Raw genomic sequence first — 115,343 nt, 5'->3', positions numbered from 1 at the left:
GTACCTATCATGTGCTTGTTAATGGTATTGGCGAATTGGGTTGAGGTTAGCTCACTGCCTTTTTCATCAAGCAGTATCACATAATCAAGCGGGGAAAGTTTTTTCATAATCATCTCGGCCTCACGCGCTTTTTGCTGATCCTGTGAAAGTGCCTTGGTGTTTTTTAACTCGGCCAGATCAACCATTTCCAGCTTAATGTAGTGTTTAAGGCGCTTAATATACTTCTCAATACCTTCTTTTAAATAAGTATCTTCCGTTTTGCCTACCGTTAAAAGCGTTATCTTCATAAAACGCTACAAATAACGTTATTTTTAAAATAAAGCACTTACTTTACCGCTTTGTTTTTACCACCCATGACGCAGGATATACTGAACACCTATCGCAGCAATGCCGCCACAGCGCAAACCGAAGCCGACCGTTTTAAACAAATGGCTAATAAATACTCCCTGTTTCGCCTGGGTATATTTGTCCTGATCATCGCGGGTATCAGCCTCGGGGTAATGATCAATATGTTTACGGTTATCGCTATCAGCTCGGTAATATTGGTAATTGTATTTGCCTGGCTGGTAAAGCGGCAAAGCGAATTTGAGCAGCAGCGCGATTATTATACCGACCTTGTGAGCATCAATAATAACGAGATAGCCAATATTCAAAACTATGAGAACCTGTATGATGATGGTACCCGTTTTGCCAGCGAGAAACACTTTTACACGGCAGATCTGGATATTTTTGGCCGCTTGTCTTTATTTAACCTGATTAACCGCGCGGCTACCAAAGCAGGCAATACTAAGCTTGCCGGTTGGCTAAACGCCCCTGCCCAAAAGCAAACCATTTTACAGCGGCAGGATGCGGTTAGGGAAATATCTTTAAAAAGTAACTGGAAGATAGAGTTGCAGGCTCTGCTGCTTTTCGCTAAAACCGCGGATGCCGCCCAGCTTGGCAACCTGATAAAATACCTGGGCGTACCGCTTAATTTGCCGGGTGAAGGCTGGCTGAAAAAGTATAGCCTTGCAGCGCCGTTTGTAATGATAGCCTCCCTGTTACTATCCGCTTTTTACGATGCTAAGGCCTTGCCGGTTTTGGTGGCCGTGGCGCATCTGGGTTTGGTAGCATCAAGGGCAAAGCAAATTAAAATGGCCGACCTCGTGATCGGTAAAATAGGTGACACCCTGGGTAAATACGCGCAGGCCTTTAAAAAAGCGGAAGAGGAGCATTGGCAGTCAGCTTACTGTACCGACCTGTCTAACCAGTTAAAGGAAAAGCAAACCTCGGCAGAAATAAAAGAGCTTTCCAAACTGATCAACAAATTCAACAACAGGCTTAACCTGCTGGTTGGGTCGGTACTTAACATCTTTTTTCTTTGGGATTTGAGACAGATCATCGCCATTGAAGGGTGGAAACGCGCCAACAAACAAAACCTGGAAGATGCATTTGAGGTACTGGCTGATTATGAGGCGCTGATGAGCTTGGCAAGCCTGCACATTAATTATACAAACTGGGCTATGCCGCAAATTGCCGATGGCAAGGGTTATACGCTGGTTGCACAAAACCTTGGCCATCCACTTATTCAACCGGCCAAAAGGGTAGTAAACAGTTATGAGTTGCGCGATGCCTTTAAGGTTGATATTATTACTGGCTCAAACATGGCGGGTAAGAGCACCTTTTTGCGTACTATAGGCATTAACACCGTACTGGCACTAAGCGGTGCGCCGGTTTGCGCTGATGCCATGGAGGTATCGGTAATTAACCTGCTTAGCTACATGCGCATTAAGGATTCGCTGAACGAAAGTACCTCAACCTTTAAGGCCGAGCTTGACCGGCTGCAGATGCTGCTGGGTGCTGTTGAAACTGTGCCCAAAGTTTTCTTTTTGGTAGATGAGATGCTGCGCGGCACCAATTCGGTTGATAAATACCGGGGCTCAAAAGCGGTGATAGAGCAACTGATAGCCAAGCGTGCCGTAGGCATGGTAGCCACGCACGACCTGCAAATTGCCCGGCTTGAAGATAAATATCCCGCTTATGTGCGTAATTACTACTTCGACATACAGGTTATTGACGGCGAAATGCTGTTTGACTATAAGCTAAAACACGGCGAATGCAAAACCTTCAACGCGTCGTTGCTGTTGAGGCAGATCGGTATTAATGTAGAGGAGTAATTATTAAAATGTTTTATTAATTAGGGTTAGGACTACGATATCTTATCCCACGAAAGGCCCGCGTTTTTTGATTGTGTTGCCTGGTGAAGTATCTGGTTTTCGGGGTGGATAAGTTGCGGGTCATTTTCAAATATCACCTCAACACATTTACGCACCTGCATCAGCAGTTCCTGGTCGGTGGCCAGGTTGGCTACCTTTAAATCGAGCACACCGCTTTGCTGGGTACCTTCAATATTACCCGGGCCCCGCAGTTGCAGGTCGATCTCTGATATTTCAAAGCCGTTATTGGTTTTCACCATGGTATCCAGACGGATGCGGCCATCATTGCTCAGCTTATTGCCGCTCATTAATATACAATACGATTGCTCAGCACCACGCCCTACCCTGCCCCGTAACTGGTGCAGTTGCGACAGCCCGAAGCGCTCGGCATTTTCAATGATCATTACTGAGGCATTGGGTACATTCACCCCTACCTCAATTACGGTTGTAGCTACCATGATCTGTGCGTCGCCTTTTATAAAGCGCTGCATTTCCTCTTCTTTAACCGCGGCCGGAATTTTACCGTGCACTATGCTGATCTGGTAGTTAGGCAGCGGAAACTCACTGCGCATGGTTTCAATACCTTCTTCCAGGTTTTTAAGATCAAGCTTTTCGCTTTCCTGTATCAACGGGTATACAATATATACCTGCCGCCCTTTGGCAATCTCCTCACGCATCAGACCAAACATACGCAGGCGCTGGCTCTCATAAAAATGCAGGGTTTGGATCGGTTTACGCCCGGCAGGCAGTTCGTCAATAACCGATACATCCAGGTCGCCATACAAGGTCATGGCCAGGGTACGCGGGATGGGTGTAGCCGTCATTACCAGCACATGCGGCGGTATGGTGTTTTTACGCCATAGCTTTGCCCTTTGCTCTACACCAAAACGGTGCTGCTCATCAATCACCACAAAACCGAGGTTTTGGTATTGCACAGCATCTTCAATCAACGCGTGGGTACCTATTAAAATTTTAAGCTCGCCGTTCAGCAGGCGTTCATGCAATATTTTACGCTGTTTTTTAGGGGTTGATCCGGTGAGCAACGCTACTTCCACAAAATCATCGCCCACCAGGTTCTTAACGGTTTGATAATGCTGGTTAGCGAGGATCTCGGTAGGTGCCATCATACAAGCCTGAAAACCATTATCAATAGCGATCAGGATGCTCATTAGTGCTACAACGGTTTTACCGCTGCCAACATCACCCTGTAACAGGCGGTTCATTTGTACACCACGCTGCGTATCAATCCTGATCTCTTTCAGTACCCGTTTTTGCGCGTTAGTTAAGGGGAAAGGCAGCTTATCGTTATAAAAATCATTAAAATAGTGGCCTACCTTGTCAAATATATTCCCTTTAAACTTTTGGGTACGATAGAGCTTATTTTTAAGGAGTTTGTATTGTAAAAAGAAAAGTTCCTCAAACTTGAGGCGATGCTGCGCTTCATTCAGCTTGTTGGCATCATCCGGAAAATGCATTTGCCGGTAGGCTTCGCGCCTGTCCATTAGCCGGTATTTATTGATGATATATTGCGGTAAATTTTCTTGCAGGTAGCGCCCATACTCTTCAATCAATATGGCAGTAAGCTTTTGAATGCCTCTGCTATCTAAACTGTATTGTTTAAGTTTTTCAGTAGAGTTGTAGGCGGGTTGCAAGGTAAGGTTTCCCTGGCGCTTGATGGCTTGCGGCGAGTACTGCTCCATCTCCGGGTGCGACATTTGGGGCCGACCGTTAAACATACCGGGCTTGCCAAATATAATGTAGGCCTTGCCTACATGCAGGCTTTTATCAATCCAAGTAACACCCTGAAACCATACCAGCTCAATTTGCCCCGTATCATCCTGCGCCTGTACTACCAGGCGCTTAGTGCGTTTTTCACCGACAACCTCCTTACGGGTAAGCCGTACGATAACTTGCACATAAGGCATTTCTGGGTGGATATCCTTAACCTTATAAAACCGGGTACGGTCAATATATTTATACGGAAAATAACGCAGCAGATCGGCGTAATTAAACACCGCCAATTCCTTTTTAATAACCTCTGCACGGGCCGGGCCGACACCTTTTAAATACTCAACAGGCGTTTCAAAGGGGGTAGCGCTTTTGTTTATTTCCAATCAGATCAAAATAATTTATTATCCAACCAATGCTACTACAGATATTTCTACATTCACATTTTTAGGCAGCGCGGCTACTTGTACCGTTTCGCGGGCGGGAAAGTTATCGGTAAAGTATGAACCATATACTTCGTTAACCGCGGCAAAATCATTCATATCCTTTAAAAATATGCCCGTTTTAATTACGCTGCTAAAATCAGCACCGGCCTCGGTTAATATAGCCTTCAAGTTTTCCATTACCTGTGTGGTTTCGATTTTTACATCATCCAGCACCAATTCATCAGTGGCAGGGTTAAGCGCTATCTGGCCTGAAACGAATAAAAAGCCGTTTGCTTTAACAGCTTGGCTATATGGACCTATTGGTGCCGGGGCATTGGTTGTGTTGATTATAGTTTTCATTTTTTGAGTATAAACCAGTCAATTAGCTTCCATATAATACCGCCCACAAACATGCTGATAGCAATGGCATTAATAATATGCATCACTTTAAGGTTAAAGTTGGTTGGCCTGTTCGGGTCTTTTTTCCGGAAGAAATACATGCTGGCAAATTTAATAAAAAAAAGAAGGCTCCGGGTTATCCGGAGCCTTCAATATGATCTTTAAAAATTGATCTCAGAAATTATTTGCTGAATTCAACACGACGGTTTAATACACGTCCTTCTTCAGTTGAGTTGTCAGCAACAGGGTTAGTTTCACCATAACCTTTAGCTTTCAATTTTTTAGCTTCAACACCTGAGTTAACTAAGTAAGTTTTTACTGAGTTAGCACGATCTTTAGAAAGTTGCATGTTATGAGCAGCAGTACCTTCTGATGAAGCGTAACCTTTGATAGTAACCATAGCACCTGATGAACGCAGATCCGCTGAAGTAGCATCAAGAGCTGGGTAAGCTGAAGTTCTTAACACTGAGCTATCAAATTCAAACTGAATGTTTGAGTAAGCAGCACCAGCTTCAGTAGAATCAGCTTTAGGGAATACGATAGCGCAACCAGCACCGTCAACTACTGTACCAGCAGGAGTGTTAGGGCATTTATCGAATTGATCAGATACACCGTCACCGTCTGAATCTTTTTTCAGGTCGCTAACTGCAGTTTCAACTGATGATACACGGCCTTTAAGGGCTTCAACTTCCTGACGTAAAGTTTCGTCATAAAGTTCGTCATACATCATAGCTACCGGGTTAACCCAATCCAGGTTCGGTTTTGATTTTGAACCTAAAGTAAACTCTAAGCCAGCGTAACCGTATGACCATTTGTCACGAGTAGGGAATCCTCTTTTGTAACCGTCAAAGTTATCACCATCAACAAAGTTTACAGTGTAACCTAAGTTCAGGGCAACACCGTCGCTTAAACGGAATTTAACACCAGCACCTACAGGGATCACTAATTCTTTGATGTATTTATCATCAGAAGTATAGTTTACTAACTCGCCGCCTGCAGTTGTAGTAGTTTTAGGTTTGTACATTGCTAAACCTGCACCAGCATTCAGGAAGAAGTTAACTGAATTTTTGCGGTGTAAGAAATCGATGCTACCGAAGTTCCACTGACCACCTAAGGTAGCAGACCAGAAACGGGTTTCAAATTCTTTTTGAGTGTAAGAAGCCGGATCAGCATTCTCAATGTCATTGTTGTTACCACCAACTTTACCACCGTGCAAGTCTAAGATCAGACCGAAGCTGTGTGAAAGTTGTTGACGGAAAGACAGGCCATAACCTAAGTTAAGGTCTGATTTCAGGTAGTCGTTAGTACCGCCTAATGCACTGAATGGTGAAGTAACACCACCATTGATACCAATGCTGAAGGTTCTGTACTGACCTAAGCCACCAAATACCTTGGCGGTAGTAGGCTCTGTCGACGTTGTAGTTGTTGTTTCTGTTGAGGTTGAATCTGTTTGCGCGAAAGCCACACTCACAGCCATCAAAGAAGCGAACGATAGCGCGACTGTTTTCTTTAATGTAGAATAATTCATAGTTTTAAGATTAAACGATTTTAATTGTGATTTTTTTCAAAAATACTAATTATGTTTGAAAAGAATACCAAATTTTGTTCCAAAAATTATAGCCATAACGCCTGTAGCCCTACAATTGTTTTGGTATTTTGAATTTTTAACTTCTGCGGCATGAAATACCTACCCATTGAAAATGAACTATTTACAATTAATAGAAAAAATTTCGTTTCACGATTAAAACCCTCATCAATAGCTATTTTTCACTCCAATGACGAATATCCGCGTAATGGGGATCAAACGCATATTTTTAAGCAAAATCCTGATTTTTTTTATTTATCAGGTATCGACCAGGAACAGAGCATCCTGATTTTGTACCCCGAGTGTCCTAATATCCTATACAGAGAAGTACTTTTTTTAAGACAAACCAGCGAACACATCGCCATTTGGGAAGGCCATAAGTACACCATTGACGAAGCACGCAAGGTATCAGGTATACAAAGTGTATACTGGCTAAGCGATTTTGACAGTATACTGCACAGCATAGTTACTTATGCCGACAACATTTATTTAAATACTAACGAGAACGACCGCTACCTGCACAGCGTACCTTACCGCGACCTGCGGATGATCAACGACCTGAAGCAAAAGTACCCGCTGCACCAGTACCAGCGCTCGGCACCCATACTGCGCGACATGCGGCCGGTTAAATCATCCATTGAGATTGAACTGACCAAAAAAGCATGTGCTATAACGCGCGATGCCTTTATACGTGTACTCAAATTTGTTAAACCCGGCGTTACCGAATACGAGATAGAAGCCGAGGTTACCCACGAGTTTTTGCGCCAGCGTGCTACCGGGCATGGCTACAACCCAATAATCGCGTCGGGCAAGAATGCTGTTGTGCTGCATTATAATGACAATAACCAGGTATGCCTCGATGGGGATGTGATACTGTTTGATTTTGGTGCCGAATACGCCAACTACAACGCCGACCTGAGCCGCTCGATACCGGTTAACGGCCGCTTTACGCCCCGCCAGCGCGAGGTATACAACGCGGTATTGCGTGTAATGCGCCAGGCTACAAAAATGATTGTAGCGGGTACGCTGTCTGCCGAATACCATGAAGAGGTGGGCAAAATCATGACCGGCGAACTTATTGGCCTCGGTTTGCTTAAACAACACGAGGTAGATAAGCAGGATCCAAAGATGCCTTTATATAAAAAGTACTTTATGCACGGCACATCGCACCACCTGGGTATTGATGTACATGATTTTGCCAGCCGTTACAAACCTTTTGAGGCAGGCAATATCCTCACCTGCGAACCCGGTATATATATACCCGAAGAAGGCCTGGGCATCCGTATTGAAAATGATATACTGATAACCCCGGATGGTAATATTGACCTGATGGCGGATATACCGGTTGAGGCGGATCATATTGAGGAGATTATGAATAGCTAAGATTGTAATACAGTGAAAGCCCGCCCTAATAAAAAACCAAAGCTGTTTTATTATGCCCAAAATATTTTGCGGCAAGCCCTGCCGGGGTTTATGTACAGGCAGGCGCTACATAACAAACTTCGTACTTTAAATAAATATAATGTAGATGAAATTATCGACAGGGTAAATTACTACAATAAGCTACAACAAACACATAGCTTGAGTAATGATGCAATGGAATTAAAGAAAATGGCAATATTTAAAAGCCCGAAGGCATACAATTTTGATACCTTTGAATATACCCGCTACTTTAACAGTTCACTTAAAGCACATTTTCTGTTTGGCGATGTTATACATACGCCGGCCGAACCATCAATACAAAAAAGCAGGCCTATCAAAGGCGATAATACCAACGCGGTGCTACTCAAATTAGATAAGTACCGCCACTTTGTATTTATAGATGATAAGGTACCTTTTGAGCAAAAAAAGAATATGTTGATAGGCCGCGGTGTTATAACACAACCGCATCGCATTAAATTTATGGAGATGTATTTTAATCATCCGCTATGCAATTTAGGGCAGGTAAACTTAAACGGGGGTAAGACTGAATGGATAAAACCCAAAATCAGCATATCACAACACCTGCAATACAAATTCATATTAAGCCTTGAAGGCAATGATGTGGCAACCAACCTCAAGTGGATCATGTCATCAAACTCGATAGCCGTAATGCCTGAACCTAAATACGAAACCTGGTTTATGGAAGGGCGGCTGATTCCCAATGTTCATTATATCCATATTAAGGGTGATTTTAGCGATCTTGAAGAGCGTTTAAATTACTATATCGCCCACACCGTGGAAGCCAGGCAAATTGCCCTTAACGCCAATAACTATGTAAAACAGTTTTTTGATAAAGCGAAGGAAGATATGATTTCGTTATTAGTTTTGCAGAAGTATTTTGAGTGCACATCGCAGCTAAAGCAACTAAGTATTGAGCTACATACCCTATAAACATATATTAATAAGCCGCACCGATGCTATTGGCGATGTGGTGCTCACATTACCCATGTGCGGTTATATACGTTCAGCTTATCCTAACGTTAAAATATCTTTCCTCGGGCGCACCTATACCAAACCGGTAATTGAGGCCTGCAGGGCAGTTGATTCATTTATCAACTATGATGAGCTATCAAAACTACCGCTTGAAGATCAGGTTAAAAAGCTTAAAGCCTATGATATTGATTGCGCTATTCATGTTTTCCCTAACAGGCAAATAGCAAAGCTGGTTAAAGCCGCCGGTATACTAGCACGCATCGGTACCACTAACCGCCTATTCCACTGGTTTACCTGCAACAAACTGGTACGGCTGAGCCGCAAAAAATCTGATTTGCACGAGGCACAATTAAATACAGTACTGTTAAAGCCACTTGGCCTTACTGTGCCGCCGTTGGATAGAATTTATGATTATTATGAGTTTGAGCCAAAGCAATGCGTACCAGATGATATCATGGCCTTGTTATCTGCCGATAAGTTTAACCTGATATTGCATCCAAAATCTCATGGCAGTGGCGTAGAATGGCCATTGGACAGGTTTACAGAATTAATAAAGCTGCTACCCGCAGAGAGGTTTAATATTTTTATAAGTGGATCAGAAAAAGAACAGGCAATGCTTGCCGGGTGGATAGAGAAGCTGCCATCATCAGTAATTAACCTTACCGGAAAAATGACCCTGTATCAGTTTATCAGTTTTATACGTAATGCTGATGGGCTGATAGCCTCGGGCACGGGGCCGCTACACATTGCGGCGGCATCAGGCATCAACACGTTAGGGCTATTCCCATGTGTGCGGCCTATACACCCGGGCAGGTGGGCACCTGTAGGTAAAAAGACAAGCTATCTGGAAAGCAACTCAGATAACCTGGGCAGCATAACCCCGCAGGCGGCAGCAAACATTATTATTTACTGGCAAAAATGAGTACTTCAAAAATATTAGTTACGCTTGATTCCATGCGATATCCAAACACAGGTTTATACTATTTTGGTAAAAGCCTGGGCCAGGCGTTGCTCAGGCAAAATCACGAACAGTTTAAACTCACTTATTTTTTAGATAAGAGCACAAAGGCGTTTGATAATGCTGAAGTGAGTACAATGTATCTCAGAAAATACCATAAGGCGATTTTTTTCAACTACCGCAATATTGACCTGTTCCATTTTACCGATCAGTTTTCGCGGGTTAAACCGAAACGTGTATCCCGTAAAAAGATACTTACCATACACGATATTAACCAGGTGCATGAAAAAGATCTGAGCGCCGAAAAACTTAAAATCTATATCGATAAATTGGGCGAACGTATTGACTCATGCGACCGGATCGTTACCATATCGCAATTTGCCGCCAATGATGTTTTGAGATTTTACCCCCATGTAAAGGATAAGCTTAGCGTTATATATAATGGCGCGGATAAGCTGCAAGTTAAACCCGGACATTTGCCCGCCTATCAGCCCCAAAAGCCTTTTTTATTTACTATAGGTATAATATCAGCAAAAAAGAACGCCCACGTATTGCCCGCTTTGTTACAAAATAACGATATGGAGTTGGTAATAGCAGGCATTGAAACCCCTTATAAGGATAGAGTAATGGAGCAGGCAAAAAAGTTTGGCTGCGCTGATCGTGTTAAGATTATCGGGCCCATAAACGATGACGACCGTTCATGGTATTACGAGCATTGCGAAGCTTTTGTATTCCCGTCAATAGCCGAAGGGTTTGGGTTACCTGTTATTGAGGCGATGCATTTTGGCAAACCTGTATTTGTTTCAACCAGCACCTCATTACCTGAAGTTGCCGGTGATGCCGCTTACTATTTTAATACTTTTGACAGTGAAGATATGCAGCAAACCTTTGAGCGTGGTATGCAACATTTTACGCGAAACAACATGGCGCAAAAAGCCATGCAACATGCCGCCCGTTATAACTGGGATGATACCGCCCGGCAATATCTTCAACTATATCACAACTGCCTTAACAATAAATAATACAGGGCTTAGTTTATTAAGCTGATAGTATTAATTAAATACTGTTAATTTTGCACCCTTATATTTTTTGATGAAAACATATTTCAGGCTGCTGTCATTTGCCAAACCTATCGAGAAGTTTGCTATTCCGTACATATTATATACCCTATTATATGTAATATTCAGCACCTCGGTATTGGCACTGCTTGGGCCTCTGTTAAATACACTATTTAACGTTAATGATTGCGGCCCCGAAAAACCTGCCAAAGTAAGCAGCAACATTTCCACATTTGATGTATCGGGCTGGTTTAAATATTATCTTAATGATTTTATTTTGAAGCATGGCCAGTTTGGCGCTTTAGTATATGTGTGCGCCGTAATTATGGTTGCGGTTATATTGGGCAATCTGTTTCGTTACTTGTCGCAGCGTACTATGGAAAACATGCGCATCCACACCCTTTTGCGCATACGCAAAGCTGTTTTTGATAATGTGATGAACTTGCATCTGGGCTATTTTAGCAACGAGCGTAAAGGTGACATTATATCCAAAATAGCATCAGAAGTACCAACTGTACAGTTTACAGTAACCGGTACTTTACAAGTTATTTTTAAAGAACCTTTGCTGCTTATTGCCTATTTGGTAGTGCTGTTTTCAACATCAGTTAAACTAACCTTGATATCGTTACTGGTAATACCGGTTGCTGGGCTTATTATATCCCGCATTGTTAAAAAACTGCGTTCTCAGGCGGTTGAGGCCCAAAATTCTTACGCAAATATGATAAGCTATCTTGACGAAGCTTTATCAGGTATTAAAATTATAAAAGCATTTAACGCTACCGATTTTATAATCAAACGTTTTGATGATGAAAATATCCGTTATTCACAAATAGGTAAGGCCATGTCGCGCAGGCAGCAGCTCGCTTCGCCCGTATCTGAGGCGTTATCGGTAATTATGGTATCATTTATTGTACTGTACGGAGGCTATTTATTATTTAACGACGAATCTGATCTATCTGCCGGGCAATTTATAGCTTACATCGCGTTGTTTTCGCAGCTCATGCGTCCGGCAAAAGCCATGGGTGATGCTTTTAGTAACATCCATACCGGTTTGGCCGCCGGAGAACGGGTACTGGCACTGATAGATGAAAAACCGAAGATAACCGATGCGCCTGATGCAGTTGCCGTAACTGAGTTTAATGAAGGGATACATCTTAATAATGTAAGTTTTGCCTACAACGAGCGTGTGGTATTAAAAAATATCAATCTAACGGTACCTAAAGGTAAAACGGTAGCACTGGTTGGGCCGTCAGGCGGTGGAAAGTCAACCATGATGGATTTGCTGCCAAGGTTTATTGAGCCAAATGAAGGTGAAATATTAGTTGACGACAAAAATATTAAAGATATTACGGCAACCTCGCTTCGTTCTTTAATGGGTATTGTTAACCAAGAGTCGATATTATTTAACGATACCATTTTCAATAACATCGCCTTTGGCAAAACAGGTGTTACCCAGCAAGAAGTTGAAGCCGCCGCCCGCATAGCTAACGCCCACAACTTTATTGAAGATACCGAGAATGGCTATAAAACCAATATTGGCGACAGGGGCATTAAATTATCAGGAGGGCAAAAGCAACGCATAAGCATTGCCCGTGCGGTACTTAACAATCCGCCGATCATGCTGCTTGACGAGGCTACCTCAGCGCTGGATACCGAATCAGAAAAACTGGTGCAGGATGCCTTGAACAACCTGATGAGAAACCGCACGTCACTGATTATTGCACACCGCCTGAGCACTATACAAAATGCTGATATTATTATTGTACTTGAGGAAGGGCGCATTGTTGAGCAAGGCAGCCATACCGAGCTTATGGAACACAACGGACTTTATCGCAAGCTGATTGATATGCAAACTTTTAATGCTGATTAGATTTTACGATATAATCAACAGCCTTAATAACCTTGTTCACTACAACCGGCCAGACATAGTTTTTAGCAACATATTGTTTTGCATTTGAAGCAAGTTGTTTTCTATCTAAAGCCGGATCAATTGCCGCATCAAGTGCCTTGTTAAAGCTTTGCTGATCGTGGTATAAAAATCCGGCCTGGCTATTATTTATATGATCCTTTAATACATCACTGCACTCATTAGCTATTACAGGAATACCCTGTGCCATACTCTCAAGCGTTACAAGTGAAAGGCTTTCGTAAATTGATGGTATAATAAGCGCCCGGGCATTGCATAGCAGGGTTAACTTTGCTTCTTCACTTACAAACCCGGTATAAATAATGTCAGGATGCTGAATCAGCGCCATAAAATCACGGCCAACAAATACCAATTTTATATCTTCCTGATTTTGTGTTTTATAATTTATAAAGTACTGAGCAAGTACATCACATTGCTTCGATGTTTCAATCCGCCCAATATAAATAAGGTAACGGCTGTTAACCAGATCATGATATTCATTTGTTGCTAATGGCACCTGTTTTTCAGTAATACCTACACCAACAATATCATTGTATATATCATTATTGTTAAACAGCTTGTTAACAAATTTTTGTTCGCTTGGGGTATTATATAAAATGGCTTTGGGCTGTTTAAATAACCGCCTGAATAAATGCATATATATCGGCTGTTCATCATGTGCGGTAGGAATAAATATCGCCTTGTCCTTTACAATATCAAGCCCCTTCGCTGTCGGATAATACAGATAAGTAAAAAAGATGAAAGCGTCGAAGTTATCATATTGATTTTTTAAATATTTTAAAATATCCGGCATAAATGGCCCCTGCTCATCTATCCATTTACACTCATAGTAGTTATGAATAAACCAATCATAAGCAGACAGCATTTTGATTACTGACAGCCATTTTTTTCGCTTATTTCGTTTATTAAGCTTTTTATTTAATAAACTAAACCGTGTAAAATCTCGCGTGTGCTTAACCGGAAAGCGTATAATTTTAACGTTGTTTAAATAACTTTCTCCAGCCGGATACTCGTTAGCCCAGCTCATATAATCTTTGGCACATGATGTGAATACCTCTACATCAAATGCGTCAGTTAACTTTTCAGCCAAAATACGGCAATGGTACTCGGCTCCGCCATTCACATCCTCGCCATAGCGCTGTACAATAAATGCTATCCGCTTTTTCAAAGCTTAATCGGTTATTTGTATTTTATCGTACAATGCGTTCTGTGATTCCTGACGCTCAATCCCCTTAATATGCAACAAACAATTCATCTCTGTATCAGGTAAATAGTACGCCTTTTTGAAACCATGAAGCTCCTCATGAACCTTGTTTTTCCATAGTATTTTGCCGTTTAACTTTAATATTCTTAATTGATAATCAGGAAAATTGATAAAACCCTTTTCATTTACCTTCCAGTCCCACTTTTTTATATGTTCGGCTGTTAATCCGTTCACCATATTTATCCTGGGCACCAAGTAGCAATCGTGCTTACCTTTTTTGAAAATTGTTTTTTTTATTGATTCAACTAAATGTTGCTGCGGCAACTCATCTGCATCTATCTGAAAAAGGTATTTGCAGCTTGCATTTTGTATCAAATGATTTTTAAATGTAGCGAAATCGTTATTCAAATTGGCCTCAATGTGCTTTATACGTTTTTTATATTGATGTATAACCTTTGTAGTGGCCTCATCTTTTTGAGTCACGTCCTGCAAAACAATTATCTCATCATTACTATCAATGTTTGATAGTAAAAATTCGAGCAGTTTTTCGAGCTCCTGGTACTCATTATGCACAGTTATCCCGTAACTTACACTTACAAAAAGTTTATGAATATTGAATAGCATTAGAGGCGGTTTACAAGCGTATGTTCTAAACTTCTGAGTTTTTTTATTTCGACTATTAAGTTAGCCCGTTTAAATCTAAAATTACTTTTTCCGATTAGTTTTTCAAAAAAACTCAGCTTTTTATTAGCCCGCCTTGTTATAATTTCATTTAAATAACGGATTGCATTATATGTATCATCAGTAAAGCGGTTACCGTCAATATATACCAATATATCATTGTGTTTATCGGCTTGTAAAGGCTTAATACGGGTGTTCAAATCAAAAGCTGTATTAGGCTGCTCGCTTAGTATGTAATTACGTGCATCATGATCGGTATAAACATTTGTGCAAAAAGGCTCAATCTTTCGCAGCAAATCGTTAGTTCCATTTTTTAATATGAAACCAACATTGTATTTTTTCTTTATAGATGAGGAATTTAAAAAACCCCATTTCCTTGTGAAGTTTTTATTAGAGTTTTCCTCAATAAGCTTTGTACGATCTTTATATTCGTCAGATGATCTGGATGTTTTACTTACAAAGTGGTAGCAAACTGCATTATGTGACACTAAAGTTTTTAGACCACGTAGTTTTAGCCTTAGTATAAGGTCATCATCCTCACAAAACATCGGGTTGTATAACGGGTCCAAACCTCCTATTTCTAATAATACTTTACGTAATACACACAAGAAAAATGTCAGTTCAGACGACTCTCCATTTACCTTATTAGTTTGCTGTAACTCCTTAGCAAAGCTGTACAAACCTGAAATATCCTGATTTTCAATACCGTCGCCAAAATCTCTAATTATTTTTCCGGGACGCTCATGGCCGGCAAATATAGGTGGCTCTATTGTAGTATAAGTTACTACCGTATCTTCTGCAACTAACTGCTCAAGATTTTCAATAAATCCCGGAGCCAATATCATGTCGTTATGTGCATAAGCAACATAATCCTTGGTTGCTAATTCAGTACATTTATTAAATGTGTCTGAAAACGTTTTTTGCTCTACCGAATAATAATAAATAAGGAAAGGATCATTTAAACTATCAAGCCATTCGTGTGTACCATCGGTACTACCATAGCTTACAAAAACAAGTTCAACATCAGGATATATATCACGTGTAGTATTATAAAAGTTTTTGCTATAATCCAGATTGTTCTTCAATCCTACCAGTAAAGCGATATTATTTTTCATGTAAAATGGTTTATAAGTAAGGCTTGTTCAGTCTTACTTATAAACCAAAAGTACACCTTTTTACCTGAACTTAAAGCCCAAGCCAATTTGCCAAACCTGGTTGCGGTAGTCGGGTATGTTGGAGTAACGTTCGGTATTGCTGTCCTGCAGGTCAATGGTGTAACGGGCGTGCAGGTCAACGGTGCGGTTAAGGTCAATACTCAGGCCTACCACGCCGCCAACAAGCGTTTTGTTACCCTCGTAATCATAACGCTCCTCTACAACGGTAGCAAAATCATTACGGTATATGTTTTTTGATGATATCAGGAATGATAACTGCGGGCCTATTACAAAATTAAACCCTGGTGTAAGCTTGATCTTGGCCAGCAAAGGCACATCAATAAAGTTATTGCGCTGCTTAAAGTCCCCGTCGATAGTTTGCGCGCTGAACCCCTTTTGTGACCACAGCACCTCCGGCGCGAATGATAGCGGATAAATAATCGGCACATCCAGCGTAAAGCCGAGGTTAGCACCGGCAATGGTGTTGGTTGTCCAGTCGGAGTTGTAGGAATCAACCGTATTGGCAATATTTAAGCCGCCTTTAAAACCGGCCGTTACCTGGTAAAAATCATTATGGCGGCGCTGATTGTTATTATGATAATAGCCCGGCGGCGGGCGGCGTACCGGTTTACGGCGGTAATATTGGGCGCTAACATCGCCTGCTACCAGCAGGCATATAGCAATAAATAAAACTTTTTTCATTGTTAAAACATTGTTGGTTTCTCAACATAGAGTAAAACCGCCGGCAAAGGTTTATTCGTAACTTAAAAAACACTACTGGCAAAACAATTGATAGGATAAGTAGATTAACTACATTTGGACTATGAAAGGATATTATCCGCGTATAAAATACTTACTGCTAACATTATCATTATTAATATATAATTACTCATTTGGCCAGAAAACGGGTTTTGTACAATCGCTATCACAACCCAACCGCTGGGTTGATTCGGTTTATAACCATTTAAGCAAAAAGGAACGTATAGCGCAACTGTTTTTTGTGCGGGCCCATACCAACAAAGGCCGTGCTTATGAGGATTCGGTTGAGAATTTAATAAAGGAACAGAAAGTAGGCGGCCTGGTATTTTTTCAGGGTGGGCCCGGCAGGCAGGCGGCATTAACCAACCGTTACCAGCGTGCATCAGAAACCCCTCTGCTTGTATCAATGGATGGCGAATGGGGCGTAGGCATGCGCTTGGACTCGGTGATCACCTACCCTTACCAAATGACCCTGGGAGCCATACAGGATAACAACCTCATCTACAAAATGGGGCAAATGATAGGGCGCGATTTTAAACGCCTTGGCCTGCAAATGAATTTTGCCCCGGTAATGGATATCAATAATAACCCAAATAACCCGGTGATCAATTACCGGTCGTTTGGTGATAACCGCTTTAACGTGGCTAAAAAAGGCATTGCCTATTTTCAAGGGATGCAGAATGAAGGAATTTTGACCACCGCCAAGCATTTTCCGGGTCATGGTGATACCAATGTAGATTCACATGCTGACCTGCCTATATTGCCCTTTACCAGGCAGCGATTGGATTCACTGGAAGAATATCCTTTCAGGGAAGCCATTAACGCAGGTTTATCCGGTGTAATGGTTGCACACATGAATATACCGGCGTTGGATTCGGCCAAAAACCGCCCTTCAACACTTTCACGCCCTATTGTAACTGGCTTACTGAAAGATTCATTAAAGTTTAAAGGACTGGTAGTATCTGACGCGATGGAAATGAAAGGGGTTACCAAATTCTTTCCGAACGGCGAGGCGGATGTACAGGCATTTTTAGCAGGGAATGATATCCTTGAACTATCTGAAAACTCCGAACGCGCTATTAAGCTCATCAAAAAAGCGATCCGGAAAGATCTGATCACGCAAGCTGAGTTCGAGGCAAAAGTAAAAAAGGTACTTGCCGCCAAATATTGGGCAGGCCTTCATAATTACAAGCCTGTGCCAACACGAGATGTGGTAAGTTCTATTAACCGTCCGGAAGCAAAGGCCCTGATACAGCAATTGAGCGACGCGGCTGTTACCATGCTTAAAGGTAACCTGAACACATTGAGATTAAACCCGCTAACCAAAACGGCCATTGTCAATATCGGGATTGACCGGATGACCACCTTTCAGCAAGAATTGGCGCGCTGGTACCCTAACAGTATGTTATTTGTAGTAGGTAAAACCACCTCGTTGAATGACCTGAACGCCATGCTGGTCAACCTAAAAAAATACGACCAGATATTTATATCGATATATGATACCCGCACGCGTCCGGTAAGTAAACTGGATTATAACTCCGACATTAAATTCCTGATAGCGCAGCTTGCCGCGCAGCCGCATACCGTTACTACGGTGTTTGCCAATGCTTACACCATAGCCGGGCTACCGGGCATTGAGCGCAGTGGTGCCCTATTGGCTTGTTACCAAAATACCGATGAATTGCAGCGTGCCGCCGTTAAAGTAATTACCGGGCAAATTAAACCCATGGGTAAGTTACCGGTGAGCGTAAACAGCTTTTTCCCTACGGGGACCGGTGTGATGCTGCCGTAAATGTTTTTTCAAGCTATTCTGAATAATTTTTTCATTTCAAAGCGTCAGCCAGAAATCAGCATACGTTTGTAGCCTGATGGCAGATTCCTCCTCGTACCTCGTTCGGAATGACAAATTTTTTTGAAATAAAAAGCACCTGCCTAAAAGGATTACTTTTACGTTAGCAATGATGAATTTATCCTTTTTTTGTCATTTCGAAGCGTTAGCGAGAAATCTATCTGCGTTTATAACCGAGCGACGGATTTCTCCTCGTAACTCGTTCGAAAAGCCATACCATTAATGCCCTTTACGTCAGTGATGAGGCTTTTTAGAAATAATACCATTAAACAAAAATGCCGCTCATTGAGCGGCATTTTTGTTTAGGTCATATATTATAATATCAACATTTTACCAAACTTTAACCTGATCCTTTTCGGCGCGGTACATTTTGTCGCCGGGTTTCACGTTAAAGGCTTTGTAGAATGCCGGGGTGTTTGACAGTACGCCATTCACACGATACATTTCCGGCGAATGCGGGTCAGAGCTGATGCGTACTCTCATGGTTTCGTCGCTGCTTTTTATACGCCATACCTGGGCATACGACAGGAAGAAACGCTGATCGGGTGTAAAGCCGTCAACTTTTTTGTCGCCTTTGCCTTGCTCCGTATTTTTGAATGCCTGGTAAGCAATGGCCACACCGCCAATATCAGCCAGGTTTTCACCCTGTGTAAGGCTACCGTTAACATGCAAACCGTTAAGCACGGTATAACCGTTATACTGGTCAATCATGATCTGCGCTTTGCTTTTAAACTTGGCAGCATCAGCAGCAGTCCACCAATCCTTCAAGTTGCCCTGAGCATCATACTGGCGGCCCTGGTCGTCAAAACCGTGGGTCATTTCGTGGCCGATAACCGCGCCGATAGCCCCGTAGTTGATAGCATCATCCGCATTCTTATCAAAGAAAGGAAACTGCAGGATACCTGCCGGGAACACGATCTCGTTGAACGATGGATTGTAATAAGCATTTACAGTTGGCGGTGTCATGCCCCACTCGGTTTTATCAACTGGCTTGTTCACCTTGGCAATCATTTCCTTATAGTTGTGCTTCGCTATTGATTGCAGGTTTTTGTAATACGCATCCTTGCTGATCTCTACATCATCATAATTCTTCCACTTGTCAGGATAGCCGATCTTTTTAACAAACGAGTTAAGCTTTTCAAGCGCCTTTTTCTTGGTTTCCGGACTCATCCAGTCCAGCTTTTCAATACGGTCTTTGTACACCGCCTGCAGGTTGTTCACCAGTTTCAGCATACGGTCTTTAGCTTCGGGGGTAAAATATTTTTCAACATATAGCTGTCCAAGCAATTCGCCCAGGCCGCCATCTACTTGTCCGGCCATATCTTTCCAACGCTCCTTTTGCTCCTTTTGGCCATATAAAGTGCGGCTGTAAAAATCAAAGCGTGCATCCCTGAATTTTTTACTCATATCGCCCGCGGCACCATTAAGCACATTAAAGGCAAGTTTATCTTTCCAGGCATCAATAGGCTGCGATTTTAGCAAGCCGTTCAGCGCTTTATAATAATCGGGCTGGCCAACCAAAACAGTATCAGTACTTAACTGCATCCGGCTAAAAATATCTTTCAGATCGATATCAGGCACCGCTTTTTGCAGATCTGTTACGGTAAACTTGTTGTAGTTTTTGTTTGGATCGCGCAGCTCAACCGGGGTACGGTGAGATTTGGCTATAGCTGTTTCCAGTTTCAATATCTCATCAGCCTTTTTAGCGGCAATTGCCGGTGTTTCGCCGGTGTATTCAAACAGCTTGGCAATGTATTTTACATAAGCCTTGCGTATAGGCGCTTTATCCGCATCAAAATAATAATCGCGGTTGGGCAGGTTTAAACCGGCCTGGTCAAAGTGTGCTACGTTCTTGCTGCTCTCCTTATCATCAGGTGATACATAAAAACCTAATAAAAAGCCGTCGCCATCTTTATAACCATCAGCAGCCAGGGCTAACAATTCTTTATAATTCTTTACCGCTTTTACTTTGGCCAGCAATGGTTTCACAGGCTCGTAACCCAGTTTTTCTATCGCGGCCGTATCCATACCGCTGGTGTATAAATCGGCTACTTTTTGCTCAGTACTACCCTGCTCATTGCCTTGCTTGGCTATGGCTTCCAGTATCTGGTGCAGGTTTTTCTGGTTATCATCATACAAGGTGTAAAACGAGCCCCAACCGGTTTCTGATGGTGGTATTTTGGTTTTTTTCATCCAGCTACCGCTGGCATACATAAAAAAGTCGTCGCCCGGTTTAATGGTGGTATCCATGGCAGTTTTGTCAAAAAATACGGTACGCGCGGGTGGTTCGCTTGTAGCCTTTTTTTGATCTGAATTACAGGCGGCCGCTGCAACAGCTACCGAGGCAAGCATTGCCCAATGTGTTAACTTCATAATAAATAGGTTCAGTTATTAATATATCACTAATTGACGCAATATTTTTAAATATGTTACCATGCGTATTAAATTATCCTACAACCTTAATATCATACTTAGCCAGCAAACCCGGCAAACCATGCACCGAAAAGCGGGCCTTTTTCAGCGTATTCTCATCCGGGTCGATAATGTAATTGTATGAGGTATGCAGATCTGCATTTTTAAGGTTGGTATAGTTAAAAACCGTTCGATGAAAATCGCAATTGGTAAACACCGCGTCCGTCAGGTCGCACTCGGTCAGGTCAGCTTCTTTTAAGGAGCAATCGGTAAAACGGGCTGCCTTGTTCTTCTTTTTGTAGAAGATAGTGTTGTTGAGCGTACATCCCTCAAAACCCGCCCCGAATAAAAAATCGAGTGCCTTGCTAAAATCCACACCATTAACATTGCAATCCTTAAAAAAAGCATTTTGGAAACCTGTTTTAAAGATGATGGCTCTTTCAAGATTGCAGCCCTCAAAGCGGCAATCAATAAAAGTGATGTTGGACAGATCGGCACCGGGCATAGCACAATCAATAAATTTGCAGTTATCAAAAGTTTGCGCCATGCCGGCAAAGCTTGCAAGCCCGGTAAATGTTTCGTCCTCAGCGATGGTATTAAACATGACGGAAAATTAACTATTTTTTTGTTTCCGGACATTGCCATTATTTACCGGCCTGCATCATCGCCGCATTATTAGTATCTTTGTGGCTTACATCAATTTACATCGCAATACAAGATAAGTGGAAACAGCAGAAGTAAAACAAGGGTTTAAGGGCTACAATAACTACGGTGCATGGCTGCGCCAAAAATATAACGGGCAGCGCGTGTTCAAGGTTATTGTTGATGGTGGTTTTACCTGCCCCAACCGCGATGGCTCAAAAGGCTACGGCGGCTGCACCTATTGTAATGTTGATTCGTTTACGCCATCCGTATCCCGCAGTACGCCTAACTTGCGCGAGCAGGTGGAGCAAGGCATGGAGCGTGCTATAAAAGGCAATAAGGCCGATAAATTCATTATTTACTTTCAGCCCAACACCAACACCTACGCCCCCGCGCATTATTTAAAAATGATGTATGATGAGGCGCTGAGCATTAACACTGAAAATATTGTAGGCTTATCAGTAGGTACGCGGCCCGATTGTATTGATGCGGAAAAGATAGCCCTGCTTGAAAGCTATACCGACCGCTTTGATGTTGACCTGGAAATGGGCATGGAATCTATCTATAATGATACCCTGAACCAGATCAACCGCGGCTGCACCCACGAGGATCTGTTGAACGCCCTGAAACTGGTGGAGAACAGCAAGCTGGATATTTGCGTGCACACCATTTTTGGCTTCCCCTGGGAAACGCATGATATGATGCTGCGCTATGCCGACGAGATCAACCGGCACCCGCAAATCAAGTTCGTAAAATTCCATCACCTGCATATTGTTGAAGGCTCGGTAATGGGCGTTAAGTACAAACGCGACCCGTTCAAACTGTTTACGCTTGATGAATACGCCGAGTTTTTGTGCGAGTTGCTGCCGCTTGTGCGCCCGGATGTGGTGGTACAACGCCTGTTTGGCCTAAGCGACCGTGAATTGCTGATCGCCCCTAACTGGCAGCTCAAAAAATCAGAGATACAGTATTATATTGATAAGAAGATTTTAGACAGAGGCGTGATACAGGGTTCGGCATTAATTTAACCCAGCTTATCATTGGTATTTGGTTTGCAGCATTATTTCTTTAAACTTTTGCTATAAACCCTTACTTAAAGTACTGCTTTGTCACAAAATCGCTTGCAAAACTATTTTCCGGCGCTTACCGGCGTGCGTGCGCTGGCTGCTTATCTTGTTTTTATATCCCATTATTTCTACGTTGTTGGTGAAAATTTTTCCCAAATCGGGCAACGGTTTTTTGGTGAGTTCCACATTGGCGTTACCATCTTCTTTGTTCTATCCGGATTTTTAATTACTTACCGGTATTACAATAACTTCCATTTAACCAGGGATTGGTTTAAGCAATACTTAAAAAACAGGGTAGCACGCATTTACCCCATGTATGCCTTGCTTACCATAGGCGCGTTTATTTACTTTTTCGCCACCGGCGATCAAAGCATCACCAAGGGCTATAACCCTTTCGCCATGCTGGCCATGAACATCACTTTTGTACGGGGCTTTTTTTATAACTTTTGGGATACCGGCATCGCTCAGGGTTGGTCGCTTACGGTAGAGGAATGTTTTTACTTTTCGGCACCTTTCGCATTTTTCATCATGCAGCGGTACCGTAAATTTTGGCTGCAGCCTGCAGTTATTACGCTATTTGGGGCACTGCTGGTAGTTACATTTAGCCGGATTGACTGGTATGGCTTTTTCGGCAACTTTCCGTTTATGATGCTCTTTACCTTTTTAGGGCGGTGCTTTGAATTTTTTGTGGGGATGCAATTGGCCCTCTATGTATTAGGCAAAGGCTTTGTGCGTAATAACAAGATCAGGTACTCCTATTTAGGCCTGTTCCTGATGTTTGGTTGCGTTTTTATTATGGCCTTACAAACACCGCTTAAAGGCTGGCCTACCGGCCTACAAAGCCCGATTGGCATATTTACCAATAACTACCTGCTGCCCATTTGCATCTCGCTGTTTTTTTACGGCCTGTTAACCGAAAGCACCATTCTTAAAAGAATACTGGCTAACAAGTTTGTGGAGTTGTTAGGCAAAAGCTCCTACATATTTTACCTGATACACCTGGGCTGGATGTATAACCTGCTGCATGGCTGGTTTAACCACGCTAATGATTACGCTTTTGAACTATATGACCAATGGGGTAAAGACTGGCACTCCCCCTTTGAAAATGATCCGATCAACCTGTTATATGCCTTTGTAATACTGAACGTGATCTCCATCATTCTTTATAAACTGGTTGAGGAGCCGCTTAATCATTATATCCGTAAATCAGATTTTTTGATCAAAAACCCAAAGAAAAACCCGGAGAATAAGTCGGTACTGATCAAATAGATCAAATTTTACCGAACATTTTTTCTATAGCCTTTTCGCGGTAGCTGAATATATCATTCACTTTTTTACGTACAAGCACTTTGTTGGCAATGGTGCCTGCCGCACCATAAGGAATGGCGTAGGTCAGCCTGTCTGTCATCAGTATACCACCTTCTATTTCTTTAAAATGATGCTCGTGGTGCCACATGGCGTACGGCCCGAAACGCTGCTCATCAATAAAATAGCTTTTATCGGCGGCAATATGCGTTATCTCAGTTGTCCAGCGCATTTTTATGCCGAACAAAGGCGATATGTTGTAGGAGATCAGCATCCCCTCATACATTTTGGTATCGGCTGTAAAGTCTGACGTGATGACGAAGCCCATGCCCTGCGGCGTTATCCTGGCTAAGTTTATCGGCGATGAAAAAAAGTCCCATGCCTCACTGTGTGATATCGGCATGGCCTGCTCCCATGTTAATGTATATGTTTTCACAAGGGGATAACATACAAGTACCGGAATAGTTGCGCCGGTATACTAAATAGCCCGTGCAACAAAAACGAACGCATTGTTCATAATCGAACACCACAATTACCAGCAAAATATTGACAATAAGTCGTTTACACACTGGCTTAAAATATGTGCTGATTAATTACTTTTAACTACTTACTATCAGCATGACCAATATTGACATAAAAATCGCGCTCCGCACTTTTTTGAAAGGCAAATGGTATAATTATTTAAACATTGCCGGTTTAGCGCTGGGTTTGGCGGCGTTTATTTTTGTAACGCTCTATGTTGATAATGAAACCAGCTACGATAAATGGAATAAAAATATCAACCTCACTTTTTTGGTAGAGCGAGAAATGCCTAACGGGCCGTCGGCCTACACCCCCGGAAAGCTGGCGGCTGAAATTAAAAGCCAATGCCCCGAGGTACAAGAAACCGGCCGGATGAACACAGCCTTGTTTCAAGTACCTTTTCACACCCCAAACGGGCGCTTTTTAATTAAGAAATGGGTTGGGGCCGATTATTCGATCGCCAAGATATTAGGCATCAAGCTTAAAGGGGGCAACCTTAATCCTGATAGTACTACTCCTACCATGCTGCTATCTGAACATACGGCCAGTGTACTATTTCCGGGTGATAGTAATGTGCAGCATAAAACAGTGAACCTAATGTCCAGATCAGGCATGCCCATGACCATTGCAGGCATTGCCGAAGATGCGCCCGGCAATACCTATCTAAACTTTGATTGCATCGGCTTTAACGAAGATATTACGCAAGGCAAAGATCAAAGCTATGCCAATCAGATCTATCAAACTTTTTTACTGGTAAAGCCAGGCACCAATGTTGAGCTGCTTTCCAAAAAAATAGATAATATTTATAAACAGGCCGCATTGGCCGATACCAGCCAGGTATCAAAACAATTATTAAACACTGCCAAACCCGATATATATTTAGATCCGCTTAAAAACCTGCATCTAAAACCCCATTATGGCTCGGCCGTAAATGATCAGATCGTTAAAAGCCTGATGATATTGTCGATAATCATACTGATCGTAACCGGGGTGAATTTTACCAACCTCTACATTTCGCAAGCCAACAGGCGCTCAAAAGAGGTGGGCGTTAAAAAGGTAAACGGCTTATTAAAAAGGCAGATCCTTTTACAGTTTTTACTTGAAATTTTTGCTCAGTGCCTTATCGCCTTAATAGTAGCCATAGGCTTGGCTATTACCGGCCTGCCTTATTTCAATCAATTGTTGGGCGTTAATTTGCTTATCTCCGGCATTAGTGCTGCAACTATCATTCAAATCAGTATAGCGCTGATATTACTCACGCTTTTAGCAGGCGTTTACCCGGCATTGGTAATGGCCGGTTTTAAACCCATTGAGGTTTTACGTGGTAATCAATTCACTAACCGCGATACGTTTGGGTGGATACGCAACGCCATAACCGTATTGCAATTTACCTTTGCCATTGGGTTTGTAATTACCCTGGTTGTAATCAGCAAGCAGGTTGCCTTTATGCAGTCGCAAAATGTGGGTTTTACGGCTAAACAGGTTGTGTATATTGATAACCTGGGCATTTATAATGATCCGGATAAATTCGCAATCGTTGGCGATCGTATCAAAGCTATTCCCGGAATAAAAAGTGTGAGTGTAGCCTCACACATACCGGGTGGTGTTATACCGCCATCTTATGAATATAATGTGCGTAACAAGGCATACTCCATGCAAACCATTGGGGTAGGTTACGGCTATTTTGAAACGCTGAACATCGCATTAAAAGAGGGCAAATTATTCACTTCAGATTTTAAAACCGACTCGGCCAACGCGGTGATTAACGAAACGGCTGCAAAAGCGCTAGGCTTAAATAATCCGCTTGGTGCCACAGTAACAGGATGTGGAGGCGACTATAAAATAATAGGTGTGATTAAGGATGTAAAGGCTAACGGATTTGAAAATGCTGTACAGCCAACCATTTATTTAATGAATGCCGGTTGCGGCCTGTTAAAAACGCAGATCATGGTCAGTGCCGAAAGTAAAGCCATACCGGCCATGTTAACTACGTTAAACCGTGATTGGAGCGATATTAACAAACTTGATGGCGATAATTTTAACTACCACTTTTTAGATGAGCTATACGGACAGCTTTTTACCAAGCAGGAGCAGCTCCGGGCTGTGTTAACTTGTTTCTCGGCCTTGGCCATATTCATTGCATCCTTGGGCTTTTTCGCTTCGGCGGCGCAAGCCATTCATTTGCGTATGAAAGAAATAGCGATACGAAAAGTATTTGGCGCAAACGGACAACAGCTTATTGCTACTTTAAGCAAGCCATTTATTTATATTGTATTTATTGCCAACGCCATTGCCTGGCCTGCCGCGTTAATTATAACAAACCAGTGGCTGGAAACTTTTGCCTACCGCATCCATATTTCCATTACCCCGTTTGCCATAGCGATGCTGGTATCGTTAGCTATTGTAGGGCTAACGGTTTGCCTGCAAATTATCCGGGCATTAAAATTTAACCCGGCTATTAAACTAAAGGTGTAACTAATTTATTGTACCATTTTATTAGCGCAGTACGAGCTGGCAAAGGCTTCGGGTTTGGCTTTAAAAACAAAGCCCATACTTAGTATGTAACCCATAGCCTCGTGCAGGGCCTGGTTACTTTTAAACATGGGGTTGGTGTTAATGTCGGCATGTACTTCCAGGTCAACATCATACAGATCCAGCAGGTCGCAAAGGCGGTAAGCGGTATCGATGGATTTTTGCACTTCGGTAAGCATACGTTCCTTAATGCTCATTTTTTGCGAAGTACGCTCCTGATGGATGAACATAAAGCCGCCGCGCTGCTCACGGATAAACACAATTACGGTAGCAAAATCAGTAACCGCGCCTTTAACCTGCGAGTCGGTACCAATGCAGACTTTAAGCTTATTGCCAAGTGCGGTTTCGCGCTCAATAGCGTGTTCAACTTCATCAAGGATGGGCGTTTGGATCACCTCGCCGCTAAATTTTCTCCAGGTCATATAAAATGTTTTAGGTAAAATTTATACTGACCCGCTACAGGTCAATAAAAATAAGCCATAACATTCCATATAAATATAAATAAGCAATTATTTATTTGTTAACATTATGTTGATTACCAACACAATACATACCAAATAAACTGTAACCAAAAACCCCGTGCGGTATGCAAAGGGTTTTTAGTTTTGTTATTGCTTATCACCGCCATCAATCCCGGTTTTTTCACCGTCTCCGGGGGCTGCGGGTTTTGCACCATCGGGTTTGGTACCCTTGGGGCCGCTTCTGCCTACTTCAGGGTCAGTGCCTGCTCCTTTATCTGTCAGCGTATCATCAGGCATATCTGTAGAGTCAGCTCCGCTAACGGCTGTGCTATCTGTTGTGTTATCCTCTTTGTTCTCTCCGCCTCCGCAAGCCGTGAACGCTACGCTCATAGCTAGCCCTGCTATTAAAATATATTTTTTCATAAGTGATTATTGTTTTTTAGCCGAATCGGCATTTGTGCTTGGAAGATGATCAACGCCGCCATTGCTTGAGTGGTCAACGCCGGTACTGCTAGTGTCCGTACTACCGGGTACCACCGAATCTTTTTGCAGGGTGTCTGATACGGAACTATCACCACCTGCCTGATTGGTATTGGTTCCGCCGCATGATGCCGCAGCAACCGCTACGCCCATGCAAACTATCATTAATATCTTTTTCATAAATAGATGTTTTAATCATCAACACATCTATTTACTATTAGTTTAAATAATTTCTAATTACAGCGGTTCGTCAAATGAGAGCTCAACGGATGGATCCCAAAATACTTGCTGAAAGTTTTGGATCTTGCTGTCCTCAACCATAATACCTTCGCTGGCCAGCATTTGCTCCATCAACTCAAAAGTAGGAAAGTGAAATTTACCGGTAAGCAAACCCTGGCTATTTACCACCCGGTGTGCCGGTACCGGCGGGTACGCCGCGCCCGAAGCGCCCATGGCATAACCCACCACCCTGGCCGAACGTTTTGTACCCAGGTAATGCGCGATAGCGCCATACGAGGTAACACGCCCGGCAGGTATTTGCCGCACTACCTCATACACCCGGTCATAAAAGTTTTCTTCGGCCATTTGTTTAGAATGAGAATTTCAGATAGTTGATATTTTTATTATCCTGGAGATATTTACGCTCGTAATAGGTTTTTATCGATAGTACTTCATCGGCAAATTCTGAATGATAAAGGTCTTCGGTGCGGATATGCAAGTTTAAACCCTGCTCCTCAATCTTTTCAATGGTGTAAGCATGCAGGTTATCGTTATCCGTTTTAAGATTAATATAACCGCCCGGCTTTAATAGCTGTTTATACATCGCTAAAAAACGGGGCGATGTTAACCGTTTCCTTTCGCGGCTTAACTGCGGTTGCGGATCGGGGAAGGTGATCCAGATCTCGTCAACCTCGCCATGTCCGAAATAATCAATGATCGTTTCTATCTGGATGCGTAAAAAGCCTACATTGGTAACGCCATCTTCAATAGCGGTTTTTGCCCCCCGCCAAATGCGGTTACCCTTATAATCAATACCGATAAAATTCTTTCCGGGAAACATCCGGGCCAGGTTAACGGTATATTCACCCTTACCACAGGCCAGTTCAAGCACAACCGGGTTGCTGTTGTTAAAAAATTTATTGGCCCAGTGGCCCTGCATTACCTTGCCTTCGTCAAGCTGTAAAACATTGTTAAAGTCTGCTATCTCGGCAAACCGGCGTAATTTATCTTTACCCACTTAAAAAGTTTAAAGCGCAAAAATAACTTTCGCTGCTGCCAATAGCAAATGCAGGTTGTTCAATAAATTATTGATCAGTAAGTTTCGGTATACGGCGGAACGCTCGCCACTGGTGGCACAACAACTGTTTCCACAACAACTTCAGGCTTCTTCTTTTTAACGATGTTGTTGAACAGGCCCTTAACCTTGCCCCAAACGCCGGTAACCGAATCTTCGCTAATATAGTGTGATGCCTTTTGCGAAAGCACACTTACCAATGCCTTTACCAGGAAGTTAGACCCCCTGAATAAGGTTTTGTTAAGTGTTAAGGGTAGTACAAAGCGTGATATAAGTCCTAAAAAATCCTGCTTAAAAAAGCCTGCACCTTTAACACCATCAAGTGTTGCTGATTTTGGAAATATAGAAAGCGCTGTTGCTAACAAAGCCGAAGGGCTGCTGAAACGTACCTTTAGTGCTAATGATTGTACATCTTCAGCAATTTCAAGCCTTGCGATCTCGCTTCTCAGATCGTCGATATTTTTAATTGGTATGCCCGCCATTACTTTTATTTGAAGATTTTTTTGATGAAACCATTAATTATCGGCTTTTCAAAGCTGCCTTTAGCTGCCATAATGATGATAACTATAAGCAGATATAAACCTGCTACTGCACCAAACCCCTTCCAGTAGGAAGCAAAAACATCCGCCAGGAACAATGCCAGTGTAAAGCTTGCAAACAAGAACGTAACTGCCGCAATAACTACAACAATGAGGTCAATAATAATGCTGGCAATAATTGACGAGCCTTTTTCAATGGCCTTATATTTCGCGAGCGTAAAACGCGTTTCCGCGTATTCCTTAAGCTGATCGATAATCGGCTGCGTTGATGTAGTATCTTTTTTTTCTTCCATAGGTAGAGGTAGTAGTAGAGATAGGTATTAAGTTAACCCCGCTATACCGCGGGGCTAAAATTGTATTTATGCGTGCTCCAGGTCGTCCTGGTATTCTTCTTCAGCGCCTTTAATTTTAGTTTTAATGTTTTGAACAACCTTGTCTTTAAAGCCTACCAGGTTATCAATCTCGGCAGCCGCGGTATCCTTAATGGTATCACCAAGATTTTTTAACGATTCGCTGAGTTTATCACGAGTTTCAGAGCCTTTATCAGGAGCTAATAATAACCCTAATGCCGCGCCTGCCGCTAATCCTGCCAGCAAGGCAACTACTGTTTTTGTGTTGTCGTTCATATTATTATAATTTTCAAGTAGACGATTTGTTTTAAAAAATTAATTAAATACTTTGCCCTAAAGGCAATACACCGCTTTTCAAGACTAAATATGTAACTATTTAACCATTTTTAGCTTATTATAGTTTCAGTACCTAAAAATTTTTACAGATCAGGACCCGTGCGTATACGCTCCAGGCGCTCGGCTGCCATGCGGTTGGTTTGATAAATTTCAACCAGTAACAGGAAGTAAGAAAGCAGTAACGGACCAAAAACAAGCCCCAGTATACCGAACAGCGGCAACCCGATGAATACCCCCACTACTGATATCAGCGGGTGCGTATTGGCAATGCGTTTGTTGATCACCATACGCAAAACATTATCAACGTTACCGATAAACAAAACGCCGTAAGCTATCAGCACAACGCCTTTGATGGCATGCCCGTCCGCCATGAGCAGTAAACCCGCGGGTATAGTAAGCGTTGGCGCGCCAACCACCGGTAAAAAAGATATAAAGGTACCTATCACACCCCAAAAAACCGGGTCAGGTATGCCGAAGATCCAAAAACCATTGGCTAATAACACCCCCTGAACTATGGAGATAATGCCCTGCCCTAATACATTTGAATAGGTTGAATTGCGCAGCTCCTGGGCGAATTTTAAAGCATGCTGCTCACGAAAAGGGGCATAGCGAAGTAAACCGGTCTCAAAGCTCCGCATCTGCACAAACATAAAGTACAGTATAAAATACATGAATAGCAGGATAACGATAATATTGGCCGCGCCGCCTATAATGGATGGAAAAAGCTCTGTAGCGTAATCGCTCAGCTTTTGTATTCCCTCTTCAACAAAATAGGGTTTGTTAAGATTAGACCCTGTAAAAGCGTCGATCTTTTTAAACCATTTTTCGAGCATAACAGAATCAGTATTCAGTTCGGCAATCTTGTTGATCACCATAAAGCTGAGCAGCAAAAAGGGGATAACAATTACAATGAGCGAAATAATAATAATACCCACAGCTACTATAGGGCCATTTAGTCCACGCTTTTCAACCAGGTATAAATAAGTGGAACGAAAGATAGTAAACAACACCACCGCGCCAAGTATGGAGCTGAACAGGCCGCTTAGGGCATATAACAAGAAACAGCCAAGCACAATTATGCTTAACAGTATAATATGGTTACGCTGTTTATAGCTAAAGATGGACATGCAACAGATTTATTAGCTGACGCTACGGTAATAACCAAATAAGGCAAATTGTTTTGAATTTGCTGCTACTTTAATATTATGCTTTGTCCGTTAAAATTTCCTGTATCTTTTTGCAGCTTATGGCAATGGCTTCCAGGTAAAAACGGTAATCTTCGGTTGGGTCGGTCACCTCGTATTTAAGCTGCTCCAAGCAAAGGTTGATGTTTGACAGTTGGTTGTTCACATCATGCCTCAGCAGGTGCATATCTATATTGTTTTCGTCAGATGCGGCCATGTTATTTGCCCATATTAATGGCTTTCATTTTATTGTACAGCGTTTTGCGATCAATTTTCAAGATCTCGGCCGCACGGGTTTTATTAAAGTTAACCTCGCGCAGTACGCGTAAAATGGTTTCGTACTCTGCTTCAAGCGCGGCGTTTTTTAGGTCGTGCTTAATTTCTTTAACTTCAGCAGGCGCTGATGCCGTTGGCGCTGATGCGGATGCGGTATTTTCCAGCACCGGCATTTTATAGTTCGATAGCTCCAGCGGTAATGCTTTTAACGGCACCTCACCGCCTTCGGTAAGCAGTGTGGCACGGCGCACAATGTTTTTCATCTCGCGGATGTTACCCGGCCAGCGGTAATTCATAAAACACTCTATCACCTCGGGCGAAAAAGCGGTTACATTACGGCCCAACTCCTCATTAGCGATGTGTAAAAAATGCTCGGCCAGCGCTATAATATCCTGCCCGCGTTCGCGCAGCGGCGGCATGTAGATGGCAAACTCGTTAAAGCGGTGGTAGAGATCCTCCCGGAAACGGCCTTTACTGATGCCCTCCTGCAGGTTTTCATTGGTAGCTACGATGATACGTACATCCAGGTCGATCTCCTTGGTGCTGCCAATACGTTTTACCTTACGCTCCTGCACGGTACGCAGCAGGGCAGCCTGAATATCGTATGAAAGGTTGCCTACCTCATCCAAAAACAAGGTGCCACCATTAGCCATTTCAAAGTGGCCTATCTTGGTATATAAAGCCCCGGTAAATGATCCTTTTTCGTGCCCAAAAAACTCGCTTGCGGCAAGCTCCTTGGTCAATGAGCCGCAATCCATCGCTATAAATGGCTTGTTAGCCCGCGGGCTTGAAAGGTGGATGCTTTTGGCCACGGCCTCTTTACCGGTACCACTTTCGCCTAATATAATTACACTGTAGCCTGTTGGCGATACCAGGTCTATCTGCCGGGCCAATTCTTTTGACGCGCGGCTGGTACCCACTACAAACTCGCCACCCATTAAATGTTTTTTGCCCGATTTGGCCGCCGCTTTCTCAGGCGCCGCGACAGGCAGCACTTCTTCGTCAGCCTGTAAAAGCGCGTATTGGGTTTCAATAGCTTTATTGATCGTGTTTAATATCTCATCCGGGTATAATGGCTTGGTAATATAATCATAAGCACCCATTTTGATGAGTTCCACCGCCATTTTTATGTCTGAATAGCCGGTAATAATAATTACACCGGTACGCGGATAATTCGTCTTGATGCTCCGGAGTATTTCGCGCCCGTCGGTATCCTCCAACCGGTAATCACAAAGCACCAGGTTAAATTCACTGTTTTTCAAATTTTCTAACCCGCTGGCCCCGTTTGACGCGGTAACCACATCAAAGCCATTTCGTGTTAAAAATTTCGACAACAACAATGCAACGTTCACTTCATCATCAATGATGAGAATTCTTTTCATACAGCAAAATAGGATTATAAGGCAAAATATGCAAGGACATTATTTACATCCGCATTTATATCTTATACTACAATAATTTAAATTTGGTTACAAAAAAACCAACCATAACGAAACACATCTACCGTCCTTTAAATTCAGGTTTTCGCTTCTGCATAAACGCCGCGATGCCTTCGCGGGTATCATCAGTGGCAAAGCAGGAGGCAAATTCCTCGATCTCCACCGCAAAACTGGCATCAGCACCGGCTACGGCGGCATTTACAGCCTTTATGGCCGATGCTACAGCCAACGGGGCTTTATTCAATATCTTGTTCATGATCTCTTCGGCCTTTGCCAAAAGCTCATCAGGCTCAACCACGTGGTTTACCAAGCCAAATTGCAAGGCTTGATCAGCCGTTATCATATCGGCGGTCAATATCATTTCTAAAGCACGGCCGCGGCCTATTAAGCGAGTTAAACGCTGCGTACCGCCATAGCCGGGTATCAGGCCTAAGGTAACCTCGGGCAAACCCATTTTTGCATTGGCCGATGCCACACGGATATGGCAGGCCATAGCCAACTCAAGCCCTCCGCCCAAAGCAAAACCATTTATGGCCGCTATTACGGGTTTACTGCCGTGCTCAATCACATCAAAAACATGGTGCTGCGCCGCTATAGCCATTTGCCTGCCGCCTTCAGCATCCAGTGGTTCAAACTCGGCAATATCCGCACCGGCAACAAAGGCCTTTGGCCCGCTTCCGGTTATAATGATGCCACCTGTATCCGCGTCAGCGAACGCTTGCTTTACAGCTTCGCCTAACTCACTAAGGGTAGCTGCATTAAGCGCGTTAAGTTTGCTTTCGCGATTGATGGTGATATAGCAAATGCGCGAACGTGTTTCAACCAATATATTTTGTAGAGGCATGCCGCTGAATTAATGGTTAAATATTAATAAACAAAGCTATACTTTAAATCCGGTTATCAGTAGCTGTAAATCATCAAAGAAACAAACGCGGCGGCAAAAGGGGCTCATTTTTTTGCGTACCTTTGCCCACTGTTAATATTTGACCATGAGCGAAGAAAAATCGTTAAATTTTATAGAGGAAATTGTTGAAGACGATATAAGTACCGGTAAGAACGGCGGCAGGGTGCATACCCGTTTCCCACCCGAGCCTAACGGTTACCTGCATATTGGCCATGCCAAATCAATATGCCTGAATTTTGGACTGGCCAAAAAATACGGCGGCAAAACCAACCTGCGTTTTGATGATACCAACCCGGTAACCGAGGATACCGAATATGTAGAAAGCATTAAGGAAGACGTGCGCTGGCTGGGCTTTGAATGGGCCAATGAACTGTACGCGTCAGACTATTTTGACCTGCTGTACGCCTTCGCCCTTAACCTGGTGCGCCAGGGTTTGGCTTATGTTGATGACAGCACTCCGGATGAAATAGCCGCCCAAAAAGGCACGCCGACCGAACCAGGTACGCCTAACCAACACCGCAGCCGCAGTATTGAGGAGAACGTACAATTGTTTGAGGACATGAAAGCCGGCAAATACCCGGATGGCGCTAAGGTATTGCGTGCCAAGATTGATCTGGCATCGCCAAACATGCACCTGCGCGACCCGATTATGTATCGTATTAAGCATGCCAGGCATCACCGTACAGGTGATAAATGGCGTATTTACCCGATGTATGATTTCGCCCACGGCCAGTCGGACGCTATTGAGGAGATCACCCACTCTATCTGTACGCTGGAGTTCATCCCTCACCGCCCGCTGTACGAGTGGTTTATTGAGCAACTGGAGCTTTTTCCATCGCGCCAGTATGAGTTCGCCCGCCTTAACCTGAACTACACCGTAATGAGCAAGCGCAAGCTGCTGCAACTGGTAAATGAGGGTTATGTTGAGGACTGGAATGATCCGCGTATGCCAACCATAAGCGGTTTACGCCGCCGTGGTTATACCCCGGCCAGCATCCGCGAGTTTTGCGAGCGCATTGGCGTGGCTAAGCGCGAAAATATGATTGATGTTGCCCTGCTGGAATTCTGTATCCGCGAGGATCTGAATAAAACCGCCTGGCGCCGTATGGCCGTGCTCGACCCGGTGAAACTGGTGATCACCAACTACCCAGAAGGACAAACAGAAACCCTGCACGGCGAAAACAACCCCGAGGTTGAAGGCGGTGAAGGCGGGAGAGATATACCGTTCAGCCGTGAAATATGGATAGAGCGCGAGGACTTTATGGAAGTTCCGCCTAAGAAATTCTTCCGCCTGGGTGTAGGGCTAAGTGTAAGGCTGAAAAACGCCTACATTATAACCGGCGAAAGCGTAGTTAAGGATGCGGAGGGCAACATTACCGAGATACATTGCACGTACAATCCGGAATCAAAATCGGGTAGTGATACCAGCGGTATAAACGTAAAGGGTACGATACACTGGGTGAGCGTTCCGCATGCTAAAACCGCCGAGATTAGGCTGTATGACCGCCTTTTCAAGGTAGAAGATCCATCGAACGAAGACGGCGACTTTAAGGATTACATTAACCCCGATAGCCTGAAAGTAATTACTGGCTTTATTGAGGAAGACCTGGCTACTGCCGTACCGGGCAAGGGCTACCAGTTTATCCGTAAAGGCTATTTTACGCTCGACCAATATTCAACACCCGATAAGTTGGTATTTAACCGTACCGTTACTTTGAAGGATGGCTGGGTAAAGAAATAACTATTCTTTCTTTATCAGATACAAAGCGGGCTATTTTTTCATAGTCCGCTTTTTTTGTGGCTGGCAATCAGCATGTATCAGCTTTGTTATTGAGCTGCATTAAACCTGCATGTGCTTTTGCTATCATACCTGCAAAACATATCACAATGAAGAGATTACTTATTGCCTTATCAATATTTGCAATGACAAGCTGCACGGTTCAAAAGCTAAAACCTGTAACAATAGGCATGTCTGAAGAACAATTTAAAAGTGAGCATAGTAAAAGTAAAGTAGTAGAAATGTCACCCGATCGAACTGTTTATAAGGATTGGGATCGCAGCACTATACCTGATGACTATGTTGTTAAGTTTTACTATTTCACTAAGGGTAAACTTGTATTGATGGATGAGGGATTCCTGCCTATTGGTGCAACATTCCGTGTTCCTTCATCAATGTAGATCAATATTTTTGGTAAACATTATACAGCACATTCAGGTCGAGCTGTGAAAGCACCGGTGAGCTATCAGCCTGCACAAAATGGTTTTTGAAGGCTGAGATGGCAGCGTTGAGGTTGGCGGTGTCATAACCGATCAGTCGTAAGGCGGTGGCTACATCAAACCCTTCGGGAGCCAGTTCGAGCATATCATTACTCCAATAGCCGAAACCCTTTTCGGCCAGCTTTTTCCAGGGAAAGTATTTGCCGGGGTCAACCTTGCGGGTGGGTGCCAGATCCTGGTGCCCGATGAAGTTGGCTGTTGGAATATTGTATGTTTTTTTAAGGTGCGCCAGCAGGATGATCAGGCTGTTGATCTGTGCATCACTGAACGGCGACCGGCCATTGTTATCCAACTCGATACCGATTGACGAACTGTTAACATCCGTGCCGTTCCCCCACTTTCCCGAACCGCCATGCCAGGCACGCAGGTAATCATTCAGCATGTGGTAAATGCGCCCATCGCCGCCGATAACATAATGCGCGCTCACCTGCGTTTTGGTGATAGTAAATGTTTTAAGCGTTTGCGCCGCAGAATCCTGCGCGGTATAATGGATCACCACGTAATTAGGCTTACGCAAATTAAAATTCACCGTACCCACCCACTCGCTGGCCAGCTTACGCCCCAGGCTATCCGTCAAAACCACCGGCTCAGTTTGCAGCAACGTTTGCGCGAATGCCTCAGCCTGCTCGTTGTACACCTTGTTGGTTACCGCGTATGGTCCTTTTTTGGGGGAGCAGGCGGTGGTGAGGATTAACAAAGCGAGGATTATGTAGAGGTGAAGTTGTTTCATGTTATATATACGAATTGACGAAGTTAATACCTAACCATGCAAAGTTCATGATGTTTTTATACGATTTATAAATTCGAGCACATCGATACTTTCTGTCGGAGCCTCATCGGTAAACATAACACCATTAAATTCTTGAAATAAATTATCTGTGTCATCCCTCCACTCATCAAAGTATAAACAAGGTAGCTTCCACTTTACTGGATAAAACCAAGTTTGATCTATCAATGCATTTCTAATCGCAAATTGAATATCAATTAAGGCTATGCTGCATCTGTTACTAAATACTACAAGACCATAATTTTTGTAGTTACTATTATCTCGATATAAATATAAGAATTGGATGTTTGGCATCCTCAAATTAAAGGATAGTCACTTAGATTACTGTACTACTATAGGTGAACTTAGAATCTACACTTGCCAAAATGACACTCATAGTCCGTTGACTTATAGTCAACAATAAACCAATTTGCTTGAATGGATATTAAGCTACAGGTTGGTCAGCGAATAAAAGAGCTACGAATTGATAAAGGTCTATCACAGGAAGCATTAGCAAACAAATCAGACCTTGATAGGACTTATGTTACAGACGTAGAAAATGGTCGTCGAAATATTTCAATACAAAGTTTACAGAAATTAGTTAATGGTTTGGACATTCCATTCAAAGCTTTTTTTGATTCAGTAATATTTATTAAATAATGGCTGCTTTTTATTCAAACAGCATAGCCCATTTTGTTAACGATGACATTAATTCAATTGTCGGCTTACTTACTACTCAAGCGGGCTTATCTGGCTTCCACCAGCAATTGCATACACAAACATTATCCTGGAATAAAGAAATAGAAATTTTAAAATCGGCATTTGTTGAACTTTTATCTCAATATGCAAACATTGCTAATTGGAACATATTGTTAGAGTATCCTATTGCACGCAGAGAAAAAAGAATTGATGTTGTAGTTATAGCCAATAATATTATTATTGTAATAGAGTTCAAAGTTGGCCGCACCGAGTATTTAAACACTGATAAAGATCAATTATTAGATTATTGTTTGGACTTAAGAGATTTTCATTTTGAATCCCGAAATAAAATTATTGTACCTGTATTGCTTTCAACCGAAGCTAAAAGTACTACTAATATCTATCTGTCAAATTCAGAATTAGTACAAAACATTATTTTATCTAATACTAAAGATATAACTAATGCATTAGCCAACATAAATCAAAATTGGGTAAACAACTCCTACGTTAACATAGATTATCGTAAATGGGATAAAAGCAACTATTCGCCAACACCCACCATTATTGAAGCAGCACAAACTCTTTATGCGGGCAAATCTGTTATAGAGATTTCTCGCTCACATGCAGGCACAAAAAATCTAACAAAAACGTCTGATGCTGTAATTGATGCAATAAAAACGGCGAAAGCCAATAAACAAAAAATCATCTGTTTTATAACAGGAGTACCAGGGGCGGGCAAAACTTTAGCAGGTTTAAATATTGCACATTACAATGAATTTCAAGACAATGATAAGTCATTAGCAACATTTTTATCAGGTAATGGGCCATTAATTAAAGTTTTAAGGGAAGCTTTATCTCGCGACGCTTTTAAGAAGATTAAAAGAAACGACGCCTCCGCTAAAAAGAAAGAGACGGACAGAATTATATCATTCATAGAAAACGTACATCGCTTTCTTGATCACTATTTTATTGAGAAAGAGAAAACGCCCAACAATAAAATTGTAATTTTTGATGAAGCTCAACGAGCGTGGAATGCTGAACATTCAATGAGAAAGTTTCAACGACCGCATTCAGAACCAGAAATGATGCTGGAAATAATGAGCAGACATACCGATTGGGCTGCTATTGTTGCTTTAGTGGGGGGCGGGCAAGAAATAAACACAGGCGAAGCTGGTTTAAGAGAATGGGGTAACATCATAGAACAAAAATTCTCTGGTTGGAAAGTGTTTGTATCGCCTCAACTAAAAGTTGGAGATCACAGCACTGGTAATTTAACACTATTCAACCAATCGCCTGAAAACGTAAGTGTCTCCGAAAATATAAATCTCCATTTGGATGTTTCAATTCGTTCGTACAAGGCAGAGGAGCTATCGAGGTGGGTAAATCTAATTTTAACCGACGATCCTGACACGGCTCAAGAGGTATTTATAGAAAAGCTGACAAACTATAAAATTACACTTACAAGAGACTTAGACACAGCGAGGCGTTGGCTTAAATTAAAATGTAAAGGAACACGGCGCATGGGATTGGTTGCAAGTTCAGGTGCGAGACGCCTAAGACCTTATGGACTTGACGTAAAAATAGAATTAGAAGAAGCCGAATGGTTTTTGAATGGTAGAGACGATGTTAGGTCATCTTACTATCTCGAAATTCCAGCCACAGAATTTGGTGTTCAAGGTTTAGAACTTGATTGGGTTGGGGTTTGTTGGGATGCGGATTTAAGACGCCTGTATAATAGTTGGGATTTTAATGCATTTAAAGGTAGCAAATGGCAAAAAGTAAGCAAACTTGAAATGCAAAAATACATCATCAATAAATACCGAGTGTTATTAACCCGTGCAAGAGAAGGCATGGTTATATATGTGCCCAAAGGCGACGTAGAGGATCCAACAAGAAACCCTGATTTCTACAATCCAATTGCTAATTATCTAATATCTTGTGGTGTTCAAGAAATTTAATTAATCCCCCCTACAACCCCATCTCCGCAAAAGTATCACCCTGCTTAACATCACCTGTTTCGTAGCCTTTTTTAAACCAGTGCTGGCGTTGGGCACTGGTGCCGTGGGTAAAGCTGTCGGGCTCTACGCGGCCGGTGCTTTCTTTTTGCAGGCGGTCGTCGCCAATCTGGTTGGCGGCGTTCAGGGCTTCATCAATGTCGCCGGGCTCTAAAACGTTCTTGGTGCTTTGTTCGTAGTGGGCAAATACGCCCGCGTAAAAATCAGCCTGTAACTCCAGCGCTACCGATAGCTTGTTATATTCTTCTTCGCTTACATTGCCTCGGGCACGCTCCAGTTTGGCGCTGGTACCCAGCAGTTGCTGCACATGATGGCCAACCTCATGCGCTACTACATAAGCGCGGGCAAAATCTCCGGCGGCGGCAAAGCGTTGTTCCAGTTCATCAAAAAAGGCAACGTCAATATATACCTTACGGTCGCCGGGGCAGTAGAAAGGCCCGGTTGCTGATTGGGCAAAGCCGCAGCCCTCGGTTTGTACGCCATCTTCAAAAAAGTGCAGGGTTGGCTCTTCATAGGTTTTGCCCATCTCCTTAAATAATTTACCCCAAATATCCTCGGTATCGGCAAGCACTACACTTACAAACTTTTGCTGTTGGTTGTTCGGGTCAATGCCCGGCTGGGTATTGGTTTGTTCGCCTTGTTGTTGCTGCCCACCGCCCAGTATCGCTGATGGATCGATCCCGGTAAAGAAGTAAATAGCGGCGGCAATAATGCCTACCACACCACCACCCAATGCCAAACCACGGCCACCGCCGCTGCCCTGTTCGGTATTACTACTTTCGCGCCTGCCAAGCCATTTCATGTTATGCTGATTTAAAAGGTTTAAGCGTTAACGTGGATAAGTGCCGGTTTGTTTGACCAAACTCTGCCCCCTATCTGTTTTCAAAAAGAGGTAGTAACAAAAAACCCTCTTCACATTAAGTAAAGAGGGTTGCCGGGCATTGTGCTAATAACACCTTATCCCCTTTATGTTTAACTGCAGCGAACGCTTGTCGCGCCATACATTTTCCTCAATACTGTAGCATACATCAAAGGGCACACCGGGGCGAATCTGGTGCAGGCATTCGCCGTGGTTAAAGGCGATACAATCAAACCATGCTGAGCCTGGCTGACTGATGCTCATCTTGATATGATTACTACCCACTAATCCCGGCGTACCATTCACATAAACACCTTTCGACAAAAACACCGGCGACATATTGCCCGGCCCAAACGGCGCGAACTGGCTCAGCACCCGGAAAAATTTGCCATCAATATCCTTCAGGTCGAGTTCGGCATCAATTTCTATTTGCTGGATCAATTGCTCGGCGGTAATGGATGCGCTTACCACTTCTTCAAATTTATCCATAAAAGCTTCCACATTTTCGGGCTTCATGGTGAGGCCTGCGGCATATTTGTGTCCGCCAAATTGCAACAGCAAGTCGCTGCAGCCGCACAGGGCCTCGTATAAATCATATCCCAAAACAGAGCGTGCCGAACCTGCCACATGCCCGTTTGAGCGGGTGAGCACTACGGTTGGGCGATAATATTTTTCGGTAAGGCGTGAGGCCACAATACCGATCACGCCTTTATGCCAGTTCTCATTAAACACCACGGTTGATTTCCGTTTAACCATTACCTCGCTCGCGCCGATCATGCTTAATGCTTCGTCGGTTATTTGCAGGTCGTGGCCTTTGCGTTCGGTATTTTTAACGTTGATGAGCGCGCCTTTTTCGCGGGCATCCACTTCATCACAGGAGATCAGGAGTTGCACGGCGTGTTTGGCATCATCTATCCTACCCGCGGCGTTAATACGCGGGCCCAACAGAAACACAATATCGGCAATAGAGTAATTGGCTGAACGGCCTGCAACTTCCATCAGTATCTTGATGCCGGTACAAGGCTCGTTATTTAGTTTTTGCAGACCAAGATAGGCCAGCACACGGTTCTCGCCGGTTATTTGTACAATATCGCAGGCAATGCTTATGGCAACTAAATCAACAAACCTAAATAAATCATCAAACGGAACACCGTTTTTTTCGGCATAGGCCTGTACCAACTTAAAGCCCACCCCACAGCCTGAAAGTTCCTTATAGGGGTATTCGCAATCCGGGCGCTTAGGGTCGAGCACGGCAACAGCCGCGGGAATAGTATCGCCGCAGGTATGGTGATCGCAAATAATAAAATCGATATTCAGCGTGTTGGCATAATCAACTTTATCAATAGATTTGATACCGCAATCGAGCGCTATAATTAACGAGAAACCATTGGCCGCCGCGTAGTCAATACCTTGGGTGGATATACCATAACCTTCAGTATAACGGTCGGGAATGTAATATTCCAGGTTATCATACCGCTCCTTAAAAAAGCCATATACTAATGATACCGCCGTTGTGCCGTCCACGTCGTAATCACCGTAGATCAATATTTTTTCGCTACTGGCTATGGCGAGTTCAATGCGTTCAACAGCTTGTTCCATACCCGCCATCAAGAAAGGATCATGCAAATGACGTATATCGGGTCGAAAAAAATAACGAGCTTCTTCGTAATCGTTAATGCCCCTGCTGATCAGCAAATGGCTCAAAACAGGATTGATGTTCAACGCTTCTGAAAGCCTTTTTACTTCATCATGATCCGCTTTTTGCCTGATGGCCCACCGTTTATTCATATCTTTGCAGGGGATAAAACCCTAAATATATAACATTGGCTATTAAACATAAAGCCAATTAAATTATTGTTAACAAAATAACACCGGGCTGATATTTTGACCTTGCTCAAACATCAGCAGATATACAGATCATGGAAATATTTACACTTGGCGAAGGCTCTTACTCGGTTGATGCAACAAAAAAATTCGTCCCGTTTAATCCGCAAACTGACGACCGCAAAAGCCGCCCTGGCTCATTGTTCATCCATGTAAATCCCTTCCTGATCAAAACCTTAACAGACCTGATTTTATTAGACAGTGGTTTGGGTTACAAAGATACGCGCGACGAACTATACCTCCACCAGCACATACGCAATGCCGGTTTTGAGCCGGAGGATGTAACGCTGGTACTGATGTCCCATTTGCATTCCGATCATTCAGGCGGTTTGGTGGTTGAGCGGGGGGGTAGCCTGCAACCCAGCTTTCCACAGGCCGAGCATGTGGTGCAGCGCGGCGAATGGGAGTATGCCCTGGCCGGTAAATCATCGTCATACCATATCGAGATATTTGAAGCCTTGCAGGATAGTGTGAAACTTACCCTTACCGAGGGCGACGGTACACTTAAACCGGGCATCACCTACCAGCTATCGGGCGGGCATTGCCAATACCATCAGGTGTTTTTAATTGAGGAGGATGGCCAAAAGGTATTTTTTGGGGGCGATGAATTGCCTGAACCTGAGCAACTGCTGCGCCGCTTTAGCGCTAAATATGATTATGATGGCCGCAAGGCGATGGAACTGCGCGAAGAGTATGGTAAACAAGCCGCTGCTGATGGCTGGCGTTGTTTGTTCTACCATTCAAAAGGCACTACCGTTGGTACGGTAACTTATGATGGGGAGCACTTTGCCATACAATCGGCTTAGCCTTCTTTCTCTACGTTAAAAATTTCTTTGATTCGCTCAACATTCAGCGGTTTTGAAATAAAATCGTGCACTAATGGGTATGAGCGAGCCTTGCTGATGTCATTACTGAATACGGAAGAAGATATAATGAAGATCTTGGTCTTTTTCAAAGGGTCGATCCCCAGACGTTTATACTCGTCTAAAAAATCCCAGCCATTCATAATAGGCATGTTTATATCCAACAAAATATAGTCGGGCATCGCTTCCGGATCTTTTTGTTGTAGTTCTACAAGCTGGTCAATAGCAAATTTACCGTTCAGGCATGCTGTAATATTGGTATTTAACAATGCCTTTTTTATCAGTTTGATGGAGATGAAATTATTGATCTCATCATCATCAACTAACAGAACGTTTATTGTTTTGCTAAGGGTGCTCATATCAGGTGTGTTATACGTGTGTTCAATTAAAAGGTTTTATTCTTATTAGTTGTAAAGTTATAAAATTCCAAACGCCTGAGTATATTCAATGTAAATGTTACAATAAAATACCACGACCGGTTTAATATGAACTACCTTTTATTTAAACGGCTTAAATACTAAATAATACCTTTATTAATATTATCTGAATACTATACAACCAAATACGCAAAAAGTTAGGTTTTAGTTACCTGATAATTGTACAAAGCACAGTTTTTTTACACAAAAAACGCATAAACAAATTGGCTTAATACCAATATTGTTTATGCGTTAAAAAATATACTTAATTATTCAATAATACTTTCTTCAAAAGCATAGTCCTCAAGCGGCGGGCACGAGCAGATCAGGGTTCGATCGCCATAGGTATCGTTAACCCTGCCCACTGATGGCCAGAATTTGTAAGCCGCTACATAAGGCAACGGGAAAGCCGCTTTTTGGCGGGTATAAGCGTGCTCCCACTGGTTGCCGGTAACCACAGCAGCGGTATGCGGCGCGTTTTTTAGCGGGTTGTCTACTTTATCAAGCAAACCGCTCTCTACATCCTTTATTTCATTACGGATAGCAATCATGGCATCACAGAAACGGTCAAGCTCATGTTTAGGCTCTGATTCCGTAGGCTCGATCATCACAGTACCTGCTACCGGGAATGATACGGTTGGCGCATGGAAACCATAGTCCATTAAACGCTTGGCAATATCAGTAACCTCAATGCCTTGCGCTTTAAATGAGCGGCAATCCAATATCATCTCGTGCGCGCAACGGCCTTTGCTGCCGGTGTACAATACCGGGTAATGTTCTTTTAACCTTGTTTTAATGTAGTTGGCATTCAGTATAGCGTATTTGGTAGCGTTGGTTAAACCATCGCCGCCCATCATGGCTATATAAGCGTGTGATATGATAAGGATGGAAGCCGAACCCCAAGGTGCCGCCGAAACAGCCGGGATAGATTTACCCTTATCAATATCAACCACCGCATGGCCAGGCAGGTAAGGCACTAAGTGCTTAGCTACACCTATCGGACCCATACCAGGGCCACCACCACCGTGAGGGATACAGAAGGTTTTGTGCAGGTTAAGGTGGCAAACGTCGGCACCAATGTTGGCCGGGCTGGTTAAACCTACCTGCGCGTTCATGTTGGCACCATCCATATAAACCTGGCCGCCGTTTTCGTGTATAATATTACATACCTCGATAATGCTTTCCTCAAACACACCGTGTGTTGATGGGTAAGTCACCATTAGGCACGAAAGTTCGTTTTTATATTGCTCGGCTTTGGCTTTCAGATCGGCTACGTCAATATTACCGTTCTCATCACATTTTACTACGATGATCTTCATGCCGGCCATAGCTGCCGATGCCGGGTTGGTACCGTGTGCAGATGACGGGATCAGCGCGATGTTACGCTGTGTATCGCCCCTATCCAGGTGATAGGCACGAATAACCATCAGGCCTGCGTACTCGCCCTGTGCGCCGGCGTTTGGCTGTAAGCTCATGGCTGCAAAGCCGGTGATCTCGCTCAGCCATTTATCCAGTTCGGCAAATAACTGCATGTAACCGCCGGTTTGGTCAACCGGGGCAAAAGGGTGCATCTTGCTAAACTCCGCCCAGGTAACAGGCACCATCTCGGTGGTAGCATTTAGCTTCATAGTACATGAGCCCAGGGCAATCATGGAGTGGCAAAGCGAAAGATCCTTATTTTCCAGCGATTTTATGTAACGCAGCATCTCATGTTCTGAGTGATGCGAATTAAATACCGGGTGGGTAAGGTAAGCTGATGTACGCTGCAACTCAGCCGGAATGGTAGTTTGCAGGTTGCCTTTCAGCTCATCAATATTAACATCATTCAGGGTTTTGCCTTTTACCTTGGCAAAAAAGCGAACAATGGTTTTTACATCTTCAACAGAAGTAGTTTCGTCAAGCGTAATGGTAACTATTGAACCATTGTAGTTCAGGTTCATTTCGTTATTCAAAGCCTCGCCGTGCAGCGGGCCAACCAACTCACCTAAATCAAATTTTAAGGTATCAAAATAAGCGCTATTCAGTTGCTTGTAGCCCAACTCTTCGAGTGAATTTGAAAGCAATACGCTTAACCCGTGTATACGTTCCGCGATCAGCTTTAAGCCTTGCGGACCGTGGTAGGTGGCATACATACCAGCCATAATAGCCAGTAATGCCTGCGCGGTACAAATGTTTGAGGTTGCTTTATCTCTGCGGATATGCTGCTCGCGGGTTTGCAGTGCCATACGCAGGGCGTAGTTGTTGGTGCTATCAATAGTTACACCGATAATGCGGCCCGGCATTGAGCGCTTGTACTCCTCTTTAGTGGCAAAGAAAGCCGCGTGCGGCCCGCCAAAGCCCATGGGGATACCGAAGCGCTGGCTGCTGCCAACCACAATATCAGCACCCCACTCGCCCGGAGGCGTTAACAGTACCAGGCTCATCAAATCGGCAACAACGGTTAGTTTAATACCTTTTTCGTGTGCTTTAGCAGCAAAATCGCTGTAGTTATATACTTCGCCGTTTTTAGCAGGGTATTGCACAATGGCACCAAACATATCCTCCGTCAAATCAACCGACTCATGGCTGCCCATTACCAACTCGATGCCATAAGGCTCAGAGCGGGTTTTTAAAATATCAATGGTTTGAGCAAAAAGCTCTTCAGAAACAAAAAACTTATTGGCCTTTTGATTTTTACGCAGGCTGTATTGCATAAACATCGCCTCGGCAGCGGCGGTACCCTCATCAAGCAATGAGGCATTGGCTATTTCCATCCCGGTCAAATCAATCACCATGGTTTGGAAGTTAAGCAGCGCCTGTAAACGGCCTTGCGCTATCTCGGCCTGGTAAGGGGTGTACTGGGTATACCATCCCGGGTTTTCGAGTATGTTACGCTGTATTACGCCCGGTACAATAACATCATAATAACCCTGACCGATGTAGCTTTTAAAAACCTTGTTTTTTGACGCGGTTTGTTTAAGCGTGTTCAGGTAATCAAATTCGCTTTTGGCAGGCGGCAAATTCAACGGGTTCTTCAGGCGTATCTGCGCCGGAACGGTCTGTTCAATAAGCTCATCTAATGAATTTGCGCCTACTGTTTTTAACATTTCGGCGGTGTCGGCTTCGTTGGGTGCGATGTGGCGCGACTGGAATTTCTCCTGGTAATCAGTGTTCAATTGCATGAAAATGTGGCCCTGTTAATATATGCCGCAAAGGTACAATTATTACACCGATTATCAATTACCTAACCCGTTATTGACATTGCTTTTACACGCCTGTCTCATTCATCAACCTAACAAATAAGGCACATTGATAAAACGTTAAACCTAAACGCCCTTTAATTGCTCAAGATATTCCTTTATCGTATTATCTAACCCTAAATACAAGGCATCACATACTAAAGCATGCCCTATGCTTACTTCCAATAAGCCGGGGACATTTTCGGCAAAGTATTTCAAATTCTGCAAGTCCAGATCGTGCCCGGCGTTAATGCCCAGCCCGGCCTCGTTGGCTACCTTTGCCGCGGCAATATAAGGCGCTACGGCCAGCTCACGCCCATGCGAAAAATGGGTGGCATAACCTTCGGTATAAAGTTCTATCCTGTCTGTACCGGTTGTAGCGGCAGCTTCAACCATTTGCGGTACGGGGTCAACAAATATAGATACCCGTATGCCCGCTTCCTGAAACATCGCTATCGTATCCTTCAGGTAAGTCTGATTGGCAATGGTATCCCAGCCATGGTTCGAGGTGATCTGCCCCAGCTCATCGGGCACCAGGGTAACCTGCGCGGGTTTGGTTTCCAGCACCAGGTCAACAAACTTTTGTTCGCGGCTGTTGCCTTCAATATTAAACTCGGTGGTAATTACCTGTTTTATATTGCGTACATCATCATAACGAATATGCCGCTCATCAGGCCTGGGGTGTACAGTGATCCCTTCCGCGCCAAAACGCTCACAATCCATAGCTACTTTCAGCACATCCGGGTTATTACCTCCGCGTGAGTTACGCAGCGTTGCTATTTTATTGATGTTTACTGACAGGCGTACCATAAGCGTAATTATTTAAGCGGCAAATATCATTAATTAAGGTTAAAACAATAAAATGTATTTTTCAGATTGACGCTTTTGTGATTAATATCCCCTCTGCCCCATCTTGTAGATTTACTTCCCCGAACTGTTACCTGTAAACCTTTGAACAACAATGATAAAATTGATTGCAATTATTTAAAAGTTAATCTCGGCCTCAAAACCAAACAAAAATTAATTTAAAGGCAACTATCTACTATTAATTTTAATTTAAAGCACTGGGGCACAGTTATAGTATATTGCTGCAGAGCAATACCCTATAAACTATTGACATGCTGATAAGTAAACTATCTATTATTATTCCCGCTTATAATGAGGGCCGCACCATCCACTTTATTTTAGATAAAGTTAAAAGTGTTACCCTGCGTAACAATATCACCAAAGAAGTGATCATTGTTAACGACCGCTCTACCGATAACACCGAGGAAGCGATCAACAATTATATTTTAGCCAATCCTGACCTGGATATAAAATACTACGCGCATGAGGTTAACAAAGGCAAGGGTGCCGCGCTGCATACCGGCATTAGCAAAGCCACCGGCGAATACCTGATCATTCAGGATGCCGACCTGGAGTATGACCCTGAAGAATTTAATGACCTGTTGAAGCCCGTTGTTGATGGCTTTGCCGATGTTGTATTTGGCTCACGCTTTATGGGCGGCAACGCGCACCGTATATTATTCTTTTGGCATACCATAGGTAATAAATTCCTGACCACCCTATCAAACATGTTTGCCAACCTTAACCTTACGGATATGGAAACATGCTACAAGCTATTCAATACCAAAATGATACAGTCGCTCACCCTGCGCGAAAACCGCTTTGGTTTTGAGCCAGAAGTTACCGCTAAGATCGCACGCATCCCTAAAATACGTATTTACGAGGTAGGCATATCCTACTATGGCCGCACATACGAAGAAGGCAAAAAGATAGGCTGGAAAGATGGTTTCCGCGCTATCTATTGCATCCTCAAATACGGTATGTTCGGTGTAAAATAATTAAGAGATGGTCAGTTCGCCACGCAGGTCGGTTTCAAGCCACTCCTTTACCTGCAGCGGATCATTCGACTGGCCCAGCAGATACATGATCTTGGTTACGGCAGCCTCAAAGGTCATGTCGTAACCATTGGTTACACCTATATCCTTTAACTGTTTGCTGGTTTCATAACGGCCAAGTTCAACGGTACCTACCTTACATTGCGATATATCGAGGATTACCTTACCGCTGTCGATGGCTTTTTTAAGCAGATCGATAAACCAATCGTCGGTAGTGGTATTGCCCGAGCCGTAAGTTTCCATCACCACGCCGCGAACATCCGCTAACAAAATGCTTTCAACCACCTTCGGACTAATACCCGGATAAAGTTTCAGCACAGCAACATCATTAGCGGCCATGTTATGCACAATAATAGGCTGTTCACTTGGCTGCCTGATATCATTCACGCTAAATCGCAGGTGCACACCTGACTCAGCAAGTATCGGGTAATTAGGCGAACGGAAAGCCTCAAACTTTGATGAATTATACTTGAACGCGCGGTTACCACGGAAGAGTTTGTAATCAAAGTAGATACAAACCTCCGGTACACGGGCACGGTCATTCTTTTTGGCTTTTGCCAGCTCAATGGCCGTCATTAAGTTTTCCTTGGCATCGGTACGTACCGCACTTATAGGTAGTTGCGAGCCGGTGAATATTACTGGTTTATCCAGGTTCTCAAGCATAAAGCTCAATGCCGATGCACTGAAAGCCATGGTATCTGAGCCATGCAACACCACAAACCCATCCACCGAATCATAATTTTTTTTGATAAGGCGGGCCAACTCGTTCCATATCTCCGGATTCATGTTGGATGAATCGATAACGGTATCAAACGAGTGTACTTTTATTTTACAATTAAGGCGCTCCAGTTCGGGCACGTTGTCCATTATCTGTTCAAAGTTAATGGGTACAAGCGCCTTGGTCACCGGGTCGCTCATCATACCTATTGTCCCCCCGGTATAGATGATCAGTATCTGGTTCATTAATATTTGTCGTGTGTTTTAAATAAATTATTATACCCCGAATATCTTTTTTGAATTAAGGGTAGTTACATCCGCCACCGTTTCAACATCTGTATTATATATATCGGCCAGTTTTTGCGCGATGTATATCAGGTACGAACTTTCATTAGGTTTACCACGGTACGGAGTGGGGGTAAGATACGGAGAATCCGTTTCTAAAACGATATGCTGTAAGTCGATTTGCTCAACCACCTTATCCAGCCCGCTGTTTTTATACGTAACCACACCGCCAATACCCAGGTAAAAACCCAGATCGATCACCTTTTTACCGTAATCGGCCGTACCGGTAAAGCAATGGAATATACCGCGCAGTTTATCATCAGCCTCGCTGGCCAGCACCTCGTACACCTCATCAAAAGCGTCACGACAGTGGATCACTATCGGCAGATCGAGCTGTTTGGCCCAGTTGATCTGTGCTTTAAAAGCGGCTATCTGCCCGTCGAGATAGGTTTTATCCCAATACAGGTCGATGCCAATTTCGCCAATGGCATATATTTTATGCTGAGGTTGATGAAATGCTTTGATCTTCTCCAGATGATCCTCCCATCCCGGCTTAACATCGCAAGGGTGCAGGCCCAGCATCGGGAAACACATCTCCGGGTATGCATCAGTAAGTTCATAAACCTTTGCAACCGAATCGGCATCAACATTGGGCAAAAACAGGCGCTGTACATCATTTTGAATACAACGGTCTATCAGCCCGCGGCGCTTCTCCGGGTCGGTTTCATAGTACAGATGGGTATGCGTGTCAGTTAATACCATGCGGCAAAAATAAAAAAGCCTCCTGATTAATATCAGAAGGCTTGTAATTAATTAGCTTTTTTAGTGGCGGATGCCTTTTTAGCGGTGGCCTTTTTACGTACCGACGCCTTTTTAACGGGCGCTTTGGTTTTTGCTGCTGGCGGCATCACCTTTTTACCCGGCTTCACCTTTACCAGTTCTACATCAAAAACCAAGGTACTGTATGGCATAATTACCGGTGGCGAACCACGCTCACCATAACCTAATGCCGAAGGGATGATCAGCGTAGCTTTTGAGCCCTCGCCCAATAGTGCCAAACCTTCTTCCCAGCCCTTTATTACGCGACCTGCGCCTTGCACTACCTCAATAGGTTCGTAAGTACGGCCGGTTTGCTGTAGATTGGCTTTTTTAGCCTCAGCCTCAATGCTCGAATCGAATACCTTGCCATCCAGCGTACGGCCTACATAGTTAACCAGCATGGTGTCACCGGCTTTTGGCTTTAATTTGGCGGATGGCGTTGTAATAACATATTTTAAACCGGATGGCGTGGTTAATACATTCAGCTTGTTGTCGGCAATGTATTTGTTGGCCGCGGCGGCTTCCGCGCCTTTAAGTTTGCCTATTTCGGCTTCCTTTTCAGCCATTGCTTCGGCTAATGATTGTACCCTTTCTATCTTTAACCGGGTGATGATATTGGTGCCTTTTTTTATAAATGGCGGCATACTATCCTCATGCCCCTTGAATATCGAATCAACCGGAAGTTTTACCAGCGCGCTATCCTTAGCGCCCAGCAGCGGAAATACATCCATCAAATCCATCAGGCTTTGTGATGCACGTACCTGCGTTTGCACCGGCTTACCGGCCTTGTAGGTGCTGAATAATACCGAATCCTTATCGGTTAACTGCTCTACCTGGAAAGTGATGATATCACCCTCTTTAATACGCGGCCCGTTATTTTTTGTAATAATGGTACACTCAGCGCCTTTTGCGGTACGCTGTACCTGTGCCGCTGCCGAAAACGACAGGGCGGCAAGCACTATGGCTATACTTATTTTTTTCATAGTAATAAAAAGGCCTTTCTGATGATATCAGAAAGGCCGGTATGTTTTAAATGTATACTTATTTTTTAACCGGGGCCGGTGCTACAGCCTGAGGAGCTACACCTGCTTTTGGTTTTACAATATCAACCACCTCAATTTCAAACGCTAACGGAGAGTATGGAGGGATCACGTTTGGTGAACCTTGCTCGCCATAAGCCAGGCTTGACGGGATAACGAATGTACCTTTAGCACCTTTGTTAAGCAGCACCAAAGCATCAGCCCAGCCTTTAATAATACCGGCTGAACCAACCGGCACGCGGATAGGCTCGTATTTACGCATCGGGTTTGCAATCTTTTCTTTTTCAGCTACTTCTTTAACGCTGGTATCAAACACTTTGCCTGACAGTAAACGGCCAGTGTAGTTAACTACCGCAGTATCACCTTCAACCACCTGCGGGCCGCTGCCTTGTTTGGTAATTACATAGTTAAGGCCTGAAGGTGTTTTTGTTACTTTCAGATCTTTTTCGGCAACGTATTTGGCGATCAACGCCGGCTCGCGATTTTTAAATTCTTCTGATTGTTTTTTGAAGTATTCAGAGATACGGCCCTGGAAAACCTGATCGCTCAGTTTGCCTTTGTTAATTACCTTCTCAACCTTCATTTCGTACACCAGGTATTTACCTTTAAGTTGCGGCGGGCGCTGTCCTTTAGGGAAAACCGAGTCGATATTCATTTTGATGGTAGCGCTATCGCCTTCGCTCAATAATTGCAGCGCGGCATAGATATCGCCTTTTGCCTGTGGTTTTTGCATCAGTACCGGGGCTGAGTTGCCGGCATCATAAGTTGATGACAATACCGAGTCGGCATCGTTTTTAGTGATGACGTTAACCGCCAAAAAATCACCTTCTTTAATGGTAGTTCCTTCTTTATCAGTGTGAATATTGTAAAGCAAACCACCCGGGCCTTGCTTAAATCCACCGTTACAGCTTGCCATAGCTAACGCGGCAAGCGCAAAAAACATGAAGCCTTTTTTCATTTCTATTGTATTAATAACTTTTTGTAGTTGGGTAATATATCTTTTAGTTCTTGTATTACTTGGTTAAGCGGCTTGTCTGACCGGCCTCCCGCTGCATTGCGGTGGCCGCCACCGCTAAAGTACTTTTTGCAGATCTCATTAGCCGGAAATTCCCCTTTTGAGCGTAGCGAAAGCTTCACTTCATCAGCGCGTTCAACAACAAAGGCCGCGAGTTTAATATTGGCGATGGATAGCGCGTAGTTTACAATGCCTTCCGTATCGCCGGTATGTACATCATATAATTCAAGCTCGGCTTTGGTTACTGATACGATAGCTGTATTATATTCATAAAGCACCTCCAGCTTATTGCTCAGGCAATGGCCTAAAAAGCGCAGGCGGTTTTCGGTAGAGCTATTGTAAACCAACTCGTGTATACGCCAGTTAACCGCTCCGGCGTTAATCAGCTCGGCGGCAATCAGGTGCACTTCGGCTGTGGTTTTTGGCAAGCGGAATGATGCTGAATCCGTCATGATACCGGTGTACAAACAAGTAGCTACATCCTTATTGATCAAAGCCTTGTTGTTCAGGGCATCGGCAATAAAGGTATAAACCAGTTGCGCGGTGGCACAGGCGTTTATGTCCCAATAACGGAAATCGTCAAAATCCTCCGGGTCCAGGTGATGGTCTATCATCAGCTTAGCAGCCTGGCTGGCACGTACACTATCCGTCATGGCATTAATGCGCGATAAGGCATTAAAGTCAAGGCAAAATATCATTTCGGCCTCGGCAATCAAGGTATCGGCAACAGCGGTATTTTGGGTGTAGATGATCACCTCCTCATTACCCGGCAACCAACTTAAAAAGTCAGGATAATCAGACGGGGCGATCACTTTTGCATGATGCCCTTGCTGTATCAAATAATTGTACAAGCCTAACGACGAGCCCATCGCATCGCCATCAGGCTTATGATGCGTGGTTATTACTATTCTTCGTGGCTGCTCTAACAGGCGGGCAACCGAGGCTATATCTAACATCAAACTTTTTTAAAAGGATTGCAAAGCTAAGATAAATTTTTAACGCATTGATATATAGGTGTAACATTTTTAATTACAAGCTGACAGGGCCATTTACCGCTGTAAGCCTGATAAAAGCCTGCTACTTTTGCCCTTATGCTAAAAAGTTTTAAATATCACGGTGTAAAACTCTATTTTTGCGGCAACTATAAACACTCAAAATGGAAACTAACAAAACATTTACCATGATTAAGCCTGATGCGGTTGCAAACGGGCATATTGGTGCAATATTGGATAAGATAACTAAAAGCGGTTTTAAAATTGTAGCGCTTAAATACACCGCACTTAGCGCCGCTAAAGCCGGTGAGTTTTATGCAGTACACAAAGAGCGCCCTTTTTACAGCGCCCTGGTTGAATTTATGTCGTCAGGCCCGATAGTAGCCGCTATATTGGAGAAAGATAACGCGGTTGAAGATTTTCGCAAACTGATCGGCGCTACCGATCCTTCAAAAGCTGAAGAAGGTACTATCCGCCAGTTATTCGCCAAATCAATTGAGGCTAATGCGGTTCACGGTTCAGATTCTGACGAGAACGCGCAGATCGAAGGCAGCTTCTTTTTCTCTGCTTTCGAGAAATTCTAATTGCTTTTACAAGCACAAAAGGAAAGGGCTTACGCTAACCGTAAGCCCTTTCCTTTTTTATATGCCTTAATTGTCATTTGTCCTTTCGAGCGATAGCGAGAAATGACAGGATTTATAATAACCAATATAGCAGAAGCACAAACCTTAAATACCCTATAATTCCGGCCTTTTAATTTTCGGGTAGTAGGTGGATGCACTGCCTTTCACAGAAAATTAAACAGCCGGCAGTTTTTGCTTCTTTTGTCTGCACAAAAGAAGTTTAGGACAGGTAATGAACTGTGCTTAAAAGTGCTTTAATCAAGAGATTCTGCTCGAAATTATCGTCAGCCTGCTCTTAGGCGCAGGGCCCAGTTAATTCCCTTGGTGCGAAAGTAACCAAAGATCAAGCCGGAAAAAACCTTCCACCCGCAGGCAATACTTCATGACCCGGTTTTCCGGCAGCCCGGCGCTCTTTTTTCGTTCACTTATTTATGAAAGTCCTCCCTCTTGAAGAGGATTTAGGAGGGGTTATGCATCAATCACATCCTTCTCACCTATCTGCTGCCTCCACATGGCATAGTACAGGCCTTTTTGCAGCAACAGGTCAATATGCTTGCCTGATTCCACAATGTTACCTTTCTCCAGCACGTAGATCTTGTCGGCATGCATAATGGTTGACAGGCGGTGGGCGATCAGTATGGTAATATGGTCGTTCTTAACCGATACATCGCGGATAGTTTCGGTGATCTCTTCTTCGGTGAGCGAATCTAACGCCGAGGTAGCCTCATCAAACACCAGGATGTCCGGGTTACGCAGCAAGGCACGGGCTATAGAGAGGCGTTGTTTTTCGCCGCCTGATACCTTTACGCCACCCTCACCTATTACCGTATCCAAGCCTTTATCGGCGCGGGCTAACAAGCCCTGGCAGGCGGCTCGGTGCAGCACATTCATACACTCGGCATCCGTTGCGCCGGGACGAACGAATTGTAAATTCTCGCGGATAGTACCTGAGAACAACTGCGTATCCTGTGTTACAAATCCAATACGCTCACGCAACTGGTCCAGGTCAATGGCATTGCTCGGCACATCGTTATACAAAATATCACCCTGCATAGGCTGATACAAACCTACCAGTAATTTTACCAGCGTAGTTTTACCTGATCCGGACGGGCCAACAAATGCGATGGTTTCGCCGGTATGGGTTTCGAAACCGATATGGCTTAGGGCGTTGCGGTTTGCCGTAAGGTGCTTAAAGCTCACATCCTGAAAAGAGAGCGTGCTTACTTTTTCAAGCAGTACCGGTTTATCCGGCTTAACCTCTATCGGGGTGGATAGTATACGGCTGAAATTACCCAGCGATACCTGCGCCTCACGCCATGAAAGGATCACGTTACCCAACTCCTGCAACGGATTGAACAGGAAGAATGAGTAGAACAAAAAGCTGAAATACTGGCCCGGCGAAATAGTTCCGCCAAATATCAGTATCAGCAAAACTACTACCATAATGCTGCGTACCAGGTTTACGGTTGTACCCTGCACAAAGCTCATGCTGCGTACAAACTTCACCTTTTTCAGTTCCAAGTCAAGTATTTTGTAGGTGGTTTTGTTAAGCCGTTCAATCTCCTGGTTAGCCAGGCCAAGGCTTTTTACCAGTTCAATGTTACGCAGCGATTCGGTAGTTGAACCGGCCAGCGCGGTAGTTTCGCTTACTATACTTTTTTGCACCTTTTTAATACGCCTGCTCATTAAGGTACTTACCAGCGCTATAACCGGTATGGATGCGAAATACACCAGTGTTACCTTATAACTCACCGTAGCCGAATACACGATAACGAATACCATCCCCACAATGCTCACAAACAATATGCTGATGAACGAGGTAATAAATTTTTCGCTATCCAGCCGTACCTTTTGCAGGATGCCTAATGTTTCGCCGCTGCGCTGATCCTCAAATACCTGGTAAGGCAGTTGCAGCGAATGCCGCAAACCATCCGAGTACATTGCGGCACCGGTTTTTTGTACAATTATGCTGGTAAAATAATCCTGAAAGTTTTTGGCAATACGCGATACCATGGCCACGCCCACGGCATAACCTACCAGACGCAATACATTGTGTAAATATTCATCATAAGGCAAATGTTGGCGCTTTTCAATCACCTCATCTACAATGCGGCCGGTTATATAGGGATCTAACAGGGAGAAGCCGATATTGAACGCGGCCAGTGCCAAAGCCAGCACTACTACCCATTTATGTTTTGACAGATACGATAAAAGCAATTTCATAAGGGCGCAAAAATAAAAAAAGGGAATGGCGTAAAACGCTCACTCCCTTTAATTTGACATTAGGTTGGTTATTAAACCGTCATTATATCTTTTTCCTTAGCTTCTGAAAGCACATCGCACTTAGCTATATAGCTATCGGTCAGTTTCTGCACTTCAGCTTCGCCTGTTTTTATCTCATCTTCTGATACGCCTTCGGCCTTCAGTTTCTTTATCTTTTCGTTGGCATCTTTACGGATGTTACGGATAGCGACCTTACCGCTTTCAACCTCGCCTTTGGCTTTCTTAACCAGATCACGACGGCGCTCCTCAGTAAGCGGCGGTACGTTGATACGGATAATTACACCATCATTAGTTGGGTTTACACCAAGGTTGGCTTCTTTAATCGCTTTTTCAATAGCGTTCAGTAATGATTTTTCCCAAGGCTGTACCACAATGGTACGCGCGTCGGGCGTGTTTACGTTACCTACCTGGCTTAACGGGGTTGGTGTACCGTAGTAATCAACAGTAACATCATCCAGCATTGATGGGTTAGCTTTGCCAGCACGTATCTTTAAAAGCTCGCTATCGGTATGGTCAATGGCTTTTTCCATTAAAGCCTTTGCATCGTTTACCTGTTTTTTAATGAGTTCGCTCATTTTTATAAATTTTCAACAAAAATAATAAAAACATCTGTTCCGAGTAAGGTCATTTCAGGGCAAGCTGCAATTTCTGTTACTTACCGTGTTAACTAAACGCTTGCTACTTTACAATAGTCCCTACGTGTTCGCCCTGGGCCAGTTTCATAAAGTTGCCTTCCTTGTTCATGTCAAACACCACAATCGGCAGCTTGTTCTCTTTACATAAAGTTATAGCCGTCATATCCATTACGTTCAGGCCCTTGTCATACACTTCCTGAAAGCTGATCTCGTCAAAACGGGTAGCGCTGGGGTCTTTCTCCGGGTCGGCAGTATAAATACCATCCACACGGGTACCTTTCATTACCACATCGGCTTTTATTTCGATAGCGCGTAGTGAGGCTGCTGTATCTGTAGTAAAATATGGGTTACCGGTACCGGCACCAAATATCACGATCTTACCGGTTTGTAAATGCGTCATGGCGCGACGGCGGATGTAAGGCTCGCAGATCTGCTCCATTTTTATGGCTGATTGCAGGCGGGTATCAATACCTATATCTTCAAGGGCGCTTTGCATGGCCATACAGTTAATTACCGTTGCCAGCATACCCATATAATCAGCCTGGGCACGTTCCATACCTGATTTTTCGGCACTCAATCCCCTAAAAATGTTGCCGCCGCCAATTACTATAGCAACCTCAATACCGGCATCAAATACGGTTTTAATATCCTGCGCGTATTGCTGCACACGGTTGTTATCAATACCATACTGCCTTTCGCCCATCAGCGATTCGCCGCTAAGTTTTAGTAAGATCCTTTTGTATTTCATCAGATATGTGTTATAGTGTTGTCAGTTAGTTTCTGTTTATTGGTTCAGGCTTGTACACCTCCTCACCCTGCAAAAAGGTAGTTGCGACCGTAAAACTATCATTAAAAATCAGCAAATCGGCAAAATAGCCTGCTTCAATTTTACCTTTGTTAGATAACGATGCCAGTTGCGCCGGGTAAAGCGATGCCATATTTATAGCTTCAGCAAGGCTGATGCCCACTTGTTTCACCCCGTTCTCTACCGCTTTAAGCATGGTTAATGCCGAGCCGGATAAGGTGCCGTCAGGCATTACATAGCGGTCGCCTTTAAGCTGATGCTGATAAGCGCCCTCGCTGGCGATGGTAACGGCATCGGTGATAAAAAAAAGTTTGTCGCCAAGCTCACGCTTTGCCAGGGCAATCATCGGGAAGCTTACATGAATGCCATCAGCCACAATACTGGTGTATGGCTTTTGCTCAAATATGGCGGGAATAATGCCCGGCTCACGGTGGTGCATTTGCGGCATGGCGTTGAACAGGTGCGTTGCCGCCGTTACCGGGTTATTAAAAAAAGTTGAAGCCTGCTGATACGTAGCATCCGTATGCCCCGCGGAGATAATGATATTTTGCGATGCCAGGTAGGCCATCACTTCATCATCCTGTAATTCGGGCGCAATAGTTATCATTTTAATAACGCCCTCGCCAAGCTCCACCCAGCTTTTAAGTTCGCTTAGTACAGCTTTTTTAATAAATTGTTCGGGATGCGCGCCTTTACGTTTGGGGTTAAGGTATGGCCCTTCGAGGTGCAGGCCTAAAAAGTTGCCTTTAGCCTGCGGTTGATATTTTTTCGCGGCATCAATACCTTGCAGCACCACCTCATCGCTATTGGTAGCTATGGTAGCCAAAAAACCGGTAGTGCCTTGTTGTAGCAGCACCTGCTCCATTTCGGCCAAGGCCTCAACAGACGGGTTTCCGCCAAAGAGTTTGGTACCGGCACCGTAAATTTGCAGGTCGATAAGTCCTGGAGCTATATAATCTCCATTAAGATCTATGCTTTTAACACCGGCAGGAATTTGCCCGGCATCTATAACGGCTTTAATTACTTTACCCTCAATTAAAATAGCCTTGCCCGAAACTATTGTTCCGTCAGTTATCAGCCTGAGGTTATGTAAAGCGGTGACCATTATACATTAAAGAGCCGAAACAGGTTCGGCATAAGGTAGTTAAAAAATATGATCGCAAAAAAAATCCCCCTCGTTTAAACGAGGGGGATAATAAAATTAAGCTCCTAAAGCAACTCGCTTAAAGGCGGTTACGGTAAGGCCTTTTTCAACAGTTGCTAAAAACTGTGAAATATTTTTTGATGGGTCTTTAACAAACTCCTGGTTCAACAAGGTTGAATCTTTGTAGAATTTGTTCAGTTTACCAGAGGCTATTTTCTCAACCATTTCTTCAGGTTTGCCTTCAGCACGAATTTGCTCTTTAGCGATAGCTAATTCACGCTCAATAGTAGTAGCGTCAACACCATCTTTATCAATAGCAACTGGGTTCATGGCAGCAATTTGCATAGCCACGTCTCTGCCTGCTTCATCAGCACCTTCAGCGTTAGCGCTTAAAGCAACCAATACACCTAAACGGAAGTTACCGTGGATGTAACCAATTACTTTCTCGCCTTCAATAACTTCGTATTTTGATACACCAATCTTCTCACCAATTTTACCGGTTCTGTCAGTAATGGCTTCGCCGATAGAGATACGCGAAGTTTCGGTATCAATTTCAAGTTTGTACAACTCATCAATTGAAGCCGGAGTTTTTTCAACAGCGGCATTCGCGATAGCGTTAGCAAAAGCGATAAATTCAGCGTTTTTAGCCACGAAATCAGTTTCGCAGTTAAGCTCGATGATGATACCTTTTTTGCCATCGGCAGAGGCGCGAGCGATAACAACACCTTCGTTAGACTCACGGTCCTGACGGCTTGCTGCTACTTTAGCACCTTTTTTTCTTAAATAGTCAATTGCGGCTTCAAAATCACCATTGGTTTCAGTTAAAGCTTTTTTGCAATCCATCATACCGGCACCGGTTTGCTGGCGCAGTCTGTTTACGTCGGCGGCAGATATTTGTACTGTAGACATATTTTTTAAAGTTTTTTGTTTGCTTGGTGAGTAACAAATAATGAACAGCAGGGCGATGCCTGTTGTTCATTACCATTTTGTTTACTCAATATTATTCTTCAGTTGAAGGGGTCGCTTCGGCAGATGGAGCTTCGGTTTCAGTTTCAGCCTCGGCTGTAACTTTACGAGTTCTTTTACCACCTTCGGCAGCAGCCTCAGGGCTGTCAGCTTTCGCTTTAGCAACTGCTGCTTCTTTTTCAGCTTCGTCTTCTTTCTCGCGCTTGCGCTCGTCTAAACCTTCTTCAATAGCTTTGATGATGATAGAAGTGATCAAAGAGATTGATTTTGTAGCATCATCATTCGCCGGGATAGGGAAATCGATGTTTGAAGGATCAGAGTTAGTATCAACCATCGCGAAGGTTGGGATGTTCAGTTTCAACGCCTCAGAAACAGCGATGTGCTCTTTCTTAACATCAATCAGGAACAACGCAGCCGGTAAGCGGTTCAGGTCGGCAATACCGCCTAATAAGCTTTCCAGTTTAATACGCTCACGCTGGATCATCAGTCTTTCTTTTTTAGAAAGGATGCTGTAAGTACCGTCTTTAGTCAGTTTATCGATGTTTGACATCTTTTTGATCGACTTGCGTACGGTAGCAAAGTTAGTTAACATACCACCTAACCAACGCTCGGTTACGAAAGGCATGTTTACTGTTTTTGCCTGCTCAGCAACGATGTCTTTTGCTTGTTTCTTGGTAGCAACAAACAAAACTTTACGTCCTGATTTTACAATTTGTTTGATGGCTGAAGCTGCTTCTTCAACTTTTGCCAAAGTTTTATTTAAATCGATAATGTGGATACCGTTACGCTCCATGAAAATGTACTGAGCCATTTTCGGATCCCATTTGCGGGTAAGGTGACCAAAGTGTACACCTGCATCCAGTAAATCCTGATATGTTGTTCTTGCCATTGTTGAGTCCTCCTTAAAATATTAACGTTTACTGAATTGAAATCTTCTTCTCGCTTTACGGCGGCCTGGTTTTTTACGCTCAACCATACGGTCATCACGTGTCATTAAACCTTTAGCGCGTAATGCCGGTTTCTTTTCAGCGTCAAGCTCAACAATAGCTTTAGCGATAGCTAAACGAACGGCCTCGGCCTGTCCTTTAACACCACCACCTGCTACGTTTACCTTAACATCGTACTGGCCAGCTACACCCGCAACCTCTGATGATTGGTTAACGATGTATTGTAGCGGCAATGTTGGGAAGTACTCTTTGTAATCTTTACCGTTAACGGTAATGTTGCCATTGCCTTCGCTTAAATAGATGCGGGCAACTGCGGTTTTTCTTCTGCCTGAAGTGTTAGTTGTTGGCATTGCTTTTCTCCTTTAGAAAATTAAAAGTTAAATGGTTTTAGGGTTTTGAGCGGCGTGCGGATGCTGGGTGCCTGCATAAACATGCAGATTCCCAAATAAGGCCTTGCCCAAACGACTTTTAGGTAACATACCACGAACGGCTTTTTCAATTACGCGCTCAGGATGTTTTGCCATTAACTCCTTAGGAGAAATGAAACGCTGACCACCCGGATAACCGGTGTAAGAAACATATTGCTTATCGGCAAATTTGTTCCCGGTCAGTTTTACCTTGTCTGCATTAATAACAATAACGTTATCACCGCAGTCTACGTTTGGGGTAAAGCTTGGCTTGTTTTTTCCTCTGATGATCATAGCGATCTTAGAAGACAAGCGCCCCAAAATCTCGCCTTCCGCGTCAACAACAACCCACTCCTTGTTAACGGTTTTTTTGTTGGCTGAGACAGTTTTGTAACTTAACGTATTCACTTGCTTAAAATTAAATTAATTAAACGTTTATTCTACCCGTAAAATTCGGGACTGCAAAGATACGTTTTATTCAAACACTGTCAAATGCTTTTTAACTATTTTGTTCAGGCTGTTACAGCGCGGGCTCAAATAGCGCTTACTGCTTTTAAAATCAGCTAAATTTTGTGTTATGATGATATTAATAAATGTCTATATCGTTATAATTCATCCTTTTATGATACATAATGACGGTGTTATAATAATACTTATGTGCATTGCACGGCTTTTTTGTAAGTTAGCGCCAACTTTAACACATACATGAAAAAAGCTTACCTGATCCTTATCGCCTTTAGTTTAATATTCGCCGGTTGTAAAAAAGGTGTTGATGATTTTCCGGATACACCTAACAATGTAAATATTCCCGGCGGGGCTGCCAACGCAACTTATCAGCCTTTTGGTGCAGGTGCCAAATGGGTATATCACGCCACCATAGGCGTTGGCGATTTTGTTACGGAAGATACCCGTACCACCATATTAAACGGCAAATCAAAAAAAATAGACGGACTGGTTTATTACGAGGGCACAACCACCAGTTCCGCCGGCGCCGTTAGCGGATATATTGGTTATAACAACGGCATTTACGCTCAACAAGCTGAGGTTGCTGCATTAGGCCTAAACTCCATTATGCCAATTTATAACGACCGTAAAAACATTGGTGAAAGCTATCTGCAAACATTTACCTATATAAGCGAAGGCCAAACTGTTAACGCGCGCTTTAATGTTGAGCTGCTCGAAAAAGGCATCAGTAAAACCGTTCGCGGCAAGGTTTATGACGACGTGGTGCATACCCGTATAAAGCTTGAGGTAAGCTTTGATAATGATTGGGTATCATACAGTGCGAATGAGATTTACCTCGCCAAAGGTATAGGTATTATTTATGCCACAGCATCCGCTTTTGATGTGGAGATTGACAGAATGGAGTTGGTAAGTTACACCCCGGAAAGTAAAAGCCCGGCCACTTAAAAACTCCAAAACGAGCATCCGCAATGCCTATTGCTATAGTTTTACTTTAGCAGCAACTTCACTATCTTTTTAAATATCTCTGTGTTTTGATAGGTGCCGATAAACTCGCCGGCGTTTGGCCCGTAAGCAAATACCGGCACGTTGATGCTGGTATGATCGTTCGTGCTAAAGTTGCCCAGCACATGCCCTTCAGCAGTTGAGGCATCAAGCAGGCTCAGGCCGCCGGTTTCATGGTCGGCAGTAATAATAACCAATGTTTCGCCATTTTGGTCGGCAAATTTTAGGGCTTCGCCAACGGTGCGGTCAAAGTCGAGCATTTCGGTAACTAAAAACGGCAGATCGTTGGCATGGCCGCCATGGTCAATCTGCGCGCCCTCGGCCATAATAAAAAAGCCGCTTTTATTGGTGGATAGTAACCGGATGGTTTGCTTGAGGGATTGGCTTAGCATATCGCCACGGCCTTTAATTACCGGCCTGGTTTCGGCATCATTTAACAGCACCAGTTGTTTACCCTGCTGTTGTTGTTGCAAAGCGGCAAGGGTGGTATCAACGGTATAACCCTTTGCTTTCAGCTTCTGCATCAGTCCGGCATCCGGATTATTAAAAAAGCTTTTTTGGTTTGAACCTATCAGCACATCAACATGGCTGGCCAGCAAATCGGCCGCGATGGCGGTTGAATTACTGCGCTCGGTATTATGCGCGTAAAAAGCGGCGGGCGTGGCATCGGTAATATCGGCACAACTGATGATGCCGGTTTTTATTTTTTTACCTGCCAGCGTATCCGGCAGCCGGATTAAATTTTTACCCTGCGGATTGACACTGATATACCGGTTATTGGTTTTTTGCCCGGTAGCCATGGCCGTTGCCCCGGCTGCTGAGTCGGTATTGTCGGAATTGGCGGCAAGCGTTTGCGAGAAACCGCTGTACCGGCATTGCAGCAAATTTAACTGCCCGTGGTTTGCCGTAAGCCCGGCCTGTATTTGTGCCAAACCCATACCATCGCCAATAAGCAGGATGATGTTTTTAACCGGCTTTTTCAGGCCGTCTGTTTTATAGGTTGGCGTGTAAACAGGATGAGGTTTCGGATTAATAAATTCCAGCTTGTGACGGTTGGCCAGAAAATCGTGCAGTTGCTGCGGATGATCGGTGTTGATCCAGTCGGCACCCAGCTTTTGTAACTGGATCCAGGTGTTGGGGCTATCCTGCGTTGCCCAAAAGCGGAACGGTTTATTCTTGCTATGGGCATTATTGATCAATGTAGTCAGCTTAACTGAATCAGACCTGGTGAGTACGCCTTTGCCGTTCCATTCGGTATAGTTGCCCAAATCGTCGCTGATCATGGCCACGTGTTTTAGCTGCGCATTTGTATAATTAATGCTTGGCCTGCCGTCAAAATAAATATAAGTTGGGTATTGATCAAACTCATCAGGGGCAGGCATATCGCCACTCAACACTATTTTTACGGTGCTTTTGCTGTTCGATTGAAAAACATCCTTGTAGGGTTCAAGCTCCTTGATAAGCGCTGGTATAACATGCGCTTTATCTTCCTTAATATCAACCACCAGTTGCAAGTGCAGGGTTGAATCAGCATAAGGGCGGCTGCCGTTTTTGCGGAACAGCGCGGCAAGCGGCTTCAGGTAAAGTTCGGTAAGCGTACGGCCATCCTCAATTTCCTTACGCTCGTGGGCCACGTATAATTTGTTGTTCAGGTAAAAAACATCGGCTTCGATAGAACCGGCCTGCGCATAGTAAGCCTGTAAAAAAGGGATGCTCTGCTTATAATCATTATGGCTGTGCGCCTTGTTTATAGCAGCGGTTTGCGCAAATGCGGCAGCGGCAGCAAATAATAACGGGGCTATTAAGCCAACTAATAGTTTTAGGGTAGAATACTTCATAATAAAGGTGCAAAGCTATACCCGGTAAGTAAAGGGATTGTTAGCTTTTGATGAACTAACAATCCCTTTATCCAAATTACAGGTTACGGAGTTTAATATTGCGAAAGCTAACGGCATTGCCATGATCCTGCAGCAGGATGTGCCCTTGCGGTGCCTCCCCAAAGTTTGGCCATACCTTATATTTGCTGATCGCTACCAGATCCTTAAACTCCTTTGAACCGCGATCGTACTCCAGCACTTTTACCCCGTTCAGGTAATGCTCCACATGGTTATTAGGATATACCACTACCCTGCCGATGTTCCATTTACCAATAGGATGGATAAAACGGGGTTGCTTTTTGGCCGTCATTAAATCATACAATGATGCCAGCGTACGGTTGCCGTCCCTGCCCAGTTTGGCGTCAGGGTGGCGTTCATCATCCAGCACCTGGTACTCCAGGCCAATGGCCGAGCCCTGTGTTTTTTCATCCAGCGTAACAAAATATTTTACACCGCTGTTAGCCCCTTCGGTCAACCTGAACTCAAAAGACAGGTCGAAGGCCTTGTATTGCGCATCCGTAACGATGTCGCCACCATTGGTTGATTCGGCACCGTTTGATGGTTCTACCGTGATCAATCCATTACTAATGTTCCAGCCTTTTGCCGGGAAAGCCGTACCGCGAGCACTGTGCCAGCCCTTGTTCGTTTTACCATCAAACAACAGTTGCCAGCCATTTTGCCTTTCATAATTGCTGATGTTGTTTGGCATCAGGTTTACTACATAAATGCCTTTATCAAACGGCTCCTGTTTCAACCCGGTAGTTTTTATCTGGATATTTTTAAACCATATTTTTTTGTCCGCTTCTTCAGGCTTACTTACGGCGTGTACCTGCAAGCCGATAAAGCCTTTGGCATCCATCGTATCAACTACGTATGCCATCGGCACACCGTTTACCCAGGTTTTCATCTGGTTCCCTATACATTCTATTTTGATGTGATTGTATTCGCCTACCTTAAAAGCGCCTTTCGCTTTCGCGTTCAGGTCCATCGGATAGAGCCAGTCGCGCCGGCCCTCATCATAAATACCACCCGCCCATGCCCTTGGCGATGGGTCGAACTCGCACTGGCGGCCATATACCTTGCCTTTACCATTGTTTGCCGCGGCATCAAAGTGGCTGCGGGTTTGCACACCCGAGTTGCTGATGGCATTTTCCAGTTTGGCATCCAGCTCCAGTATAAAATCGCCGTACTCTTTTTCAGTAACTAAAAATGTGTTGCCGCTGCCGGTTACCGTGGTTCCTTGTATGGCTCCGTCAACCACCTTATAGTCGGCAGTACCGGCAAGGCGTTTCCAGCCGTTAAGGGTTTTGCCGTCAAACAGGCTTGTATATCCTTTTTTTATTTGTGCCGATGATGTTGAGGCCAGCAGCGTACCGGCCAGCAGGAGTGATAGAATCTTGCGGTTTGTTTTCATATATTGGTTTATAGATAATAAGTATGCAATGCTGCAAACCTTGTTTATTAACCGGTTAGGTAAACTTAAAAGTAAATATAGCCAAACGGTTTATTGCGCGTGTAACATTTTAGCTATTCGGGGCATCTTAGGTGTTACTAACCGTAGCCAATCATAAATAATTAAATGATTGCAGGGCTATATTAATATTATAAATTTGCGTTATAACAACCTCATTAACATGAAAAAAATGCTGATTGCAGAAGCTCTCCTAATGGCTGCCTGCATTGTACCGGCCGTGGCTCAGCAAAAACCGGCTGATGACCCTAATCTTAAAATTTACCGCGAAACGGTTGCCAAGGTGAACGACCTGGTACACACCAAGCTCGACGTGCGTTTTGATTATAAAAAACGTTACTTATACGGCAAAGAGTGGATCACCCTGAAACCTCACTTTTACCCTACCGACAGCCTGCGACTGGATGCGAAAGGGATGGACATCAAAAACATTTCGGTTGTTAAAAACGGCAAAAATGTGCCGTTGAAATTTACTTATGACAGCTTATCGCTGGCCATTAAGCTGGATAAGGTTTATTGTAATAACGAAACTTATATTGTATACCTGGACTATACCGCTAAACCTAATGAACTGAAAGCCCAAGGCAGTGCAGCCATCAGCGATGCTAAGGGTTTATACTTTATTAATCCTGACGGCACAGAGAAGGATAAGCCAACCCAGATCTGGACACAAGGTGAAACGGAATCATCATCAGCATGGTTCCCTACTATAGATAAGCCGAACCAAAAAACTACCCAGGAGATCACCATGACGGTACCGGCCAAGTACGTTACCCTGTCAAACGGACGTTTAGCCACGCAAAAAAACAATGCCGACGGCACCCGCACCGATACCTGGAAGATGGAGTTGCCGCACTCGCCATATCTGTTTATGATGGCCGTGGGTGATTTCAAGATCTATAAAGATAAATGGCGCGACAAAGAGGTTAACTATTACCTGGAGCCAAAGTACGCGCCTTACGCTAAGGAGATTTTCGGCTTTACGCCGGAGGCCATGGAATTCTACTCCAAAAAATTAGGCGTTGATTACCCGTGGAATAAATACGCGCAGATTGTTGTGCGTGATTACGTGAGCGGCGCGATGGAGAACACCAGTGCTACCCTGCACGGCGAATATATACAAGGCACTCCGCGCGAGCTGATGGATGCCGGTTACGATGGTGGCCGCAGCACTATAGTACACGAGTTGTTTCACCAGTGGTTTGGCGATTATGTTACCGCCGAAAGCTGGAGCAACCTTACAGTAAATGAGTCATTCGCCGACTTTAGCGAAACCATGTGGGCTGAGTACAAATATGGCAAAGATGAGGGCGGCGCGCATATTTATGACGACCTGCAAAGCTACCTGCGCAATGCCGATGCTAAAAACAAAAACCTGGTACGCTTTCATTATCATGATAAAGAGGATGTGTTTGATGTAGTTACCTACCAAAAAGGCGGTACTATATTAAACTACCTGCGTAACTATTTAGGCGAGGATGCTTTTTATAAAGGCTTGGGCATTTACCTGAAAACAAACGCCTTTAAGAACGGCGAAGCGCACCAACTGCGCCTTGCCCTTGAAGAAGCCAGCGGCCGCGACCTGAACTGGTTTTTTAACGAGTGGTACTTCAATGCCGGCCACCCCGTGCTTGATATTACTTATAAATGGGATGAGGGCAGCAAAACCCAAACTGTTTACGTAAATCAAACCCAGGAGGGCGATGCCTTTATTTTACCTGTAGCGGTTGATGTTTATGCAGGCGGTAAAAAAGAACGCCACCAGGTATGGCTGCGCAATAAAGCCGATACCTTAACCTTTAAAGTTGCCTCAAAACCAAGCCTGGTAAATGTGGACGGCGATAAAGTGGTGCCGACTAAAAAGACCGATAAAAAAACATTAGAGGAGTTTGCATTCCAGTACGCTAACGCGCCTTTATACCTTGACCGCTTTGAGGCTATTGAAGCTGCCATGCCTGCACAAGGCGACAAAAACGCGCAGAAAATTATCATTGCTGCCCTGAAGGATAAGTACTATGGCCTGCGTATTAAAGCCATCAAAGCTGTTAACATGGCTAATGATGAAGTGCGCAATGCCGCCCAGCCAATCCTGATGGATATTGCTCGTAACGATAAGAATAATAATGTTAAAGCTGCTGCCATTACCGTATTGGGTAAACTAAAGGCATCAGGGTTGGTGAAAATTTACAGCGATGGTCTTCTAACTCAATCGTATGCGGTACAAGGTGCATCACTTAACGCTTTAGCACAAATATCACCCGAAGATGCTTTAAAAATCGCAAAGTACCACTTAGAGAAAGACAGCAAAGGGTCGGTTTCAACCGCTATTATTAACGTGTATTCGGCCTTCGGTGGCGATGCGGAATGGCCTTATGTATATAGCAAATACAAAGAGATGGGTGTACAGTCTCAATTCGACTCTGCGCAAAAATTTGCTGACCTGGCCGGGCGCGTTAAAAACCCGTCTTACGCACAGCAGGGTATTGAGGTGCTGAAAGACATGGGCGTTAAATATAAAAAATACGGTATCGCGCCTTTTGTAATTACTACCATAACCGGTATTAAAACTAAACGTACCGAATTAAAAGATGACGCGTCAGTAAAAGCTGCTGATGATGCTATTAAAGCAATAAACGATGCTAAATAATTAAACCTTATTTGCAACATTAGGTCTAAAGGGTTGTCATGTAATATACAGGCAACCCTTTTTTATTTTTAAACCGACTTATTATCATGAAAAAACCTGCTTTTATTACCCTGCTTTCTTTGGCATTTGGTTATGCGCACGCGCAGCACATCGTTTTACCGCAGCCAAACCCATCAAATAATTCGGATAAAAGTAAAATTGCCCCGATCGATACAAATAAAACCTCATCACAACCAAGTGACATAGTTGCCATGCAATTCGGGGTGACTAATAATGACCTTGTTGTATACAGCCGTATGCCTGTAAAAAAAATACAGGGCTTTAATAGCAAAACACCTGTTAACGGCAAAGGCACAAAAATTACAGGTTATAATATGCCGGTAAAAAAGGTGCAAATCATTAACCCGGATACGGTGGGTATGGGAAGGGTTACTCCGTAGTATTTATTGGTGGAACATTAACAATGTCGTTAGTTACATTATAAATTACAACGCCTGCATCTGCTTTGGAAAGATTTGCCGCATCTATCGATACTTTGTTCACGCTGTAATCTCCTACTGCTGAGTGGTTGCCTATTGATCCCTGAACTACAACCCATTCAAACTTCCTTTGTTCAATATTATATTGAAACGAAATGTACCTGATCGGGAAAATGTCTTTTACTTTATTACCGGCTATTTTTATCAGTTGGCAATAGTCTATCTTTTTAACTACCGGCTCGTATATTGTTTTTGATGGTATAAACATTTTATCTATCAATCCGCCATTGGCGTTAACCGGAAACTCAAAATCAACAAAGGCAAGGCTATCTACCTCCATCCTGTAAGTGTATAAATAAGTGGCAGTATACATTTGTAAAATATCCCCACGACCGTGCTGCCTGAAGTGTTCAGCCCGATCAGGGTAAACAACCTCAACGCTTATAAATTTCAAATCGTTAAAGAAAGGCTTTCCCGAATATTTAATTATTGAATCTTCTACCTTTTTTCTATAAACCAAAGCCTTTTCGGGCATTTGTTTAATGTCAATAGGTTTACGAAGCACATTCCAGTTAGCAATAGTGTCGCCGCCCGGCGCGAAAAAATAACTTGGCGCACTACCGATGTACCGGGAATGATGCACGGTTGTACGCCAGGAGTTGTTGGTTATCATACTTTATCTATAGCACATTGAGCCGAGGCTTTTAACCCGGAAAGCGCTACCAATAAGATCAAAAACCAACAACCCTTCATTATCAAAAATTTAAAAATCCTTATTCAGCAATTTTTCCAGCTCGGCAAAGCTGATGTTCATTTTTACGCGGCCCTGTTTGGCGTAGGATATTTCGCCGGTTTCTTCAGATACGATGACCGCCGTTGCTTCATTGGCCTCGGTAACACCGATACCGGCACGGTGGCGCAAACCAAATTGCGCCGGCAGATCACTTTTTTCCGTAAGCGGTAAAATACAACTGGCCGATTTTATCTTGTTCTCAGATATAATTACCGCCCCATCATGCAGCGGACTATGCTTTTGAAAGATGCTCTCCAGCAAACGTTTGGAGATGCGGGCATCCATCATTTCGCAACTGTTCTGGTAAAACTGCTCATCATATATTTTTACGATCACGATCAACGCGCCCGTACGCGATTGTTTCATGCTTTTGCAGGCATCAATAATAGGTTTAATGCGGATGTAGTTGTTCTTTTCAACCGTGTTCTTTCCAAAAAAATATTGCCACCATGCCCGGTTACGCTGTAACGAAGCGTTTTTACCTACCAGCAATAAAAAGCGCCGTATTTCCTGCTGAAACACCACCACTACGGCAATAATGCCCACATTCATAAAGTTACCTAATATGCCGGTAAGCAATTGCATGTTTAGCGCACGCACCACAAAGTACAGGGCGCAAACCAAGGCTAAACCAATAAAAATATTGGCCGCTATGGTTCCGCGTATCAGGTTATATAACTGGTATATAATAAAGGCTACCAGCAACACATCCAACACATCAAAAAATGTAACCTTTACAAAGCTGAAATCAAACGAGTGCATATATACGAATGTAAGTAATAATGTATTACAAATATGCTTTGAATAATGTAGATACTACGCAATAAATGCTTCTTTAAGTGCTGATTATTAGTTCGGATTATCAAACCTAAATAAAGCCACAATGTTATGTAGTTAATAATATTAATTATTGATTTATATATTATATGGAAAATAAAAACGAACCAATAGAAGGAACAGGCTACAACCGGCGACGCTTTTTAGAGAATGCCGGTAAAACCATCATAGCATCAGGCATTATAGGCACCTCGTTAACCAACGAGGCTGACGCGCAAACACCGGCAGGTGTAACCGGCAAAAAAACGTCAGATGCTATAAAGGTGGAACTACCTCCCATCCACGCGCCAAGCGAAAAGCAAACCGAATGGCCTGCCATATCGCCGCCGGCAAAACGGATTGGCTACGCACTGGTTGGTTTAGGAAACTTAACACTGGCCGAATTACTGCCTGCCTTTGCCGAATGTAAATACTCAAAAGTAGTAGCGCTGGTAAGCGGTACTCCGGATAAAGCCAAAAAAGTGGCCGCCCAATATGGTATTGCCGAAAAGAATATCTACAACTATCAAAATTACGACAGCATAAGCAAAAACCCGGAGATTGACGCGGTGTACATTGTATTGCCCAACTCCATGCATAAGGAATACACGATACGGGCAGCCAAAGCCGCTAAACATGTATTGTGCGAAAAGCCGATGGCTAACTCATCAGCCGAGGCGCAGGAGATGATAGACGCCTGTAAAAAAGCAGGTAAAAAACTGATGATCGCCTACCGAATACAATACGAACCGCACAACCGCCTGGCTATGCAATGGACACGTGATAAAAAGTTCGGACAGGTTAAGGTGATCAATTCAGTCAACGTACAAAACTCGGGCGCGCCGCCGCAATGGCGTTTGGATAAAAAGTTGGCCGGTGGCGGCTCATTGCCTGATATTGGTTTGTATTGCAGCAACACCAACCGCTTTTTGCTGGGAGAAGAACCGCATACCGTATTAGCCAGCATGTACAGTACCCCAAATGATGCGCGGTTTAAAGAGGTGGAAGAAACCGTAATGTTTCAAATGTTTTTTCCGAGCGGTGCTGTGGCCAATAACTTGTGCAGCTATGGCGTGCACGATTCAAAACACTACCGCTGCTATGCCGATAACGGTGGTTGGTTTGGGCTCGACCCGGCTTTTAGTTACCACGGCTTAAAAATGGAAGCTTCGCAAACACAGGGCGATATAGAAATGAAACAAAATCCATCTAAGGGTGAAAAAAATCAATTCGCATTGGAGATTGACCATTTCTCGGAATGTGTTATGGATAATAAAATACCTTATACCCCCGGCGAAGAGGGCTTGCAGGACCACAAGGTATTAGAAGCCATTTATGAATCGGCTAAAACAGGCAAGCCGGTTAAGCTGGAACGCATAGAAAAGCTCGATGCTTTCAGGGGCAGTCCTCCAACAAGTTAATATAAACAGCAAAGGAGGCGTTAATGCCTCCTTTGCTGTTTTAAATATATTTTAAAAAGCTTATTTACCCATCTGATCGATAACGGCCTGCGTTACGCCGGTGTATGAAAAACCACCATCGTGAAACAGGTTTTGCATGGTTACCATGCGGGTAAGGTCAGAGAAGAGGGTTACTACATAATCCGCACACTGGTCGGCATTGGCATTACCCAGCGGACTCATCTTTTCGGCAAACTCAATAAATCCATCAAAACCTTTAACTCCCGAACCTGCTGTTGTGCGGGTTGGTGATTGCGAGATGGTGTTTACGCGCACATTCTTTTTCATGCCATACTCGTAACCAAAATTACGGGCAATGCTCTCTAACACGGCTTTGTTATCGGCCATATCATTATAACCCGGGAAATAACGCTGCGCGGCTATATAGCTCAATGCCACTACCGATCCCCACTCGTTGATCACGTCCTTTTTCATGGCTTCCTGCAAAATGCGGTGCAGGCTCAGGGCTGATATATCAAACCCTTTAAAGGTATAATCGTAATTATTTTCAGGATAAGGAATGCTTTTGCGTACGTTAACGCTCATACCTATAGAGTGCAATATAAAATCGACACCACCGTTAAAATGCTCCTGAGTTTTGGTAAGCAGGTTTTCAATGTCCTGGTTGCTGGTAACGTCGGCAGCAATAACCGGCGCGTTGCACTCTTCAGCCAATTTATTCAATTCGCCCATGCGCAAAGCTATCGGCGCGTTGCTCAATACTATTTCGGCACCTTCCTGTACGGCGCGTTGTGCTACCTTCCAGGCTATTGATTGCTCGTTAAGGGCACCAAATATTATCCCTTTTTTACCTTTTAATAAATTATAAGCCATTATATGAGTTTTTTATAATCGGGGTAAAGTTATAATTATTTTTTCAGTTGACGGTGTGCTTCAGTTAACAGTTTGTAGTGGGCGGTTAGCAGTAGGCAGTGGACGGTTAGCAGTTTTCAGTGCACTTTACTTGAGCAAACCAACTGCAAACCAGCAACTGCTATCTGCAAACTACAAGGAAAGCAACTCCCTCGCGTTTTGCAGGGCGCTTTCGCCGGGCTTATCGCCGCTTAGCATTTTGGCTATTTCAAGTACCCGCTCCTGCTCCGCCAATGTTTTTATGCGGCTATAGGTAATGTCGCCCTGCTGATCCTTATACACAAAAAAGTGTCGCTGGCCTTTGCTGGCAATTTGAGGCAGGTGAGTAATGGTAATTACCTGCAGGTTGGCCGCCAATCGCTCCATGATCTGGCCTACCTTATTGGCTACCTCGCCGGACACCCCGGTATCTATCTCATCAAAAATAATGCTTGGCAAGGCGGTGTATTGCGCTACCAGCGATTTAATGCTCAACATCACCCTTGAAAGCTCACCGCCTGATGCTACCTTACTCATTTCGCCCGGCGTGTGGCCTTTATTGGCCGAAAACAGGAAGCGAACGTTATCAATACCCGTTTTAGTAAAATCGGTAGCGGTAGTCAGCTCTATTTTTAGTACCGAATTACCCATGCCCATTTCAGCAAGGGTATCTATCACATGTTTTTCAATAGCGGGTATAGCCTTTATCCGCCTGGCTGATAGCTGGCTTGCCTGCGTTTCCAACTCCTTTTTTAAAGCTGCTATCTCCTTTTGCAATTTTTCAATAACATCATCACTAAACATGGCCTGCTGTATCTTGTCCGACAGGTCATCCTGCAATTGCAATAATTCGGCATTGGTATTTACACGGTGCTTTTTTTGCAGATTATAGATAATACTCAACCGCTCATTTACTTCTGTAGCGCGTGCCTCATTGGTAAAGGTGCGCTGCTCCAGGTTTTCAATCTCGGCGGCAATATCCCTTAATTCAATAACAGTGCTATTTAAACGGGTGTGCAGTTCCGCTATTTCCGGGTTGAATTTTTCTAAAGCCGATAATTGCTGGCCGGCCTCTTTTAGCTGCGCTAATGCCGCCGCTTCGCCATCCTGCAACAAGTAGTTAGCGCCCAGCAGGTTGCGCTTTATCTCTTCGGCGTTGTTAAGGGCATACAGTTCTGTTTCCAGCAACTCCTGCTCATCGGCGGCAAGGCCTGCCTTTTCCAGTTCATCAAACTGAAACTGGTAATAATCCAGGTCGGCTTTGGCTTTCTCACTGTCCTCAACCAGTTGTTTAAGTCGCGCGGTTTCGGCACGGTACTGTTTAAATTTAGTTTGATAAGCCTCCAGTTGCGCGGCATTACCGGCAACCGCGTCAACTACCATTAACTGAAAGGCGGGGTCGTTAATTTCGAGTGTGGCATGCTGCGAGTGTATATCGATCAGCTTTTCGCCTAACTGTTTTAAAGTAGCCAGGTTTACAGGCGTATCATTTACAAAAGCACGGGATTTGCCATCCGCGGATATTTCGCGGCGAAGCACGGTTTCAGCCTCATAGTCCAGGTCGTTATCATTAAAAAAGCCCTGTATCTCCAGGCTGTCCACCTTAAACTGGCCTTCAATGATGCACTTTTTTTGTTGATTAAAAAAATAACGGCTTTCGGCACGCTGCCCCAATATAAGCGACAAACCACCCAATATGATGGATTTACCGGCACCGGTTTCGCCCGTTAAGATGTTGAGGCCTTTATCAAAGCTGATCTCCAGGTTATCAATCAGCGCGTAATTGTTTATAGTTAGCTTTTGAAGCATAATGGAAGTACCCGTTTTTGCGGATACTAAATTACAAAATCAGGCGTAAGGTTGTTTGATTTACTTTTCCGGAATCTCAGGTATATAATACCTCACCAGGGTTGTACTACTGATTAAATTGTTGCCTTGCTGCACATCGGTTTGTATGAGGCCTATGCCCTTAACCAGGTAATTATTGTAGGTATATAACAAGGCGTAGCTGCCATCAGCCAGTTTAGCCGATACCGATAAGCCGGCGCTCACTACTTTACTGTAATCCTTACCTTCTACTTTGCGTGTGGTATCACGGCTTTTCATGTAACCAAGCTGGGTTACTTCCTGCCCGTTTATCATACCGCTGGTGGTAAGCCTGCCGCTCCAGCCGGTATTTACCTTAGCGGTATCTACCAAGTAATAAAAGTTGGCCTGATCCGCATTTAACAATTCTTCAGGCTTGCGAGTATAATAGCTATGCCCGTCGGAGTAATAATATTCCTTTGAGCTGCCGTTAAACTCAGATACCACGTTGGCTTCATAATACACCAATCCGTTTACGGTTATGGTATTGCCGTTAAGTGTTTTGGTTATGGTGTCTGATGATGAGCCTGCCGTTTCGGCATATACCCAGTAACTCCCCTTAACCAATGGCTGATAACTATCAACAGATGCGAATATATGTTCGTACCCGCTAAAATTGGCCGGATCTTTTTTGCAGGCCGCCATCATCAACATTAAAATACCACTTAGGAGTACCAGTTTTTTCATATACCAATCAATAGTTAACAGCACACCGCGATCACTACCGGTAGGCTATACCCCTTTAAACTGATTTTTTGAGGAAAAGGTTAGGTTTTGTTGTCTGATTAGTGATAAAAAAACAAAAAGCCCTGCTACATATAGCAAAGGCTTTAAGGTAGTTGTAAGGCTGAGGATGTTTAGTTAAATGAAAGGCGGTTTTGGTAATAGTCCAGTATCTTGGTACGGATAAAATAATCGTACCGCGCTACGATGAGATTGGTGCGCGAGCGGTCGAGGTTACCTTTGGCAATTACAAATTCAACTGAGGTAACAGCGCCGGCATTGAACCTGATCTCGGTAGTACGGAAAGACTCCGCATAGGCCGCCACCTGGTCCGACTGAATTTTATAGCGTTCCATGGCCAGCGTCATGTTCGCATAGGCCTGCTCAACGTTCTGTTTGAGCTTTACCTTGGTGGTATAATCAACATATTGCGATTCCTGCAGGTTTATCTTAGCAAGCGCTATATCGTTTCTGCGCTTAAATCCATTTAAAAAAGGGATAGACAAATTCAAGCCAAACGATGTGTTATAGTTATTACGGAACTGGGTAGTATAGCTACCTGCCGATCCGCTTGAATACTGGGTGAACACACCTGAATACAGGCTCACTGTCGGGAAAATCCGGCCCTTGGCCGCCTTAACCGCTTTTTCAGAACTTTGCACCCGCAATTCCGTTGCTCTAACCTGCGCCAAATCCTTCAGCGCGGTATTATAAACATCATCCTGGGTGGTTTTATAGGCTGCAGGCAGTTCATCAGCGCTCAGGCGTTCAAATTTTATATTTTTACTAAAAGGTATATTCATCAGCTCAAGCAAATTAAGCCGGGAGGCAATCAGGTTATTTTTCGCCGCAATAAGCGATAGTTGATCGCTTGCTAACTGTCCTTTTAAATTATAAAACTCCGCCGGCGTAACGTTACCATCACGATTGAGCACGGCTAACCTGTCTGATTGCTGTTGTGATACCTGCACCTGATTTTCAGCCTGCGTTACCTGGTCCTCATTATTAAGCATGGCCAGATAGGTGGTTATCACATTTAAACTGATGCTGTTTTTCGCTGCCTGAAAATCCATCTGCCCGGCCTGGTAAGCCAGTGCAGTTTGCTTAATGCTGCTGAACATCGCTAAACCATCAAAAAGCACCAGGTTACTGTTCAGGTTATAATTCGCGTTGGTGATCTGCGCGTTAACGTAGGTAAGATCCGCATTCTGGCTACGCCCGCTGTTAAGGGAGTGGTCAACACTGCCGTTAATGGTTGGCAAAAGGTTTAGCCGGGCTTGTTTCCAGTAAATGCGCTGACGCTCCATCTCCAGCTCACTTTTTTTAACATCGAGATTGTTGCGTACGGCAATATCAAGGCATTGCTGCAAACTGTAAACGGTATCAGCCTGTTGCGCGTTTGCCGTACTGCCTGCTAAAACCAAGACCATTACTGTAATATATAAAAAGTATCGCATGGAATATCAGAGTGTTGTTGTTGATTCTATCCTGCCATCCAGCAGGTTGATGATGCGCGAGCCATACTCGGCATTTTTTTCGGAGTGGGTTACCTGTATAACGGTTACGCCATCTTCCTTATTTATCTTGCGGAACAGCTCCATAATTTCTTCACCTTGCTTAGAGTTGAGGTTACCAGTAGGCTCATCGGCCAAAAGCAGTTTGGGTTTGCCTATCAGCGCACGGGCAATGCCCACCAGTTGCTGCTGCCCGCCTGATAGCTGCGCCGGGAACAAATCCTTTTTACCCACAATATTAAACCTGTCCAGCATATCAGCCACCAGGGCTTTGCGCTCCGCACCTTTTATGTTCTGGTAAATAAGCGGCGTTTCAATGTTCTCGTAAACGTTAAGTTCATCAATCAGATGGTAAGCCTGGAACACAAAGCCGATGTATTGCTTGTACAAAGCCGAGCGCTGCTTTTCCTTTAACTGGTGTACCGGCTGCTCCATAAAGTAATGATAGCCGTTGGTTGGCTCATCAAGCATACCAATGATGTTGAGCAGCGTTGATTTGCCCGAGCCTGACGGCCCCATGATAGACACAAATTCGCCCTGGTCAATATCCAGGCTCAGATCATTCAGTACAAAGGTTTTGTTGCCGCCCGTTTGGTAGTATTTTGAAATATGTTGTAGTGATAGCATCGTATTTTTTAATTGTGATTATGCCATTAATATATGAATAACATACCAAAACAATAAATAACTACATATCAATAACTTACAACATCACAACTCTGTTTTCCTGTTCGCTTACGTAACATGGAGCGTACGGTTATGATACAGTTTTATAGCCGCTGTATAAAAGCAAAATGCCCCGTTGTTAGGCGGGGCATCTGCATTAATTAAACTAAAAAACTATTCGTTACGCAAACTTTTAACCGGGTTAGCCATTGATGCCCGCACGGATTGTGACCCAACGGTAAACAACACAATAAGCACCGAGCCTGTGGCGGCAAGCGCTATTACCCAGCCATTCATTTCAATACGGTACGGAAAATCCTGCAGCCAGCGGTGCATCAGGTACCAGGCCACCGGCGAAGCGATCACAAGCGAGATCAACACCAGCTTGAGGTAACTTACAGACAGCAGCCTGACTATAGCCGCCGAACTCGCGCCCAATACCTTACGTACGCCTATCTCTTTAACCCGCTGTTCGATGGATAGCGTAGCCAGGCCAAACAGGCCCATGCATGATATCAGGATAGAAATGAATGAAGCGGTACTGATAATAGACTTCCACCGCTTTTCGCTTTTGTACTGGTCGGCAAGCATATCTGTCAGGAAAGCATAATTACAAGGCTGACCGGGCACAATACTTTTGTAAGTGGCCTGTATGGTTTGTATGGCCTCGGCTTTTTTGGCCGGGTCTATTTTTACCACCAGCACATAGTAGTTCTCGTCTTTTATACCCTGATCAAGCAACAGCGGCGCGATGGTGCTTTGCAGCGATGCGGAATGGAAATCTTTAATGACGCCGATCACCTCGCGCGGTTTATCGTTCCAGGTAACTGTTTCACCTATCGGACTATTTTTCCATCCGGCAGCTTTCACAAACGATTCGTTAACGATGCACGATACCGTGTCAGTCGTGCTACTGAAGTTACGGCCTGAAAGCAGCTTCATCTGCATGAGGTTGATAAAGTTATTGTCGACATCAAAAAACTGGGTGCTGAACAAGTCCTTATTATTAGCCTTGAACTGCCTCCCTGTAAAACCATCAAACGCGGTGTTTTGAGCCGTAACGCCTTTTATAAAAGGATATTTACCTAATTCAGACTTAAATATATCAGTACCCGGATTATTGTTGAACGGCATATAAACGTTTACAATATTCTCAGGCTTGTAACCCAGATCTTTATTCAACATGTAGTTGAATTGCTTTTGCATAATAATGGTGCCAATGGTTAAAAACACGGCGATACTTAACTGTACCACCACCAGTGTTTTAGCCAGGTAGCCATTGCCCGAAATTTTAAATTTGCCGTACAGCGTTTGCACCGGGTTAAAACCCGACAGTACCAAGGCCGGGTAAAAGCCGGACAGGATGGTATTGAGCAAAACCAAGCCTGCAAAAAGCAATAGGGTTTGCGGGTTAAGCAGGTAGCTTAGTTGTAATTGTTTCTCTGAAACCTCATTAAAAAACGGCAAACAAACACTCACCAGCACCAGTGCAAATAAAAACGCTATTACCGTTAACATGAACGATTCGCCCATGAACTGCCCGATTAGCATACCGCGCGAGCTGCCGCTTACCTTGCGGATGCCGATCTCTTTACAGCGGCGTAATGAGCGCGAAAGCGTAAGGTTTACAAAGTTGATGCAGGCAATTATTAAAACAAACAAGGCTATGCCGCCCAATATGTAAGAGTAATCGGACTTGCTGTTAGGCGTTAAACCATTTGATGCCTGGTAATTCCCTTTATCCAGGTGAATATTGAGGTACGGTTGCAGTGTATATTTAATAAATATTTTATTGCCGTATTGCTTTCTGAACTCAGCCATCAGCTTACCTGCGTAGCTGTTAAACACCCTATCCATTTTCTTTTCTACCAAAGCCTGATTGGCACCCGGCCGCAGCAGCACAAATGAGTTGAGCCAGGTGTTAAACCAGTCGTTAGCCTTCCATTCCTGCTTTTGGAAGGTTCGCTTTATGTTCATCACATAATCAAAACGGATGGTTGAGTTTAGCGGCGGTTGCTTGGCCACACCGGTAACCACAAAGGGCTCAAACTTACCGTCAACATTTATTTGCAGGGTTTTACCCACTGCCCCGGCACTGCCAAAATATTTTTTAGCCAGCGTTTCGGCCAGTACAATATTGTTGGGTTCGGCCAGTGCGGTGCCCGCGTTACCCTGTAATAACGGGAAGGTGAATACTTTAAAAAAGCTATCATCAACATACATGCCGCTCTCGCTAATTACCTCGCTGCCCTTTTTCACCAGGCCCGATGAACTGTTTACCCGGCAAATCTCCTGTATCTCAGGTATCTCCTGCTTAAACATGGGCGCGTGTACCCCGCCGGTTATACTACCCTTTTGCTCATCTCCCTCGGGGCCGCGGCCATAATGCACTATCTGGTAAATACGCTGCCCGTTATCATTAAAACGGTCAAAGCTTACCTCATCCTGCACATAAAGAATGATGAGCATTACGCACCCTAAACCAATACTCAACCCGGTTATATTGATAGCCGAGAACAGCTTATTACGCGTGATGTTGCGCCAGGCTGTTTTAACATAATTTTTCAGCATGATGATTATACTTTAGGGGTTACTTATTCGCTGCGTAAACTTTTCACCGGGTTAGCCAGCGCCGCCTTGATGGATTGAAAGCTGACGGTGATGAATGCTATAACTACTGCAATAACCGCGGCTAAAGCGAAAATCCACCAATGGATGTCAATACGGTATACAAAGCCTTGCAGCCACTTGTTCATCAGCCACCAGGCAACGGGGAAGGATATAAGCGTAGCCAGCAGCACCAGCTTTAAAAAATCACGTGACAGCAGCAGCACCAGGCCGGCAATATTGGCACCTAATACTTTGCGTATACCAATCTCCTTTGTACGCTGCACCATGATCATGAACGATATGGCCAACAGGCCGATGCATGATATAATAATAGCGATCACCGCCCCGCTGATAAATATGGCCGACAGGCGTTGCTCGGCTTTATACTGGCGCTCGGTGTTTTCATTCAGCCACGAACCTTCAAACTCAACGTTAGGAAAAGTTTCATGCCATTTACGCGCTATCATATCAAATGATCGCGAGAGATTAACGGGTTTCACCTTTACGAATATGTAGTTCATTTCATATCCGCTTAATGCCAGGGTCAAGGGCTCAATCTCGGTACGTAACGACCGGAAATTGTAATTCTTCATCACGCCTACTATAAGCGAAGGCTTTTTGTCATCCAAAGGCAAAAACGTGCCAACCACATTTTTACCACCAAGCTGGGCAGCCATTTTTTCGTTAATAACAACAGCGTTACTATCCGTAGCAAACTCGCGCGAAAAATCGCGGCCGTCGATAATTTTTATACCCATGGTTTTGGTATAATCGTACGATACGCCTTGTATATTGGTATGAATATCGTGGCCCTTATAAGTAAATCCCAAACGCGATGTACGGCTCGACCCATCCTTACCCCTGCCCATATTATCATATGCGCCGCTAACCGCCTCCACACCGGGCTGGCCGCTAAGCTGGTTGCGGAACAGTTCAACCGCCTTGGCTCCGTTTACCGAATTACCTACCGGAATACTTACTATTTCGTCCTTACTATAGCCAAGTGGTTTGTTCTTCAAAAAATCTATCTGCTGCCAGGTTACCAAGGTACATACAATCAGTAAAGTTGATAAAGAGAACTGGGTAACCAGTAGTACATTACGCACCTTACCCGGCTTTGTGGTATTTACCTTGCCTTTTAATACCTGTACGGTTTTGTAACGCATCATTAATAAGGCAGGGTACAGGCCGGCTATGATGGTAATCAGCAAAAACAGCCCCGTAATAACCGCTAAATGCATAGGTTGCAGCAGCATGCTGAGGGATACCTGGCTGAGGAAAGTTGCCTTGAAGCCCGGCAGCGCGAAATTGGCGATAACTATACCCATAATTAACGCGAACAAGCAAACCAGCACAGTTTCAATCCAGAATTGAATTAACAACTGCCACTTATTTGCACCGAGTGTTTTACGAACGCCTACTTCGCGGGCACGGGTAAAAGCCCGCGCTACCGACAGGTTTACAAAGTTTATGCAGGCAATAATGAGGATAAACGCGCCGATAACCAGTAACGACATAACGTATGTTTTACTGATTGATCCACCCTCAAGGCCAACCAGTTCGGTATTAAAATGATTATCGGCAAAGGCTAACAAATTAAGCGTATACACATTGCCTTGCGCATCGGGCCGGGCACCATCACGCTTCAGATCGGTAATTACATCTTTGTAGGCTTTTTTAACAAAGTTTTGCAGGCGCGATTCAAAACCGGCAGGTTTAACGTTATCATTCAGCAATGCAAACACCGTATGATCGGCCCAGCCCCAGTGCTTCATCCGCTCCTGGTAATTCGGCGTATTTTCAAAGCGGAGCAACATATCAAAACTGATACTTGAATTTTGCGGAAAATCTTTTACCACACCGCTAACCACAAAGGTTTTAGGCTCGCCTGAATAATTCAGCTCCAGGCTTTTTCCTATCGGATCCTGCTTGCCGAATATGGCATTGGCAGCAAACTGGGTAAGCACTACATCATTCAGATTATTTAAGGGCGCGGCGGTATTACCTTTCACAACCGGGAAGGTGAATATTTTAAAAAAATCAGCATCTACAAAATGGATGTCTTGTTCAATTTGCTTATTGCCATAGCGTACCAACGTACCACCGTTGCTCATACGGGTTATGTACTTTATATCCTGGTATTCCGCCTTGAGTGCCGGGGTAAGCGGCGCAGGCATTGAGGTTGCTTTTTCAACTTTTTCGGCACCGTTCTTTGTAAAATAAAACTGGTAAATATGATCAAGGTTGGTGTTGTATCTATCGTACGAGAACTCATAATACACCGTAAGGAATAGCATGATACAGCAAGCCACCGCTACCGACAGGCCAATGATATTCATGATGTTGAATACTTTGCCTTTACGCAGGTTACGCCAGGCGATTTTTAAGTAGTTTTTTAACATGATATGGTTGTTAATATTTTTATACCATTGATCTTAATTATGGATACACTACTCTAATAAACCCTGTACCAATAAAACAATCAATTGATTATCAAGTGAATATTTCAACATGCAAACATAGCTTATGTACGTATGCGTAACATACACTGTACGCATACGATACAGTATAATTACTCGCTGCGCAGGCTTTTAACCGGGTTGGCAACCGCGGCCTTTACAGCCTGCGTGCTCACCGTAACTATAGCGATCAGTAACGCTATACCGCCTGCCAGGGCAAACATCCACCAGCTTAAAATAATGCGGAAGGCAAAATCCTGCAGCCATTGGTCCATAATATAACCGGCAACAGGTGCCGCTATAAGCAGGGCCAGTAATACCAGCTTTACAAAATCAGCAGAGAGCATGGCGGTTATGTTAGTTACCGATGCGCCCAAAACCTTACGTATGCCTATCTCCTTAATGCGCTGCTGTGTGGTAAAGGTGATGAGGCCAAACAAACCAAGACAAGCCAGGAACACGATCAGCATACTAAAGCTAAAAAACAGTTGCTTCAGCTTAGCCTCGTTTTTGTATTGGGCGTTTACAACATCGCTTACCCACTCATATAAAAACGGCTTTTCGGGATAAGTACTCTTAAAAAGGGTGTTAATGGCGGCCAGTGAGTTTGAAGGGTGGTTTTCCTTTAACCTGATAAGTATATACCCCTCGTTTGATTTATCGGCACGTATGATACAGGGTTTCATGCCAAAGTGTAAGGATTGGTTATGAAAATCGCTGATGATACCTACGGGCATCCCTTCCACTACGGGAATTTTGGTGTTCAATTTAACCCCTAATAGTTTCGCGGTGTAATCGGTTACTATTACCGGGCGGTTGTTAAGTATATTATCATTGTTTTTAGCCTGAAGCGGATCTGCCTCTACATTCATCAGCGAATCGGCATTGATAGCATCGCTCTTTAAAGCGGGATCAAACAACCGCCCGCTCTTCAACTTTACTTTAAGCAAAGCCGGCAGGTCAGCATCGCCACGAATGTAATTGGCTGTTATTTTACCGCTTTGGCCCGGTACGCTAATCTCGGTAGACATATTGCCCGGCCCGGCACCGGGGTACCATGAGGCTATACTTACGGCCTCAACACCCGGCAATTGTTTAAGCCGCTGTTTAAAGGTTTCGGCATTGTTGCCCCAGTTGTTGTAGCTTAACTTAACCAGGTTATTTTTATCAAAACCAACATCGGCCGTTTCAATATAATTAAGCTGGTAATGCACTACCAGCGTAGCAATGATAATGCCTATAGAGATAACAAACTGCCCTACCACCAGTGTTTTTTTAAGCCAGTTAAGGCTAAAGCCTGTTGATGCCTGGCTGCGCAATATCACCATAGGGTTGGGCTGCGAAAGGTACCAGGCCGGGTACAAGCCCGTAAGCAGGCTAACCGCTAATACCGTTACAATGGCCAGCACTATAAAACCGGCGTTATAGGCGTTAAACACCAACTGATGCCCCATATAGGTTTCTACATAAGGTATAATGAGCTGGTATAGCGCTAGCGCCAAAACAAAAGCCAGCGTAAAAAACACCAACGATTCGGTAAGGTAACGCGCTACCAATTGCCCCTTGCCCGCGCCAAGCACTTTGCGCACGCCGGTTTCGCGCATGCGGCTGAATACGCGCGAGGTAGTTAGCGTCATATAATTAAAGCAGGCAATAAGCAACAGCAAGGCTGCAACCGCTATAAAAATGTATATGTTGCGCATACTGCCATGCACATCCTGAACCTCGGCAAAATCCGACCGCAGGTATACATCCTCAAATGGCTGTAACTGGTAACTGTAGCCCGGCTTATTAGGCGCGGTTATACCGGCGTACCAGGCATCTATTTTTTTGCTGAATTTGCCTGCATCGGTACCCGCCTTTAACAGCAGGTACTGTGTGCTGAATGTTCCGTATTCTTCTTTAGCAAGCAGATCATCTTTGGGGCGGTAGCTTGCAATAGAAATTACATCGGCCCTTAAATGCGAGTTGACCGGCAATGCTTTTATGACACCGGTTACAAGGTAAGGTTGCGGATCGCCGTACTCAGGCATGTTATAATATATTTTACCTACCGGATTTTGCCCCTTAAAATATTGCTGTTTGAATTTTTCAGTTATCACGAGGTTAGCATATCCGGGTACGAATTTTTTAGGGTTGCCTTCGATGATCTGCAGATCCAGGAAATTCCATACGGATGCTTCGGCTGACAGGTTTTTTACCGCAACGCCATCGCTGTTGCTGCCAATTTTCAGCCGGTCGCCGTATACCGACATGCGGCAGTAATCCTCTACCTCCGGAAAATCCTTTTTTAACGACGGCCCCAAACCCGTGAAAGCCAACGGAAAACGATTATCCCCCTTAATACGGTTATTTACTGATATGGCTCGGTAAATCCGGTCGGCTTTTTTCCACTGCTTGTCGTACGATAATTCATCTATCACAATGGCCGCCACCAGCAGGCACGCGGCAAGCCCCACACCCAAGCCTATCAGGTTAATAGCCGCGTAGGTTTTGTTACGCCACAGGCCGCGCCAGGTTATCAGTAAATTTTTGGTGAACATAATTTGCCTAATTATTATAATACTACTCGCTGCGCAGGCTTTTAACCGGATTGGCTAAAGCCGCCTTTATGGATTGAGAACTAACTGTTATAAAAGCGATAACCATGGCCATTACGCCTGCCAGCGCAAAAACCTGCCAGCCTATAGCCGTGCGATAAGCAAAATCAGCAAGCCATTTATTCATGGCATACCAGGCGACAGGTATGGCAATTGCCAGCGATATGCCTACCAGCAGCATAAACTCTTTGGTAAGCAGTTGTACCACACCGGCTACACTTGCGCCCAACACCTTGCGTATCCCTATTTCGCGGGTTTTAACCTGTGCCGTATAAGTTGCCAGACCTAATAACCCCAGGCACGAAAGCACGATGGCCACCGCCGAGAACAGATTAAACAACGCTGATGTACGCTGCTCCTTTTTATAAAGGTCATTAAAGGCATCATCTAAAAAGCTATAATTAAATGGTATTTGCCCGTTATATTGTTTCCATTGCAAGTTAGCAGCCTCCACAGCCTTATTTGCCTGTACGCCCGTTGTTTTTACATATACCTGCCAGCAATCATCTGGTTTATAGGTAAATACTACCGGCTCAATTTTACTGTGCATAGAGCTGATATGAAAATCCTTTACCACACCTATAATAGTGCCGTGTATTTTCCACAAGCGCATATTTTTACCAACCGGGTCTTTTAGTTCCATGGCTTTAACAGCGGCTTCGTTTACAATAAAGTGTGCCGAATCGGCCACCGCGCCGGTAAACATTTTACCCTCAACCATAGGGAATTTGAAGAATGGCATAGAAGTTTGATCAACCTGTACCGGATGAAACAACAGGTTGGAAGTAGCGGGCTTGCCATCCCAATCGTTATCGCCTGTCCATCCCTGGTTATTAATAATATTGCCCCCAAGCCTGGTTACTGATAACACACCGGGTTGCTTTAACAGTTCGGCCTTTACGGCATCGTAATGCTTATGCATATCCCCACGCATGTGGAATGAAAAAACATTCTCCTTATCGTAACCTAAATTTTTATTACGGATGAAATTCAATTGACTGCCAATGATCAACGTACCGATGATGAGCACTACTGATACCGAAAACTGTACAACTACCAGCACCCTGCGAAAGGCCACGTTACCCAGGCTACCTGCAATTTTACCTTTGAGCGCCTTTAGCGGCTCAAAAGATGAGAGCAGTACAGCGGGATAAATACTGGTAGCCGCAAGTGTGAGCAACAGTGTTGCGCCAATACATAGCCATATCTGGTAATTACTTAAACTCAGCGTTAACGCCTTTCCCGAAAAATCATTGTAATAAGGCAGCAGTAAATACATAACACCGATAGCAATAATAGTAGCCATGGCAAACATCAATGCTGTTTCAACCACAAACTGGGTAAATAACTGCAACTTACCCGCACCAATTATTTTACGCATACTTACCTCACGGGCACGCAGCATAGCACGCGCGGTTGATAGGTTTACATAATTAATACAGGCAATAACCAATATCATTACAGCTACTATACTAAATGTTTTTACGGTTTCAATAGCGCCACCGCTTTCGCCTATTTTGTACAGGTGGGTTAGTAACAGTGATTGGGTTACGTAAGGCACAGGCTTATCCTCAGGCTTATTACGCTCATGTATGGCCTGTAGCTTTTTGGTAACCTGGTTAAGGTTAGCGCCATCCTTTAAGTGCAGGTAGGTTTCAAAACCAAAGTTGCTCCAGTCGGCATCCATTGAGGCCAGGCGGGTTTTACCATCATAGCTAACATTACCCTCGGTGTAAGCCAGCTTGTTGTAGCGGGATATAGGGAGTAACACATCATATTTTACCGTTGAATTTGCCGGGGCATCCTCAATAACCCCGGTAACCTTCATCTGCTCATTATGCCCCAAAATAACAATTTTACCCAGCGGGTCTTCATCGCCAAAATACCTTTCAGCTACTGACCGGCTGATCACTACCGATTGATCGGCAGGGAATGGGTTACGCTTATCGCCGCTTACCAGGTTAAAGCCAAACATGGTAAAGTATGATGCATCGATAAAGGCTACATTGTCCTCCGTAAATACTTTATCCTTATACTTAAACGGGGTATCACCGCCAATGTTCATGATTCGTACGGCATCCTTTACCTCGGGCAGCTCGGCCTTGGCATAGGTTGCAACAGGGGCTATTACTACCGAGAACACCTGCCTTGTGGACCCGGTACCACCAACAACACCTACCTTGTAAATATTTTTGGCCTGGGTATTAAAGCTGTTAAAGCTTAACTCATCCTGCACCCAAAGCACTATGAATAAGCTGATAACCAAACCTAAAGCCAACCCGATAACATTGATGCCCGAGTAAAACTTATTGCCCCATATATTACGCCAGGCGGTTTTAAAATAGTTGCGTATCATGAAGATGTGCTTTTATGGTTGATGATGTATAATGAATCCTTTACTCGTTACGTAAACTTTTTACCGGATTGGCCACCGCCGCTTTAACAGATTGAAAACTTACCGTAACCAGGGCTATACCAAAGGTTACCAGCGCTGCCAGTACAAACACCCACCATTGCACCGGGGTGCGGTAGGCAAAACTTTGCAGCCATTTATCCATACTGTAATATCCCAGCGGGATGGCGATGAGCGTAGCGATCAGCACCGGTTTAAGCATATCGCCAGACAATAGGAGCAATATATTTTGCACCGATGAACCTAATACTTTGCGTACGCCGATCTCCTTGGTGCGTTTGGCGGCCGTAAATGATGCCAGGCCGAACAAGCCTAAACAGGCTATAAAGATGGCCAGGCCGGAGAATACGCTTAATATGGTTTGCTGCCGCAGATCAGCCTTGTACGTGGTATCAAATTTTTGATCGAGGAAGGTATACTCCATCGGGTAAGCAGGCGCGGCTTTTGCATAGGCTTGCTTAATGATATTAAGTCCGGCTGTAATATTGCCCGGTTTCATTTTGATCACGGTAACGCGGTGGTCTTCGGCGGGTGAGATCACCAGCGCATCCATGTTCTCTTTAAGTGAAAGAAAATTATAATCCTTAACCACGCCGACGATATGCCTCCGGGTACTGTCGCGCATGTTATCGATGATCCATTTACCTACAGCCTGCGCCGGGGTAAACCCAAGCTGACGGGCAGCCGTTTCATTAATGAGTGCCGCGCCGGTGGTATCCGTAGCAAAATCGGCTGAAAAATCTCGCCCGGCAACAATTTTAAGGCCGAGGGCTTTTACAAATTCAAATTCAGCGAATTCAGTACGCGCGTTAAAGGTTTCGTGCTGGCCTTCAACCTCAAAGCTGTGCCTGTCATAATACCCGCCCGGCTCGCCAGACATTATGGCAACGGCTTCTATATTACTGTTCCGCAGCAATTCATTTTTAAAGGCTAAGCGGTTGTTGTAAATATCATTATTATCAACAGGTATGATTACCGTTTGCTGCTTGCTGTAACCCAAATCCTTGCTCTTTACAAAGCTCATTTGTTTTTGTATAACGATGGTACTGATAATCAAAAACACCGAAATACTAAACTGCACCACTACCAGCGCCTGCCTGAAATAAGCACCGCCCTTACCCAGTTGCAGTTTGCCCTTGAGCGCCTGTATTGGCGAAAATGACGACAGGAAGAATGCCGGGTAGCTCCCCGCCAAAATGCCTACAAACAATATAATGCCTAACAGAAACAGATAGATGGCCGGCGAATTCCATGATATGGCAAGCGAATAACCCAGTAAACTGTTGTACCAAGGCATTACCAGCAGTAGCAAAGCCAGTGCAAGTGTGCATGAAATAACGGTTAACAATACCGATTCGCCGATGAACTGGCCGATCAAACTGTTACGCATAGCACCCAGCACTTTACGCAAACCCACCTCTTTTGAGCGTTCAACAGCGCGAAGCGTGGCCAGGTTCATGAAGTTGATGCAGGCGATGACCAGTATCAGCACCGCTATGGAAAGAAAGATGTAAACTACCTTTTTATCGCCATGCTTAACGTTATCAAAGCTGGACGATTCTTCAAAATAAATATCCTTTAACGGGGTAAGGGCGAGGTCAAAACGGGCATGCATTTTTGCCAGATCCTTACCCATGTATTTATCCATAAAAGCCGGGAACTGTTTTTCAAGCTGCGTCCGGGTAGCATTTTCTTTTAGCTCTATGTAAACAAACTCATTGTTATTACGCCATTTATTAAACCACTCCTCCTTAGCATAGTTAGTGATGGGTATCACCATATCAAAATTAAGGTGCGAGTTTGACGGAACATCCCGTGTAATACCGGTTACCTTTAGCTGTAAACTTTTATCCATCTCCAGCACTTTGCCTATAGCATCGGCATTGCCAAAGTATTTTTTAGCGGCCGTTTCAGTTAATACAACACTGTTTGGGTCTTTTAACACCGTTGCGGTGTTACCTTTAATCAGCGGAAAGCTGAACAGGCTGAAAAAATCGGTATCTACAGCGTAGATCTTTTTCTCGTTAAATGAGCTGGTGCCCAACGTAACCAACCCCTGGGTGGGCATAATGCGTACTGCACTTTTTATCTCATTAGGATAATCATTAAGCAAAGCAGGCGCATACGGACCAGACAGGTAAGGCACGCGAGCCTTGGTAGCATCGTACCCACGCATAACGCGGTATATGTTTTTGCCTTTTTTATGAAAGCTATCCACACTAAACTCATTCATGATGTACAGAAATATCATCATGCAAACGGTAATGCCTATAGTGAGCCCGAGTATGTGTATAAACGAAAATGATTTCTTTTTATACAGGTTGCGCCAGGCTATTTTTAAAAAATTCTTTAACATAATATCCTCGTTCTAAGGGTTAATTATTCGCTGCGCAGGCTTTTTACCGGGTTGGCAATAGCCGCCTTAATAGCCTGGTAACTAATGGTTGCCATAGCGATCAGGATTGAAATTACCGCCGCGCCAATAAACACCCATATACTTATATCAATACGGTAGGTATAACTCTTTAACCATTCCGTCATCCCCCACCAGGCCAGCGGTGCCGCCACAATGAAAGATATGATCACCAGCTTCAAAAAGTCAACAGACAGCAGGCGGGTAATACGTGCTACCGAGGCACCCAATACCTTGCGTACCCCTATCTCCTTAATGCGGTTTTGGGCCATATAAGTAGCGAGGCCAAACAAGCCCAGGCATGATATAAATACCGTTAGCCCGGCAAACAAGGTAGCCAGCGTACCTACACGTTGCTCTTCGGCGAATTTTTTGGCGTAGTCCTCATCCACAAAGGTGTACTCGAACGGATAATCAGGATTATATTTTTTAAAGATCTGCTCAATGGTTTTCAGGTTGGCAGCGGTGCTGCGTGCCGGGTTAAGTTTATAATGCACAATGTTAAACCATGAGCTTGGCCCCTGAATTACCATCGGGTGAACAGGCTCGTAGGGAGATTGCAGAATAAAATCCTTAACTACACCAACCACATGCCATTTAGTATCACCGTTGTTGATGATTTGCCCTACCGGGTTTTTAAAACCCATTACTTTAACCGCGGCCTGGTTAAGCAGCATGGCTAATGAATCGGTCGGATATTTTACAATATCAATATCGCGGCCATCAACAATCTTTAACCCAACGGTTTTGGTAAAATCGCCATCAACGTTAAATACGTTAAAATCGAGCCGCGCATTTGGGTCCTTACCCGGCCAGCTATAACCCCAGCTATCGCTCCAGCCTTCGGTAATTGGCGCGCTGGTTTTAGTGATACCGGTTATAGCCCCGCTGGCTACCATCTCGCTTCGTACGGCATTATAGTGCTTACCCAAATCTCCATTCATGTAACTGTATACCAGGTTATCCTTTTTATAGCCGGTATCGCGGTTTTGGCCATGCTGTAACTGGGTTTTTATAATAATGGTACAAATAATAAGCCCGATAGCGAACGTGAATTGAATTACCACTAATACCTTACGCGGGGCAACAAGGGCGTTGGCCGCTTTAAAAGTGCCCTTTAATACCTTTATTGGCTGGAATGACGACAGGTAAAAGGCCGGGTAACTACCCGCGATGACACCGGTAAGCAGTATGAAGCCGATGAATAATATCCAAAAATCAACACTTGCATAGGGTAAAACTAACTCTTTACCGGTTAACTGACTAAAGCCGCTTAAACTTAACTGAACGATGAGCAGTGCGAGTATACCCCCAAATAGGGCAATTAATATCGATTCTGCCAAAAACTGCCCGATCAGCAATCCGCGCGCGGCACCGGCAACCTTACGTATACCTACCTCTTTAGCACGTTTTTCGCTCCGGGCGGTGCTCAGGTTCATAAAGTTGATACAGGCAATCAGCAATATTAAACCTGCTATTGTAGCAAACAGTCTTACTGTACCTATACGCCCACCTACGTTTACGCCATTCTCAAACTGTGAGTATAAACGCCACTTGCTCGCAGGGTGCAAAAACACTTCGGTATCTTTTTGGTCAGAGTGTGATTTGGTGATGTTTTTTATACGTGCATTAGCCGTTGCTAATGATACACCCTTTTTTAACAAAGCATAGGTTTGCACCGAGTTATTTCCCCAGTACTCATCGTCCCAGCCTATTTTTTTCATGTAACTCCAGGGCAGCAGGTAGCCAAACTTAAAGCGGGTATTATTTGGCAGATCCTTCATTACAGCCGAAACCGTAAAGTTGGCGTTACTGTCAATCTTAACGGTTTTACCCATAGCTGCTTCGTTACTGCCAAACAGCTTTTTAGCTAATTTTTCCGTTAATACGATGGATGAATTATCAACCAGTGCCTTTTTACGCTCGCCCTTTACCAGCGGAAAGGTGAACATATTTACAAAACCCTGGTCGGTAAAGTAACCCCGCTCCATCAGCTTTTTATCGCCAACGGTAAATAAAAAAGTACACTCAGTGGTGTGGGTGGCATCCTCTATCTGCGGGTAATCAGCCTTCAGCGTTTTGGCCATTATTTTAGGCGTGGTATTCCAGCTCCAAAGGCTCCCGTCAAAAACCGCTCTATTGTACATGGTGTACAAGCGGTCTTTCTTCTCATGAAACTGATCGTAGCTGATCTCATTTTGCACCCATAGCAAAATAAGCGCCGCGCTGGCCATACCAATGGTTAAACCGGCAATGTTTATAAAGGTGAAACCCTTGTTCTTGATCAGGTTTCGCCAGGCTATTTTAAGGTAGTTTTTAAACATAAGGTATGTATTGTGATAAATGACTTTTATTAATTATTTACTCGCTGCGCAGGCTTTTTACCGGATTGGCAGTGGCCGCTTTAAAGGTGTTTAATGATACTACCAATAAGGTTAACAGCAATATGCCAACGCCAACCAAGCCAAACACCCAAAGGCTCATATCAACATGGTAAGTGTATTTTTGCAGCCAGTTGTGCATCAGGTACCAGGTTACCGGTACGGCAATTACAAAGGCCAACCCAACCAGCTTTAAAAACTCGGTTGATATCAGCATGATAACCTGCTTTACCGTTGCGCCAAGCACCTTGCGTATACCTATCTCGCGGAAACGCTTTTCGATGGTGAATGATGCCAGCCCGGCCAAACCAAGGCAGCAGATAAATATGGCCAGGCCTGCGAATATGTTGGTGATGCGGCTGATCAGTTCCTCGGTATAAAATTTCGCTCCGTACTCCTGATCGGCAAACCGGTATTCAAACAGGTCGTCAGGACTATATTTGTTATAAATGGTTTTGATAGATTCCAGCGCCTTTTTGGGCTGCACGCCATCATTAAGCCTGATGTTGATGATGTTAAGATTACTATTATTGCCATTGCGGTAATAAGTCATCATAGGCCGTACAGATTCATAAGGCGATGTCATTACAATATTGTCTGTTACGCCTGTAACCGTATACTCTCTGTCACCAAATCTCATTTTCATGCCTACCGCGTTCTTTAGCCCCATAGCGTCAACCGCGGCCTTATTAAGCAGCATACCAGAAGTATCTGCCGGGCTGCCTTCAAATTCATGCCCATGCAAAATTTTAACACCCAGTGTTTTACTAAAATCAACATCCGTATACATACCCGAAAAAATCATTTCCTCACCTGCCGACTTCCCTGCATAATCAGGCCCGCCTGTCGTCCACCAGATTTCAGTAACCGGTGAAAACGTACGGTTAACCGATTTAATTAGGCCCGTTTGCAAAAGCTCATTTTTAATAACCGTAAAATTTTTGCCTGTTGAACCGGTATTCGGTACCATAATCAGGTTATCGGCATTGTAGCCGGTATCCCGGCTTTTAACATGCTGTATCTGCTGGTAAATAATAATGGTTGATGATATCAGGAGTATTGACATTACAAACTGCCCAACCACCAGCGCCCTGCGGGGCGTAATTGCCCCTTTACCGACTAACAGGGTTCCCTTTAAAACTTTTACAGGATTAAAGGATGACAGGTACAGCGCCGGATAACTGCCCGCGGTTATCCCTGTAAATAATATGATGATCACAGCACCCAACCAAAGTAAGGGCTCACTAAAGTTCAGCACTAACTTTTTATCAACCAATTGGTTGAACATCGGCATTAATACAATAACCAATATAAGCGACAAGATGAACGCGATAAGCGATAAGATCATTGACTCGGCAAAAAATTGCAGTACCAGTTGCTTCCTGTCAGACCCAAGGGTTTTGCGTATGCCTACTTCCTTAGCACGTTTCTCGCTGCGCGCGGTTGACAGGTTCATGAAGTTAACGCAGGCAATCAGTAATATCACCAATGCTATAATGGAAAACAGGCGTACATAAGCTATCATGCCGCCTACATTCTTACCATCCTTAAAATCATGGTATAAATGCCATTTGCTCATGGGGTAAGCAAAGTACGAGCTTACCTTTTCATTAGGGTTATGCTTTTTCATTACCCCGTTTAGTATGCGGCCAACCTCGGCTTCAGTAACACCGGGTTTAGCTTTTACATACACCCGCCATGACGAATTAATCCATTCGGCCATGTCTCTTTTGGTGTTCGGGTCTGAATAGTTAAACGGCATCAAAGCATCAAACCGCACTGTTGAATTGCCGGGAGGATCGGCAATAACGGCGCTTACCTTAACCGACTGACTACTGTTTAACTTCAGCACCTTGTTTATCGGGTCGGTATCGCCAAAAAATGCTTTAGCAAAGGTTTGGGTGATAACTATCGATGACGGATCTTTCAACGCCTGTGCCGCGTTACCTTTTACAAACTTCCAGCTAAAAACATCCAGAAAGGCATCGTTAACATATAAAATATCACGTTTAAGCTTGATGTTTTTATAATCGATGAGGCTGCCCTGGGTTTGCGTGGTTACGGCCGCCTTTTCTATTTGCGGGTAGCCTGTTTGCAGCTCCGTAGCCAAAGGGAACACCATATTCTCATCGGTGAAAATGTTGTTCTTAAAATCACGCGTAGCGACGGCCTGGTAAACCCGGTCATAAGCGGTGTTGAACTTATCGAACGACAGCTCATCCTTCACCCATAAAAAAATAAACATGGCGCACGTTATGCCTATGGTTAAGCCCAACAGGTTGGTAAAGGCAAAACCCTTATTACGCACCAGGTTTCGCCAGGCTATTTTAACGTAGTTTTTAAACATGTTTATTGTGGCTTAAAGGTGATTTTGGGGTGATGATGTTTATATCATAATATTCTCTACCACGGTGTGGCCATCCAGCAGGCGGATAATGCGGTGGCTGTAGCGGGCATCGTGCTCGGAGTGGGTTACCATTACAATGGTAGTACCTTGTTCGTTCAGATCGGTTAGCAGTTCCATTACCTCGTTACCGTTGCTTGAGTCGAGGTTACCGGTGGGCTCATCCGCCAGTATAAGTTTAGGCTTGTTAACCACCGCGCGGGCAATAGCCACACGCTGCTGCTGACCGCCCGATAACTGCTGCGGGTAGTGGTTGCGGCGGTGCATGATCTGCATTTTATCCAGCACTTCCTCAACGCGCTTGGTACGGTCGGCGGCGGCTACGCCGGTATAGATCAATGGCAGCTCTACGTTCTCAAATACGGTAAGCTCATCAATCAGGTTAAAGCTTTGAAACACAAACCCGATGTTATGCTTGCGCAGATCGGCACGTTTACGCTCACTGTAATGCGCTATCTCGGTATCGTTAAATACATAGCTGCCGCCATCAGGATCATCCAGCATACCGATGATATTCAGCAGGGTTGATTTACCGCAGCCTGACGGCCCCATGATGGCCACAAACTCGCCCTTTTTTACTTCGATAGAAAGTTTGTTCAATGCAACGGTTTCTACTTCTTCAGTGCGATAAAACTTTTCGAGATCAGTTATCTTTATCATTTTTTCCTCCTTAACCACCCGGTGGTTGTATATTTTAATTGTGATTGTTTAGCTGTTATTATATTAGTTTTTGAGTACGAGCTCCTGCATATCGCCATAGGTATCATAGCTTGATGTTACCACCTTATCACCCGGCTGCAGGCCTTGCAGTACTTCGTAATAATCCGGATTCTGGCGGCCAAGCTGCACATCTACCCGGTAGGCTGTTTTGCCATCCTCGCTCAGTTTAAATATCCAGTTACCGCCGGTTTGCTGGTAAAAACCACCTTTAGGTACCAGTAGCGCCTGTGTTTCATCGCTCAATGCCAGGCGGATCTGCAGGGTTTGCCCGCGGCGCATCTCCTTAGGTATGGCACCAATAAACTCCATATCCACCTGAAAACGCCCGTTGGTTACCTGTGTAAATACCTTTTTAATGCGCAATTTATATACTTTTTCTAAAGTAAACTCGCCCATCAGCCCGTTATAAACGCGGGATATGTAGTGCTCGTCCACATCAACCCTAACCTTATACCCTGATAAGACATCAATTTGCCCTAAACGTTGCCCCTTGTTTTTGGTCTGCCCGATTTCGGCATCCATGGAGGTTAACTGCCCGTCTACCGGGGCACGCACGATCAGGTCGCCTACTTTTTTACGCATCAGCGCCAGGGTGCTCTTCATGTGATCGTATGATTCGCCCATTTGCGTTACCTGCTGCTTGGTTGAGCTGCTGTCCTGGTTCAGTATCTTGCTGGTTAATTTTTTACGGTTAACAGCATATTGGTATTCATTCTCTGATTTTTTGAACTCTTGCAAGCCAATAGCTTTTTGCTCGTACAAATGTTTGTTCAGCTTATACACACGCTCAGCTTCTTTCAGCGCGCTTTCAACCTCGGCCATCTGGTTAAGTTTGCCAATGGTATTTTGCTGCGCGTTGTCGCGCGAGATCTGCATTTGGGTAAGCACGTTGAAAACGGAAGTTTCCTCATTGGCCAGGCTCAACTCCAGATCGGTATTGGTGAGCTTCAATATCGGCTGACCGGCTTTCATGGTTGTACCGTCCTCAACAAAAAGCTTCTCCACACGGCCGCCCTCAACCGCGTCAAGGTATATGGTGGTTTTAGGCATTACAACGCCGTTAACCGGTATAAACTCCTGGAAAGGGCCCTTTTTTATTTCGCTTACCGTAATGCGTTCGGTATCTACATTAAGTTTGCTTTTGCCCGATGTAAAATAGATACTGCCACCAACCAGCAATACAAGGCCTGTAATACCGGCTATGGTAGTTATACGTTTAGTGTTCCACGTCTTTTTCTCAATTTTTCTGTCCACTGTGATATATGAATTTACTGTACCATAACAAAAACACATGCCACAAATTAAGCTACTGAAAAACAATAACTTATATACAAATACCCACAACAGTGCGTACGCTAATGTTACAGCAGGTGTACGGTATCGATACAGTGTACATTCAAGCTAAAAACAGCAATATTCTGTTTATCAACAAGTTGAATATATGGTTGATTTGTTGCCTGCTTTGAGCAGATAATTTAGTTTAAAAACGGCATGTAAACAATGCTTTTGGGTTAAAGGATTATCAAGCGAAAGATATTTTATTTACCTTAACATCTTATTCAGCATTGGCACAGATGATATTAAAAAAGGCGACCATCCTGATCGTTGACGACGACCCGGATGTTTTGACCGCGGTGAAGCTATTACTCAAAACCGAGGTACAGGAGATCATAACAGAAAAAAATCCTGAAAACCTGAACTGGCTGCTACAGCGTAACCAGGTTGACCTGGTTTTGCTTGATATGAACTTTAACAGTGCCATTAATACCGGCAACGAGGGTATTTACTGGTTACGCAAGGTAAAGGAGTGGAAGCCTAACGTATGCGTTATCATGATAACCGCCTATGGCGATATTGACCTGGCTGTACGATCATTAAAAGAGGGCGCGAACGATTTTATTGTAAAGCCCTGGCATAACGAAAAACTGATCAGCACCATAACCGATCTGCTGGATAAAAAGGAAGGCGACAAAACCAATAAGCCCGTAAAAAGCAAAGCCGGCTCGACAGACATACTGGGCGATTCGGAAATGATGCAGGACATTTTTCACAAGGTGAATAAGATTGCACCTACGGATGCCAATATCCTGATACTGGGGGAGAATGGTACCGGCAAGGATTTGATGGCCAAAGCCATCCACGAGCGTTCATTACGAGCCAACAAGCCTTTTGTTAAGGTAGATGTTGGCGCGCTGACGGATTCGCTGTTTGAGAGCGAACTGTTCGGCCATAAAAAGGGCGCTTATACGGATGCCCGTGAGGATCGTCCCGGCCGTTTTGAGGACGCGCATGGCGGCACCTTGTTTTTGGATGAGATTGGTAACATTACCCTGCAACAACAGGCCAAGCTGTTAACCGTGCTGCAAAACCGGCAGGTAACGCGCCTGGGTACCAATAAGCCTATTGATATTGATATCCGGCTGATATGCGCTACCAATATGCCCTTGCAGGAACTGGCGAACGAAAACCGCTTTCGTAAGGATTTGATTTACCGCATTAATACCGTAGAGATCACGATGCCGCCGCTGCGCAAGCGCAATAATGATATTGTGGTGCTGGCCCGCCATTTCGCCAAAATGTATGCTACCAAATACCTTAAACCAACGATGGATTTTGAGGCAGCCGCGTTACAAAAGCTAAAAGCCTATAACTTTCCCGGTAATGTGCGCGAGCTGCAATACTCTATTGAACGTGCGGTTATTATGGCCGATACCGATGTGCTGCACGCTGATGACCTGTTGTTTTCATCATTGGAAACGCCTATCCAGCAAAACACCGAGGGCGATGACAATATTCCGCTGAGCGCGATGGAAAAGAATGCCATACTCCGCGTTATTGAAAAACACAGTGGCAATATTACCCGTGCCGCTAAGGAGTTGGGGTTAACCCGTACAGCCCTGTACCGCAGATTGAGCAAGTATGATATTTAACCGTTACGAATGGCGCCTGGTAATATGGGTAACATACCTGTTTATCACGGTTACGGCTACCGCCTTTGCGCTGGTAAAAGGCACTTACATGTACCTGATTATTACCGCGCCCGCGGTAATCTATTGCGTGCTTAGCCTTATCCGCTTTCAGCAAAAGGCGCAGCAAGAGGTTAGCCAGTTTGTCGAATCGATACATTACCGTGATTTTTCGAGGCACTTTGATGTGAACCGCGCGCCGGAGGAGTTAAAACCTTTGCGTAAAGGCTTTAACGATATTAACACCACCTTTAAACTCATCAGCCGCGAACGCGAAACCCAGTATTATTACCTGCAAAAGATTTTGGAACTGGTGGATACGGGCATCCTATCTTACGATGAGGAAACCGGCGAAACCGGCTGGATAAACGAGGCCTTTAAAAAGCTGCTGGGCATCCCCTACTTAAAATCCATACACTCATTAGAGAAACGCGAGGAAGCGCTTTACCGCGACATCATCAAACTAAAACCCGGCGACAGCAACATAGCCACCATTAACCGCAACCAGCAACTGGTAAAAATTTTGGTTACCGCAAGTGTACTGCGGAGTGAAGGCAAGCTATATAAACTGATCGCTTTTCAAAATGTGAGTGAGGCGCTGGACGAAACCGAATCAAAGGCCTGGCAAAAACTGTTGAGTGTGATGACGCATGAGATCATGAACTCGGTAGCGCCTATATCATCATTGGCTGATACTCTGAAAAACCGCTTAAAAAGCCCGGAGATTGCCAACAGCCCCGTAAGCAGCCAACTGGAGGATCTGGAACTGGGTATTGATACCATTAAAAAACGTAGCGAAGGTTTATTGAAGTTTACCGAAAGCTACCGTAACCTGAACAAGATAACCAAGCTCGACCTGGAGAAAGTACTGGTATGCGACTTGTTCGAGAATCTGAACAACCTGATGCTGCCATCCTTAGAGAAAAAGAACATTGAGCTGGACATCATTCTGCGCGATCTGTCGCTGGCCATTGAGGTAGATATCAACCTGATCGAGCAGGTGCTGATCAACCTGCTGGTAAACGCCATTGAGGCGGTTAAAGATCAAAAGGAACCGGTGATCACCCTATCTGCCGAAACTACAGCAAATAACAAGATCATCCTGAAAATATCCGACAACGGCATCGGTATGCCTCCCGAACTGCTTGACAAGATATTTATCCCATTCTTTAGCACCCGTAAAACAGGCAGCGGTATCGGGCTAAGCCTTTGCAAGCAAATTATGCTGCTGCATAAGGGCAGCATTAAGGTACAATCGGTTGAAGGCAAAGGGTCGGCATTTTTGCTGCAATTCAATTAGCCTATTGTAACAATTCGGCGGTGGCAGCGTCATATAACTATAAATAATAAACACCATGCGTTACTTCCTTTGCATCATACTGCCACCGCTCGCTGTATTTACAACAGGGCGTTTAGGCGCATGTATACTGAGTATAATACTTACCCTGTTTTTTTGGATACCGGGCGTAATACACGCCATACTGGTAACCAATGATTATTACGCCGCCAAAAGGCACCGCCAGTTGGTTAGGGTAATGCGGTACAGCAGGTAATATAGCTGCTGTACTTTAACAACTATTTATTCTTTACCGAAAGTGATGCCTTGCCAGTCGTCCGTACGGAAAGGTGATGCAGGCAGATCATCAGCATTGTACAGATTGCAATCCGGGTTATTGGCCCAACCATATCGCACGGCTACCGGCGCGGTTACTTCGGCACTGCTTACTATTACTTTGTTGCCTTCAATTTTGGCATCGGCCCAATAGAATTTTTTATCGGCACCGGCAATGGCGAAGCCTGTTGGTTTATCGCCTTTTGCTTTTAGTCCGGCAGCGTTACCGAAGGTTAGCTCCATAACTTTACCGTTCGCTTTAGCCGAGGTATATACCGGGCCTGAGTAATTTACCTTTTGGCCATAGTTATTAGCACGGGCTATCAGCGCCAACCGGCGGCCTACCTCCTGCTTGTTAGCCGGGTGAATATTGTTCGCATCGCCTATATCAATAGTTACGGCCATACCGGTATTAGGCTGCTTTAGGGTTAGCAACTGTGCCTCTCGCAACTCAGCCCAGGCCGATTCAACAGGCATTTTATCTTTAGGCATGAAAGCGGCTAGTTGCACAAAATAAAAAGGAAAGTTGCCCTGCCCCCATTTGGCGCGCCAGTTATTGATCATGAGCGGAAACAACGTACGGTATTGGTAGGCCTTGTCGGCATTACTTTCGCCCTGGTACCAAATAGCACCTTTTATAGTATAATTTATAATAGGGTTCACCATGGCATTATATAACACAGTCGGGCGGTTCGGCCCATCCGGACGATAAGGCATGGGCGGCATATCACTCATTTTATTGATGATGTTATACTTCCACTCACCCGCCAGATCAATGGCCGCGGCGGCATCACCAACCGGGGCTATGTTAACCGCCTTGTTATCAAAACCACCGTTACCGCCGGTATCAAACACACGTACGGCAATTACATTTTGCCCGGCCTTTACCAGCTTACCGGGTATTGTATAACTGCGGTTAGCATAAAACACCTCGTTATGCCCAACCTCGGTGCCGTTAAACCAGGTAACATCTATATCATCCAAACTACCTAGGTTTAATACCAGATCCTTACCAGCCCAGGCGGCAGGCACATCAATCACTTTACGAAAGCCTATTACACCATCGAAATTCGGCAAACCGGCTGCTTCCCAAAAACCCGGCACCTTGATAGTTTTCCAGGCGGCATCATTGTAGGTGTTTTCTATCCATGGTAATTTACCGTTGCTGTATGAGGGATCTTTTTTGACGATCATACCCATCCACTGTTTTAGCTGTGCGTCATAACGTGCCATCAGTTCCTGCTCATCCGGACTACTTTCCATATCGGCCACAGGTTTTTGAAAAGCGGGCATCTGTTTCAGGGCATCGCCGCTTGTCCAGGCCTCGGCAATGGTGCCACCCCAGGTAGTGTTGATAATACCTATCGGCACATGGTTGCTTTGGTACAAATTACGTGCGAAAAAGTAAGCCACTGCCGAAAATTTAGGGAAGGTTACCGGCGTGCATATTTGCCAGTCGCCGCGGGTTTTAACTTCGGTTTGCGGCTTTATATTGGTGCTATTCTCTATTTTAAGCATCCGTATCTGCGGGTAATTGGCGGCGGCCTTTTCTTGCTCATAGTTTAAAATATCGCCGTACATACCAGTAGGTGTCATTTCCATGTTTGACTGGCCGGAGCATACCCACACTTCGCCTATCAGTATATTTTTTAATTCAGTTTGCTCACCATCGTTAAATGTGATGGTATACGGGCCGCCATAAGTAGGCGTTTCGACTTTGGCTTTCCAGTTTCCGGCAGCATCCGGCTTAACGTTGTAAGCTTTTTTGTTCCATGAGGTTATAATTGTCAAATTTTTAGCGGCATTGGCCTTTCCCCATAGGTTTACTTTGCTTTTTTGCTGCAAAACCATATCATTGGTAAAGCAAGCCGGTAATATAACCTTAGCCTGGCATAGCGTTGCCGAAAACAACAGCGCGATAGCTATAATTGATTTATTTAACATAAGCGGAGTATAATTGGATAGCCAATATAGCTAATATTTGGCAAATCAATTTAGCAAAAACGGGTAAATTATTCCACATATTTTGCTCACATGATGAAATATTTACCCGCATTTTGTAAAAGCAATTTCGTTATACGATAGGGGATAAATTAAGTTACATTTATTTTAAACTTTTTTTGTTTGAGATATTTTTGACATCACATCAAACATTTCTTTATGGTTATTAAAACTATAGCAATATTTAATTTAGAAAGAAAATTCCTTTGAGGTAGTTAAAAAAATCAAAAAAATATCGCTTTTATATAATCATGCCATGCCAAAAGAAAATTATGCGTTTGCCGGGCATTGGACTCATAATTGGATTGCTTGGGGTATGAAAAGATTAATTGTAAGCGCATTAATTATCGTTGCATTTGCAAGCTGCAAAAAGCTTAACGATGATTTGCCTGACCCGAACATACCGAACGAAGAAACAGTTACCAAGCCTGCGACTGAAGAAGATAAGAAACTTGTAGCCTCATTAACTGTAACACCGGTAATATTTGAAACGCCGGTACAAACTATTACAACCAGCGTTGATGGCAGCAAACTGAACCTGGTATATAACCAAAAAGCGCATTTGCTTATTGATAAGGATCGTTACAGCAAAGCCTGGTATATCATGTTTAATGAAGATTATACCGGCACCGCGTTAGATGGACTTGACTATACAACCGTTACCCAATGGGGTACAACGGTTAAAAACTGGAAATCAAACAACCTTCACCAGTTTGTAAAAACGGTTACCGATACTACCATTGCCGGTAAAACTGTAGTTAATGTTAGGTTTGAGCGCAAATTCACTTTTTATAAAGAGTATGAGTCGGCAGAACAAGCCATAACCAAACAAACCGCATTACAAGGGAAAACAGAGATCGTTAAATACGCTACCCGTTACGAACCGGACAGTGACAGCACACGCTTTTACAATGTATCAGCAAAAGTGATCTACAAGAAAAACTGATTTAGATAATAATATTCAATTACAGCAAAGGCGGCTCAGAGATGAACCGCCTTTGCTGTTTTATATACATCCGGGTTAAAGTTACTTAGTATATTTTCTCGATAGTGTAATTTTTCCCGTTTAGGGTAATGCTGTCGCCTTTCTGCTTACCCTTTAACAAATAGCCTATAGGCGACGCGGCTGATACCGCTATATAGGGTACGCCATCTAAATTAAGCACACCCGCGCTTATGGAAATATAAAAATTGCCGTTATTGGTGATCACCACGCTGCCTGCATCGGCTATGCCGGTGGTACTTAACGCGGTACTTAAACGGTTCAATACTACTTTTAACTTATTAGCCTCATTTAACTGAGCCAGGTTACGGTCGGTTTCCTGCTGCATCATGGCACGGCCGGTTTCATATTTATCGCCGGCGCTGCTTTTAGTTTCGTAATTGGCGGATTGCTGGGCTTCGGCTATGGCATACTCGGCATTGTTAATGCGCTGTTGTACATAATTTAAGCAAAGAGTATGGAGTTTGAGTTTCAGTTCGGACATGCAGATAGTTAAACAAGGTTTCAAGTATACTAAAAAAATAAGAGCCCCCTTGCACTCGCTGCCCGGGGACTCTCAACCTAAACCTTATCACATATGTAAGAATTGAACTTACATAGCATTATAACGCACCTAAATGCGAAATAATATACTAACCTATCAAATTCATTTTAACCTGATGAATTACAGTGATTTATTTTTTAAAAATATACTTTACAGATACTAAATTAACTACCTGTTACCTTATTTTACAGTGTTAAACATACACTATACGCGAAATTCACAGGCTTGAATTATTTTGATTATCTTTTTTCAACCCTATCATAAAACCCACCAAATGAATTGAGCTTTACGGCATCCTCATTAAAAAAGTCGCCGGGAAAACCAAGCGGCACCGCGCTAACCTCATCCAAGGCTTTCAAATGCGCGTCTGTCAGTACCACGTCGGTCACCTTCAGGTTTTCCTGTAGCTGGCTTACCTTGGTGGCACCCACAATGGGTATAGATGAAAAACCCTGACGGCGCGTCCACTCCAGGGCTACATTGCCCGGTGCTACGCCAAGCTCATCAGCTATCTCAACCACCTTTTTTGTAATGATAATACTGTTATCGTCCAGCCGCTTGCTTTCAGCCTTGATACGCCCCTGTTCACCACGCAGGTATTTACCGGTTAAAGCGCCCCCGGCTAAGGGCGCCCACGGCGTAACCGTCATTGCGAAGTGCTTGGCCATCGGTATCAGTTCGCGCTCGGGTGTGCGCTGTAACAGGCTGTATTCAATTTGCAGGGCAATAAACTGGCTCCAGCCCATCAACTCGGCAAGGGTGTTACCTTTGGCCACAACCCAGGCCGGGGTATCGCTAATGGCCGCATAGTTAATTTTACCTTGCTTCACCAGGTCGTCCAGGCCGCGCAAAACTTCATCAATCGGCGTAATGTTGTCCCATATATGCAGGTAAAGCACATCAATAAAATCAGTTTGCAAGCGTTTAAGGCTTTCCTCCACACTGCGCATCATGTTTTTACGGCTGTTGCCGGATGCATTGGGGTTGGTCCGGTTATCCAGCAAGGTGTACTTGGTAGCCAGCACAAAATAATCACGATCGTGATTGCTTATATACTCGCCTATTATTTTTTCGCTGGTGCCTAATTTATAGATGTTGGCCGTATCAATAAAATTGCCGCCGGCATTGGCAAAGGTATCCATAATGGCAAAGCTGGTGTCCTTATCGGCACCCCAACCGGCCTCGGTACCAAAACCCATGGTACCTAAACAAAGTTCAGACACTTTTAAGCCCGAGCGGCCTAATAATTTGTAGTTCATAAAAGCAGTGGTTTAAAATAAAACATTATAAACAAGTACAAGGTTGTATTAACAACATTAAAACTACCCGTTAAGTACCGGTTATGAAAATTATTAACACCACAAAGCCATTATTGGTTGATGACTTATATAATTATTTAAAAGCGAATTTGAACGAACGCTTCCGTGAGCACCGGAATGAAGAGATCGGTTTTGACCTGGTGATGAACGGCCAAAGCATAGACATACAAAAGCCAGACCTTTACGAAGGCTTTTTATTCAGGCTGACATCCATCGGCAGCAATACGCTGGAGGTAGCAAAATCAGAACATTATGTTGATGATGTGAACGTACTTACGCTTGAATCCGTTTTAGATGGCCTGTTTGTTGAGCATCTGGGTGCTACCGCACCACAAATCTAACCATTTATCCAACTGAATTTATATTCGAGCATCGGGTTTTTCATCCGGTCGGCCACGCGTAACAAACGATCCGGTAATTTCATGATGTAGTCACGGGCTTTTTCAGCTTCGGCATTAAGGCCTGTAACGCTTTCAATATGCCAGTCATCAATCAGTTCCTTCAGGATGTCTACATAGTCAACAGCGGTATAAATACCCAGGCGTTGCGCGGCATCAGTAAAGTGGCCAAAGGTTTGGCCTATTTTAAGCCCCACCTCACGTAAAAAGTGTGCAGGCATTACAATCTTTTTGCGCATCATATCTTCAAAAGCCAGCATCGCCTCGCTTGCATCCACTTCGAATATTTTTTCGATAAAGTATTTGTAAGCCTTGGCATGGCGAGCCTCGTCTGATGCGATAACACCACACATTTTTGAAAGCAGTGTATCACCGTATTTTTTGGCCTGAGATGCTACACGGCGGTGAGATACGTTGGTTGCCAACTCCTGGAAAGAGGTATATATAAAATTGCGGTAAGGATCGGCACCGGTGCCAATATCAAAACCATCAGCAATAAGGTACTGGGTTGATATTTCCATCATGCGCATATTTACGCGGCCCGAAAGGTATAAGTATTTGTTTAGCAGATCACCGTGACGGTTTTCTTCGGCAGTCCAGTAGCGGGTCCATTTCATCCAGCCACCTTCTTCGTCTCTTGATACGCCTTCAACCATGGTTAACCATGACTCATAAGTAGGCAACGCCTCTTCGGTAATGGTATCACCAATCAATACTGCTATAAGATCATAAGATAACCCTTGCGCACTTTCCTGCAGTTCTTTGATCTCATCAAAAAAAGTATCTCTTGAAGAATCCGGTAAAAAATCAGTCGGTTGCCAAATGGTGTCAATCGGCTTTAAAAAATCATGCATCTTTTCGAGCATGAATTTTTCAATATGCGTCATTACTTCCTTCCGTTTTTCTTCAAAATATCTCATACGTATTTATTAGGGCTCAAAGTTAACTAAATTAAACTTAGTTATAATATGTTTTAAAGCGTTGTGATCAGGATCATTTTTAGCGATTAAGGTTACCAACACCTAAATATAAAGCACAATTTAAATATCAGGTAAATATTTCCGCACAGTATGGAAATTTTACCCCAATAAATACCCAAGGCTGTAGAACTTTAGTTATACAACTTACAAGGCATTATTATACATTAAAAATAAATTGTGATTAATTATAAATCTAATAAGGCTCCGGTTGAGTAACACCTTTTATCTGTTTTAGTTTTGATAGAAATTTAAAAACCGCCTAAAAACGCCTTTTTAGCTAAACGTTAAGCACCTCTGCCATTCCAAAATGCATAACATCGCTTTTAGCGTTTAGCTATTTCGGGTTGCTTAAATTTACGTAGAGTATTAAGCCCCTTCTGCAACAGCTTCAGGCACGTCCCATTGGTTTGCTTTTTGTAATTGTGCAACTGTTAACTCCCGGCTGTTAGCCAGTGATGCTTTAAAACAACAAAGAATTACTAAACCTGCCGCCCTAATCAATTAACTGCATAATGTTTTTAAAGATCACTAAAGAGGAATTCTCGAAAGAGGTATTAAAAAAGGCCTGGTATCAAACAAATATCATTATCTGGACGGTCATTTTTCTTTATCCTCTTTTTAGCATTGTTGATTTTATTTATGCCAACCAGCTTTGGATAAGCTTTTTAATAGTACGCTTAACCTCGGTCTTTATCATCTACATGCTTTACAATGTTTTTCAAACACGTAAGCAGGATTACCGCATACTACTGCATATCGCTATATTCATCATATCATTAACCACGGCCTTATTATGCAACCTGGTTAGTATCGAGGCCATTAACATATATTTTTTGCTTTATGCCGCCATCATCCTGTTTTTTAATTTACAGGTATTTTGGGAATCGCTAAATTCTATTATTCAGGCGTTAGCCGCCTTTCTGTTCCTGGCTATATTTTTTAACCTGTTTAGCGAGTATACTATTGATCTGCTGGTAAATAATGGTGGGCAGTTCTTTTTTGTGATCGTTATTATATCAACCATAATTCCGCATGCGCGGTACAAGGTACTTACCCGCGAAGTACAGGCACAGATACTGATCGAAAAATCAAACGCGCAATTAAAAAGCCAGTACCAGGATATTAACGAGAAGAACAACATTATTGATATGCAGTACGATCAGTTGCGTAAACTCGACGAGCAGAAGAACAGCTTTATCAATATTGCCGGGCACGATCTGAAAAACCTGATAGGCTCCATCATCATGAGCAATAACATGGTTAAGGAAGAAGACTACCGCCTGAGCAACGATCAAAAGGAATTTGTTGGCTACATCACCGAGTCGGCCGAGAAGATGCAGTACCTGCTTAACAAACTGATGGATGTTAAAGAGATCTCATCGCCGGAAATTAAGTTTAACCTAGAGATATTTGATGCCAATCAGGAAGTGCAATACGTGTTTAAGGGCTTGCAGGAAACTGCCCACATGAAAAACATCCACCTGATTGATAACATACTTAAACTTCCGCTAAATGTAAAGCTCGACAGGGTATTTACAGGGCAGGTATTTCAAAACCTTTTATCAAACATCATTAAATTTTCGCAAACCAATAACAACATTAAAGTAGTTACCAGCCTTCAACGCCAAAAATTCGTTTTTGAAATAATTGATGAAGGCATAGCCATTGGCCAGCAGGAGCTTGACATGATGTTTAATAAATTGAAAACATTAAATGATGTTGGTTCGGTACAAGAGAGCAGGCTTGGCCTTGGCCTCTCCATAGCCAAACTAATGACCCTGGAGATGGGCGGCGATATTTACTATCGCAGTGATGATAATGGCAACTATTTCAGAGTAGAATTTTACGTTATAAATTAATATACCACCAATGAAGAGAGTTTTTACCTTCTTAGTTCTTTTGCTTGCACTATCAACCTTTACAAAAGCGCAAAGTGTTGTGTCGTTCAAATCAATGGGCCATCCTGATAATGCTATTTACGGCATGAGCGGCGCTTCGTCGTACTTTTTGAGGATCAGTCCGCTGGTTGAAATGAATGGCAGTAAACTGGTGCTGTATTTTGAACCATCGCAGGCACTGATCAAGGATCATTCCTTTATCAATATCCTGATCAATGATCAGCCGATAATCAGCTCGAGATTAACTAAGGATTCTCTTCAAAAAATAGTGATCAACCTTTCACGGGCTGATCTTTCTCCTGAAAAGTACCTGAAGGTACAGGTAAAAACCCTGTTAACCATATCTGACGATAAATGCCGCGACCTGGATAACCCGGCCATGTGGATCAAGATAAAAGGCTACTCGTATCTCTCTTTGGTTAAAAGCAATAAGAATTTTTTTAATAACGTAAATATCAGCAATTGCTTTGAATCAAAACGCGCCATTGTTTACCCGGCAAACCCATCACTGCATGATTTAAAGGCGGTAGCCTGGGCTTACTCGAGGTTAAAAAGGAATCAATCAAAAGAAATACATGTATACGAGGCCGGCCATGTACCGGATAGCATCAAAAACTACATCATGGTGGGCGATATTAACCAGATGCCCGAGGCACAGCGCCGGCTGATCAAGGTTAACCCACAGGGTGGCCAGGGTTTATTTTACCTGCACAAAGCCATTACCAGCCTTACTGATACCGTAACCAATATGGTTGATGTACGCGGAAAGCTAACGGCGGTTAAAACAGTATCAACCAGTGTGGTGCCTAATGAAATACTGTTTGTTTCAGGCGGCGACAGCCCCGGTTACGAAAAGGCGATCACCGCTTTGGGTAACATGAACATTCTTAATTCAACTTATGGTGATTACCTGCTGATCAATAATGCCGAGAACAGCTTTTTTCAGAATGTTGATGAGAGCCGCTCTAAGCTATCGCTTAAACAGGTAGGTGGTACCAGCACTTTTATGTCGGGCATCGGTTCGTTAAAAACAGTTTACAATTTTAAAAACAGCGATTTTAGTTTTACCCCGAAGGAAGTCGAGATTCATTTTTCAGGCATATACAGCAGCCTTAACCCCGGCGACCGCGGCTTTTTTAATGTTTACTTAAACGGCCTGCTGATCAGCAGTGAAAAGCTGGATGCATCGGGCAAGTTAAATACAGCCGTTACTATAAACCGCTATCAGCACCATAAATATAATACGCTGGAGGCCGAATTCAGGTTTTACCCTAACAGCGGCAACTGCCAAAACAGCTTTACCAACTTCTTTTGTGAAATTGACGTTGATAAATCATACCTGGCCTCAAAAAATCCGTTCATTACTAACGATCTGAGTTTTTACCAGTATCCTGAGGCATTTAACAGCGGCTCAACACGCCTTGTGGTAAGCCGCAACTACGCCAAGCATGCTGCGGCGGCCTTAGGCGAAATTATTTACGAGCTGAATAATAACATCAACGCCAACAACTTTCCGGAGATCGTGTATTCGGATGAAGTACAACCTGGCGATCTGAAAAAGTTTAATGTTGTAGCCCTGCTTTCAACAGTAGACCCTTTGATGAATGAGTTTCCGGATGCGCCCATAAAGTTCAACCAAAAATTCCGCCTGTATAACGCGGATAATAACAAGGTGGTTTACTCTCTGTCTGACAGTGTATCTACCGGCCTCGCTCAAATATTTTATGGCCGCAGCAATAACGCTACTCTGGTACTCACCGCGACAGGCAAGCATCCGGCAGAAGCGTTTTTAGCTGTTGCCCGCTCCATTACCGAGCAATTGTCAACCCTGTCAAGCAACGTATGTATATCTGATGTTAATACCAATAAATACCTGTTCAACATCAATAAATCAAGCGAGAACCTGGAGTATGTTGACACCAAGAGCGGTTTAGCCCAGTTTTGGGAAAACTATAACCTGTACGTGTTATTAGGTATTTTAATATTGATCCTCGTATCATTCCTGTACGTGCGGTCGAGGGTACAAAGCTCACAGGATCTGTTTAACGAATAATATTATTCCTTTATCGCCCTGCTTTAGCATTAACGCTAAAGCAGGGCTAACCTTATATAGATGATAACCTCTGTTGCTGAGCTACTTATTACCGACGGCTTTATTACCCCTGCCGACCGCGAGAACATTGAAAAGCTTTCGGCAAAACTGGGGCAGGCGTTTATAAAGGTGGCTCTTAACTTCGGCTATATATCCCGTAAAAACTATGAGCGCTCCCTTATTAATGCCGGCTACCCGCTTAATGAAGTACGCGAAGAGGAATACGATAAAGAGATACTGAGCAAAATAGAACTTAAACTGGCTAATGACCATGTGGCTTTACCTTTGCGTGTACAGGACGGCAGGCTGGTAACGCTTATGGCTGATCCATCCGATCAGCTTTTTATAGATTTTGTACGTTTTACTTATGACCTGGAACCGGAGATTATCATGGCATCCGACCTGGACATCACCTGGATGAGCCACCGTTTATTGGGTGAAAAGTATGTAAAATCGGCCGTGTTTGAATTAATGCACCGTGATCCGGCCAACTCTGCGCGGGTTACTTTCACATCAAAACAACTCATTTTCCTATTCTCTTTAGTAGCGATAGTCGCTGTTGGGCTGGTATTGAATTTTAAGAATACCTCTATCACCATCAACGTAATACTGAGTTCCTTTTTTTTGGTGGCCATTTCGTTTAAGCTGTTTTTGGCCTTGGTTGGGTCGAGGTTTGAACTGCACCAGGCAGTAACCAACCAGGAAGTGCGCGACGTAGTAGTTGAGGATCTACCTGTTTACACCATTCACCTGCCGGTTTACAAAGAGGATAAACTGATCAAGAAATTGATATGGAACCTGCAAAGTATCGATTACCCACGCGAGCAACTGGACATTAAACTCCTGATTGAGGAAGATGATGACAAAACGCTGAACGCAGTACGTAATCTTGACTTCCCGGCAACGTTTGAGGTAATTGTGGTACCCTTTCACATGCCTAAAACAAAACCAAAGGCCTGCAATTACGGCCTGCACTTTTCGCGCGGAACCTTTTTAACCATTTACGATGCGGAGGATATTCCGGATACAGACCAGCTTAAAAAAGTAGTGGCCTTATTCAACAAAATGCCCGATAATTTTATTTGCGTGCAATGCTCCCTAAACTACTTTAACCGTAATGAGAACTTCCTGACCCGAATGTTCACCTTAGAATATTCGTACTGGTTTGATTATATGCTGCCGGGTTTAGATACCCTTGATATTCCTATCCCATTGGGTGGCACCAGTAATCATTTTAAAATGGAAAACCTGATTGAGCTGGGCGCATGGGATCCATTTAATGTAACAGAGGATGCCGACCTGGGTGTACGTGCTTATGCCAAGGGGTACAAAATCGCGGTGGTTAACTCTACTACCTACGAGGAAGCCAATAACGAACCGATCAACTGGATACGCCAGCGTTCCCGGTGGATAAAGGGCTATATGCAAACCTACCTGGTACACATGCGCGACCCTATAGCATTGTACAAGAAGATCGGTTTAAAGGGCTTTTTAGGGTTCAGCTTTTTTATCGGTGCAACGCCGATCACTTTTTTAGTGTACCCACTGCTGCTCATCATATTTTTAAACTACATTTTATTTGATCTGTCAACCATCCGCACTTTGTTTCCGGACTGGGTATTGTTCATGTCCATCTTTAACCTGATGGTGGGCAATATCCTGATGATCTATGTAAATATGATGGCGGTATTTAAACGCAGGTTTTATGAGCTGATATTATTTGCCGTGGCCAACCCTATATACTGGATGCTGCACTCCATAGCCGCATATAAAGGCCTTTATCAATTAATTGTAAATCCGTTTTACTGGGAAAAAACCAATCATGGTTTAAGTAAAATGAGCAGTCCGGTTAACGTTGTAAAATGATAAAAAAGCCAACATTACTTTTACTGCTAACCCTGTTATTAGCTGCTTACTACCTGGTGCTGGGTATCTATTTTAATAAGCTGGGTTACTACAACGCGGAAGCGCTTTTTTATATCGAAAAATCAAAAATTGTTTTTGAAGGCTTAGGTAACCGCTTAAAGGTGATGGGATTAACGGCCCCGATCATCCCGTTTTATTCCACCATTATTTTTACTAAGATCAATGCGCTACTTGCACCGGTTATCGCGTCAGCAATAGGTACAGCCATATTATTTTACCTGATAGCTTCTACCCTTTTAAAGCATGTTAAGGATAACTTTTACCTGGCGTTACTGCTGTTATTGTTTATTTTCCATCCGGGAATGCTTTATGCTGCCACGGCCGGCAAAAGCCTGTACCTTGTTTTGGCATTCTTTTACCTGTTCTTTTTGAACATCCTTAAATTTTACAGGTCAAACACCACTTACCATGTATCGTTAGCAAGTATATGCCTGGTTACGCTTACTTTTTGTGATTACCGCTTTATATGGTTAACGCTGTTTTTTATTCCGCTGATATTATCTATTACACTAAAGAGCCTTAACCTAAGCGAAAAGGAATCCATATTCAGGCTGTTTTTGAGTTTCAATAACCCATCATTAAGGCGTAAGCTCATCAGCAAAACCTTTGCTTTATATGTGATCATCTTTATATTACCTATAGCATCTATTATTTGCTATAAGCTACTGAATTTGACCCACGCTAACGATCTGAATTATTTTATTGAAAGCCCCTACGCCACCTGGAATGTACTGGCCGATAAAATAAATGTGGATCAGGTTACCAATAGCACCACCTATAAAATGCCTGATTCGGCTGTGCTGTTATCATTAAAAATGATCATGTATAGTCCGCTGATATTGCTTGCACTATACATGTACAGGCAAAACACTTACCAGGCCTTAACCTTACTTACACCCTTTGCCTTTATTGAGTTTTTAAGGCTTAAATATGATAAGATCTATCTTGCGCATCAGTTTTACTTAATGTTTATTATACTGGCGCTGATGTGTATTATTTTCAGGATCGATTCCTTCAGAAATAAAAGGATGCTGAAAATATTGATGGGTATCGGCATGTGCGTACAATTATTTACAGGCTATTACTTTTTAAGTCGTTCGCCAATTAATGATGAACAAACATTTATAGCCATGTTACGTAAGCCGCTGCAAAACCACGATCAAGATGAGAATAAGGACATTGCTGATTATATCAATACCCTGCCTGCTAATAGCCTGGTAATGATGGATGATGCCATTGCCTATCCGATAGCTGCGTTTACCAATGATATACAAAAACTGGTAATGCCTTACCAGGACAAGTTTTTAACCGCGATTGAAACCCCACGTGGCTATGTAAGTTACATATTAGTGGCCAGCCCATCTAATCCCACCAAAGGCTATACCCAGCTTAACAATACTTACTTTAGTTTTATGCGCAGCAATGACTCAGGCATGCTGGTGCAAAAGGTATATGAAACACCTGACTGGGAATTATACAGGATCAAGTAGTTTTATTATTCATTACAAATGAGCAACTTAGTGAATGAATGTAAAATCCCTGTTGTTGCTTACTACTTGTCTTTCTGCTGTATTCAGTTTCCAAAAGAATAACTATCTGCACAGACCAGCCTATATTCAACATAATATTGTCACTGACACCACACTTAGAAAGGTTGGTCTTGATAGGAGTAACTTAACTATTTCTATCCCCGGGAATTATAAACTCACTAAACAAAAAGGTACAGACTATTTAGGATTTATATTCGTACCCAAAAACAACCGGGATACTTTATCACCAAAAGGTGGAATATACCTTGGTAATTTCCCTAATGATAACGTTTATCCGGATGACTGCCTTGTAATTAAACAAAAGATTTTGATTTTAGGGAAACTTGAAAGTTTGGATATTAAACATTGCAATAACCATTATTTCACACAGGTGATTATTCAAAATCCCGATACCACAGCCTGGTATCAAAAGATACAACTATTTGGCGAAGCCCGATCCGATGAAGATTTACACCATCTTATATTGATCCTAAAAAGTATTAGCCGAAGGACTAAAGAAATTGAGGATTAGAGATTAGCGGTTAGTAGCTGGAGATTGGTGGATAGTAGTTATTATGAATAATCTTAAACACACTTGATAAAACGGAAATCAGAAAGGATCAGTTGTAGTGTTAGGATGAACCAATTGTTAGTCGTAATCGATAATATGATCCTGATTTTCTGCGGCTGATGGCTATAGCCATTGACTCCCCTCAAAAAGTCTTGTATACGAAAAAAGCCCCTACTCATAGCTGAGTGGGGCTTTTAGAAGATTTGGCACCGACCTA

Annotated in this window: 97 protein-coding genes (1 of these 97 running past the window's edge); 31 read left to right on the top strand and 66 right to left on the bottom strand. The window is 43.8% G+C overall.

The window, feature by feature from the left end:
• A protein-coding gene (gene rlmH / locus AC3WJC_RS00485; RefSeq protein ID WP_492397104.1) for a 23S rRNA (pseudouridine(1915)-N(3))-methyltransferase RlmH crosses the window boundary here: on the bottom strand, positions 1-287 show its 5' portion. The gene continues 187 nt to the left of window position 1, outside the view; 287 of the gene's 474 nt are visible here — the first part of the coding sequence; its start codon is at positions 285-287; its stop codon lies off the left edge, out of view.
• A 66-nt stretch (positions 288-353) separates the two neighbouring features.
• Between rlmH and AC3WJC_RS00480 the strand changes: the two genes are divergently transcribed.
• Entirely contained in the window at positions 354-2,156 is a 1,803-nt protein-coding gene (locus tag AC3WJC_RS00480; protein WP_492397103.1) for a MutS-related protein, read from the top strand.
• 32 nt (positions 2,157-2,188) lie between these two features.
• On the opposite strand, the gene recG is transcribed toward AC3WJC_RS00480, so the two are convergent.
• The 4 genes from recG to AC3WJC_RS00460 form a co-directional block, all read right to left on the bottom strand.
• Positions 2,189-4,309 (bottom strand): ATP-dependent DNA helicase RecG, encoded by a 2,121-nt coding sequence (gene recG, locus AC3WJC_RS00475; RefSeq protein WP_492397102.1) that lies wholly within the window; start codon positions 4,307-4,309, stop codon positions 2,189-2,191.
• Between the two features lie 18 nt (positions 4,310-4,327).
• The gene (locus AC3WJC_RS00470; RefSeq protein ID WP_492397101.1) at positions 4,328-4,708 is read right to left on the bottom strand and encodes a RidA family protein; all 381 of its coding nucleotides are present in this window, start codon (positions 4,706-4,708) and stop codon (positions 4,328-4,330) included.
• Positions 4,705-4,848 (bottom strand): DUF6728 family protein, encoded by a 144-nt coding sequence (locus AC3WJC_RS00465; RefSeq protein ID WP_492397100.1) that lies wholly within the window; start codon positions 4,846-4,848, stop codon positions 4,705-4,707. The genes AC3WJC_RS00470 and AC3WJC_RS00465 overlap by 4 nt, the downstream gene beginning before the upstream one ends.
• Before the next feature lie 80 nt (positions 4,849-4,928).
• Positions 4,929-6,275, bottom strand: coding sequence for an OmpA family protein (locus AC3WJC_RS00460; protein ID WP_492397099.1), 1,347 nt, complete (start codon positions 6,273-6,275; stop codon positions 4,929-4,931).
• Positions 6,276-6,425: 150 nt separating this feature from the next.
• On the opposite strand from AC3WJC_RS00460, the gene AC3WJC_RS00455 reads away from it, so the two are divergent.
• The 5 genes from AC3WJC_RS00455 to AC3WJC_RS00435 all read left to right on the top strand — a co-directional run bounded on the left by AC3WJC_RS00455 (position 6,426) and on the right by AC3WJC_RS00435 (position 12,633).
• Positions 6,426-7,715 carry an aminopeptidase P family protein gene (locus tag AC3WJC_RS00455; RefSeq protein WP_492397098.1) on the top strand — a complete coding sequence of 430 codons (1,290 nt, stop codon included), beginning with the start codon at positions 6,426-6,428 and terminating at the stop codon, positions 7,713-7,715.
• Positions 7,716-7,943: 228 nt separating this feature from the next.
• Entirely contained in the window at positions 7,944-8,705 is a 762-nt protein-coding gene (locus tag AC3WJC_RS00450; RefSeq protein ID WP_492397097.1) for a glycosyl transferase family 90, read from the top strand.
• On the top strand, positions 8,686-9,669 hold the full coding sequence (locus AC3WJC_RS00445) for a glycosyltransferase family 9 protein (RefSeq protein WP_492397096.1): 984 nt from the start codon (positions 8,686-8,688) through the stop codon (positions 9,667-9,669). Before AC3WJC_RS00450 ends, AC3WJC_RS00445 begins: the two co-directional genes overlap by 20 nt.
• Positions 9,666-10,727, top strand: coding sequence for a glycosyltransferase family 4 protein (locus AC3WJC_RS00440; RefSeq protein ID WP_492397095.1), 1,062 nt, complete (start codon positions 9,666-9,668; stop codon positions 10,725-10,727). The genes AC3WJC_RS00445 and AC3WJC_RS00440 overlap by 4 nt, the downstream gene beginning before the upstream one ends.
• Positions 10,728-10,797: 70 nt before the next feature.
• On the top strand, positions 10,798-12,633 hold the full coding sequence (locus tag AC3WJC_RS00435) for an ABC transporter ATP-binding protein (RefSeq protein WP_492397094.1): 1,836 nt from the start codon (positions 10,798-10,800) through the stop codon (positions 12,631-12,633).
• On the opposite strand, the gene AC3WJC_RS00430 is transcribed toward AC3WJC_RS00435, so the two are convergent.
• Genes AC3WJC_RS00430 through AC3WJC_RS00415 form a run of 4 tightly spaced genes read right to left on the bottom strand, consistent with a single transcriptional unit; the run spans position 12,620 to position 16,431 of the window.
• Positions 12,620-13,858 (bottom strand): glycosyltransferase family 4 protein, encoded by a 1,239-nt coding sequence (locus AC3WJC_RS00430; protein WP_492397093.1) that lies wholly within the window; start codon positions 13,856-13,858, stop codon positions 12,620-12,622. The genes AC3WJC_RS00435 and AC3WJC_RS00430 overlap by 14 nt on opposite strands.
• Before the next feature lie 3 nt (positions 13,859-13,861).
• The gene (locus AC3WJC_RS00425) at positions 13,862-14,518 is read right to left on the bottom strand and encodes a glycosyltransferase (protein WP_492397092.1); all 657 of its coding nucleotides are present in this window, start codon (positions 14,516-14,518) and stop codon (positions 13,862-13,864) included.
• Positions 14,518-15,690, bottom strand: coding sequence for a glycosyltransferase family 2 protein (locus AC3WJC_RS00420; RefSeq protein WP_492397091.1), 1,173 nt, complete (start codon positions 15,688-15,690; stop codon positions 14,518-14,520). Before AC3WJC_RS00420 ends, AC3WJC_RS00425 begins: the two co-directional genes overlap by 1 nt.
• A 60-nt stretch (positions 15,691-15,750) precedes the next feature.
• Entirely contained in the window at positions 15,751-16,431 is a 681-nt protein-coding gene (locus AC3WJC_RS00415; RefSeq protein ID WP_492397090.1) for a porin family protein, read from the bottom strand.
• 121 nt (positions 16,432-16,552) lie between these two features.
• Between AC3WJC_RS00415 and AC3WJC_RS00410 the strand changes: the two genes are divergently transcribed.
• A complete protein-coding gene (locus AC3WJC_RS00410) occupies positions 16,553-18,280 on the top strand; it encodes a glycoside hydrolase family 3 protein (protein WP_492397089.1) in 1,728 nt (575 codons plus the stop codon).
• Between the two features lie 387 nt (positions 18,281-18,667).
• Here AC3WJC_RS00410 and AC3WJC_RS00405 read toward each other — a convergent pair whose 3' ends face one another.
• Both AC3WJC_RS00405 and AC3WJC_RS00400 read right to left on the bottom strand, forming a co-directional pair.
• Positions 18,668-20,710, bottom strand: a complete 2,043-nt coding sequence (locus AC3WJC_RS00405; protein WP_492397088.1) for a M13 family metallopeptidase — start codon at positions 20,708-20,710, stop codon at positions 18,668-18,670.
• A gap of 73 nt (positions 20,711-20,783) precedes the next feature.
• Positions 20,784-21,353: a pentapeptide repeat-containing protein gene (locus tag AC3WJC_RS00400; protein WP_492397087.1), complete on the bottom strand. Its 570-nt coding sequence runs from the start codon at positions 21,351-21,353 to the stop codon at positions 20,784-20,786.
• Between the two features lie 118 nt (positions 21,354-21,471).
• Here AC3WJC_RS00400 and mnmL point away from each other — a divergent pair, with 118 nt between their 5' ends.
• Positions 21,472-22,419 (top strand): tRNA modification radical SAM protein MnmL/YtqA, encoded by a 948-nt coding sequence (mnmL, locus tag AC3WJC_RS00395; RefSeq protein WP_492397086.1) that lies wholly within the window; start codon positions 21,472-21,474, stop codon positions 22,417-22,419.
• Between the two features lie 78 nt (positions 22,420-22,497).
• Positions 22,498-23,727: an acyltransferase family protein gene (locus AC3WJC_RS00390; RefSeq protein ID WP_492397085.1), complete on the top strand. Its 1,230-nt coding sequence runs from the start codon at positions 22,498-22,500 to the stop codon at positions 23,725-23,727.
• Between the two features lies 1 nt (position 23,728).
• Here the strand turns inward: AC3WJC_RS00390 and AC3WJC_RS00385 are convergent, their stop codons facing one another.
• Positions 23,729-24,199 carry an SRPBCC family protein gene (locus AC3WJC_RS00385; RefSeq protein ID WP_492397084.1) on the bottom strand — a complete coding sequence of 157 codons (471 nt, stop codon included), beginning with the start codon at positions 24,197-24,199 and terminating at the stop codon, positions 23,729-23,731.
• Positions 24,200-24,381: 182 nt separating this feature from the next.
• Here AC3WJC_RS00385 and AC3WJC_RS00380 point away from each other — a divergent pair, with 182 nt between their 5' ends.
• The gene (locus AC3WJC_RS00380) at positions 24,382-26,760 is read left to right on the top strand and encodes an ABC transporter permease (RefSeq protein ID WP_492397083.1); all 2,379 of its coding nucleotides are present in this window, start codon (positions 24,382-24,384) and stop codon (positions 26,758-26,760) included.
• 5 nt (positions 26,761-26,765) lie between these two features.
• Here AC3WJC_RS00380 and AC3WJC_RS00375 read toward each other — a convergent pair whose 3' ends face one another.
• The 12 genes from AC3WJC_RS00375 to AC3WJC_RS00320 all read right to left on the bottom strand — a co-directional run bounded on the left by AC3WJC_RS00375 (position 26,766) and on the right by AC3WJC_RS00320 (position 34,020).
• Entirely contained in the window at positions 26,766-27,239 is a 474-nt protein-coding gene (locus AC3WJC_RS00375) for a ribonuclease H-like YkuK family protein (protein WP_492397082.1), read from the bottom strand.
• A gap of 186 nt (positions 27,240-27,425) precedes the next feature.
• Entirely contained in the window at positions 27,426-27,701 is a 276-nt protein-coding gene (locus AC3WJC_RS00370) for a hypothetical protein (RefSeq protein WP_492397081.1), read from the bottom strand.
• Between the two features lie 6 nt (positions 27,702-27,707).
• Positions 27,708-27,938 (bottom strand): hypothetical protein, encoded by a 231-nt coding sequence (locus AC3WJC_RS00365; RefSeq protein WP_492397080.1) that lies wholly within the window; start codon positions 27,936-27,938, stop codon positions 27,708-27,710.
• A 57-nt stretch (positions 27,939-27,995) separates the two neighbouring features.
• Positions 27,996-28,343, bottom strand: a complete 348-nt coding sequence (locus AC3WJC_RS00360; RefSeq protein WP_492397079.1) for an MGMT family protein — start codon at positions 28,341-28,343, stop codon at positions 27,996-27,998.
• A 4-nt stretch (positions 28,344-28,347) separates the two neighbouring features.
• Positions 28,348-28,995, bottom strand: a complete 648-nt coding sequence (trmB, locus tag AC3WJC_RS00355; protein ID WP_492397078.1) for a tRNA (guanosine(46)-N7)-methyltransferase TrmB — start codon at positions 28,993-28,995, stop codon at positions 28,348-28,350.
• 74 nt (positions 28,996-29,069) lie between these two features.
• Positions 29,070-29,534, bottom strand: a complete 465-nt coding sequence (locus AC3WJC_RS00350) for a hypothetical protein (RefSeq protein ID WP_492397077.1) — start codon at positions 29,532-29,534, stop codon at positions 29,070-29,072.
• 5 nt (positions 29,535-29,539) lie between these two features.
• Positions 29,540-29,884 carry a phage holin family protein gene (locus tag AC3WJC_RS00345; RefSeq protein ID WP_492397076.1) on the bottom strand — a complete coding sequence of 115 codons (345 nt, stop codon included), beginning with the start codon at positions 29,882-29,884 and terminating at the stop codon, positions 29,540-29,542.
• Between the two features lie 66 nt (positions 29,885-29,950).
• Positions 29,951-30,217 carry a YtxH domain-containing protein gene (locus tag AC3WJC_RS00340; RefSeq protein ID WP_492397075.1) on the bottom strand — a complete coding sequence of 89 codons (267 nt, stop codon included), beginning with the start codon at positions 30,215-30,217 and terminating at the stop codon, positions 29,951-29,953.
• A 143-nt stretch (positions 30,218-30,360) separates the two neighbouring features.
• On the bottom strand, positions 30,361-31,404 hold the full coding sequence (locus tag AC3WJC_RS00335) for an AI-2E family transporter (protein ID WP_492397074.1): 1,044 nt from the start codon (positions 31,402-31,404) through the stop codon (positions 30,361-30,363).
• A 76-nt stretch (positions 31,405-31,480) separates the two neighbouring features.
• Complete coding sequence (locus AC3WJC_RS00330) at positions 31,481-31,678, bottom strand: hypothetical protein (RefSeq protein WP_492397073.1); 198 nt, start codon at positions 31,676-31,678, stop codon at positions 31,481-31,483.
• A gap of 1 nt (position 31,679) precedes the next feature.
• Positions 31,680-33,119 carry a sigma-54-dependent transcriptional regulator gene (locus tag AC3WJC_RS00325; protein WP_492397072.1) on the bottom strand — a complete coding sequence of 480 codons (1,440 nt, stop codon included), beginning with the start codon at positions 33,117-33,119 and terminating at the stop codon, positions 31,680-31,682.
• 118 nt (positions 33,120-33,237) lie between these two features.
• The gene (locus tag AC3WJC_RS00320) at positions 33,238-34,020 is read right to left on the bottom strand and encodes an enoyl-CoA hydratase/isomerase family protein (RefSeq protein WP_492397071.1); all 783 of its coding nucleotides are present in this window, start codon (positions 34,018-34,020) and stop codon (positions 33,238-33,240) included.
• A gap of 145 nt (positions 34,021-34,165) precedes the next feature.
• Here AC3WJC_RS00320 and AC3WJC_RS00315 point away from each other — a divergent pair, with 145 nt between their 5' ends.
• Positions 34,166-35,821, top strand: a complete 1,656-nt coding sequence (locus AC3WJC_RS00315; protein ID WP_492397070.1) for a glutamine--tRNA ligase/YqeY domain fusion protein — start codon at positions 34,166-34,168, stop codon at positions 35,819-35,821.
• 146 nt (positions 35,822-35,967) lie between these two features.
• The gene (locus tag AC3WJC_RS00310) at positions 35,968-36,258 is read left to right on the top strand and encodes a hypothetical protein (RefSeq protein WP_492397069.1); all 291 of its coding nucleotides are present in this window, start codon (positions 35,968-35,970) and stop codon (positions 36,256-36,258) included.
• A 1-nt stretch (position 36,259) separates the two neighbouring features.
• On the opposite strand, the gene AC3WJC_RS00305 is transcribed toward AC3WJC_RS00310, so the two are convergent.
• Positions 36,260-37,087 carry an N-acetylmuramoyl-L-alanine amidase gene (locus AC3WJC_RS00305; protein ID WP_492397068.1) on the bottom strand — a complete coding sequence of 276 codons (828 nt, stop codon included), beginning with the start codon at positions 37,085-37,087 and terminating at the stop codon, positions 36,260-36,262.
• A gap of 45 nt (positions 37,088-37,132) precedes the next feature.
• The gene (locus AC3WJC_RS00300) at positions 37,133-37,438 is read right to left on the bottom strand and encodes a hypothetical protein (protein ID WP_492397067.1); all 306 of its coding nucleotides are present in this window, start codon (positions 37,436-37,438) and stop codon (positions 37,133-37,135) included.
• 123 nt (positions 37,439-37,561) lie between these two features.
• Between AC3WJC_RS00300 and AC3WJC_RS00295 the strand changes: the two genes are divergently transcribed.
• Positions 37,562-37,783: a helix-turn-helix domain-containing protein gene (locus AC3WJC_RS00295; protein WP_492397066.1), complete on the top strand. Its 222-nt coding sequence runs from the start codon at positions 37,562-37,564 to the stop codon at positions 37,781-37,783.
• On the top strand, positions 37,783-39,780 hold the full coding sequence (locus tag AC3WJC_RS00290) for a DUF2075 domain-containing protein (RefSeq protein ID WP_492397065.1): 1,998 nt from the start codon (positions 37,783-37,785) through the stop codon (positions 39,778-39,780). The genes AC3WJC_RS00295 and AC3WJC_RS00290 overlap by 1 nt, the downstream gene beginning before the upstream one ends.
• 10 nt (positions 39,781-39,790) lie before the next feature.
• Here AC3WJC_RS00290 and ypfJ read toward each other — a convergent pair whose 3' ends face one another.
• Both ypfJ and recJ read right to left on the bottom strand, forming a co-directional pair.
• On the bottom strand, positions 39,791-40,639 hold the full coding sequence (ypfJ, locus tag AC3WJC_RS00285) for a KPN_02809 family neutral zinc metallopeptidase (protein WP_492397064.1): 849 nt from the start codon (positions 40,637-40,639) through the stop codon (positions 39,791-39,793).
• A 144-nt stretch (positions 40,640-40,783) separates the two neighbouring features.
• A complete protein-coding gene (recJ, locus tag AC3WJC_RS00280; RefSeq protein ID WP_492397063.1) occupies positions 40,784-42,484 on the bottom strand; it encodes a single-stranded-DNA-specific exonuclease RecJ in 1,701 nt (566 codons plus the stop codon).
• Between the two features lie 131 nt (positions 42,485-42,615).
• Here recJ and AC3WJC_RS00275 point away from each other — a divergent pair, with 131 nt between their 5' ends.
• On the top strand, positions 42,616-43,386 hold the full coding sequence (locus AC3WJC_RS00275) for an MBL fold metallo-hydrolase (RefSeq protein ID WP_492397062.1): 771 nt from the start codon (positions 42,616-42,618) through the stop codon (positions 43,384-43,386).
• On the opposite strand, the gene AC3WJC_RS00270 is transcribed toward AC3WJC_RS00275, so the two are convergent.
• The 3 genes from AC3WJC_RS00270 to AC3WJC_RS00260 all read right to left on the bottom strand — a co-directional run bounded on the left by AC3WJC_RS00270 (position 43,383) and on the right by AC3WJC_RS00260 (position 47,887).
• On the bottom strand, positions 43,383-43,802 hold the full coding sequence (locus AC3WJC_RS00270; RefSeq protein WP_492397061.1) for a response regulator: 420 nt from the start codon (positions 43,800-43,802) through the stop codon (positions 43,383-43,385). The two genes, AC3WJC_RS00275 and AC3WJC_RS00270, sit on opposite strands and share 4 nt — an antisense overlap.
• 326 nt (positions 43,803-44,128) lie before the next feature.
• Positions 44,129-47,020 (bottom strand): aminomethyl-transferring glycine dehydrogenase, encoded by a 2,892-nt coding sequence (gene gcvP, locus AC3WJC_RS00265; RefSeq protein WP_492397060.1) that lies wholly within the window; start codon positions 47,018-47,020, stop codon positions 44,129-44,131.
• A 144-nt stretch (positions 47,021-47,164) separates the two neighbouring features.
• Positions 47,165-47,887 (bottom strand): pyridoxine 5'-phosphate synthase, encoded by a 723-nt coding sequence (locus AC3WJC_RS00260; RefSeq protein ID WP_492397059.1) that lies wholly within the window; start codon positions 47,885-47,887, stop codon positions 47,165-47,167.
• 308 nt (positions 47,888-48,195) lie between these two features.
• Here AC3WJC_RS00260 and AC3WJC_RS00255 point away from each other — a divergent pair, with 308 nt between their 5' ends.
• Positions 48,196-48,921 (top strand): glycosyltransferase family 2 protein, encoded by a 726-nt coding sequence (locus AC3WJC_RS00255; RefSeq protein WP_492397058.1) that lies wholly within the window; start codon positions 48,196-48,198, stop codon positions 48,919-48,921.
• On the opposite strand, the gene AC3WJC_RS00250 is transcribed toward AC3WJC_RS00255, so the two are convergent.
• The 5 genes from AC3WJC_RS00250 to AC3WJC_RS00230 are packed head-to-tail and all read right to left on the bottom strand — an operon-like array spanning position 48,922 to position 53,810.
• Complete coding sequence (locus AC3WJC_RS00250; RefSeq protein WP_492397057.1) at positions 48,922-49,941, bottom strand: asparaginase; 1,020 nt, start codon at positions 49,939-49,941, stop codon at positions 48,922-48,924.
• A 30-nt stretch (positions 49,942-49,971) separates the two neighbouring features.
• Positions 49,972-50,742: a TatD family hydrolase gene (locus AC3WJC_RS00245; RefSeq protein WP_492397056.1), complete on the bottom strand. Its 771-nt coding sequence runs from the start codon at positions 50,740-50,742 to the stop codon at positions 49,972-49,974.
• 47 nt (positions 50,743-50,789) lie between these two features.
• On the bottom strand, positions 50,790-51,782 hold the full coding sequence (locus AC3WJC_RS00240) for an FKBP-type peptidyl-prolyl cis-trans isomerase (protein ID WP_492397055.1): 993 nt from the start codon (positions 51,780-51,782) through the stop codon (positions 50,790-50,792).
• A 58-nt stretch (positions 51,783-51,840) separates the two neighbouring features.
• The gene (locus tag AC3WJC_RS00235; protein WP_492397054.1) at positions 51,841-52,797 is read right to left on the bottom strand and encodes an FKBP-type peptidyl-prolyl cis-trans isomerase; all 957 of its coding nucleotides are present in this window, start codon (positions 52,795-52,797) and stop codon (positions 51,841-51,843) included.
• A gap of 2 nt (positions 52,798-52,799) precedes the next feature.
• The gene (locus AC3WJC_RS00230) at positions 52,800-53,810 is read right to left on the bottom strand and encodes a DHH family phosphoesterase (protein ID WP_492397053.1); all 1,011 of its coding nucleotides are present in this window, start codon (positions 53,808-53,810) and stop codon (positions 52,800-52,802) included.
• A gap of 200 nt (positions 53,811-54,010) precedes the next feature.
• Here AC3WJC_RS00230 and AC3WJC_RS00225 point away from each other — a divergent pair, with 200 nt between their 5' ends.
• On the top strand, positions 54,011-54,430 hold the full coding sequence (locus AC3WJC_RS00225; protein ID WP_492397052.1) for a nucleoside-diphosphate kinase: 420 nt from the start codon (positions 54,011-54,013) through the stop codon (positions 54,428-54,430).
• Positions 54,431-54,937: 507 nt separating this feature from the next.
• Here AC3WJC_RS00225 and AC3WJC_RS00220 read toward each other — a convergent pair.
• The 8 genes from AC3WJC_RS00220 to rplM form a co-directional block, all read right to left on the bottom strand.
• A complete protein-coding gene (locus AC3WJC_RS00220; RefSeq protein WP_492397051.1) occupies positions 54,938-56,692 on the bottom strand; it encodes an ABC transporter ATP-binding protein in 1,755 nt (584 codons plus the stop codon).
• A gap of 71 nt (positions 56,693-56,763) precedes the next feature.
• Entirely contained in the window at positions 56,764-57,327 is a 564-nt protein-coding gene (gene frr, locus AC3WJC_RS00215) for a ribosome recycling factor (protein WP_492397050.1), read from the bottom strand.
• A 103-nt stretch (positions 57,328-57,430) separates the two neighbouring features.
• Positions 57,431-58,135, bottom strand: a complete 705-nt coding sequence (pyrH, locus tag AC3WJC_RS00210) for a UMP kinase (RefSeq protein ID WP_492397049.1) — start codon at positions 58,133-58,135, stop codon at positions 57,431-57,433.
• A gap of 25 nt (positions 58,136-58,160) precedes the next feature.
• Positions 58,161-59,297: an N-acetylglucosamine-6-phosphate deacetylase gene (gene nagA, locus AC3WJC_RS00205; RefSeq protein ID WP_492397048.1), complete on the bottom strand. Its 1,137-nt coding sequence runs from the start codon at positions 59,295-59,297 to the stop codon at positions 58,161-58,163.
• Positions 59,298-59,393: 96 nt separating this feature from the next.
• The gene (gene tsf / locus AC3WJC_RS00200; RefSeq protein WP_492397047.1) at positions 59,394-60,245 is read right to left on the bottom strand and encodes a translation elongation factor Ts; all 852 of its coding nucleotides are present in this window, start codon (positions 60,243-60,245) and stop codon (positions 59,394-59,396) included.
• Positions 60,246-60,336: 91 nt separating this feature from the next.
• Entirely contained in the window at positions 60,337-61,191 is an 855-nt protein-coding gene (gene rpsB / locus AC3WJC_RS00195; RefSeq protein ID WP_492397046.1) for a 30S ribosomal protein S2, read from the bottom strand.
• Between the two features lie 21 nt (positions 61,192-61,212).
• The gene (rpsI, locus tag AC3WJC_RS00190) at positions 61,213-61,599 is read right to left on the bottom strand and encodes a 30S ribosomal protein S9 (RefSeq protein WP_194100816.1); all 387 of its coding nucleotides are present in this window, start codon (positions 61,597-61,599) and stop codon (positions 61,213-61,215) included.
• A gap of 27 nt (positions 61,600-61,626) precedes the next feature.
• Entirely contained in the window at positions 61,627-62,064 is a 438-nt protein-coding gene (rplM, locus tag AC3WJC_RS00185; RefSeq protein WP_492397045.1) for a 50S ribosomal protein L13, read from the bottom strand.
• Between the two features lie 297 nt (positions 62,065-62,361).
• Between rplM and AC3WJC_RS00180 the strand changes: the two genes are divergently transcribed.
• Positions 62,362-63,066 carry a hypothetical protein gene (locus AC3WJC_RS00180; RefSeq protein ID WP_492397044.1) on the top strand — a complete coding sequence of 235 codons (705 nt, stop codon included), beginning with the start codon at positions 62,362-62,364 and terminating at the stop codon, positions 63,064-63,066.
• 41 nt (positions 63,067-63,107) lie between these two features.
• Here AC3WJC_RS00180 and AC3WJC_RS00175 read toward each other — a convergent pair whose 3' ends face one another.
• Positions 63,108-64,961, bottom strand: a complete 1,854-nt coding sequence (locus tag AC3WJC_RS00175) for an alkaline phosphatase (protein WP_492397043.1) — start codon at positions 64,959-64,961, stop codon at positions 63,108-63,110.
• 76 nt (positions 64,962-65,037) lie between these two features.
• Complete coding sequence (locus AC3WJC_RS00170; protein ID WP_492397042.1) at positions 65,038-66,414, bottom strand: 3-keto-disaccharide hydrolase; 1,377 nt, start codon at positions 66,412-66,414, stop codon at positions 65,038-65,040.
• A gap of 220 nt (positions 66,415-66,634) precedes the next feature.
• Between AC3WJC_RS00170 and AC3WJC_RS00165 the strand changes: the two genes are divergently transcribed.
• Both AC3WJC_RS00165 and AC3WJC_RS00160 read left to right on the top strand, forming a co-directional pair.
• Entirely contained in the window at positions 66,635-69,118 is a 2,484-nt protein-coding gene (locus AC3WJC_RS00165) for a M1 family aminopeptidase (protein WP_492397041.1), read from the top strand.
• A gap of 86 nt (positions 69,119-69,204) precedes the next feature.
• Positions 69,205-69,558 (top strand): hypothetical protein, encoded by a 354-nt coding sequence (locus AC3WJC_RS00160; RefSeq protein WP_492397040.1) that lies wholly within the window; start codon positions 69,205-69,207, stop codon positions 69,556-69,558.
• Here the strand turns inward: AC3WJC_RS00160 and AC3WJC_RS00155 are convergent.
• Both AC3WJC_RS00155 and cdaA read right to left on the bottom strand, forming a co-directional pair.
• Positions 69,548-70,270, bottom strand: a complete 723-nt coding sequence (locus AC3WJC_RS00155; RefSeq protein ID WP_492397039.1) for a hypothetical protein — start codon at positions 70,268-70,270, stop codon at positions 69,548-69,550. The two genes, AC3WJC_RS00160 and AC3WJC_RS00155, sit on opposite strands and share 11 nt — an antisense overlap.
• Before the next feature lie 90 nt (positions 70,271-70,360).
• Entirely contained in the window at positions 70,361-71,152 is a 792-nt protein-coding gene (gene cdaA, locus AC3WJC_RS00150) for a diadenylate cyclase CdaA (RefSeq protein WP_492397038.1), read from the bottom strand.
• A 164-nt stretch (positions 71,153-71,316) separates the two neighbouring features.
• On the opposite strand from cdaA, the gene AC3WJC_RS00145 reads away from it, so the two are divergent.
• Positions 71,317-72,627 (top strand): Gfo/Idh/MocA family protein, encoded by a 1,311-nt coding sequence (locus tag AC3WJC_RS00145; RefSeq protein ID WP_492397037.1) that lies wholly within the window; start codon positions 71,317-71,319, stop codon positions 72,625-72,627.
• 60 nt (positions 72,628-72,687) lie between these two features.
• On the opposite strand, the gene AC3WJC_RS00140 is transcribed toward AC3WJC_RS00145, so the two are convergent.
• From AC3WJC_RS00140 to AC3WJC_RS00075, 14 genes are all read right to left on the bottom strand, one after another.
• Positions 72,688-73,500: an enoyl-ACP reductase FabI gene (locus AC3WJC_RS00140; protein WP_492397036.1), complete on the bottom strand. Its 813-nt coding sequence runs from the start codon at positions 73,498-73,500 to the stop codon at positions 72,688-72,690.
• 171 nt (positions 73,501-73,671) lie between these two features.
• On the bottom strand, positions 73,672-75,327 hold the full coding sequence (gene recN, locus AC3WJC_RS00135) for a DNA repair protein RecN (RefSeq protein WP_492397035.1): 1,656 nt from the start codon (positions 75,325-75,327) through the stop codon (positions 73,672-73,674).
• A gap of 60 nt (positions 75,328-75,387) precedes the next feature.
• Positions 75,388-76,071, bottom strand: a complete 684-nt coding sequence (locus AC3WJC_RS00130; RefSeq protein ID WP_492397034.1) for a hypothetical protein — start codon at positions 76,069-76,071, stop codon at positions 75,388-75,390.
• Positions 76,072-76,241: 170 nt separating this feature from the next.
• Positions 76,242-77,537 (bottom strand): TolC family protein, encoded by a 1,296-nt coding sequence (locus tag AC3WJC_RS00125; protein WP_492397033.1) that lies wholly within the window; start codon positions 77,535-77,537, stop codon positions 76,242-76,244.
• 33 nt (positions 77,538-77,570) lie between these two features.
• Positions 77,571-78,248: an ABC transporter ATP-binding protein gene (locus AC3WJC_RS00120; RefSeq protein ID WP_492397032.1), complete on the bottom strand. Its 678-nt coding sequence runs from the start codon at positions 78,246-78,248 to the stop codon at positions 77,571-77,573.
• A gap of 213 nt (positions 78,249-78,461) precedes the next feature.
• The gene (locus AC3WJC_RS00115) at positions 78,462-80,858 is read right to left on the bottom strand and encodes an ABC transporter permease (protein ID WP_492397031.1); all 2,397 of its coding nucleotides are present in this window, start codon (positions 80,856-80,858) and stop codon (positions 78,462-78,464) included.
• Positions 80,859-80,881: 23 nt separating this feature from the next.
• Positions 80,882-83,299: an ABC transporter permease gene (locus tag AC3WJC_RS00110; RefSeq protein WP_492397030.1), complete on the bottom strand. Its 2,418-nt coding sequence runs from the start codon at positions 83,297-83,299 to the stop codon at positions 80,882-80,884.
• A 170-nt stretch (positions 83,300-83,469) separates the two neighbouring features.
• Positions 83,470-85,899, bottom strand: a complete 2,430-nt coding sequence (locus AC3WJC_RS00105; RefSeq protein WP_492397029.1) for an ABC transporter permease — start codon at positions 85,897-85,899, stop codon at positions 83,470-83,472.
• A gap of 22 nt (positions 85,900-85,921) precedes the next feature.
• The gene (locus tag AC3WJC_RS00100) at positions 85,922-88,312 is read right to left on the bottom strand and encodes an ABC transporter permease (RefSeq protein WP_492397028.1); all 2,391 of its coding nucleotides are present in this window, start codon (positions 88,310-88,312) and stop codon (positions 85,922-85,924) included.
• A gap of 40 nt (positions 88,313-88,352) precedes the next feature.
• A complete protein-coding gene (locus tag AC3WJC_RS00095) occupies positions 88,353-90,725 on the bottom strand; it encodes an ABC transporter permease (RefSeq protein WP_492397027.1) in 2,373 nt (790 codons plus the stop codon).
• Between the two features lie 23 nt (positions 90,726-90,748).
• Positions 90,749-93,106, bottom strand: coding sequence for an ABC transporter permease (locus tag AC3WJC_RS00090; protein WP_492397026.1), 2,358 nt, complete (start codon positions 93,104-93,106; stop codon positions 90,749-90,751).
• 37 nt (positions 93,107-93,143) lie between these two features.
• The gene (locus tag AC3WJC_RS00085; RefSeq protein ID WP_492397025.1) at positions 93,144-95,510 is read right to left on the bottom strand and encodes an ABC transporter permease; all 2,367 of its coding nucleotides are present in this window, start codon (positions 95,508-95,510) and stop codon (positions 93,144-93,146) included.
• A 39-nt stretch (positions 95,511-95,549) separates the two neighbouring features.
• A complete protein-coding gene (locus AC3WJC_RS00080) occupies positions 95,550-96,227 on the bottom strand; it encodes an ABC transporter ATP-binding protein (RefSeq protein WP_492397024.1) in 678 nt (225 codons plus the stop codon).
• Between the two features lie 63 nt (positions 96,228-96,290).
• Complete coding sequence (locus tag AC3WJC_RS00075; protein WP_492397023.1) at positions 96,291-97,541, bottom strand: efflux RND transporter periplasmic adaptor subunit; 1,251 nt, start codon at positions 97,539-97,541, stop codon at positions 96,291-96,293.
• 320 nt (positions 97,542-97,861) lie between these two features.
• Here AC3WJC_RS00075 and AC3WJC_RS00070 point away from each other — a divergent pair, with 320 nt between their 5' ends.
• The 3 genes from AC3WJC_RS00070 to AC3WJC_RS00060 are packed head-to-tail and all read left to right on the top strand — an operon-like array spanning position 97,862 to position 100,806.
• Entirely contained in the window at positions 97,862-99,217 is a 1,356-nt protein-coding gene (locus AC3WJC_RS00070) for a sigma-54-dependent transcriptional regulator (RefSeq protein ID WP_492397022.1), read from the top strand.
• On the top strand, positions 99,207-100,553 hold the full coding sequence (locus AC3WJC_RS00065; RefSeq protein ID WP_492397021.1) for a sensor histidine kinase: 1,347 nt from the start codon (positions 99,207-99,209) through the stop codon (positions 100,551-100,553). The genes AC3WJC_RS00070 and AC3WJC_RS00065 overlap by 11 nt, the downstream gene beginning before the upstream one ends.
• 55 nt (positions 100,554-100,608) lie before the next feature.
• On the top strand, positions 100,609-100,806 hold the full coding sequence (locus AC3WJC_RS00060) for a YqaE/Pmp3 family membrane protein (RefSeq protein ID WP_492397020.1): 198 nt from the start codon (positions 100,609-100,611) through the stop codon (positions 100,804-100,806).
• 26 nt (positions 100,807-100,832) lie between these two features.
• Here AC3WJC_RS00060 and AC3WJC_RS00055 read toward each other — a convergent pair whose 3' ends face one another.
• Positions 100,833-102,809 carry a sialate O-acetylesterase gene (locus AC3WJC_RS00055; RefSeq protein WP_492397019.1) on the bottom strand — a complete coding sequence of 659 codons (1,977 nt, stop codon included), beginning with the start codon at positions 102,807-102,809 and terminating at the stop codon, positions 100,833-100,835.
• A gap of 373 nt (positions 102,810-103,182) precedes the next feature.
• Between AC3WJC_RS00055 and AC3WJC_RS00050 the strand changes: the two genes are divergently transcribed.
• Entirely contained in the window at positions 103,183-103,812 is a 630-nt protein-coding gene (locus AC3WJC_RS00050; RefSeq protein WP_492397018.1) for a hypothetical protein, read from the top strand.
• 85 nt (positions 103,813-103,897) lie between these two features.
• Here AC3WJC_RS00050 and AC3WJC_RS00045 read toward each other — a convergent pair whose 3' ends face one another.
• Both AC3WJC_RS00045 and AC3WJC_RS00040 read right to left on the bottom strand, forming a co-directional pair.
• Positions 103,898-104,353 (bottom strand): 3-oxoacyl-ACP synthase, encoded by a 456-nt coding sequence (locus AC3WJC_RS00045; RefSeq protein WP_492397017.1) that lies wholly within the window; start codon positions 104,351-104,353, stop codon positions 103,898-103,900.
• A 299-nt stretch (positions 104,354-104,652) separates the two neighbouring features.
• Positions 104,653-105,672, bottom strand: coding sequence for an aldo/keto reductase (locus tag AC3WJC_RS00040; protein WP_492397016.1), 1,020 nt, complete (start codon positions 105,670-105,672; stop codon positions 104,653-104,655).
• An 83-nt stretch (positions 105,673-105,755) separates the two neighbouring features.
• Here AC3WJC_RS00040 and AC3WJC_RS00035 point away from each other — a divergent pair, with 83 nt between their 5' ends.
• Complete coding sequence (locus tag AC3WJC_RS00035; protein ID WP_492397015.1) at positions 105,756-106,073, top strand: hypothetical protein; 318 nt, start codon at positions 105,756-105,758, stop codon at positions 106,071-106,073.
• Here AC3WJC_RS00035 and AC3WJC_RS00030 read toward each other — a convergent pair.
• The gene (locus AC3WJC_RS00030) at positions 106,070-107,050 is read right to left on the bottom strand and encodes an acyl-ACP desaturase (RefSeq protein WP_492397014.1); all 981 of its coding nucleotides are present in this window, start codon (positions 107,048-107,050) and stop codon (positions 106,070-106,072) included. The genes AC3WJC_RS00035 and AC3WJC_RS00030 overlap by 4 nt on opposite strands.
• A 572-nt stretch (positions 107,051-107,622) precedes the next feature.
• On the opposite strand from AC3WJC_RS00030, the gene AC3WJC_RS00025 reads away from it, so the two are divergent.
• The 5 genes from AC3WJC_RS00025 to AC3WJC_RS00005 are packed head-to-tail and all read left to right on the top strand — an operon-like array spanning position 107,623 to position 115,087.
• Positions 107,623-108,969 (top strand): sensor histidine kinase, encoded by a 1,347-nt coding sequence (locus AC3WJC_RS00025; RefSeq protein WP_492397013.1) that lies wholly within the window; start codon positions 107,623-107,625, stop codon positions 108,967-108,969.
• Positions 108,970-108,979: 10 nt separating this feature from the next.
• Positions 108,980-111,061, top strand: coding sequence for a cellulose biosynthesis cyclic di-GMP-binding regulatory protein BcsB (locus AC3WJC_RS00020; RefSeq protein WP_492397012.1), 2,082 nt, complete (start codon positions 108,980-108,982; stop codon positions 111,059-111,061).
• A 60-nt stretch (positions 111,062-111,121) separates the two neighbouring features.
• A complete protein-coding gene (locus AC3WJC_RS00015; RefSeq protein ID WP_492397011.1) occupies positions 111,122-112,966 on the top strand; it encodes a glycosyltransferase in 1,845 nt (614 codons plus the stop codon).
• On the top strand, positions 112,963-114,516 hold the full coding sequence (locus AC3WJC_RS00010) for a hypothetical protein (RefSeq protein WP_492397010.1): 1,554 nt from the start codon (positions 112,963-112,965) through the stop codon (positions 114,514-114,516). The genes AC3WJC_RS00015 and AC3WJC_RS00010 overlap by 4 nt, the downstream gene beginning before the upstream one ends.
• Positions 114,517-114,550: 34 nt before the next feature.
• The gene (locus AC3WJC_RS00005; protein ID WP_492397009.1) at positions 114,551-115,087 is read left to right on the top strand and encodes a hypothetical protein; all 537 of its coding nucleotides are present in this window, start codon (positions 114,551-114,553) and stop codon (positions 115,085-115,087) included.
• Positions 115,088-115,343: the final 256 nt, after the last annotated feature.

It is taken from the genome of Mucilaginibacter sp. FW306-07-L (assembly GCF_058782065.1).
This window is presented reverse-complemented; position numbering and strand designations above follow the sequence as displayed.

Coding starts and splice junctions, on each gene's coding strand:
- AC3WJC_RS00060 (WP_492397020.1), top strand. CDS start 100,609: ATGCGTTACTTCCTTTGCATCATACTGCCACCGCTCGCTGTATTTACA.
- AC3WJC_RS00480 (WP_492397103.1), top strand. CDS start 354: ATGACGCAGGATATACTGAACACCTATCGCAGCAATGCCGCCACAGCG.
- ypfJ (WP_492397064.1), bottom strand. CDS start 40,639: ATGAAATGGCTTGGCAGGCGCGAAAGTAGTAATACCGAACAGGGCAGC.
- rpsI (WP_194100816.1), bottom strand. CDS start 61,599: ATGCCAACAACTAACACTTCAGGCAGAAGAAAAACCGCAGTTGCCCGC.
- AC3WJC_RS00095 (WP_492397027.1), bottom strand. CDS start 90,725: ATGTTAAAGAATTTTTTAAAAATAGCCTGGCGCAACCTGTATAAAAAG.
- AC3WJC_RS00340 (WP_492397075.1), bottom strand. CDS start 30,217: ATGAACGACAACACAAAAACAGTAGTTGCCTTGCTGGCAGGATTAGCG.
- AC3WJC_RS00350 (WP_492397077.1), bottom strand. CDS start 29,534: ATGGCGGGCATACCAATTAAAAATATCGACGATCTGAGAAGCGAGATC.
- AC3WJC_RS00365 (WP_492397080.1), bottom strand. CDS start 27,938: ATGAAAAAGATATTAATGATAGTTTGCATGGGCGTAGCGGTTGCTGCG.
- AC3WJC_RS00170 (WP_492397042.1), bottom strand. CDS start 66,414: ATGAAAACAAACCGCAAGATTCTATCACTCCTGCTGGCCGGTACGCTG.
- recN (WP_492397035.1), bottom strand. CDS start 75,327: ATGCTTCAAAAGCTAACTATAAACAATTACGCGCTGATTGATAACCTG.
- AC3WJC_RS00255 (WP_492397058.1), top strand. CDS start 48,196: ATGCTGATAAGTAAACTATCTATTATTATTCCCGCTTATAATGAGGGC.
- AC3WJC_RS00370 (WP_492397081.1), bottom strand. CDS start 27,701: ATGAAAAAATATATTTTAATAGCAGGGCTAGCTATGAGCGTAGCGTTC.
- cdaA (WP_492397038.1), bottom strand. CDS start 71,152: ATGCACTCGTTTGATTTCAGCTTTGTAAAGGTTACATTTTTTGATGTG.
- frr (WP_492397050.1), bottom strand. CDS start 57,327: ATGAGCGAACTCATTAAAAAACAGGTAAACGATGCAAAGGCTTTAATG.
- AC3WJC_RS00020 (WP_492397012.1), top strand. CDS start 108,980: ATGAAGAGAGTTTTTACCTTCTTAGTTCTTTTGCTTGCACTATCAACC.
- AC3WJC_RS00380 (WP_492397083.1), top strand. CDS start 24,382: ATGACCAATATTGACATAAAAATCGCGCTCCGCACTTTTTTGAAAGGC.
- AC3WJC_RS00305 (WP_492397068.1), bottom strand. CDS start 37,087: ATGAAACAACTTCACCTCTACATAATCCTCGCTTTGTTAATCCTCACC.
- AC3WJC_RS00450 (WP_492397097.1), top strand. CDS start 7,944: ATGGCAATATTTAAAAGCCCGAAGGCATACAATTTTGATACCTTTGAA.
- AC3WJC_RS00030 (WP_492397014.1), bottom strand. CDS start 107,050: ATGAGATATTTTGAAGAAAAACGGAAGGAAGTAATGACGCATATTGAA.
- AC3WJC_RS00045 (WP_492397017.1), bottom strand. CDS start 104,353: ATGTCCGAACTGAAACTCAAACTCCATACTCTTTGCTTAAATTATGTA.
- AC3WJC_RS00165 (WP_492397041.1), top strand. CDS start 66,635: ATGAAAAAAATGCTGATTGCAGAAGCTCTCCTAATGGCTGCCTGCATT.
- AC3WJC_RS00050 (WP_492397018.1), top strand. CDS start 103,183: ATGAAAAGATTAATTGTAAGCGCATTAATTATCGTTGCATTTGCAAGC.
- nagA (WP_492397048.1), bottom strand. CDS start 59,297: ATGGTCACCGCTTTACATAACCTCAGGCTGATAACTGACGGAACAATA.
- AC3WJC_RS00290 (WP_492397065.1), top strand. CDS start 37,783: ATGGCTGCTTTTTATTCAAACAGCATAGCCCATTTTGTTAACGATGAC.
- AC3WJC_RS00250 (WP_492397057.1), bottom strand. CDS start 49,941: ATGAACCAGATACTGATCATCTATACCGGGGGGACAATAGGTATGATG.
- AC3WJC_RS00105 (WP_492397029.1), bottom strand. CDS start 85,899: ATGTTCACCAAAAATTTACTGATAACCTGGCGCGGCCTGTGGCGTAAC.
- AC3WJC_RS00440 (WP_492397095.1), top strand. CDS start 9,666: ATGAGTACTTCAAAAATATTAGTTACGCTTGATTCCATGCGATATCCA.
- AC3WJC_RS00180 (WP_492397044.1), top strand. CDS start 62,362: ATGAAAAAAGCTTACCTGATCCTTATCGCCTTTAGTTTAATATTCGCC.
- AC3WJC_RS00310 (WP_492397069.1), top strand. CDS start 35,968: ATGAAGAGATTACTTATTGCCTTATCAATATTTGCAATGACAAGCTGC.
- AC3WJC_RS00465 (WP_492397100.1), bottom strand. CDS start 4,848: ATGTATTTCTTCCGGAAAAAAGACCCGAACAGGCCAACCAACTTTAAC.
- AC3WJC_RS00010 (WP_492397010.1), top strand. CDS start 112,963: ATGATAAAAAAGCCAACATTACTTTTACTGCTAACCCTGTTATTAGCT.
- AC3WJC_RS00470 (WP_492397101.1), bottom strand. CDS start 4,708: ATGAAAACTATAATCAACACAACCAATGCCCCGGCACCAATAGGTCCA.
- AC3WJC_RS00125 (WP_492397033.1), bottom strand. CDS start 77,537: ATGGTCTTGGTTTTAGCAGGCAGTACGGCAAACGCGCAACAGGCTGAT.
- AC3WJC_RS00065 (WP_492397021.1), top strand. CDS start 99,207: ATGATATTTAACCGTTACGAATGGCGCCTGGTAATATGGGTAACATAC.
- AC3WJC_RS00405 (WP_492397088.1), bottom strand. CDS start 20,710: ATGAAGTTAACACATTGGGCAATGCTTGCCTCGGTAGCTGTTGCAGCG.
- AC3WJC_RS00415 (WP_492397090.1), bottom strand. CDS start 16,431: ATGAAAAAAGTTTTATTTATTGCTATATGCCTGCTGGTAGCAGGCGAT.
- AC3WJC_RS00245 (WP_492397056.1), bottom strand. CDS start 50,742: ATGGTATTAACTGACACGCATACCCATCTGTACTATGAAACCGACCCG.
- recJ (WP_492397063.1), bottom strand. CDS start 42,484: ATGAATAAACGGTGGGCCATCAGGCAAAAAGCGGATCATGATGAAGTA.
- AC3WJC_RS00325 (WP_492397072.1), bottom strand. CDS start 33,119: ATGAAAAGAATTCTCATCATTGATGATGAAGTGAACGTTGCATTGTTG.
- AC3WJC_RS00240 (WP_492397055.1), bottom strand. CDS start 51,782: ATGAAAAAAATAAGTATAGCCATAGTGCTTGCCGCCCTGTCGTTTTCG.
- AC3WJC_RS00035 (WP_492397015.1), top strand. CDS start 105,756: ATGAAAATTATTAACACCACAAAGCCATTATTGGTTGATGACTTATAT.
- AC3WJC_RS00130 (WP_492397034.1), bottom strand. CDS start 76,071: ATGAAAAAACTGGTACTCCTAAGTGGTATTTTAATGTTGATGATGGCG.
- AC3WJC_RS00460 (WP_492397099.1), bottom strand. CDS start 6,275: ATGAATTATTCTACATTAAAGAAAACAGTCGCGCTATCGTTCGCTTCT.
- tsf (WP_492397047.1), bottom strand. CDS start 60,245: ATGTCTACAGTACAAATATCTGCCGCCGACGTAAACAGACTGCGCCAG.
- AC3WJC_RS00115 (WP_492397031.1), bottom strand. CDS start 80,858: ATGCTGAAAAATTATGTTAAAACAGCCTGGCGCAACATCACGCGTAAT.
- AC3WJC_RS00335 (WP_492397074.1), bottom strand. CDS start 31,404: ATGTCCATCTTTAGCTATAAACAGCGTAACCATATTATACTGTTAAGC.
- AC3WJC_RS00235 (WP_492397054.1), bottom strand. CDS start 52,797: ATGAAAAAAGGCTTCATGTTTTTTGCGCTTGCCGCGTTAGCTATGGCA.
- AC3WJC_RS00085 (WP_492397025.1), bottom strand. CDS start 95,510: ATGTTTAAAAACTACGTTAAAATAGCCTGGCGAAACCTGGTGCGTAAT.
- AC3WJC_RS00220 (WP_492397051.1), bottom strand. CDS start 56,692: ATGAAATTGCTTTTATCGTATCTGTCAAAACATAAATGGGTAGTAGTG.
- AC3WJC_RS00425 (WP_492397092.1), bottom strand. CDS start 14,518: ATGCTATTCAATATTCATAAACTTTTTGTAAGTGTAAGTTACGGGATA.
- AC3WJC_RS00155 (WP_492397039.1), bottom strand. CDS start 70,270: ATGATAACCAACAACTCCTGGCGTACAACCGTGCATCATTCCCGGTAC.
- AC3WJC_RS00100 (WP_492397028.1), bottom strand. CDS start 88,312: ATGATACGCAACTATTTTAAAACCGCCTGGCGTAATATATGGGGCAAT.
- AC3WJC_RS00400 (WP_492397087.1), bottom strand. CDS start 21,353: ATGTTTAATACCATCGCTGAGGACGAAACATTTACCGGGCTTGCAAGC.
- AC3WJC_RS00120 (WP_492397032.1), bottom strand. CDS start 78,248: ATGCTATCACTACAACATATTTCAAAATACTACCAAACGGGCGGCAAC.
- rpsB (WP_492397046.1), bottom strand. CDS start 61,191: ATGGCAAGAACAACATATCAGGATTTACTGGATGCAGGTGTACACTTT.
- AC3WJC_RS00435 (WP_492397094.1), top strand. CDS start 10,798: ATGAAAACATATTTCAGGCTGCTGTCATTTGCCAAACCTATCGAGAAG.
- AC3WJC_RS00040 (WP_492397016.1), bottom strand. CDS start 105,672: ATGAACTACAAATTATTAGGCCGCTCGGGCTTAAAAGTGTCTGAACTT.
- AC3WJC_RS00410 (WP_492397089.1), top strand. CDS start 16,553: ATGAAAGGATATTATCCGCGTATAAAATACTTACTGCTAACATTATCA.
- AC3WJC_RS00360 (WP_492397079.1), bottom strand. CDS start 28,343: ATGGCCGAAGAAAACTTTTATGACCGGGTGTATGAGGTAGTGCGGCAA.
- AC3WJC_RS00300 (WP_492397067.1), bottom strand. CDS start 37,438: ATGCCAAACATCCAATTCTTATATTTATATCGAGATAATAGTAACTAC.
- AC3WJC_RS00070 (WP_492397022.1), top strand. CDS start 97,862: ATGATATTAAAAAAGGCGACCATCCTGATCGTTGACGACGACCCGGAT.
- AC3WJC_RS00080 (WP_492397024.1), bottom strand. CDS start 96,227: ATGATAAAGATAACTGATCTCGAAAAGTTTTATCGCACTGAAGAAGTA.
- AC3WJC_RS00025 (WP_492397013.1), top strand. CDS start 107,623: ATGTTTTTAAAGATCACTAAAGAGGAATTCTCGAAAGAGGTATTAAAA.
- AC3WJC_RS00330 (WP_492397073.1), bottom strand. CDS start 31,678: ATGGCCGCATCTGACGAAAACAATATAGATATGCACCTGCTGAGGCAT.
- AC3WJC_RS00015 (WP_492397011.1), top strand. CDS start 111,122: ATGATAACCTCTGTTGCTGAGCTACTTATTACCGACGGCTTTATTACC.
- AC3WJC_RS00375 (WP_492397082.1), bottom strand. CDS start 27,239: ATGACCTGGAGAAAATTTAGCGGCGAGGTGATCCAAACGCCCATCCTT.
- AC3WJC_RS00420 (WP_492397091.1), bottom strand. CDS start 15,690: ATGAAAAATAATATCGCTTTACTGGTAGGATTGAAGAACAATCTGGAT.
- AC3WJC_RS00320 (WP_492397071.1), bottom strand. CDS start 34,020: ATGCCTCTACAAAATATATTGGTTGAAACACGTTCGCGCATTTGCTAT.
- AC3WJC_RS00295 (WP_492397066.1), top strand. CDS start 37,562: ATGGATATTAAGCTACAGGTTGGTCAGCGAATAAAAGAGCTACGAATT.
- pyrH (WP_492397049.1), bottom strand. CDS start 58,135: ATGAAATACAAAAGGATCTTACTAAAACTTAGCGGCGAATCGCTGATG.
- AC3WJC_RS00260 (WP_492397059.1), bottom strand. CDS start 47,887: ATGGTACGCCTGTCAGTAAACATCAATAAAATAGCAACGCTGCGTAAC.
- AC3WJC_RS00140 (WP_492397036.1), bottom strand. CDS start 73,500: ATGGCTTATAATTTATTAAAAGGTAAAAAAGGGATAATATTTGGTGCC.
- AC3WJC_RS00145 (WP_492397037.1), top strand. CDS start 71,317: ATGGAAAATAAAAACGAACCAATAGAAGGAACAGGCTACAACCGGCGA.
- AC3WJC_RS00230 (WP_492397053.1), bottom strand. CDS start 53,810: ATGTTAGATATAGCCTCGGTTGCCCGCCTGTTAGAGCAGCCACGAAGA.
- AC3WJC_RS00055 (WP_492397019.1), bottom strand. CDS start 102,809: ATGTTAAATAAATCAATTATAGCTATCGCGCTGTTGTTTTCGGCAACG.
- AC3WJC_RS00275 (WP_492397062.1), top strand. CDS start 42,616: ATGGAAATATTTACACTTGGCGAAGGCTCTTACTCGGTTGATGCAACA.
- AC3WJC_RS00110 (WP_492397030.1), bottom strand. CDS start 83,299: ATGTTAAAAAACTACTTAAAAATCGCCTGGCGTAACCTGCGTAAAGGC.
- gcvP (WP_492397060.1), bottom strand. CDS start 47,020: ATGCAATTGAACACTGATTACCAGGAGAAATTCCAGTCGCGCCACATC.
- AC3WJC_RS00175 (WP_492397043.1), bottom strand. CDS start 64,961: ATGAAGTATTCTACCCTAAAACTATTAGTTGGCTTAATAGCCCCGTTA.
- AC3WJC_RS00005 (WP_492397009.1), top strand. CDS start 114,551: ATGAATGTAAAATCCCTGTTGTTGCTTACTACTTGTCTTTCTGCTGTA.
- AC3WJC_RS00160 (WP_492397040.1), top strand. CDS start 69,205: ATGAAAAAACCTGCTTTTATTACCCTGCTTTCTTTGGCATTTGGTTAT.
- AC3WJC_RS00345 (WP_492397076.1), bottom strand. CDS start 29,884: ATGGAAGAAAAAAAAGATACTACATCAACGCAGCCGATTATCGATCAG.
- AC3WJC_RS00270 (WP_492397061.1), bottom strand. CDS start 43,802: ATGAGCACCCTTAGCAAAACAATAAACGTTCTGTTAGTTGATGATGAT.
- AC3WJC_RS00315 (WP_492397070.1), top strand. CDS start 34,166: ATGAGCGAAGAAAAATCGTTAAATTTTATAGAGGAAATTGTTGAAGAC.
- AC3WJC_RS00090 (WP_492397026.1), bottom strand. CDS start 93,106: ATGTTTAAAAACTACCTTAAAATAGCCTGGCGAAACCTGATCAAGAAC.
- AC3WJC_RS00225 (WP_492397052.1), top strand. CDS start 54,011: ATGGAAACTAACAAAACATTTACCATGATTAAGCCTGATGCGGTTGCA.
- AC3WJC_RS00455 (WP_492397098.1), top strand. CDS start 6,426: ATGAAATACCTACCCATTGAAAATGAACTATTTACAATTAATAGAAAA.